Source organism: Ulvibacterium marinum, assembly GCF_003626755.1.
GTDB lineage: Bacteria > Bacteroidota > Bacteroidia > Flavobacteriales > Flavobacteriaceae > Ulvibacterium > Ulvibacterium marinum.
On the sequence record NZ_RBCJ01000002.1, the window covers coordinates 807,277 to 922,619 of the forward strand.

The following is a 115,343-nucleotide window of genomic DNA, read 5'->3' on the forward strand; positions in this document are numbered from 1 at the left end:
GACCGTGTTATTCATGATCAAATCGATATTTGTTGTATACAGGCGGGAACTAAAGTTACGATTAGGAGTTAATCCTTAATCCAAAGGGTCATTGAAAAACAATTGAAGTAAGACGTTTTAAGCTATAAAGTGATTTGGTCTTCGATCACTTTGTAAACCAAATAGGTAACAAAGGCCAAATAGTCAAAATCTACCGTTTCAAAAGTATCGGTCGGTTCATGCCAATGCGGGCTAGTGTCACCATGTTTATATTCCTCGGTAATACCAACAGCATTATAACCGGCCTCCCTCCATTCCTTATGGTCGGAAGAAGTTACATCAGTGGTATACACCGTAATTCCAAAGGGCTTGGCATGTTTCCCGTAAACGGATTTCAAATAATCCGTGGGTAGTTCAAGTTCAATATTCCGGTCTCCGTCTTTGTCCCATCCCACTTGATCCGCCGTATGAACGGAGTGAATGTTATAGGCCTTTTCCTTCGCGAAATTTACAAAAGCAAAGCTTCCGGCATGACCGGTCTCTTCCTGGTCAAAAAAAACAACGATCAAATTCTTCTTCCGATTTTCCAAACCTGAAATTAGTTTAGAAACCCCATAAACCAATGCGCAACCCGTAGCATTGTCACTGGCCCCGGGACTTTCTTCCACAGTATCATAATGTGCCCCTAGAATAATGTATTCATTACTCGGAACGGTAGAAGGAATAATGGCGTACAGGTTGGTTCCTGTATAAGGGTTGTGCTTGGACATGCTATTGTAATCGGGCAAATTCACCCGGTAAGGATGTTCTTGAGCCATTAACCCAATATTCTGAAGCATACGATCCAGAACATTTCTTGCCAGAAGTTTTTCTTTTTCACTTCGCCTCCTTTTCAATGATTGATCTTCATTGATTTTCGATGCTCCAGTCAATATGGAGATGAGTTGCCTCTGTTCCGGTTGGAGTATCTCCAGTATCCCGTTAGGTACAGTTTTATTGGATAACGCATCCGATTTGGAATCCATCTCCATTTGATGGATAGGTGTATTTTTTTCGGATTTGCATCCAAAAATTGTACAGAGCAGTAATCCTGTTATTAGTATCCTCAGGGTCATTTAATTGTCCTTATTGATCTCAATGTTTTTAAAACGACCTTCATCACTATCTACCCATAGGCCCAGCCTTCCATTTTTGCGTTTACTAATTTGCGTTACTTTCAAAGTAGGGTCCGTAGAATCGTTTACGTAGACCAAAATATTGGGATAATTGATTTCAATTTTAACATGAAACCAATCATTGGGGTCGGGAACTGGCGAAACCTTATTCTCGTATTTTCCAGGAAAACGCTCCCTTAGGTCGTCCCAGTGATATTCCGGTGGATTGATATATTGTATGGAATTTCCTTTTTTCTTTTCACTTTTAAAATTGAAGGGACGAAAATAAACAGCTTCATAATCGGTATTATCTTTTCCATGAAATGCAAGCCCTAAAAAACTATTGCCCCCTTCGTCTTTCCCCTTAATGTCCAATTCTATAGAACCATTTTTAAAGTTCAGCCCTTTAATCCATAACAAAGCGCTCCCATTACCTTCATTGGTAATGTGGATTTCTCCCTCTGCATAGGATACCTCACAATTATGCGCTTCCCATTTTTGAGGTTCCGTGTCAATTTTTTGGGCACTGGTGTTGCACAATGGTAGTAGAGCCAGGGTTATTAAACATAGTATTGATTTCATAATGATATTTTCGGGTAAAGATATTTTACCAGTGAAAAAGCCACAATCCAAAGCAGGTTTGAAGTGGGGTCAAAGTAAGGTCATTCTGGGGAATTGGTATTTTTTTGTCCTCAATTGTGTTAATTTTATGGTTGTATGAGTCGGTCTGAACGTGATTATATCGAATTGTGTAAAAAGCAACTGGAAGAAAAATTTTCCTTTGGAAACGGACAGGGGTATTCCCAAAAGGATCTGGAGCTTCTTTCGAACTATATAGAAGAAGAAAAAGGATTGTATATAAGCCTTTCCACGCTTAAGCGACTTTGGAAAAATAGTTTCAAACAAGGTCCGCAATTGGCAACGCTCAATGCTTTGGCAAAGACCTTGAATTACGAAAACTGGCAAGATTTTAAACTTAAAAACAAGGATGACAAGGTTGTACATGCAAATACCCCCCTAAATTCCAATCAGGGTCATGGATCTGTTTCTTCAAAACTCCGTAAACCGGGTGCGGCTTTCCTTTTTGCACTACTAATTATAGTACTAATCCTCTTTGTTTATGGTCCAAAGGAAAATACATCCGTGTTAAAAGGCAGTATTTCCATTAACGGTCCCGTAGTTTTCAAAGCGGACAAAACACTGTCCCGTGGCGTACCCAATACCTTTGTTTTTAACTATGACGTTTCCCAAGTACAGGCAGATAGTTTTTTTGTTCAACAAACCTGGAATGATAAAAAAAAGGAAAGAATAGATCCAAGGGGAACAGTTTTCACCAGTATTTACTACGAATCTGGATTTCACAGGGCCCGACTTATTGCCAATGATAGTGTTATTGCCATGCAGCCTGTACATATTTTAAGTGATGGATGGGAACCCCATGTGTATTATGATTCGTCCGATGAACGCTTCGTAGATTTCAAAGGGGAATCATTTATTACTGAAGGGAGATTTCATTTACCCAAGGATTTGCTATTGAAAAAAAACGTTGATACCAGTCAGTATTTTATAACACGAATAGGCCATAGTAAGGCATATGAAGTTTCCTCGGACAATTTTGAATTCAATGTCCGTACTAAACTGGACACCATGAACAATTCAAATTGTCCTTGGTTGAATGTTTTGATCGTTACCGAGAAAAATGCCTTTAACATAGAATTGGTCCAGAAAGGATGTGAGGCATATGCTTCCTACCATATTGGGGAAATACGCAGGAACGGAAAGGTTAACGACCTTTCCCTACTGGGACGGAACATTTTTGAATGGCAGGAACTAAACCTTTCTGTAAAGGAAAAGAATGCCGAGATTAGAATAAATGGTGAATCCAGCTATTTCGAAACTTTTAAAGAGGATTTTGGAAAGGTCATGGGCCTGATATTTATTTTTGAAGGTAAGGGTTCCATTGATCATGTAAAACTTTCGGATACTACGGGTACCATTTCATTTGAAGATAATTTTGAAAAATGATCCGTTTTTTACCTATTTCCACTTGTAGGTGGGCGAAAAGTTAAATAGAAAAATCATGAAATTTAAGTTGGTACCTCTTTTGGAGAAAATGGAGGAGTTTTATCTTCTTCCGAACAATAGGAAGCGCTTTCATGACTATCTGGATATTTTGCTCGATGAAACCAAAAAGGACATTGCCCTACCTATTGCGGCATTTAACCCCATGGGAAAGGAAATAGTCCTAAAAAAGATAAGGGAGCTCATTCGGATAGAAACGGAACCCTTGATTAGTGAGCTTATTGATACCGTGAACTCAACACTTACAGGTACCATCGACAGGAAAATTAATTTGGCCGTAAACCTTGTTGATGACGTAGGTGGGGCTTGGTCCAACAGGCATACGACCGATTTTTCCAGTAAATTCAGTTTTGAATCGATTCTTAAAAGAAACTTTTGCCTCCCCCACTTTTGGACCAGTGAGCCATTTTCCAAGGAATTGGTAGTTAGGCGCACCCAAGAATATATGTATCGAACACAGTATCGGCTGGAAAACGAAAAACCGGAAACACTCCGAGAACATATAGATCAGGAGGTATTTGTACAAAACAATTTGAACCTACCCATCGGTATCGGATTAGACGAAAAACCCCTGAGGACAACTGAAAGCCTACTTAAAGGAAATCTGGACTCTATGGATCATGGTTTTATCTTCAATTTCTTTTATGGGGATGAGGCTTGCGAAAAACTAGGTTACAAAACCTATGGTTTTCCAAAAAATTCCGGATTCAACTATGCAATCCATTTGGCGAAAAAAGGACTCAAAAAGTGACTTACCCAGAACACCCGGCTATGTCCCTTTTATATTTCCATTCGCATTTCAAACTGATCTATGGTATTGACCAGTCCGATTGCACGTAATTGCACAAGTTTATCCGTCAATCTTTCGTCAACGTTATTGACCTTTAGAGTACTTGAAATCCGATGTGTCCCAGAGAACAGTCGGTTCCAAGCGTCTTTATTTTCTTTTAACACATCAAATTGTACCAAATAACCCGTATTGGGATGTATAATAAAAAAGGATTCCGGTATTGTATCCGTCACGACATGAAAAAACTTATAGTTGCTCCTGAGTATAGATTCCTTTTGATGGTCCCAGGAATAGAAACCCTGGTTAGGCAAATTCGCCCAGTCAACCTTTTCCAGTTCTACCTCTGTTAAGGCCACAGTCTCTATATTTTTTGGGTTAATGATGCCTTTAAAACATTGGTACGTTCGGTAGGTCTTAAACCCGATACCCGTATAGGACCGAATCGCCTTCTTGTTTTTGATAATTACCTCCAAGACGCAATTTGTTACCCCGATGCGCTTTAAATCAGCGAAAGCGTACTCATAAATGGATCGGGTTATTTTTCGCCCACGGTAATCGGGGATTACCCCGGTACCTGTATTGAAAGCTGTAAGCTTCCCATTCCTATGGTCAATGGCGTGTATCACAAACCCTACCAGTTTCTCCCCGTCGAACATGCCATAGGAAAAATTAAAATCCACCTTGGCGGCCTTCCAACGTTCCTTATAATAGTTGCCATCGGTGGGTACAGTCACAAAATAGTCTTGGAAGGCGAGCAAAAAGCTCTCCAAAACCAATTCAAAATCCGTATTTCCCAGGTTCTTGGCTATCATCGTACCAGAAGGTGTCCGTAAAAAGTTTTCATTTATAATAAGGCATAACCCAAATAGAGTTGAAATCCAGTATTTCGCAGACTATTGATTTTGCCAACACCCAAATTATAGCGAAGTCCAAGGTTTAGCTTAGCCGTGGCACTGAAGGATAGTTCAAAATTTCCGGAAAGACTTACATTGTCAATGGGTTCATTTTGGGTGAAAATAATGCCGTCAATGACCAAAAACCTGTTTTCATCGGAAATCAACAAACCCAATTGGGGACCAATCAGAAAATCCAATTTTTTGAGCAATCTGGTTTTAAATAGAACAGGGAAAATCAAATATTGATCCCTTACCTTTTGGTTCAATTCTACCGTTCCTATCCGTGTACCGTTTCCGTCCCCGATCCCATAGGATTCCATATGTATATTTTGAACGGAATACAGTACTTCCATTTTTAAACCGATATGGCGGTTAAATGTAAAGTCCGTGAAAGCCCCCAAATCCGGACCAAATTGGTTGTTGAATTCCATGCTTTCCAAATCCACCATCTTGGGCATGGTATAATTCATTCCAATTTTTAATCCAAATGCGACCTTGAAATCTCCTTGTCCCATTATGGTATTCAAGTTCACAATAAAAGCCAGGAGTATAAAATGGTAATTCTTCAATTTATAATGTTTTAATAGGGTAACTAAGGTTTGCAAAATAGAGGTCGAAGATACTAACATGCATTGGAACATGTGAGGTATTGTGCTATTTTAAACGTTCTAGAACTCCCTTTCTTTTGTAGATATTTTTATAATCCCATTGGATTTTACGCGCTTTTTCCAACCATCTTTTTATATCTTCTTCTATGATTTGGTCGGAAGACGAATACAGAATAGAGGCATCCTTAAATTTGCCGGTCCCAGGTTTCAGCTCTTTTTCATCAAAACTTGCCCCGCTCCAGAACATGAGCCGAATGCCAGCCTTTAACTTGCTATACCCGACTATGGGATTTCCTTCAAAAAACCAAACCGGATGTCCATGCCACATTCTATTCTCCGCTTCGGGTAGAAATTTGTTGATCAAAAGAGCCAACTTTGTACATATTTCTTGTTCCCCGGGAACCTGATTTTCATTAAATGCCTCAATATCTTGATTCATTTCCTGTAGTAACTTAATTTGAGTGAAAAATTTAAAGGGGTCATCAACAACACTTTCATCCTAGAGCTAAGGTAGTGGATTTTTGATGTTTATAAGCGTCTCATTTTTTGATACGATATTCCCTTAAATATTTCTTTTCAATCCCAGATATTGACGTAAGTCTATTTTGCTTGGAACGCCCGAAACTCCTTGCTTTATTTAGAATTTATACTACGCTTTAAATCATAGAGTATTATCTCTTTTTTTTACATTCGGGATAAACCGTATCGACCCAATCGGAAACCAACGGTCAGCCGGGTTTCTGGTAATTTCATTCAGATGAAAATTAATGAAAAACATAGTATATAAAGGGATTTACAAATATTTTTTTTAGCAGGAAAAACAACATATCCATCTCATTTAGCGTTGTAGCTATCGTTTAACACATTAAATCCCCCGAATTGTGAAAGCAAAAAACCTACGAACAAAAGATCGAGTATTTACTATACTCTTATTACTGGGCATATCGTTTACCGTTATTTCCCAGACCGATCCTACGGTTGAGGCTACTGCCCCGGCCGTCAATGCTCTAAACGCGGATAATACCGCTGACATCGGCCTTACTTTTAGCGAAACTATGGATGCCGCTACTCTTAACGCGGCCCATGTAAAGATTTCCGGTAATTACGGCCGGCCCCTGGGCTTTGGTACTCCCAGTGTAAACGCCACCACGGCTGTCTTTGACCCCGATCGGAATTTCTTTCCCGGTGAGGTGGTCACCGCCACCCTCACTACGGGAGTGGCAAGCAGTACAGGAAACCCCCTGGCAAGTTCTTTTACATACCGTTTTACTACCGGTGTAAGCCTGGATAGCCCCGGAGAGTTCCCCAATGGGCAAAACACCATTACCACAGCGGCAGCCCGAGCCCAAGATGTGACCGTTGCCGATTTGGACGGCGATGGGGACTTGGACGCGGTCTCGGCTTATGGTAGCAACATTGCCTGGTACAAAAACGATGGTAGCGGGAATTTCGACGGCCAACGGACCATTAACGTAGAGGTAAATGGAGCCACCGCCTACGCTGTGAACACTGGAGATCTGGACGGCGACGGGAACCTAGATGTGCTCTCGGCTTATGGTAGCAACATTGCCTGGTACGCAAATGACGGGAACGGGAACTTCGGCGGCCAACAGATCATTACCATGGCGGTAAGTGATCCCAGAAGTGTGACCACCGCCGATCTGGACGGCGACGGGGACCTGGACGTGCTCTCGGCTTATGGTAGCAACCTTGCCTGGTACGAGAATGACGGGAACGGGAACTTCGGAGGCCAACAGATCATTACCATGGCAGTACGTGATCCCAGAAGTGTGACCACCGCCGATCTGGACGGCGACGGGGACCTGGACGTGGTCTCGGCCTCTTTATTATTCGGTACTGTTGTTTGGTTCGAGAACGATGGGAACGAGAACTTCGGCAGCCAACGGACCATTGCCACAAAGGCAAGTGGAACTTATAGTGTGACCACTGCCGACCTGGACGGCGACGGGGACCTGGACGTGCTCTCGGCTCATGCATCAGCTTCCACCATTTTTTGGTTCGAGAACGACGGAAACGGGAATTTCGGCGAACGGGCCATTACCACAGCGGTAAATGACCCAAGAAGTGTGACCACCGCCGATCTGGACGGTGACGGGGATCTGGACGTGCTCTCGGCCTCTTTCGCTGCTGGCACCATTACTTGGTACGAAAATAGCGGGGACGGGAACTTCGGCGGCCAACGAAGCGTTACCACGGCAGCAAATGGAGCCATCGCTGTGGCCACCGGTGATCTGGACGGCGACGGGGACCTGGACGTGCTTTCGGCCTCTTTTTTTGATAATCATATTGCGTGGTACGAGAATGCAGTGCGCTCTTCTCTTACGGTAACGGCCACCGATCCGGCCGCCAATGTCCTTGGCGTGGATAATGCCGCTGGCATTGGCTTTACTTTTACCGAAGTTCTAGATGCGGCTACCCTGACTGCGGACAATATAAAGATTTCCGGGAATTACGGCCGGCCCCTGGGTTTCCGTGCTCCCAATGTAAACGCCACCACGGCGGTCTTTGACCCCGACCGGGACTTCTTTCCAGGGGAAGTGGTCACCGCCACCCTCACGACGGCAGTAGCAAGCAGTACTGGGAATCCCCTGGCAAGCCCTTTTACCTACAGCTTTAACATCGGTGTAAGCCCCGATAGCCCCGGGGAGTTCCCCAATGGACAAAACACCATTTCTGAGGGAACTTCGGAGTCATCCAGAAATGATGTAACCACCGCAGATCTGGACGGCGACGGGGACCTGGACGTGATTGCAGCTTCCGAAAATAACGGAGGCGTGTGGTATGAAAATGATGGGAGCGGGAACTTTGGTACCCCACAATCCATTACCTCGGTCGGGGGTTCATTCAGAAGAATAATCCCTGCCGATCTGGACGGCGACGGGGACCTGGACGTGCTCGCAAACACTTCAGGCGATAAGTCTATTGACTTTTTCTTAAACGACGGGACCGGGAACTTTATCGAAGGTATGGGTTTTAGGGCTAACCGTTTATTTGAAGGTTTTACTGTCGGTGATTTAGATGGCGATGGGGACCCGGACATACTCGCGGCCTCTTCTGGTAAGCTTGCATGGCACCCCAATGAAGGGTTAACGTTTTCGGGTGCCCAAAGGATTCCGGCAATTTTCGGTAATGAACAGATCATTGATGGACTGTTAACTCAAACTAGTGCAGTTGCCATAGCCGATTTGGACGGCGACTGGGACCTGGACGCACTCGTAATCTCTTTTGACAAGATTGCTTGGTACGAAAATGATGGGTATGGGAACTTTGGCACCGGACAGACCATTACCATAGGAGCAGCAAGAGCTCAAAATGTGATTGTGGCCGATCTGGACGGCAATGGGCAACTGGACGTAATCTCCACTTCCACCGAGGATAACAGTATTGCATGGTACCCAAATTATAATGGGAGATTCGGTTCCCAACGGACCATTACCGGAGCGGTAGATGGAATCCAGGATGTGACCGTTGCCGATATGGACGGCGACGGGGATCTGGATGTACTCTCGGCTTCTTTTGATGATAACAAGGTGGCCTGGTACCCCAATGATGGGAGCGGGAATTTCGATGATCAACTGAATATTACCACGGAGGCGCTCGGAGCTTTAAGTGTATCCACCGGCGATCTGGACGGCGACGGGGACCTGGACGTGCTCTCGGCCCATACCAATAATGGCACTATTGCCTGGTACGAGAACGCAGCATCCTCTCTTAGGGTAACGGCCACCGATCCGGCTGCCAATGCCCTTGGCGTGGACAATACCGTTACCCTGGGCCTTACTTTTAATCAAACTATAGACGCCACTACCCTTACGGAGGGCAATGTAAAAATCTCCGGAAATTATGGCCAACCTCTGAGTTTCCCAGCTCCCAGTACAAACGCCACCACGGCGGTCCTTGGCCCCGATCGGGACTTCTTTCCCGGCGAGGTGGTCACCGCCACCCTTACCACGGGGGTAGCAAGCAGTGCAGGAAACTCTTTGGCAAGCCCTTTTACCTACCGCTTTACCGCAGGCGTAAGCCCGGATAGCCCAGGAGAATTCCCCAATGGGCAGAATATAATTTTCGAATATTTTAGAGGATCGAATAGAAACGATGTGACCGTTGCCGATCTGGACGGCGACGGAGACCTGGATGTGATTTCGGCCTACGAAATCAGAGATGGGGCCGCCTGGTTCCCCAATGATGGGAGCGGGAACCTTGGTGCCCCACTAATCCTTGACTCGGGTCGGTATTCATTCAGAAGAATAATCCCTGCCGATCTGGACGGCGACGGGGACCTGGAGGTGCTCGCAGTGACAACAGCAGATGGCCTAATTGACTGGTACCTAAACGATGGGAGCGAGAACTTTACTAATGGTATACCAATTAGCTTTGATGGTAGTGCAGTTAATATCGTTAAAGATTTGGCTATCGGCGATCTGGACGGCGACGGGGACCTGGACGTGCTCTTGGCCTCTTTAAATAAGATTACCTGGTATCCAAATGATGGATTAACGTTTGATGTCTCACGTATTCCGGCCATTTTCGGTACCGAAAGGACCATTACTACGGCAACGGCCGGAGCCAGCGGAGTGGCCACCGGCGACCTGGATGGCGACGGGGACCTCGACGTGGTCTCGTCCTCGGCCGAGGATAACAAAATTGCCTGGTACCCCAATGATGGGAGCGGAAACTTCGGCACCCAACGGACCATTACCCAAGCGGAAGCAGGGGCCGAAGATGTGATTGTGGCCGATTTGGACGGCGACGGGGACCTGGACGTAATCTCCACTTCCGCCGATGACAACAGGATTGCCTGGTACCCCAATGATGGGAACGGAAACTTCGGTACCCAACAGACCATTACCACAGCGGTAGATGGCATCCGGGATGTGACCGTTGCCGATATGGACGGAGACGGGAACCTGGACGTACTCTCTGCTTCCTTTAATGATAACAGGGTTGCCTGGTACCCCAATAATGGGAACGGCAACTTCGGTGATCAACAGACCATTACCACAGCGGGAGCGGGAGTTGGATACCTCGCTGTAGCCACCGGTGATTTGGACGGCGACGGGGACCTGGACGTGTTCTCGGCCCGTTCCGATGCCACCATTGCCTGGTACGAGAATGCAGGATCCTCTCTTACGGTAACGGCCACCGATCCGGCCGCCAATGCCCTTGGGATTGACAATGCCGCTACCCTGGGGCTTACTTTTAACCAAACCATAGACGCCGCTACCCTGACTACGGACAATATGAAGATTACCGGTAATTACGGCCGGCCCCTGGGCTTCGGTACTCCCAGTGTAAATGCCACCACGGCGGTCTTTGACCCCGACCGGAATTTCTTTCCCGGAGAGCAGATCACCGCCACCCTTACCACAGAGGTAGCAGGCAGCGCGGGGACCTCCCTAGCCAGCCCATTTACCTATAGTTTTACCGCCGGTGTAAGCGCAAATAGCCCCGGGGAATTCCCTAATGGCCAGAATACTATTTTTGAAGGGGCAAATTCATCGAATAGAAATGATGTGACCGTTGCCGATCTGGACGGTGACGGGGATCTGGATGTGCTCGCGGCCCACGAAGAAAGCCTCGGAGGTGCCTGGTACGAAAATAACGGGAACGGGAACTTTGGTGCCCTACAGTCCATTGACTTTGGCAATGGTTCGCTCAGAGGACTAATCACTGCCGATATGGACGGTGATAGGGATTTGGATGTGCTAGCACTAGCCGACTCTGATACACGAATTTCCGTATACCTAAACGACGGGAGTGAAAACTTCATTACTACCGTGGGCTCAGTACACTACAATAGGATTGGAGATATTGCGACCGGTGATCTTGATGGTGATGGGGACCTGGACGTCCTCTTATCCTCTTTCCATGATAACAAGATTGCCTGGTATCCCAATGACGGGCTACAGTACCTTGGTGCCCAACGGACCCCGTCCATCTTCGGTAGCGAACAAACTATTACTACGGCAGCGGCCGGGGCCAACGGGGTAGCCATTGCCGATCTGGACGGCGACGGGGACCTGGACGCGCTCTCGGCCTCTGCCAACGATAACAAGATTGCCTGGTATCCAAACGATGGGAGCGGAAACTTCGGTGCCCAGCAGACCATTACTACAGCTGCAGCTGGAGCTCTGGATGTAATTGTTGCCGATCTGGACGGCGACGGTGACCTGGACGTGCTCTCCACCTCTGCCAATGATAACAGGGTGGCTTGGTACTCCAATGATGGAAACGGGAATTTTGGTACGCAACAAACCATTACCACAGCAGTAGATGGAATCCAGAATATGACCGTTGCCGATATGGACGGCGACGGGGACTTGGACGTAATCTCTGCTTCCTTTAATGATAACAGGGTGGCCTGGTACCCCAATGAAGGGAGTGGGAACTTCGGTGATCAACTGAACATTGCCACGGAAGCGCTCGGAGCTTTAAGTGTGGCCACCGGAGATCTGGACGGGGACGGGGACTTGGACGTGCTCTCGGCACGTTCCGATAAAGGCGGCATTGCCTGGTACGAAAATACAGGGGCCACAACCTTAACGGCGAACTGCACGGAACCCTTTACGGTACAATTGGACGCCGACGGTACGGCCAGTATTACTGCAGCCGATGTCGACAACGGTTCCATCGGGGCAACGAGTATGGACATCGATATCACAGATTTTGATTGTTCCAACCTAGGTGAAAATACTGTAACGCTTACAGTGACCAATGCCTCAGGCGCTATGGACACATGTACCACCACCGTTACCGTGGAGGACTCCATTGCTCCTGTTGCCGATAGGGCCTCCCTATCTGATATAACCGGTGGATGCGGCACAACGATCATCGAGGTCCCCATGGCAACCGACAACTGCGGAGGGACTATTTCCGCTACCACCAACGATTTGTTGACCTATAATGAACAAGGCACCTTTACCGTGACCTGGACCTACGATGACGGCAACGGGAATACAAGCACCCAAACGCAAAACGTTATCGTGGAGGATTCCATTGCTCCTGTTGCCGATATGGCCACACTGCCAAATATAACAGGCGGGTGCGGGGCAACCGTAACAGAGGTGCCCACCGCCACCGACAACTGTGCGGGGACCATCACCGCCACCACCGACGATCCGTTGGCATACCCCGAGCAGGGGACCTATACCGTGACCTGGACCTATGACGACGGCAACGGGAACACGAGCACACAGGAACAGACGGTCATCGCGGAGAACTCCATCGCCTCAGCAACGCCCGATATGGACACACTGCCGGATGTAACGGGCGAATGCGGGATAACGATTACAGAGGTGCCCACCGCCACCGCCGACTGCGGGGGGACCGTTGTAGCAACGACGGACGATCCCCTGGAATACGACCGACCGGGAACGTTCACCATTACATGGACCTACAATGTCGGCAACGGGAACACGAGCACACAGGAACAGACCGTGATCGTGGAGGATGCCATTGCCCCTGTCGCGGATATGGCCACCCTGCCCGATGTGATCGGCGGGTGCGGGGCAACGGTAACGATATTGCCCACAGCTACAGATAACTGCGCGGGGACCGTTACCGCCACCACGGACGATCCGTTGACCTATCCCGAACAGGGTACCTATACCGTGACCTGGACCTATGACGATGGTAATGGGAATACCAGTATGCAGACGCAGACCGTCATCGCAGAGAGTTCCATCGCCCCTCCAATACCCGATATGGTTGCCCTAACGGAGGTAAGAGGAGAGTGTAGTGCAACGGTAACGGCCGTGCCAACGGCGACGGACAACTGCGCAGGGACCATTATAGGGACGACGGACGATCCCCTGGAATATGACCGACCAGGAACGTTTACCATTACCTGGGCCTACAGTACCGGCAATGGGAATACAAGTACACAGACCCAGACCGTCATCGTGGAGGACACCATCCCTCCAATTGCAGTTGCACAGGATATTACCGTTGAACTGGACGAAAACGGACAGGCGACCATCACCACGGAGGATATCGACAATGGAAGCACGGACAATTGTGGTATTGCGGACCTTTCCTTGGACACGGCCATTTTTGATTGTCCAGAACTGGGCGATACAAACGTAGAACTGACCGTTACCGATGTCAGCGGCAATAGTAGTTCGGCCAGTGCCACGGTTACCTTTATCGCCCCGGACAACGATTCGGACGGTGTGGCCGATGTATGCGGTCCCGAAATGTCCATCATTCCTGGACAGGGGGTCTCCCCCAACGCGGACGGTATCCACGATACTTGGGTAATCGAAAACATCACCGACCATCCCGATGCGTTGATCAAGGTGTTCGACAGGAATGGTAGAGAGGTTTTCAGCACCAACGACTACCAGAACGATTGGGGAGGTACAGAAGGAAACGGTAGCAGCCTACTCCCGGTAGGATCCTACTACTACGTCGTCCATCTCCAGCAGCCAATTGCCCGGAACATTACCGGATGGCTATACCTTAATTATTGATTTATTACAATTTCCCCAACAATCCAAAAAAACAATCATGAAAAACATACATATATTAATTCTTCCATTTCTGTTCTTGATACTAGTCAACTTCTCGGCAAGTGCACAGCAGGAACCCCTGTATACGTTGTACAGGTACAATACCAACTTTTTCAACCCGGCGGCCTTTGGGCTCAACGAGAGGATGGAGTTCAGGTCCAACTTCAGGAACCAGTTCTCGGGCATCGAACAAGCGCCCGAGACACTGGGCCTCTACTTCGGGGTCCCGGTAAACGATCGTATCGGTATCGGAGCCACAGTTGTCTCGGACAAGGTGTTCATAGAGAGTACCACCTCCTTGTTCGCCAGCTTTGCCTATGGGGTACAGCTTGATCGCTGGACTTGGCTTCATTTTGGGGTACAGGCGGGAGGTACCTTCGTCAATATCGATTTCAATAGCCTGGATCAGGCCATCGATCCCGTGTTCGCACAGAACGTAAACGACTTTAATCCGAACGTGGGTGCCGGGGTATATCTAAAAGGTATGGATTATTTCGTGTCCCTTTCCTCCCCCAGGATATTGGCCTCGGACCGCATCGATGATGAGAGCGGGGTGCTGACCGTGGCCCGTAGCCGACCGCAATTCTATCTGAGCGGGGGTTACCACTTTGCGATCAGCGACAATGTCGTATTTACCCCGTCCACCTTGTTGCGCTTTTCCAATGAGGAAACCATTACCGATGTAACGGCAGCCTTTAAAATTTTAAATACCATAGAGGTGGGCGCCAACTACAGGGTAAATAGGGCCTTTGGAGGGCTATTGTACCTGACCGTCCAGGAATGGCTGGAAATTGGCTACGCCTACGAGACCAATTCCGGGGCCATAAACGTATCGGAGGAAGGGACCCACGAGATCGGGGCAACCCTTAAGTTCTGATCAAGACAAAAAACGTCGATATAATGTATTGAATTAGTATTTTCCCAACATTCAGTATACAATAGTAAAGCTAAACTGTTTATAGGGTTTAGGACATTTCTTTAATTTAAGTTGTTTTGCAATATAGGTATGGGAGTATTGCAAAATCAAAAAGCCCGATTTCTTAACCGAAATCGGGCTTTAGTATGCGGAGGAAGAGGGATTCACTTTGTGTTCCCTTGACCTCCTATGCTGCAAATGCAACTTTTAATTCCTTTGGAATTAACATCTTAAAAGAAAAAATCCCATCCAAGTAGACTTGGCGGGATTTTCTTTTTAAGCTACAACAAAGTTGCGCTTGATTGCGGAGGAAGAGGGATTCGAACCCCCGGAGGTGTGACCCTCAACAGTTTTCAAGACTGCCGCATTCGACCACTCTGCCATTCCTCCAAAATAGATTTGAGCCTTTTTCGGCCCCAACCTGATTTATAATATTTTTCCTTTTTCCGGGCTTCCGTTACATTCTCGGCCCGTTCCAAATAAAACCGCTGCCACGGCACATATCTCTTCGTAAAACCACTCTTCCCGGCATTGTGCTCCCTCAATCTCCTATCCGGGTCATTTGAAAGCCCGACGTAAATCTTGTCGTAACGCTCGCTCCACAATGCATAAACAAAATACATCCGCCCTACATTTGCCGCATTCGAGAACGTGGTCTGCCATTCCTCCAGTATGTTATCTCCTACCTGAGAGGGCCGTGCCCTCCGAAGCACCGCCTCAGCGGCGCGAAGGAGGGTGCAAATATAAAAACCTTTTTCCGTTCTTTAAAGATTTATATCCTTTATTATTTACATTCCTTTTAGGAGTATAACCCATCTAATTACAGGCCTATGGGGATACAAAAATAAAGATGGAAAACAAGAAAATATCAAATTGGAGGCAACCAAGTGGACCGTATGGTATCTCAACCCAAACCTTCAATAAATTATCCAAAAGCATATCATTTTGTATCTTTAAATTTGCAAGGGACCTGAATTCTAATAAATTAAGCGAATATAGTGGAACTAATAGGCCACAAAGAGACCACAATTGCCGTATTGCCCTTTCGATTTTTAGGGGACACTATGCGTATGAGTCCTATTATTAATGGATTTACCGAGGATCTTATCATCAATTTTTCAAAGTTTATTGGCCTTTCGGTCATCTCTCAATACTCAACACAACACATAGCAGATGCTGCGGATACGGGGGCCATATCTCGGTTAGGAGCGGATTACATTATAACAGGTACTTTTAGGGCCCTTGGTGATAACTTCCGTATTGGGGTACAGCTCATCCGTACACGGGACGACAAAGTGGTTTTTGCCAGTAATCATGATGAGACCTTGGAGGCTATTTTAAACACTCAGGACGCCATAACCCAACAAATGGTAAGTGTGCTACAACGCCAGATAGACCATGATCTGCTTTCCTATTCGTATAAAAAACCTTCCGTAGATCTGGCAGCATATGAAAATTGGCTTTTGGGCAAGCATCTTTTAAAAAAAGGTACCGTTGAAAGTGACGCGGCGGCCCGAGAACATTTTGAGGCGGCATTACGTATAGATCCTGGATTTGCCCGTGCCTATTCCGGAATTTCACTGTCCTATTTTAACGAATGGAGCTGCCAACTGTGGGATCGGTGGGAAGTAAGTCAAAAAGGGGCACATGAATTTGCCCTTAGAGCCATTGAACTGGATGAAAACGACTACGTATCCCTTGCCGTTCTGGCTAGGACCTATCTGTATTTAGGGGATTATGACAAATCCGAACTTTTTCTGAGAAAATCCCTAAGAATGAACCCCAATGATGCCGATAACCTTATCCAAATTGCCTTTTATCTTGTCTATTTGGGCTATGCAAAGGAGGGCGAACAACTGTATCTAAGGGCAAAAACCTTGAACCCGTTACACCCCGAGGTATATCTCCCTTATGGCTCCTTCATCTATTTTGAATTGGGTGATTTTAGAAAGTCCATAGTATTGGGGGAAAAGGTAAAGGACGCTTCAGTTTGGACAGATTTTTCGGCTTTTATGGCAGCAGCCTATTATCACCTTTCGGAATGGGATAAAATGCAGCAGTATTGGCAGAAATATCTAACACTCTTTGCGAAAAACATCAACGCGGGTAAAAATGCCACGGACAAGGAAGCTCTGGATTGGCAGATAACCGTTAATCCATATAAGGCAAAGTCTAATTTGGAGCCTTTCTGGAGTTATATGGATAAAAATGCCCTTGCTCCCCTAAAATCTCAATCGTCTCAGAAAATTGCTTCCGGAAGTTTTATACGTAACGGTGAGCTATGGAACCTGGAATATGCGAACCAATCAGTTATCGTTAAGGATGCCAAGGGGCTTCATGATATTGCAAAACTTCTGCAATACCCGGAGAAGCAGATTCATTGTTCGGAATTAATGGGAATCATCTTAGATAGTCCCGGTAATAAGACATTGGACACCAAGGCAATTGGCGATTATAAAAAACGTATACGGAATTTGCAATCACAAATGGAAGAAGCGGAAGATGTTGGGGATGGTATCGTATATAACGAGCTTCGCGAGGAATATGAATCGCTATTGGCCTATTTGTCAAAAGCCATGGGCATGGGAGGTCGAGCAAGAAAAACCGGGTCTTCCCTGGAAAAGGCAAGATCTGCGGTTACCTGGCGGATTCGCACTACGATCAAAAAAATTGAAAAAGCCAATCCTCAACTGGGAAAACATCTTTCAAATTCCATAAAGACTGGCACCTTTTGCAGCTATGTCCCGGAATCCACCCATAATTGGACCATTTAAGAAACTTACAAGGAGAACTTACATTGTAAGTCGTGAACTTTTGCCTTAGGTAGTGTAAACCTAATAAAAACAAAAAATGGAAACTATTTTACAGAACATGCCGACGCCATGGGAAATTTTAATCGATCCCATTTCACTTATTGTATTGGGCATGTATGGTGCTTTAATGCTATGGGAAGCAATTTTACCCGCTAGAAAGTTGCCTCAAATGAAGTATTGGAAGCTAAGGGGCCTAACATCCTTTGCTGTGTTTTTCTATCTGTCCTCGTACCTACCATTGATCTGGGATACCTATTTAGTAGAATATCAGGTTTTTGACCTCACCGCTCTAGGTACGGTTTGGGGAGCGTTCGTGGGTGTTATGATCTATGAATTTGGCCTATACGTTTGGCACAGGAGCATGCACAAGAATACTGCGCTTTGGAAGATATTTCACCAAATGCATCATAGCGCGGAGCGAATGGATAGTTACGGTGCATTTTATTTTAGTCCTATGGACATGATCGGTTTTACCTTTTTGGGTAGTCTCTGCTTAGTGGTAGTGGCCGGTTTTACACCTGAAGCGACTACATTGTTTATCTTGACCACTACTTTCTTAGGTATTTTTCAACACAGCAATGTTAAGACCCCAGCCTGGCTGGGATATATCATCCAAAGGCCGGAAGCACACACGGTACACCATGCCAAGGGGATACATGCCTATAACTATTCCGACATTCCTCTGTTCGACATCATCTTTGGAACCTTTAAAAATCCCAAGGGCTATACCCATGAAACTGGGTTCTATCCCGGGGCATCGACAAAAGTCTGGGACATGGTACGATTTAAAGATGTTAATAAGACAAGTTAGATAGGGCATGACGCCACGAACGAACGGAAAAATCCAGGTGCAAATAGCTCTTTGCATCTGGATTTTGATTTCCTCCTGTACTAAAGATAGCACAACAACTCCAGTAACGCCCGAGCCCGGAGATGATATCGTATTTCTTCCTGTGGTGGTGCATGTGATCCATTCGGGTGAAAGTGCTGGAACAGGGCCCAACCTTTCCAAGGAACGTATTATCAAACAGATAGAAATACTGAACGAAGATTTTAGAAGAAAGGAAGGAACCAAGGGTTATAATGATCATCCAGATGGGGAGGATGCAAAAATTGAATTTGTTTTGGCGAAACAAACCCCGGATGGTAAGTCAACTAATGGCATAAACCGGATTGATACCACTAAAGTGAAAATTCCCGATTTGGGGTATAATCAAAACCATTATGCACAATATGCTTACTGGAATCCAAGTGAATATATCAATATTTGGACCACTCCATTACCCGAATCCACGGAGTGTCTGGTTTTAGGCAATGCCACAGGACCGGAAACGGATCTTCCCGGAACTCAATATTTGGCATTGCCAGGCCCCAAAGATTCCGAGGGTATATTGGTCAATTGGATTCACTTTGGAGAGTCCGATATCGATTGCCATGCAAAATATGGTAGAACCTTGACCCACGAAATGGGTCATTACTTAGGGTTGTTGCACACTTGGGGCGGCAAGGATTGTACTTTCAATGACTATTGTGATGATACCCCCGCGGTAGACGATGCCATTTATGGCCGTACACCTTCTACTGGTTGTAACGGGGAAACCGTAATGATTGGGAACTATATGAACTATACCGATGATGAAGTGATGAATATCTTTACTAATGATCAAATAGCTAGAATGCACTATGTCCTGAAAAATCATGATGGGCGTAATTCCTTAATACAAAGTATTGGACTTAAAAATCCATAAAAAAATCTTTAACATGTCCTGTACAAGACCAAATTACCAGCATAGCGAACCCTTAGTAAACCATTTTCAGGTTAATGATGTGATGTTCGAAAATAGATTTGAAGAAGGGAGCCTCCCTCCTTCCCTATTTACCCATGAGGCACATTTAAGGTTGGCCTGGATCTATATAAAAAACTACGGAGAGGAAAAGGCAGCCGCTAAGATAAGTCGTGAAATAGAACAGTTTGATAAATTGCACGGTAGAGGTGATAAATTCAACAAAACGGTTACCATTGCCGCGATTAAAGTAGTTGATCATTTTGTTGGTAAATCAAAGTCCAAGGATTTCAAATCTTTCATTCAAGAATTTCCAAGATTAAAAACGGCTTTTAAGGAGTTACTACGTACACATTATAGTCGTGATATCTTCACATCCAAGACAGCAAAGGTTCAATTTATAGAACCCGACCTACTTCCGTTCCCATAGTTGTTACGATTGGATACCACGGATTTTGTATAAATTGCATCTCATGCAGGATCCTTTGGTAAGCATACTCATTCCCTTTAAAGACACGGCCCGTTTTCTTCCCGAATGCCTGGATTCAATTTTGAACCAGGAATATACCCAATGGGAGGTTTTGGCCATAAACGACCATTCCACAGATGATAGTTGGGAGGTGGTTAATACTTTTGTAGAAAAGGATTCGCGAATCAGCGTTTTTAAGAATGAGGGTAAAGGTATCATAGATGCTTTACGGACGGCCTATGCAGAAAGTCAAGGTATCTTCATAACCCGTATGGACTCTGATGATGTTATGAGTCCCAACAAACTACAAGTACTTGTACAATCCCTTTTGAAAAAGGGAAAAGGTCATTTGGCCGTTGGGCAAGTACGTTATTTTTCGAACAGAGGCATTAGCAATGGGTACGAGCGCTATGAACAATGGCTTAACGGGCTAACCCTAAGCGGAAGTAACTATTCCGAAATCTATAAGGAATGCGTGGTTCCCTCCCCTTGCTGGATGGCATATCGTGAGGATTTGGATGCCTGTGGTGCTTTTGATCCAAACCGATATCCGGAGGATTATGACCTTACCTTCCGGTTTTATGAAAAAGAACTTAGCTGTATTCCCTGCAATCAGATTTTGCATTATTGGCGTGACTATGACACCCGCACTTCAAGAACCAGCGAGCACTATGCCCAGAATTACTTTCTGGAAATTAAATTACACTATTTCCTAAAATTGGAATATGACACCAAACGCCCCTTGACCATTTGGGGTGCAGGGAACAAGGGCAAGGAAATAGCCAAAGGCCTTTTAAAACGAAACATTGCGTTTTTCTGGCTCTGTGACAATCCAAAAAAAATAGGAAAATCGATCTACGGAATGGAAATGTTACATTACACTGCATTGCAAGGTTTGAAAAATCCCCAGAGCATTGTTACGGTGGCCAATGAAAAAGCGCAAAAAATGATTCGAGATTACTTTTTGGAATTGAGACAAAAAAGCGGAAAGGATTACTTCTTCTTTTGTTAGGAATGGTTCAAAGCGAACCGAAGGAGGGTTATCCCTTTATGCCACAAGTAATTGAACAAAATTTAAATATACCTTAAACTTTCAACTTTCAATCTTGGAATTCCTTATATTTGCCCAATCAAATTAAGGAATGCAGTTTAAGTATCCAGAACTCCTTTGGGCCCTATTTTTACTACTGATTCCGATTTTCATCCATCTTTTTCAGCTACGTAGGTTTAAGAAAACGCCATTTACCAACGTAAAACTTTTGCAACGGGTTGTAGCGAAATCCCGCAAGAGCAAAACGCTAAAGAAATGGTTGCTCCTCCTTACCCGATTGTTTCTTTTTGCTGCCTTGGTTTTGGCATTTGCACAACCCTTTTTTGCGGAAAGAACCGCATTCCAAAAAAAGGAGATCGTTATTTATTTGGATAACTCCTTTAGTATGCAAGCCAAAAAGGATGGGAATTCGTTACTAAACAATGCTGTTCAGGAATTGATCAAATCCATCCCCGAAAGCCATAATTTTACACTTTTCACCAATGAAAGGATATTTGAGGGTGTTACAATTTCCGGTATTCAAAATGACTTATTGACCCTCCCCTACTCGAAAAATCAGTTGCAATTGGATGAAATTTTACTAAAGGTGGGAACTTTTTTCAACACAGACGGTGAAACCATTCAAAATATAATTCTCATATCGGATTTTCAACAAAGAATGGCATTGCCCCAAAAGGATTCTCTCCGTGATGCTAGAACACATTGGGTACAAATGTCTCCGGACAATTCCAAAAATGTATCCCTAGATTCGGTTTATCTAGTAAATCAGGGGTCGGAGAATTTGGAGTTGGCCGCAACGCTGAGCGCGGATAAGGAAACCAAAGATATCCCGGTTTCCTTTACAAATGGGGAAGACCTTGTAGCTAAGACAGCAGCTATATTTGATGACAATGGCAAGGCAACCGTTAATTTCACTTTGGGAAAAGATGAAATAATCCAGGGTAGGTTGGAAATTATGGATACTGGCCTTGTCTATGACAACCAGCTTTTTTTTAACATTGATGAAAAAGAAAAAATAAAGGTTCTCGCCATAGGTCCTGAAGACAGTCAGTATTTGGGACGCATTTATAGGGAAGATGAGTTTCTTTTTACTTCCGCCACATTGCGGACCTTGGATTATGGAATTTTGGAAAATCAAAACTTAATCGTCCTCAATGAAATAAAAGAGATTCCATCTGCCTTGTCCACCAGTTTACGCTCATTTACGGACAATGGAGGATGGCTGACCATAATTCCGACCGCAGATATGGATATAGCCTCCTACAATGCATTGTCCTCCAATTATTTTTCCACGAATTATGATCAGAAAATCAATTTAACACGGAACATTACCACCATTGCTTTTTCCCACCCGTTGTACCAAAACGTGTTTGAAAAGGATGCCACCAATTTTCAATATCCCCAAGTAAGTTCTTTTTATAAGATAAACACATTTGCTCCAGCTGTTCTTGGCTTTGAAGGCAATACCCCTTTTTTACTGGGTAGCAATGGGACATACTTTTTTACGGCTTCGATTTCTTCGGAAAACTCAAATTTTAAGAATTCTCCTTTAATAGTGCCTACTTTTTATAATATGGGTAGTAATAGTCTAAAACTGCCCGAACTCTATATGTGGATGGACGGGCAGATTCAGGTTGATGTTTCCACAGCCCTGCAAAAAGACGAAATCCTAAAGGTAGCCAAGGATAATTACGAATTTATTCCCCTCCAAAAATCATCGGCCAATAAGGTCTCCTTAACATTTCAAGAAAATCCCAATACAGATGGAGTCTATCGTATCCATAAAAATGGTGAGATCATAAAAAATATCAGTTTTAACTACCCCAGGGCAGAAAGTGCACTAAATTATTTAGACGTAAATGTCTTGAGCGAAAGCTCAAATGCATCTTCCATAAGCTCGTTCTTTGATGCAATGGAAAAAGACAGTAGTGTAAAGGAGCTTTGGAAATGGTTTGTTATTTTAGCACTGCTATTTTTATTGGTTGAAATACTCATCCAAAAATACTTCCCATGAATATACTTTTAAAGTCCGTTAAAATACTGGATCCCAGCAACCCAGGTCTTCATACAAAAAAGAGGGATATCCTAATAAAAGACGGTAAAATTGAAAAAATAGCGGTCAAAATAGATGCAGAAAACAAGATAACGACAATAGCTAAAAGAAACCTACATGTTTCTCCAGGTTGGTTTGATGGTGCAGTGAATTTTGGGGAACCGGGATTTGAGGAAAGGGAAACCATTGCCAATGGTCTTTCCACTGCCGCTAAGAGCGGGTTTACCGATGTAGTCCTAAATACGGGTACAAATCCGGTACCGGATGGTAGCCCTGATATTGCATTTCTAAAAAATGCAGGTAAAGGGAGGGCTACCAACCTACATCCATTGGGGTCTTTGACCGTAAAAAGCGAAGGAAGGGATCTAGCGGAGCTTTATGATATGAAAAATGCAGGGGCCATAGGGTTCTATGATTTTAAAAAGCCGCTATCCAATGGCAATCTTCTAAAAATTGCGCTCCAGTATGTTCAAGGTTTTGATGGGTTAGTATATTCTTTTCCATTGGATACTCAAATCGCTGGGAAAGGGAATGTAAATGAGGGTGAAGTATCTACCAAATTGGGGCTTAAAGGAATTCCATCCCTTGCCGAAGAGCTTCAGATTGTACGGGATCTTTTTATATTGGAATATACGGGGGGAAGATTGCATATCCCTACCATTTCGACTGCCAATTCGGTAAAACTGATTTCGGATGCAAAAAGAAAGGGGCTAAACGTGAGCTGCAGTACTGCCGTTCACAATCTTTGGCATACCGATGATACATTGAAAGATTTTGATTCCGATTATAAGACCACTCCTCCACTTCGCAACGAAAAGGATATCAGGGCACTGATCAAAGGGGTTAAGGATGGGACTATAGATTTTGTGGTCACAGATCATATGCCCATGAATATAGAGCGGAAAAAAGTAGAGTTTGACCATGCCGCCTATGGCACCATTGGCCTGGAAAGTGCCTTTGGGGCCTTAAATTCAATTTTTGGAGCCGAGGCAACGGTCGATATATTGACCCGTGGAAGAGAATATTATGCTCTTGAAAAACCGGAAATAAAAGAAGGTGCAATGGCTTCGATCTCTTTGTTCGATCCGGATGAAACCTACATTTTTGCGCAGGAACATATAAACTCTACTTCCAAAAACAGTATCTTTTTGAACAGTGAGTTAAAAGGCAAGGTTTATGGTATCATCAACAATGGACAATTGATATTTTAACTAACTTTAGATTACTAAACCAGCAACCTTAATTTTTAAAAGATGAATCAACAAACAAAAGAAGACGGAAAAACAATTGCCATAATTGCCTACATCACCATTATCGGATTGATAATCGCATTTATTATGAACAATTCCAAGAATAATCCCTTTGCTAAATTTCATATTGGGCAATCATTTCGAATTGCGGTTTTGGGAATCGCCAACTCTGTTCTAAGCACTATGCTGCCTTCTTCCCTGTCCATTGTTTCTACCATAATTGGACTAGGCGTTTTGGTCCTATGGATACTTGGGCTAATAAATGCCATTAATTTAAAGGAAGAGCCTGTTCCCATAATCGGGAAAATAGGATAGTCCAATTTCTGATTTTTTTACATGCATAAGGCCCATAGGGTCTTATTTTTTAGAACTAATTCGTTGTAAAGTGAAAGAAACAAACGAAGGAAAGACCACGGCCATCATAGCCTACTTAACCATGGTGGGGGCTTTGATCGCCATTACCATGAACGCAGAACCTAAAAATAGTTTTGCCAGGTTCCATACCAAACAGGCCTTTGGTCTCCATTTGTGCTTTTTAGGCTTTGCCCTTTTTCTGAGTGTTTGGTTCAACCCTTATGCCTGGTATGGGCTCTACATCTTTTATCTTGCACTTTGGTTTTATGGTTTTTTAGGTGCCTTAAAAGGAGAGGAAAAAACGATACCGGTCCTTGGTCTTTATTTTCAAAAATGGTTTACTTTTATTCCCTAGATGACAACGGCCCCATTATCATTGGAACATCTTATTAAACCTTCTTCCATAACGGAAGGTATGCCTCCTGTACTTTTCATGTTCCATGGCTATGGCAGCAATGAAGAAGACCTGTTTTCCTTTGCATCGGAACTTCCCAAAGAGTTATGCGTTATATCAGTTAGGGCTCCATATGCCCTACAACCCTTTGGTTTTGCCTGGTACGCTATTAATTTTGATGCGGAACAAGGGAAATGGAGCGATGATGACCAAGCCAGGTCTTCCCGGGAAAAAATTCTGTATTTCATTGACGAAGCCTGCAAAACGTATCATCTGGATGCGGACAATATAAGTTTATTGGGTTTTAGCCAAGGTACTATCCTTAGCTATGCCGTTGCCCTCTCCTATCCCGAGCGGATAAAGAATGTAGTTGCCCTTAGCGGGTATATCAACCAAAATATTTTGGCAAAGGGGCATGAAAACAAGAAATTTAATCACCTAAAAATTTATGCATCCCACGGACAAGTAGATCAAGTAATTCCGCCGGAATGGGCCCAAAAAGTACCAGGGTTTTTGGAGAACCTTGAGATAGAACATATGTATGAAGAATTTCCCGTGGGTCATGGGGTGTCTCCCCAAAATTTTCATTCATTCAGGAAATGGTTGGGTGAACGTATCTAAAAAGTACTTGAGTACAACAAGTGATTGGATAGCGTGAAGTCTATTCCCAGATCATCCTTTAGTTCATACTCCAGAATTATTTCGCCCCAATGTTTGCCATCGGTAAACTCCGCCAAAATCCAACGATGGTTCAATACATTGATTTTGTTGATTTTGAAATCGCCCTCCATACCTTCATAGGGTATCAGCGGATTATCACCTTTTCTTTCATTGGTCTCCAATAACTTATCGGCAATATAGCGTTCCGGATTTACGAGATTTAAATGATCATAGTACTCCAAGGCATAATCATTGTTTTCCAAGGAAAAATGTTGTACATCAAAAATTTTAATATTCAATTTCTGAAGGGAATCCTGGAGCCGTGCGGTCTCTGTCTCCAACTTTTCAATTTGGGTATCCTTGGCCTTTTGCATATTTCCGCTACTTACAAAAAGATACAGGCCGATTAGGGCCATAAAAACAAATAAGTAAAGAAAGATTTTATTTTTCATCTTTAGGATTAAAGGTTTACCACCAAATTGTCATAGGCCAAAAGTACACCTTTTGGTAATTTTTTTTCCACATCTTTATGAAAACCCAATAAATGACTTATGTGGGTAAAATACGTCTTTGGGGCACCCACCTTTTCCGAAAAAGAAATAGCTTCCCGTAAGTTGAAATGGGAATGATGGGGTTCTTCCCTTAGGGCGTTCACCACCAAAACTTGGGATCCCTTTATTTTTTCCAACTCATCATCGGCAATGGTCTTAACATCGGTTAAATAGGTAAAATCATGTATCCGATACCCCAATACAGATAGCCTATTGTGTTGCGCCTCAATGGGCATAACCATAGTATCACCAATTTTAAAGGGTTTATCTTTTTCTACAAGGTTAACTTCAACCGCTGGAGCACCAGGGTATCTGTTGGCATCCGCAAAAATATAATCAAAGCGTTGCTTCAGGGATGCTATTACCCGTTCGTGGGCATAGATAGGGATATCGCCCTGTCTAAAGAAAAAAGGCCGTATATCATCTATGCCGGCCGTGTGGTCCGCATGTTCATGGGTAAAAAGAATACCATCCAGTTTGGAAACTTCATGGGTGAGCATCTGCTGCCTAAAATCAGGGCCGCAATCTATAACAAAACTATAATCGCTCCAAGATAAAAGCACTGAGACTCGCAGTCTCTTGTCCTTGTGATCTTCGCTAAGACAGACCGGATGATTACTCCCGATTACCGGGATTCCCTGCGATGTTCCCGTGCCTAAAAACGTAATTCTCAACCCTTGGTCTATTTATTTCAAATTTATAACTTATTTATTTATTAGATTACCCATTCTTTTTAACTTTGTTTAAAGCAAAATCCTTAAAATGGCATCAGTTCTAAAACGGGACACCGCATTTGAGAATATACCTTCCATAAAGGCCAAAACCCTTAGAATCAATTTGAATCCGGATATTTACGGAACCTTTGCCGAGATAGGTGCGGGCCAGGAGACCGCACGGCACTTTTTCAGATCAGGGGGAGCCTCAGGCACCATTGCCAAGGCCATGAGTGCCTACGACAAGGATTTTAGCGATGCCATTTATGGAGATGAAAAGGATGGTAGGTATGTGACCCAATCAAGGCTTAAAAAGATGCTTTCGCATGAGATGCGACTTATGGAGGAGCGAATTAGCCGTGATACCCACCCGGAACGTTTGTTTTTCTCATACGCCAATACTGTTGCCACAATAGATTTTTCAAAACGCTATAAGGGGCATGGCTGGGTAGGTATCCGATTTCAATTAGATCCAAACCAAAAGGAATTTGATGAGATAATCCTGCACATACGCTTTAAGCAAAATGAGGCGCGATTGCAACAGGAGACCTTGGGCATAGTTGGAGTTAACCTCATTTATGGGGCATTCTACAAATACCATAAACCAAGGAAACTTCTAAAATATTTGTACGATCATATTGATCAGGATACCATTGAAATTGATATGGTAAACTTTTCAGGTCCTAGTTTTAAGGGCGTAGACAACAGGCTCATGAGTTTACAGCTCATACGTAACGATATGACGGATGCCGTAATGTTCGGACCCGACGGCAACAACCTTCTTCCCGCCGCAATCCTTTATAAAAAGAATATTTTGGCGTTACGAGGAAGTTTCCGGCCTGTGACCAAGGTAAACATGGATATGTTTGAAAAATCCTATGATATCTTTGTTAGGGATCCAGCAGTAGACGTTGATAAAGCCATCGTAATATTCGAGATTACACTTTCCAACCTTAAGGCGTCGGGGGAAATTGATGAACAGGATTTTATGGATCGCGCCGAGTTGTTATGTTCTTTGGGACATACCGTAATGATATCCAAATTTCAGGAGTACTACCGTCTAGTGGAATACCTTAACAGTTATACCAAAGCACATATTGGTTTAACAATGGGTGTAAATAACCTAGTGGATATTTTTGATGAAAAATATTATAGACATTTGAGTGGTGGTATTTTGGAAGCTTTTGGAAAGCTATTCTTCAAAGAACTGCAGGTCTATCTTTATCCCATGAAGAACGCCGAAACTGGGCAGATTATGACCAGTAACAACATCAAGGTACACCCAAGAATGAAAGAGTTGTACAAATTCTTCAAGTATAATGGGAAGGTTATGGACATTATTGACTATGACCCGGAAATCATGCATATTTTCTCCAGGGATGTCCTAAAAAAACTGATCAACAACGAAGAAGGTTGGGAGGATATGCTGCCCGAAGGAATTGCCGAGACCATTAAGGAGAAAAATTTGTTTACCCGCAAAATGGTAAAACAAAAAGAAGAAGCCAAAACATAACAAAGGCTTTTGAATAACAAAATTCCTTTCAGCTTAGAAAAGAATGTAATTTTCTTTCCCCACAACTCAAACCGGGATCTTAGTCCTCCGGTTTTGAAAAAAATATAATCGGAAAAGTATCCGAAAGCAGAAAACTAAAGGGCATTTGTTTTAGGTCAATATTTTGATGCTTACACTTCATATGAGCAACAAAAAAGCCCTTGAAGAAGGGCTTTAAGTCTCTAGAAGTATCAGCCGTCCAGTAGCTGGGCCGCATGATCCTTTGTCTTCACCTTGTCTATGACCCTTGAAATGCTTCCCTCCTCATTGATTACAAAGGTTTTCCGGTGTATACCGTCGAATTCGCGGCCCATAAACTTTTTAGGGCCCCAAACCCCAAAAGTATTGATAACGGTGTGATCTTCGTCTGCCAATAAGGGAAAAGGGAAGTCGAATTTTTTCTTGAAATTGGATTGTTTCCTCTGTGAATCCTCGCTCACCCCCAAAAGTTCATATCCTTGGGCCTGTAGCTCGGCATAGTTGTCCCTCAAATTACAGGCTTCTGCCGTACAACCCGGGGTATTGGCCCTAGGATAGAAAAAAACAATAAGTTTTTTTCCCTTGTAATCGGATAAATTAATAGTATTGCCATCTTGATCTTTTGCTTCGAAAGAGGGAACTTTTTCCCCTACTTGTAATGTGTTCATCTAGTAAATAATGTATTTATGTTTAAATATTTTTAAACAAAGTTAAACAAAAAAATGACGAAAACGGAAAAAGTAAATTTCGCTATAAACAAACTTAAGGAGCTATATCCTACAATACCGGTTCCTTTGGAACATAAAGATCCCTATACCCTATTAATAGCGGTTTTGCTGTCAGCTCAAAGTACGGATGTACGAGTAAACAAAATTACACCTTTGTTGTTCGAAAGGGCAGACAATCCTTACGATATGGTAAAATTGACCGTAGAGGAAATCCGCGAAATCATAAAGCCCGTAGGGCTTTCACCTATGAAATCCAAAGGTATATATGGGCTTTCCCAAATTTTAATCGATAAATATCAGGGACAGGTTCCAAAAGACATCGACCTTTTGGAAGAGCTTCCCTCGGTGGGGCATAAAACGGCAAGCGTAGTAGTATCCCAAGCTTTTGGCATACCGGCTTTTCCTGTTGATACGCATATTCACAGGCTCATGTACCGGTGGGGATTTTCCAATGGAAAGAATGTGGTTCAAACAGAAAAGGATGCTAAAAGATTGTTTCCCAAAGAATTGTGGAACAATTTGCACTTGCAGATTATTTGGTATGGTCGTGACTATTCTCCGGCCCGAGGTTGGAATCTGGAAAAGGATATTATAACCAGAACAATCGGAAGAAAAAAGGTTTTGGAGGAATACTATAAAACCAAAAAGACCCGCAAGTAGCGGGCCTTTATCTAGTTTAGAATGTTTTCGAACGTCAGTTCTTTGTGCTTTACTACATGTAGGGCCTTGGAATAATCGAGTAAAAACTTTACCGTTTCCGCACAAGCCTCAACAATGCGATAGTCTTTTTCGTGTTTAGAGTAGATTTTTTCCATATTAGATGTATTGTTATCATAAATAACGCAACTAAAATGGAAATATTGTTTAAGCTGTCCTAAGTCTATTGATTAGTGAGAACAATGTTGTGCTTATCTATAATTTTTCGAAGGTTTATCAATGCATAGCGCATTCTTCCCAATGCAGTGTTTATACTCACACCTGTGTTTTCGGATATTTCCTTAAAACTCATATCCTTATAGATGCGCATGATTAAAACTTCCTTTTGGTCATCTGGCAATTCCTCTATAAGATGTCTTAGGTCCGATGTAATTTGATCTTGTATAATTTGCTTTTCTGCATTTAGTTTGTTGTCCCCTATTACAGAAAAAATGTTGAAGTCGTCACTCCCTTCGAACATGGGCATTCTTTTATTCTTCCTGAAGTGATCAATTATAAGGTTATGGGCTATGCGCATTACCCAGGGCAAAAATTTGCCTTCCTCACTATACGTCCCTTTTTTAAGGGTCTTGATAACTTTTATAAAGGTATCCTGGAAAATATCCTCGGTAATGTCCCGGTCCAGCACTTTTGAGTAGATAAAACTGGTAACGCGTTGGTTGTGACGGTTGATCAATATTTCCAAAGATTTCTCATCTCCGCTTATATAATCTCTTACTAGTACTGAATCTTCTATTTGTAGTTCCATAAAGATTGATTTTTTGGTTAAGATTAGGGGCTTCCGAGTGGTAAGCTTTTAAGTTGTTAGATTAATTAATTTGAGTGTTTTCGATTCTTGTTTTTAATTATGACCTAAAACTAGATAAATCGGCTAGAGAGGAAAAAACTATGTTGTCAAACACGCTCTTTTTGATGTGAAATCGCATTTTTTTGGTTTTGGCCACAATAAAACCAAATATTAACAGTTGCACGATCAAAACACACTGGGAGCGGTGCTATAAGTTTCCTGAAGGGATAACAAGGGTAATGGGGAGTTTAGGAACAGTACCAAAAGAAAAACCCCCAAGGTAAAAAGTCCTTGGAGGTTTTATATGTTTGTTTATTTTACTCTTAGTTCATGTTACTTTCGAACGATATTCCTTTTGCCTTTGTTATTTTCAACGATTTGGAATAATTTAATAAGAATTCCACTGTTTCCGGTTTGGCTTTAACAAGTTTACACTTGTTATGGTCTTTTGCGTAAAGTTTTTCCATGTTATTTTCCGTTTGTTTCAATAGATAACGCGACGGAAATAAATATAGTCAATACGCTCGACCTATGGCCTATTAATTCGTTAAAACAATGTTATTCTGGTCTATCAGCTTCCTCAGGTTGATGAGGGCGTAACGCATACGGCCTAAAGCGGTATTAATGCTTACCCCGGTATTTTCCGATATTTCCTTAAAACTCATGTCCTTATATATACGCATCAGCAATACCTCTTTCTGTTCATTGGGAAGTTCTTCTATAAGCAAGGTAAGATCGCTATCAATCTGGTCCTTAATAATCTGTTTCTCAATATTTAGTTTTTCGTCACCGATTACAGAGAAAATATTGAAAGTATCGGCCCCTTCGAACATAGGCAACCTTCTGTTCTTTCTAAAATAGTCGATGATGAGGTTGTGCGATATGCGCATTACCCAGGGCAAAAATTTGCCTTCTTCACTATAGGCACCTCTCTTTAAAGTTCTGATCACTTTCATAAAGGTATCCTGAAAAATATCCTCGGTCACTTCCCTATCGTTCACCTTGGAGTATATAAAACTACTAATGCGCTGGTTGTGACGGCCAATTAGTGCAGCTAGAGCTCTTTCGTCTCCGTCAATGTATCTTTTAATGAGTAGGGAGTCTTCAACTTGATGTTCCATAACGACTACTTTTATTTAGTTAAAATTAGCGGCCTATTTGGGGAAAAGGCCTTGTGGGTTATTATTCTAATTCTAAAAAAGTAGTGTTGTTGCTATAGGCGTTTTAACATTTTGTTGAGTTCAAATATAGAAAAAATTAAGTGACCGGAAAAAAAATGTGCCGTCATACACACAATTTTTGATGCAAAGTATACAATATTGGTGATTGAAAAATGCATGTCTTATCTTTATGGCCCTAAAAATAAATATGGCAACTCTTTTAGATAGCAACCCCAAGGAAAACATCATTATCAAAGGTGCCAAGTTGCACAATTTGAAGAATATAGACGTTGTAATCCCTAGAAACAAGCTAGTTGTAATCACCGGCCTTTCCGGTTCCGGGAAGTCGAGTTTGGCCTTTGATACATTGTATGCTGAAGGCCAGCGAAGATATGTGGAAAGTCTTTCTTCCTATGCACGCCAGTTTTTAGGAAAATTGGACAAGCCTAAAGTGGATTATATCAAAGGGATAGCCCCAGCGATTGCCATAGAACAAAAAGTGAACTCAACCAATCCCAGGTCTACCGTTGGCACCACTACCGAAATTTACGATTATCTTAAGTTGTTATATGCCCGTATTGGAAAGACCATATCACCAATTTCTGGGAAGCAGGTCAAAAAAAATACGGTTACGGACGTCATACAACATATAAAAGGGTATGCCGAAGGTGAAAAACTTTTGCTATTGGCCCCTGTACAAATTAAACCTGATAGAAATCCCATAAAATCGCTTCAACTTTTTTCCAAACAGGGGTATGCCAGGATAAAACATAAGGGAGAGGTCATACGCATTGATAACGCACCCAACGATATTGGTCGGGAATTCCATTTGGTAGTGGATCGTATTATCACCAAAAATGATGAAGATTTTTATAATCGATTAGCCAATGCGGTGGATACGGCATTTTTTGAAGGCAAGGGTGAATGCATCATTGAGGAACTCGCCACTGGAGGACAAGTAAAGTTCAGTAATACCTTTGAACTGGATGGTATGCAGTTCTTGGAACCTAATGTTCATCTGTTCAGTTTTAACAATCCATATGGAGCTTGCCCAAAATGTGAAGGGTATGGTGATGTAATCGGTATAGACGAAGATTTGGTAGTTCCCAATACCTCCCTGTCCGTTTATGAAAATGCGATCTTCCCCTGGCGCGGAGAGAGTATGGGTTGGTATCGGGACCAGTTGGTGAATACGGCCTATAAATTCGATTTCCCTATTCATAAACCTTGGTTTCAATTGTCCGAGGAACAAAAGCAATTGGTCTGGGACGGGAACGAACATTTTACCGGGCTCAACAAATTCTTTGGCCAACTTGAGGAGAAAAGCTATAAAATACAGAATAGGGTAATGCTTTCCCGCTATCGAGGTAAGACCAAATGCAATAGCTGCAAAGGGAAAAGACTACGCAAGGAGACCGATTATGTAAAAGTAGATGGAAAATCGATTTCCGACCTCGTGGAACTTTCCATAAAAAAATTGGTCCTGTTCTTTGAAGGATTGGAATTATCGGAGCACGACCAAAAAATTGCTTCCCGTTTATTGAAGGAAATCAATACCCGTTTGGGTTTTTTGGAGAAGGTAGGCTTAAGTTATCTAACACTCAATCGCAAATCGAACACCCTTTCGGGAGGCGAAAGCCAGCGCATCAACCTGGCCACTTCGTTAGGAAGCAGTTTGGTAGGATCCATGTATATTTTGGATGAGCCCAGTATTGGACTGCATCCCAAGGATACAGAGAATCTGATTGAAGTACTCAAATCTTTACGCGATTTGGGCAATACTGTCATCGTTGTAGAACACGATGAGGATATTATGAAAGCTGCCGATGAAGTTATCGATATTGGTCCAGAGGCAGGCACTCACGGCGGTGAAGTAGTAGCCTATGGCCCCTTAAGTGAAATACTGAAATCACAATCGCTTACCGCCAGCTACCTGAACGGTTCCGAAGAAATATCGGTACCCAAAGAACGGAGGACCTCAAAAAATCATATTGAAATTAAGGGCGCGCGGGAAAATAACCTTAAAAATATTGATGTTACCTTTCCTTTAAATATGCTTACCGTGGTTACCGGCGTTTCTGGTAGTGGTAAAAGTACTTTAGTAAAAAAACTACTTTATCCCATTATTTTGAAGAAAGTGGGAGGTTATGGTGAAAAAGCGGGACAGTTTACCTCGGCCGATGGGAAATATCAAAGTATCAAACATGTGGAGTTCGTAGACCAGAATCCTATTGGTCGATCATCACGCTCCAATCCGGTTACCTATATCAAAGCTTATGACGACATACGGTCTTTGTTCGCCACACAGAAATTGAGCAAGATTCGCGGATATCAAGCCAAGCACTTTTCCTTTAATGTGGATGGCGGCCGTTGCGAAAAATGTAAGGGGGAAGGTGAGATTACCGTAGAAATGCAATTTATGGCCGATGTGCATTTGGAATGCGATACTTGTGGCGGCAAGCGGTTCAAAAAAGAAGTATTGGAAGTAAAGTTTAATGACGCATCCATTAGTGATGTATTAAACATGACCATTGACGATGCCATTGTCTTTTTTGAGCATGGAAAACAGACGAAGATCGTTACCAAATTAAAGCCTTTGCAGGATGTGGGGCTGGGTTATGTAACCTTGGGACAGTCCTCCTCTACCCTTTCCGGTGGTGAGGCGCAACGGATTAAACTTGCCTCTTTTTTGGTAAAAGGAACCACGAAGGACAAGGCTTTGTTCATTTTTGATGAACCCACAACCGGACTTCACTTCCATGACATCAAGAAACTGCTGAAATCTTTTGATGCCCTACTGAGCCGTGGCCATTCCATAGTGGTCATCGAGCACAATATTGAACTCATAAAATGTGCCGATTACATCATTGACTTAGGACCTGAAGGTGGGGAAAATGGTGGTAATCTTATGGTTCAGGGTACGCCAGAGGAAGTGATACAAAGCAAAAAGTCTTATACCGCGAAGTACTTAAGGGAGAAATTAGGTTAGGAAAATTATGAAGGGGTGTCCTTTTTACTTATGGATTGAATCAAGCTTTTAATTTTGGACAAGGAGTTCTTTATTTTTTCCGACTCGCACTTCTTATTCAATAAATCGATTTTTCTCTCTAGTAAATTAAAGTTAGCATCTGGATATAACTCAATCAATCTCGTGAAATACTTGTTTATACCCTCAGCTAGTAATTCCTTCCCTTCCTCTGAAAACGAATTTTCATTGTTTATCTCATCAAGATATATATTGAAGTTACTTATAAGAGTACTTATGTTTGTATTAATATTGTTCTGTGCTCTGACAGAATTTGGATCGTCAGAACTTGCTTTGATATTATCATTCCCAAGTTTAAAATATTTTAATTGTAGTCCGAGCCCAAACTGCCAAACCCTAAGTAATTCTACATCGTACAAATATTTATCCTGTAAATCACGCGCTTGGTAAATGTCCTGCATGTCCCTCCAATGTCTAAAAAACTCAGTCGCAACTCCATTCCTGTGCTTTAATCCCAATTGCTCATCATCAAGGACTACTTCATAGTTTTGATGATCAGTTAGCTTTTCAACTATTGCTCTGGTCTCAGGGTCTTTAAACGAAGGTAACTTTTCATCATCATCATATCCAAAATTCAATTCAAGTGTAACTTTCTTATAATCATTGGTATCCCAATACCTTTTCTGCATTGGAAATCTGGGTTCCTCAGTTTTGCAACTAACTATTATTAAGCATAAGAGCGTCAAAATGACAATTTTAAATCTATCCATTGATGGGAACTTTTGGTTTTTTATATTCAGAAAACAAATTTAACAAACTGTCTATTGTCTTTTCATATTCCTTCTGTTTACTAAAAACATAACTATGGAAAGTATCGTAGTCATATTTCTTTTGAAACTTTCGTTCTTCTCGCAACGTAGTAAGAATTATTTTATGAATTTCATTTTTACTTGGCTTTTTTAAAAGAGCTAATTTTTGTCTAGTTTTTCGCGCAAATAATTCAGTGATTTTAAAATGATAAATTTCATGAGTCAATAATTCATGACTGTTAGAATGTGAATTGTAAACAAAAGACCTGGACGGATGAAATAAAGCTTCAACGTAAATCGAATCTTCTTCTATTTCACTTTCTATCGTAGTCACTATATATGCAAATCTTTCATTTCCATACAACGACTTTTTGAAAAATTCAAGTCCTCTGAAATTTTCGAAAGTAATTTGATCAACCTTTTCATAGTTAATCGGACCTTCATAATCTAAAAAATTTACTTTGATAAGAATTATAAACGCAATTCCAACAGGAAGTAGAACAAGAAAACTATACTTCAAAATCTTTTTGAATCTTCTTAGTGGTAGTTTATTCCCCTTTTTGCTCTCTCCTATTACAATTACTAGTTGATAAAAGACTGGGGAAAAGTAAATTCCTAAAACTAGGATAACTATTAGGGCATCACTCATTTAATTGGTCTTTCCTCATTCACATTCATAATAAGTTGGTATGAATACTAATATACCTGTTTATCTTCAATTTTTCTTGTAGTATATAATTTTAGCTACAATATCCATAAAGTCAAATTGACTTAAGGTAAGTACGAATGTTGAAAGTAATATTTAAAGCATTGCGGCTTATAAAATATGTTTCTTTTGTCCTCTAAAAAAATTTAAAATATATAAAGCATTAAAAAACAAATAGTTAAACTTAGCCATAGTATTTTGGCACGCTGTTTGATTTCTCCTAAGCGGAATGCAAATAGTTGCTTCCAGAACTACCCGTCGGCAGACAGGTTTAAAATCGCATATCATGAAACAGTTAGTACTCTTATTTACAGCCCTTGTCTTGGGAACCACGGGTACCCAAGCTGTAAGCACGGAAAATAGCACTGCCATAAGCAGTGCCTACCGATTCAATAACTCCTTCATCTTTGTAGAGGATGGTATTACATTTTCGGTTTATCCGGATGGCGAATTTGATTTTTATATAGATAACCGCGCTAATTTTGGTGCCAATGTCAATATCGGTCGTTCCAATTTTACATTCAATTCGGGATTCGATTATAATCCTTTCGTCCAATATGATGACTATGGTGCAGTGATACAAGTAGAGAACGTACCCGTTTTTTATGATCATTATGGACGTGTCGCACAAATCGGCAACATTTTCGTAAACTATCGTAATGGTTTTGTATCCCGATTAGGTGGTATGAATGTCTTTTATAATAATGGTGTATACGCCTACCATACCGGTTTTATAAATGTATATAACAGACGTTACATCTTTAGACCTTTCCATAGGTTCTTTGTAAGACCAGCATTAGGATTCTGTTTGGTATATAATAGACCGTATCGAAGGTTTTATAGCCCTATCCGATACACCTGGTACAGACCGTACCGATATAATAACCGTAGGGCCTATGCCAGAATTGGAAGAGAGCATCGATACAACCGTATCCGTAGGGAACGTGCCCGCGTCTATAGAAATGACAGAAGGGTAGCTGTACGCCAGAATAATAGCAGGAGAGCCGATGCACTACGTACGGAAAGAGGTGTTACGCGAAGGAACAACAATGTGGCACGAACCAATCGTTCGGTAACGCAGAGAGGTAATGTTTCCCGAAGCAATACTAGAAGAGCGGAAACCGTCAGAACAGAAAGAGGTGTTACAAGAAGGGGTAACGTTTCCCGAAACGATGGTAGAACGGTACGTAGGGATGCCGCAATACGTTCCAACAACACTCGAAGAACGGCGGTAGATCGAACTCGAAAAATAGAGAATCGCAACGTCCGTAAAGCAGACACCAGACCTGCAAGGCAGAGAACGGTTACGCAACGTTCTACAACGGTACGCAATCCTAAGCGGAATGCAGTGACTAAAAGAACGGTAACCCAAACGCCAAGGAGCAGAACGGTAACGCGTAGTACCAAGACTTATAAAAGCCCACAAAGGGCAACAACAAATAGATCGGTACGGAAAGCGGCACCGACAAGAAATAGAAGTAGCAATGTTGCTACCCGTAGCAACTCAAGAAAAAAGGTAAGTAATGCCCCTTCTAGAAGTACAAGGAATAGCGGAACTAGATCGCAATCCAGAAGTTCCAGGAGGCAATAAAAATAGTTTTTAGGTTGGTTAGTTGTTTAGCCCCGCAGTTGGATTCGTCCGCTGCGGGGTTTTTTTAATTTACTTTAGGAAAACAGGCCAAATCGCACGAACAGATTGGTCTTATTCTTTGGGGGGAGTCTTTCCCAGAACCCTGGAAATCAAGTTAAAAACATCCTCGGATAGTCTAAACCGATAAATTACAGCTATATAAATGCCCGTTATAAGTATACTCTTGAGCACAATATTTGCAATGGGATGAAAAGGAAATTGAACAAAATAAAAACCTAAACCCATGAGTAGTAAAAGTGCCAATACCTTGAGGGTTTCCGAGGTAAAAGGTTGAATATTAAATTTGGATTTTACATAAAGTAGTTTGATCGTATTGTACAGGAAAATGGCCAAAAAGGTACCAAATGCCGCTCCTTCAATACCATAGTTCGGAATGAGCCATAGATTAAATACAATTATAGAAACCGCAAGAAATACGCCCATAACCAACAAAGTGCGGTAATATTCTGAATTGTACAGAATTGAATTGTTATTCCCTAAAACCGAGTCGTACACTTTTGCCAATCCAACAAAAAAGACAATGATGAAGCCATTGCGGTATTCTTCCGGAAGCAATAGGTACAAATCCTTTAAGTTGAGTACGATAAGCAAAAACAATAATCCCGAAACGATAAAAAGCGTTAAAGAGCTTTTTTGATAGAGCGTTTTTAAAGCAGGAATATCATGTTTCGTTAACAATTCCGCGGTGATAGGATAGGTAATCTGATGCATTGATCGAGAGGGAACGATTATGGTTGTCGCAATATAAACGGCCACTCCATAATAAGCTACATTTTCAATTTGGATAAACTGATTGATCATAAACTTATCAATTTCCAAAATGATTATGGCCGCCGATCCACCCAAAATAATCAGGGCGCTATAGTTAATAATACTTTTGGTATTTGATGGTAGATTAAAAGTCAATTTAGGCATCCGAAGCCGATAGGCATACACTTTCATGAGAATCGTCCGAAGCAGATAAAGCGCGACCAACGCTTTCAAAAAAACAGGTACCGATATGAGTTCAAAATGGACCAAGACCAAGAGAACCATAACCACAATACGATTGAATACTTCCTTCATAAAATTTCCAAAGACCGATCTCATTTGGACCTTGGCCCAAGCATAGAATATTTCAAAATACGCCATCGCCATCCCGATCAAAAAAATATACCACACATAATCCCCAACAATAGGATTCTCCCGGGATAAAAAATTGCCAATGGCATCATAGGCCAAAAAGGAAATAGCAGCAATGGGAAGTACCATCAAAAGGGGTAAAAATAGCATGAGGCTCAGGAAGCTATCGGAATTTTGCCGGTCAGAAAATGTACTGTAAAACTTAACCAAGGTATTGGGTACACCAAAGGCCAATAATGGCATTAAAATAGCCGAGGTGGAGAGGATTACCGTTACCAGTCCATAGTATTCGTCGGATAAAAATCGGGTGTATAAAAAGAGGGTGTTTATGGCAGCGATACCAAATCCCAAATAGGTAATCACGGTGTTGCTCAATGATTGTTTTAATACTATACCCATCAGAGATATTCGGACAGTTGTTCGGTAAGCGCCTTACGACTATACTTTTCCACGTCTTTTGAAACCACATTCAATTTTCCTTGTTGATATGCGGCAAACCATTCTAAAAGTACATTTTTTAATTGGGAATTATTCTGATAGTCGAACACCCTGCCTGAATGCGTCTTCAAAATAATGGCACCTGCCTCCCAATTATTGGGGCCTAAGGCTAAAATAGGCCTTCTGGCTGCCATATATTCAAACAATTTCCCTGGAACAATGCCTTTGGTATCTTCCGAATCAATTTCAACCAATAGCAGAATCTGAGCGCGTTGTTGCCTGCGAAGGGCCTGGGCATGGGATACGTATCCTTTCATTTGAATATATGGGGCCAGTTCGTTTTTGTAAAGATTATCCATGACGTCTTCACTCACTACCCCGATAAACTCCAATTGTAACTCCTTTCTAAAAATCTCGTCTTCCCGGGCAATTTCCGATAGTACTTTCCATAGATTGTTTGGGCTGCGGCCCGTGAGTAGAGACCCAATATGGGCAATCGTAAATTTATCATCCAAATCGGCACCTCCTATGTAATCAGAATCAAAACCATTGGTTATTAATTCAATAGGCTTATCCGTTAGGGTCCGGAATTCCTTTCGTGTGGTATCGCTTGTAGTAATCAACAAGTCTGCCTCATTGAGCACCGAGCGTTCCAAAGTTTTATGCTTGTTTTGGGAGGATTTGGTGAGTCTGAGCTTTTTGTGATAACCAATGGAGGTCCAGGGATCTCGGAAATCGGCAATCCATTTCACTTGGTGTTCTTGCCTTAATTGCTGTCCAATTAAATGAACGCTATGTGGTGGTCCTGTAGTGATGACCGTTTTGATGTTTTGTTTTTCAATAAGTTCAGAAAGGTAAGATACCGAGGGTTTTACCCAATATTTCCTGGCATCGGGGATGAAAAAATTACCCCGAATCCATAACATGGCTTTTTCCAAGGCAGATTGATTTTTAGTCCGAATAATCCCGGAGCTGATGCGTTTGGTCTTTTTCGTGGATAGGATTTCCGCAAAACGGTAGGGTTCAAAAATCGGTTTTCTATGAATTTCAATCCCATCTGGCACTTCATTCAACAAAGAGTTGTCTTGAATAGGGTAATGAGGATTTTCGGGAATAAAAACAATGGGGTCCACCCCAAAATCGGGCAAGTATTTTACAAATTTCAACCACCGTTGTACTCCTGGTCCCCCAGCAGGTGGCCAATAGTACGTGATGATAAGCACCCTTTTCATGGGGTAGTTCCTTTTTCTTTTTTTCGGTAGCGCCAAAAGGTATATCCAAGTCCGCTTAAAATAATCAACCCCAGCAAAGCAGAACTTGCCAAGGTAATTTGACTTCCTAAGGCTATTATTTGCGGCTCAAACTTGAACTCTATGGTATGCTCCCCTTCTGGGAGCATTAACGCTCTTAAAACATAATTTACCCTAAAATGCTTTTTGGGTTTTCCATCTATATAAACATTCCAGCCATGTGGATAGTACATTTCCGAAAAGACAGCGGCACCAGCATTGGAATTTACAGATCGATATGTCAAATGGTTGGGCTCGTAATCCGTTAAGGTGACGGAAGCGATGGAATCTACCGTAAAATTGAACCGGTTGATATTAGGAAACTTAATGGTATTAACAAGGGCATTTCTTTTGGTATCCAGACTATCCAGGTCAAGAATTTCAGTATTGGCATCCTCTACCGGTAATAGTTTTTCTACAAACCAAGCATTGCCATTGGCATCAGGATTCAAAACCGGATAGCTCCTACCCTCTTCATCCTGTTGAATCACATATTTTATATTCAACATATTGAGAATCCCGATATTCCCTTGAGCGATATGAAAATAGAAAAGGTCCTCCATACCAGCTGGTTTTGCCGCATGGTAACCGGATATGGTCTTATGAAAATATGAGGTGCGCGCACCTTCAAAACCCTGTGTTTGATCGAACACTCTAAAATTGGTCGTATCCTTTAGGATTTCAGTATCCGCGGGTGATTCCTGAAACGGCCTGGTCATACGTCTTTTGGCTATAAAATTTTCTTTGTTTACATACCTGAGGTTTACCCCTACCAAGTCCGATACCATTAATACACCGAGCAGAATAACCGCAACATTCTGCTTGATTTTTTCTTTAAGAAAGAACCATAGGGCCAATGCAGCCAAAAACACATAGATAAGTGAGCGAAAAAGATCACTAGTGTACACCGCCTTCCTATCGGATTGGATAAGATCCAATATTTCATCTCCGTAATACCGTTTTATGGTGTCATCGTGATATCCAGAAAAATCAAACATCCCCTTTACCAAAAACAATAGGATACCTAACCCAAAAACAATAAAAAACGAAATTCTGAGTGCCTTCAACTTATCAGTCTGTGAAACCGTATTCTTAAAAAGAACTTGTAGGGCCAAAATTGCCAAAACTGGCGCACAAAGCTCCAAAACCACCTGTATGGAAGATACCGCACGAAACTTGTCGTATAGCGGAAAATAGTCGATCATGAAATCGGTCAGAAAGCTAAAATTCTTTCCCCAAGACAGGAGCAAGGACAGTAATGTACCTCCTAAAAGCCACCATTTTGCCTTTCCCTTTACCAAAATGAGCCCTAGAATGAAAAGGAAAAAAACAATGGCACCAATGTACGCTGGGCCAGAAGTTCCCGGTTGATCACCCCAATATAAGGTAACCGCGCTTGAAAAATTAAGGGCTTGGCTGCGTGGAATGCCTTGGTCTATCAAAAAACCATAGGTTTTTGAATTCTCTCCTAAATTTTCTTGGGATGATCCTCCAAATAGACGGGGAACGAATAAATTCAAGGATTCCGAAATCCCATAACTCCATCGGGTAATATATTCCCTATCCAAGCCATCCAGATTCTCTTTGGTATTACCCTGATAGTCTATGGTCAATTCAGATTTTCCCCGGGTACTCCAGTCAGCATATTCCTTTGTGGCCATAAGACTGGTAGCATTGGCGGCAATTCCCAAAGCTACAGCTATCACTAAAATCCCAATAGAAACAAAAAAGTGCTTTAGCTCTCCCTTTTGTATGGCATAGACAAGATATGCGATACCCAATATGAGAATCAGCAGCATACCGTAATAGGTCATTTGGTAATGGTTGGCCACCACTTCCAAGGCCATAGCCAGGGCCGTAAGGACAAAGCCCCAGAGGTATTTTTTTCTAAAAGTCAATACGATGCCTCCTAAAAGTATGGGCAAATACCCCAAAGCATGGGCTTTGGCATTATGGCCTACACCTAAAATTATAATCATATACGTTGAGAAGCCAAATGCCAGGGCTCCTAAAACGGCAAGGCGATAATCTACTTTTAGGCAACAAAGCAGTATATAGAACCCAATAAAGTAAAGAAACAAATAGTCCGCCGGACGAGGCAAAAAACGAATAAGCCTGTCCAATTTTTTTATATAGTCATGTGGATAGTAGGCACCTAATTGATATGTGGGCATCCCTCCAAAGGCACTGTTTGTCCAATAGGGTTCCTCTCCTGTCCGCTTTCTGAAATCATTCTGTTCCTTGGCCATGCCCGTGAACTGAACAATATCCGATTGTTCTATGACCTTCCCTTGCAGAACCGGATGAAAATAGGCCAAGGCGGCAATAACAAAAAAAACAGTTACAAAAAAATGAGTGAAAAGAGCTTTAAGCGAGTTCTTCATTGGTCAATGCGAAGGTTGATCAAGGCAAGATAATCAATCAATTTCCTCAAAGTCAATATATTCCCCTACTTTTTTGGAAGCGTTGAATTTTTTAGACGGTTTCTTGTCGATAATTATATCCCCTATAGGCTCATCTTGTTGTCCGTTCTGTCTTGCAAACTCATCAAACCTTTCCTTAAAATGGGCCTCCGTTTTTTTGGCGGCATAGCTAAAAAGTCTTGGAGCAAACATTCTGAAGAGCATCTTTACGAGATAGTAAACCAGCAGAAGTATTAAGATTACTTTTAAAAACCCCATATTATTTCAATTGTATTATATCAAAAGTACAATTCTAGCGTTGTATTATCAGGGCAAAAGTGCTAAAATAATGATAAAACCACTAAACGATATGCCCATTTAGACTATTAATCAGCAGTTTAAAGATGAAGCAACTCGTTCATTTGATTGTATTTAGCTTTTCAATTTCTACATTTTCACAATATACCGATGTTATAAACTCCAACCGGCCGGGACTTTCTGTAAGTGCCTATGCCGTGGGAAAAAATGTGGTTCAAGCGGAAATGGGTGTCTTTTATGAGCAACAGGACCATAACTTGTTGAATACCCAGTCCAATATCTGGGGGACCAACATTTCCTTACGATATGGGCTTTTATTTGAAGAATTGGAGCTCAATTGGGAAGGCACTTTTCAAAACCAAAACATCACGTTCGCTAATTTCGGAACCGAAGAATCGCGTACCAATTTCGGTATGAACCGTTTGGGTCTCAAGTTTTTGATTTATGACCGGTACAAGGCTCCTGAGCGTAACAAGCCCAATTTGTACAGTTGGCGTGCCAATAATCTATTTCAACTAAAAAACCTTATTCCATCCGTTTCCGTTTATGCCGGTGCAAATTTTGTATTGGGCGACAATCCCTTTTTTGCAGGAGACCCTACGATATCGCCTCGTATTATGGTAGCTACACAAAGTAGACTAACACCTAGGTTTGTATTGATCTCCAATATCGCCTATGATCGGATTGGAACCGATTTTCCCGAATGGAGTTATTTGGTTTCCCTATCCCATGCCTTCAGGAATCCAAAATGGAGTGTTTTTGTAGAGAATCAAGGTATAGACAGTGACAGATATTCCGATATACTGCTACGTAGCGGGGTAGCCCATTTGTTCAATGAAAACCTTCAGGCCGATATTAATCTTGGGGCAAGCTTTAAAAACAACCCATCCCGCATATTTGTTACCATGGGGGCATCTTACCGATTTGATTTCCACAAGGATACCTTTAAACCTATCGACGAACAGAAGGCCGGAGAAAATGGAGGTCCTATTCAAAAAAACTCCATGAAGAAAAAGGAACGTGAGGAAAGGAAGAAGCTCAAAAGAAGTAAAAATGGAAGCGGTGCAGAGGACATCGACTTGGGGCCTACAAAAAAGCAACTTCGAAAATTGAAAAAGGAAGAGAAAAAGAAAAAAAGTAGAGGTGGTGGGACCATTGCGTTCTAACTTTCAAAAACCTCATCGTTCAATACTCAATAATTTAGCAACGAGAATTTTACTACCAAGTTAAATATACCTAATATTGACCCTACAAAAACTACTGTATGGTCACCCTCAAAGAGGTCATATCCAAATCCGAGCTTAAGAAATTTGTGAAGTTTCCTTTTAACTTGTACAAGGGCTCTCAATATTGGGTGCCACCAATCATCAAAGAAGAACTGGAAACCTTTGATAAAACAAAAAACCCTGCATTCAAAACTGCAGATACCTGGTTTTTCCTAGCTTACAAAAATCAGGAAATCGTAGGGCGTGTAGTTGCTATCATCAACTGGCTTGAAATTAATGAACAAAAAATCAGGAAAATTCGTTTCGGTTGGTTTGACTTCATCGATGATACGGAAGTTTCGGAAGCCTTGCTGAAAAAAGTGAGTGAGATAGGCCAAGAAAATGGGTTGGAATATATGGAAGGTCCCATGGGTTTTTCCAATTTGGACAAGGTGGGAGTGCTGATTAAAGGATTTGACCATATTGGGTCAATGGTAACTTGGTACAATTATCCTTACTACGAAAAGCATTACGAAGAGGCTGGATTCATTAAGGAGAAGGAGTACGTGGAAAATAAATTCCCTGTTAAGAATGCCGATCCGGCGATTTTTACCAGAATGAACGAACTGGTAAAGCGGAGATATGGCCTAAAAGAGGTTAATTTCACAAAAACAAAGGATATTCTTCCCATGGTAGACCAGATGTTCGACCTCTTCAACGAAACCTACTCCAAATTGTCCTCATTTACACCGGTTACCGATCTTCAAAAAGCTTATTTCAAAAAAAAATATCTCGGTTTTATAAATCCGGAATACATTAAGTTCATTATAGATAAAAAAGATGATTTAATCGCCTTTGCTATTGTAATGCCATCGTTTTCCAAGGCATTGCAAAAGGCAAACGGAAAACTAATCCCTTTTGGACTATTTCATCTTTTAAAAGCCAAGAGAAACAGTAAAAATGTATTGTTTTATTTGATAGGAATCCATCCAGAATACCAGAATAAAGGTGTGACGGCCATCATCTTTAATGAATACTATAAAACCTTTACCGAGAAAAACATCGAGATGTGTTACCGAACTCCAGAGTTAGCCGATAATGTGGCCATTCGTCAAATGTGGAAGCATTTCAATCCCGTTATTTACAAGCATAGAAGAACGTATCGCAAAGAGCTCTAATAAATTATAGAAAGGACAAAACCATCATTAGAACTTGGAGTTTGGATATTGAGATTTACAAAATTTGGATTTTGTTATTCTCCCATAGCGGCAGCCACGGCTGCCGATAGCTTCTTGTACGTTCCATTTTGAAGACGTTCGCGAATAGCAGAAAAAGCGTCCAAAGTCTCATCTATATCTTCCAACGTATGTGTGGCCGTCGGAATCATTCGGAGTAAAATTAATCCTTTAGGTATAACAGGGTAAACTACTATGGAACAGAATATTCTATGATTTTCCCTAAGGTCTTTAACCAGTGCCATGGCCTCAGGAATACTCCCGTTCAAATACACAGGGGTGACACAGGTATTGGTGTTTCCTATGTCAAAACCCTTATTCTTAAGTCCGTTTTGCAATGCATTTACGTTTTCCCATAACTTGGCCTTGAGCTCTGGTTGGGTCCGTAACATTTCCAAACGTTTTAGGGCTCCCTTCACATAAATCATGGGCAGGGATTTTGCAAACATTTGGGATCGTAAATTGTATTTGAGGTAGTCTATGATTTCCTTGTCCGCGGCTAAAAACGCCCCAATACCCGCCATAGATTTGGCAAAAGTGGCAAAATACACATCAATATCGTCCTGAACCCCCTGCTCCTCACCGGCACCGGCACCTGTAGCTCCTAAGGTCCCAAAACCATGGGCATCATCCACCAACAGGCGGAATTGATATTTTTTCTTCAGGGCAACTATTTCCCTTAGTTTGCCTTGCTCTCCCCGCATACCAAAAACACCTTCGGAAATGACAAGGATACCCCCTCCGGTCTGTTCGGCCATCCTGGTCGCCCTCTCCAGATTCTTTTCCAGGCTATCTACATCATTATGCTTAAACGTGAACCGTTTTCCCATATGGAGGCGCACGCCATCAATAATACAGGCATGAGAATCTACATCGTAAACAATAATATCGTCCTTTGATACCAAGGCATCGATTGCAGACATAATACCCTGATAACCAAAATTCAATAAATATGCGGATTCTTTGTGTACAAAATCTGCCAACTCATTTTCCAGTCTTTCATGGTAGTCCGTATGGCCGCTCATCATTCGAGCTCCCATCGGGTAGGCAGCACCATGTTCCATTGCCGCTTCGCCATCAATCTTTTTAATTTCCGGTAAGTTGGCCAGACCCAAATAGTCATTTATACTCCAAGTAATGACTTCCTTACCCTGAAATCTCATTCGGTTGGAAATTGGGCCTTCCAATTTTGGAAAAACGAAGTAGCCTTCCGCCTGTGAGGCCCATTTTCCCAAAGGACCCTTATTTTCGGTTATTCTATCAAATAAGTCTCTCATGTAGCTTGGGTTGATTTTACCTGCAAAAATATGGATTTTTACCTTGGATTCATAAATTTTTACAAGCAAACAAAAAAGCAATGCCTAAACGGTATTGCTTTTTTGCCCACCACCAAGATGATGCTTAAGTTATTTTATAAATTGGATTTCTTGGGTCTCCTCCACGGTGTTACTATCAAAGAAACCTTGATCTTCCATCCATTTATCGCTGTATATCTTGCTCATATAACGCGAACCGTGGTCTGGGAAAATCATTACAATATTACTGTCCTTATCAAAGATATCCTTTTCGCTTAATTGCTTTATGGCCTGCATTACGGCGCCACTGGTATAGCCCACAAACATTCCCTCTGTCCTAGAAATCTCACGGGCGGTATGGGCACTTTGTTCGTCCGTAACCTTTACAAATTCGTCAATGGCTTCAAAATCCGTTGCTGCGGGAATTAGGTTCTTTCCAAGCCCTTCAATTCTATAGGGATAGATTTCCTTGGAATCAAACTCTCCCGTTTCATGATATTTTTTTAATACTGAGCCAAAGGCATCCACTCCTATGATTCTAATATTAGGGTTCTGTTCCTTTAAAAATCGCGCCGCACCGGAAATTGTGCCACCAGTACCGCTACAGGCCACCAAATGGGTAATATTTCCATTGGTCTGTTTCCAGATTTCAGGTCCTGTCGTTTTATAATGGGCGTCTATATTCAGTTCGTTGAAATATTGATTTATATAAATGGACCCTTTTGTTTCTTCATGCAATCGTTTGGCAACCTGGTAATATGATCTAGGGTCATCTGCACTTACATGGGCCGGACAGACGTAAACCTTGGCACCCATGGCTCGCAGCATATCTATCTTGTCCCTGGAAGATTTAGAGGTTACCGCGAGAATACATTCATAGCCCTTGATAATGCTTACCATGGCCAAGCTAAAACCGGTATTTCCCGAAGTCGTCTCTATTATGGTGCTACCTTCGGAAAGAATTCCCTTTCTCTCGGCTTCTTCTATGATATAGGCCGCTACGCGATCCTTTGAGGAATGGCCTGGATTAAAAGCCTCGACCTTGGCATAGAAATTTCCCTTGAGCTTGGCAGTTATTCTATCTAATTTAATAAGTGGGGTGTTTCCTATGAGTTCCAGGACATTGTTACAAGCATTGATCTCATGTTCCATAAAGGCGGTATAAGTTTTTGAATCAAACGGACTATTGAAAAATCCCTAAAATTCCTGGGCAAAATTACATTTTTTTTTGAATTATTATATTTTCCCTTCCAAATCTAATAAAAAGGCATATTCCTTTGCAGTTTCCTTCAAAGCTTCAAAACGACCCGAAGCCCCTCCATGACCTGCATCCATATTGATATTAAACAACAATAGGTTATCATCCGTCTTATGTTCGCGAAGCTTTGCTACCCATTTGGCCGGTTCAAAATACTGTACTTGGGAATCGTGCAACCCTGTTGTTACTAACATATTCGGATAGGCTTTTGCCTCAACATTGTCATAAGGTGAATAAGATTTCATATACTCATAATACTCCCTTATGTTGGGATTTCCCCATTCATCGTATTCCCCAGTGGTTAAGGGTATGGAATCATCGAACATAGTGGTTATTACATCTACAAAAGGTACTTGGGCAACAATTCCCTTATAGAGTTCGGGGGCTAAATTGGCCACGGCTCCCATAAGAAGTCCTCCCGCCGATCCGCCCATAGCATATAAATGATCCGGAGAAGTATATCCCATTTCTATTAAATATCGTGAACAATCTATAAAATCGGTGAAGGTATTCTTCTTCTTTAAGAGTTTGCCATCCTCGTACCATGGCCTACCCAAATACTCCCCTCCGCGAATATGGGCTAGTGCAAATACAAAGCCCCGGTCCAAAAGACTTAAGCGTACCGTTGAAAAATTAGGATCCAGGGTTACACCATAGGAACCATAGGCATATTGTAAAATAGGCGTATCCCGGTTTAAGGGTGTATCCTTGTGATATACAATTGACATTGGGATTTTTGCTCCATCCTTTGCGGTGGCCCATATGCGTTTTTCAAGATAGTTTTCCTTTTGGAATTGACCCCCAAGTACCTCCTGCTCCTTCTTCACCTCTTTCTCCTTGGTCTTCATGTTAAAATCGATTACCGAACTAGGCGTAGTCATGGAGTTGTATCCAAATCGCAAGGTATCCGTATCGAATTCCGGATTTCTACTCACATAGGCTGTATAGGTCTCACTCTCAAAAGGAAGGTAATACGTATCGGAATTGTCCCAGCGGGTAATCTTGATCCGGTTTAGACCGTTCTCCCTTTCAGAAAGCACATAATAATCCCTAAATATTTCAATATCTTCCAAAAGCACATCCTCGCGATGCGGAATAAACTTCTCCCATTTTTCGGAAGATGTATCTTCTTCGCCGGCCCTCATTAACTTAAAATTGGTTGCCTTATCCTTGTTGGTCAATATATAAAAAGCATCCTTATAATGAACTATTGAATATTCCAGTCCTCTTTCCCGTGGTGAAAAAATCTTGAACTCTCCATCCGGTTCGTCTGCCCTAAGGGTTCTAAATTCTGACGTTAGCGTGCTATAGGAACCTATAACGATGTATTTTTTGGATTTGGTCTTATACACATAGGTGCCAAAGGTTTCATCCTGCTCGTGAAAGACTTCTGTATCCGATGAGGACGGCGTTCCCAATTTATGCTTTAAGATTCTGTCGGCGCGTAAGGTAACGGAATCCTTCTTTACATAAAACAACGTTCGGTTATCATCTGCCCAAACCGATCCACCCGTGGTATCTTCAATTTTGTCATCATAAATCTCTCCGGTCTCCAAATTTTTGATTCGCAGGGTATACTGTCTCCGGGAAACCGTATCCACCCCAAAAACTGCTAATTTGTTATCCGGGCTAATACTAATGCCTCCTATGTTGAAGTATTCATGGTCTTTGGCCATTTCATTGCCATTGAACATAATTTCTTCCGCAGCATCCAAGGAACCTTTAAATCGACTATAAATCGGGTATTCCTTGCCCGTTTCATAGCGGGTAACATGCCAATAGCCATTCTGCTTGTAGGGAACCGATGAATCATCTTCCTTTATCCGTGACTTCATTTCGTTGAACAGCTTTTCCTGAAAATCCTTGGTATGCTGGGTCAATTTGGCATAGTACTCATTTTCTTGCTCCAAATAGGCGATCACGTCCGTATTGTCCCTTTCATTAAGCCAATAATAATCATCTATCCTAACTTCACCATGCGCAACCAATTCCTTATGCATTTTTTTGGCTACTGGAGCTGTTGTATCCGTCATATTTTTATTTTGCTGTGTACAGGAAATGGCAAAAATAACATATCCCAAAAAAACTATTGAACGTTCCACTTTATTAAACATGCAAATACAGTTATTTCGCACAATTTAGTAATTTTGAAGGTAACTAATCTAATTAACGCAATATGTTTGGAGATATGATGGGTATGATGGGAAAACTCAAGGATACCCAAAGAAAAGTAGAGGAAACCAGAAAACGGTTGGATACGGTAACATTGGAAGAAAGCACCCCTGATGGACTTCTAACTGTAGAAATTACCGCCAACCGGAAAATAAAGAAAATACAGGTCGATGATAGCCTGTTACAGGACAAGGAACAGTTGGAAGATTATCTTATCCTGACGTTGAATAAAGCCATTGAAAAGGCCACCCAGGTCAATGAAACGGAACTGGCCGCCGTGGCCAAGGAGGGCATGCCGAATATTCCAGGGATGGACAGTTTCTTCAAATGACTTGATCCCGCGAAAAAAAGAAGACCATTAGGTCCACAGTCTAACTTTGTTCTTCTAAAATTAATTCTTCATATCGTTTTTCAGATACAAAAGATGTAACTTTAGGAAAAGCTAAATGTAAATGGTTGCAATTGAGAAAAACAATGGGAACGGATACCGGTTTATTTTGAAATCAGAAAGTGGACAAACCCTTTTGAGCAGCATTCCATTTCCAAATGAATCCGAAGTCCAAAAATCCTTGCAAACACTTAAAAACTTAAAAAAGATTCCAATCGGTTTTGAAAGAAAGACCGACAATGAAGGTAAATTTCTTTTTAATATAAAGGATGATACCGGAAGTCTTATTGGACATAGCGAGCTTTATACTTCCGAGGCCGGAATGGAAAACGGAATAAAAAATTTAAAAAATCGGATTTATAGACTTTCCGATTTGGGCGAACTATAGCGCTTCCAAAATGGATAAAAAAATGTGATGCATCTCATCCGTATAGTCCAAATGGGTAACGATCCGTAATTTTCCCTGACCCATACCGATGATATAAACATTTTTCTCCTCCAGTTTTTGAACAAATGTTTCTGCAGAAATTAGATTCTCATTGATCTCAAATATGATGATATTGGTTTCTATCGGCTCTACCTTTTTAACGTAAGACAAGTTTTGCAGCACTTCCCCAATTACTTTGGCTTTGGTATGATCCTCTACCAATCTATCCCTGTGATGATCCAAAGCATAATTACCGGCCGCAGCCAAATAACCGGCTTGGCGCATTCCTCCACCCAATATTTTACGAATACGAAGGGCCCTATCTATTTTTTCCTCACTCCCAACCAAGACCGAGCCAACAGGACAGCCTAAACCTTTGCTTAGACACACGCTTATGGTGTCGAAAAGGTCGCCATATTGTTTTGGTGATTCGTTTCTTGCAACTAGGGCATTCCATAACCGGGCACCATCCAGATGGTACCCAAGGTTATATTTCTCACATACTTTTTTTATGCTTTGTAATTCCTGAAAATCCCAACAAGCGCCACCGCCTTTGTTCGTTGTATTTTCAATACAGACCAATGACGTTAACGGACTATGATAAAAATCGGGTGGATTTACGGCTGCTTCCACTTGCGAAGCGGTCATCATACCCCGCTTACCATCCACAAGTTTACAGGAGACCCCACTATTGAAACTAGCCCCTCCCCCTTCATAGTTATAGACATGGGCATACTTATCACAAATGAGTTGATCTCCTGGATTCGTATGCAGTTTAATGGCGGTTTGGTTGGTCATTGAGCCTGAAGGAAAAAAAAGCGCAGCTTCCTTCCCGAAAAGATTCGCAACCTTCGCTTCCAAGGCGTTTACGGAAGGATCTTCCTTAAATACATCGTCTCCAACCTCTGCGTTCATCATGGCTTCCAACATGCCAGATGTGGGTTTGGTGACCGTATCACTTATAAGGTTTATTTTCAAAGGATATTTTTTATGCTTTTAAATGAAATTTTCGCTCGAATATAAACTATGTTTTTGAACTGTCTAGTGGAAACAATCCATTCCAATGGGCGAGCCATCCGGAATTTTGGGAGCAGAATTCATTTTGAACTTATCCGGGTGCTCATAAAAATTACGGATACGGCGTAGCATTTCCAAAGCATCGATCTGCTCCAGGGCTTTGCCGAAATTGGTTTCATTTATACTTTTTAGTTTGTCATTGGCCAAGGCATTCACCCCTGGGTGCACATATTTGTTGGCGGCTAAATTCATCAGATGGTCCAACACCTTAAAGTTTATGCTGTTCTGTACCTCAAACAGATAGGGATCTTTGTGAACTCTTCCCAATGTGTATACGATTACCATGTCCAATACCTCCTCAAGACCTAAATTCTTGGGGTCCAAAGCTTTTTGCTGTATTAAACGTGAGGCACGTTCCGGATGCAATAAAAAACCCAGGGTCATATCGGCCGCAGTTTCGGCCGCGGACAACGGGTCGAACGAAACCCCGGTCTTTCCTTTTATGGATTCCCTTGTCCTAGGATAGCCAAAGGCCCTAGGAGGGAACAATGTTAGTTTCTCCTTAGGGATAGCGATTACAGAAGCGTTCAAGGTCTTTACCAAACCCGTCAACGCTTGCCGCTGTATAGCGGAATTTGCGATTTCCAAGGTGGTCTGCCCGTCCCCTTTAACTGCATAATTATATTCCATTCCCCCCACCATTTTGGCCACAGCTTCGGTCTGGTAACGGTGAAAAAAATACAATGGGACAAATACGTCTTCCAAAACAGTGTTAGGCTCACCAGACCGGATGTTGTCCAGTGAAAAATTAGAAATGGCGGTCTTTCTGACTTCAAGTACTTTATCCAACTCTTCACTTGCATTGGTTCCATTATCCCACAGATGTGCCAATATATGTGAACTTCCAGCCGGACGCGCATCTTGATCGGTAATGAAACGAAGGCCTTCTTCCCTTGCCTTTTCCAAAATTTGATCAAGACCTTGTTTTTCATCGGTACCTTCAGGGAAATCCATGTAGGAATAGGCGACCGTTACCTTGTCCCATTCCCCAATTCCCGTTGCATAAGCATTAGAAAAATCGATTTCCTTTTTTTTGACCGAAAATTGAGGATGCGGATAATCCATTACTGAAGTCCTGCCATTGGTACTGGCTGCAAAATTATGGGCAAAACCAAGGGTATGACCAATTTCATGTGCGGAAAGTTGCCGAATACGGGCCAATGCCAGTTCGAGCATAGGTTTATAGTTATCGTCCCTTTCGGCAAAAGGTTTGTTCATCAAGGCTTGGGCTATCAAGAAATCTTGACGTATACGTAAACTTCCCAAGCTTACATGTCCTTTTATGATTTCCCCGGTACGTGGATCCGTAATACTACTTCCATAGCTCCACCCTCGGGTAGAACGGTGTACCCATTGAATAACATTATATCGGACATCCAATGGGTCCGCATCATCAGGTAATATCTTTAGTTGGAAGGCATCTTTATATCCAATGGCCTCAAACGCCTGGTTCCACCATCTACCCCCTTCCAAGAGAGCAGACCGAACTGGTTCTGGAGTACCGTTATCCAAATAATAGATAATAGGATCTATGGCTTCACTGACTTTCAGGGAAGGGTCTTTTTTCTGCAATCGATGTCTGGTAACAAAACGTTTTAAAATAGGTTCTTGGATGGGAGTGGCATAGTCGTAATAGGAAAAGGGGTAGGACCCACAGCGCGGATCAAATTCCCGCTTCTCGTATCCATCGTCAGGTAGTTCTATAAAAGAATGGTGTTGGGCCACAGTAACCAATGAAGGATTTGGTGTCACGGACTTTATCCAGTCGTCTTTAGGTTCGCCCTCGAAAGTCAACATAACATCAAATTCTACATTTTTTGGGAAGGCTTTGGTACGATCTATATCCACAGCACTTTTGGACTTATCCAACTTATAGGTTCCTTGTCCCCTACTTTTTAAGCGTTGGGATACCCCATGCGCATCCCGCATCAAAAAATCGGTCAAGTCTATGATGTAGCTGCCATTGATTTCCCCTTCAATTTTGGCTCCAAAAAGTATTGATTTGGCAAAGGCTTGCCTTACGGATTTCCGTTCCAAGACATTATCCGTAAGCGCACGAAACTTAAGATTGGGTTGTACTAAAAAAAGTTTGTTACCGGCTTTCTTAAAATATACAACCTGTTCATTGCCTAATTGTCCCCTATCCAGTCCTATATCATTACTGCCTATTCCACTACTAAGCGAATAGGCATAAAGAAACTCCTTTTCCAATTTCAAGGTATCAACTGCCAGAAAGGTTTTCCCATTTCCCTCATCATGATAAAAATTAAAAAGTCCCTCGAATTTTGTATGGCCCATGTTCGTTTCATCAAATTGGGCACCAGAGGATTGAACAAAAAAAACTGAAATGAAAATAAAAATAAAATGCCTCATGGGATTAACAAGGTATGTTGGATAATACCTGTAAGTTAGATAATAAAATGTATTCAAAAAACCTTAAATGCAAATACCTGGAGGTATTTAAATTCTTAAAAATAAAAATTGCAGAAATTGTCCTTTATTTTTGAATGTATCACTAAAAAATAATAGGATTATTGAGAATTATACATAGAAAGATATGCTTAAAACCGTTATCTTAAAGCAAAACAAAATCATATGGAAAACCTCGGAAATCAGATATTCTCCTCTTACCAAAGAAATCCTGATCTATTTGATGAAATATTCGATAAAGATGGGTCTGTAAAGGATGTTTACAAGACCTTGTTCGATCTCTATGGAGGGCATTCCATTCAAGATTATGTACGATTGAACGAAAAGGCCAAATCGTCATTTTTCAATCAAGGAATTACCTTTCAAGTGTACGGGGAAAAGGAAGCCAAGGAGAAAATTTTTCCTTTTGACCTTTTTCCAAGAATCATTGATACCAATGAATGGGATATCATAGAACAGGGATCCATACAGCGCAGCAGGGCACTTAACCTATTTCTATGGGATATCTATCACGATAAAAAAATCCTTAAACAAGGCATTGTGCCTTTGGAACTTATAAGTTCATCGGACAATTATTTGCATCAGATGATCGGCGTTAATCCGCCGGGTGGAATTTACAATCATATTTCCGGAATAGATGTCATTAAGCACACGGATGGCGACTATTATGTTTTGGAAGATAACATCAGATGTCCATCTGGAGTGAGTTATGTTATTTGCAATAGAACGGCACTGAAAAGGGCACTTTTTGGGGTTTTCAACCATTACCAGACCCATACCGTGACCAATTATGCAGAAAATCTTTTGGACCTTTTGGAAACGACAAAGCCTAAAGGAGTGGATATCCCAAACACGGTTGTAATTACTCCGGGAATGTACAATTCTGCCTTTTATGAACATTCTTACCTGGCCAAGACCATGGGCGTAGAACTCGTAGAGGGCCGTGACCTATTTGTAGAAAATGATTTTGTGTATATGAAAACCATACAAGGTCCGGAACGGGTAGATGTAATTTATCGACGTATTGATGACCAGTTCATAGACCCACTGGAATTTCGTCCAGATTCGGCCTTGGGTGTGCCCGGTTTGTTCGCAGCCTACAAAAAGGGCAATGTTACCTTGGCAAATGCTCCGGGCACCGGTGTTGCAGATGATAAGGCGGTCTATACCTATATGCCCGAGATTATTAAATACTATTTGGACGAAAAGCCAATTATCAAAAACGTACACACCTACCACTGCAGTCGCCCCGATGAGCTTAAGTATGTTTTGGAACATATACCCGAACTTGTAATAAAACCAGTTGATGAGGCAGGAGGGTACGGAATATCCATAGGGAATAGATTGTCCAAGGATGAGATTGAGAAGGTAAAAAAGCAGATTTCGGAAGCACCAAGAAAATATGTGGCCCAACCTATAATGTCCCTTTCCGTCCATCCCACTTACATTGACCAAAACGAATCATTTGAACAAAGACATATAGACCTTAGGACTTTTACCGTTTTGGGCAAAGATCGGGAGTTTGTATTAAAAGGTGGTCTCACCAGGGTGGCCCTAAAAAAGGGAAATTTAATAGTAAACTCCTCACAGGGGGGTGGATCTAAGGATACTTGGGTCCTTAAAGAATGAACGGTATGTTGCTTCCTGTGGGTATGCGGGTAACGTTCAGTACATGAATCCATACTACTACTCGGTTTCATTAAAAAAATAAAACAGAAGTTGATTTATAAAATTTCAACAGAACAAAAACTAAAATGAAAACTATATGCTTGCAAGAGTAGCCAACAACCTTTTTTGGATGGGACGTTATATTGAACGTTCCGAACATATGGCCAGATACCTCAATGTAAATTATTTTTCCTCTTTGGATGCACCCAACCAACTGTCCCAATCGCGTCAGTTTGTATTACGTTCCATGCTATTCATGGTAGGAGACATTGAAGAAGATGAGGTTGTTGAGCTAAAGGAAGAAAAAGTGTTACACAAAATTGCCTTGGACCATGAATCCACTTTTTCCATAATCAACAACGTGAAGTACGCTCGGGAGAATGCAAATAGCGCGCGTGATTTGATTTCTACGGAACTTTATGAGGCCATTAACAAATTCTATCATTTTATCCTCAACTATCCGGTCGATACCTTTGTAAAAAGGGGACTTTATGATTTCACCGTCAACGTTACCGAAATGACAGCCATCCTGCGGGGAAAAATACGGGGCACTCTACTTCATGACGAAGTCTATGCCATTATAATGATGGGCATGAATATAGAACGTGCCAATCAAATCATACGGATCATCAACGCCAAATATAATGACGCCCTAAAAGCGCAAGGAAGTTATGGCGATAAGTTTAGCCATAGTTTCGAATGGAGTACATTGTTAAAATGTGCCGAGTCTTACGATATGATGCGAAGATTCTATAAAAAGACCCCCACAAGTATCACTACCTTGGAATTTCTGATACTCAACCCTAATTGCCCAAGATCCATAATGAACAGTCTCAACCAGGTCTATAGTCATATTAAAGTATTGGACCCCAGCAAAAAGTATAACAAAAATTCCACCGCCTTTCTTGTGGGTCGCGTACGATCCGAATATGAATACAAGTACATTGAAGAGATAGAGGGTAATATTAAAAACTTTATAGATACGCTTTTAAAGGAACTTACACAGATCAGCAAAAAAATGGAAAAGGAGTTTTTTAATTATTGACACCTTTTCTTTGTTATCTTTACCTCCCGTAACTTCCTATATGTATCAGGAGTATTCCATTCAGTACAGTGCCAAGAATCATTATGATACCTTGGTGAACGATGCCTATTGGCAATTCCTGATTATTCCAGAAGATAATGAAAGCCAACAATTGGTATCCTGGGAGTTCTCAAATTCGCTACACGATGTAAACCAGACCTCGATCAACGGTTTCGGTTTTAAGACCATAAGGGTGCACCCCGGACAAAAATTCAACGATATCTCCTTTCAAGCTTCCTTTACCGTTATAAAAAAGGAAACCAATCCCTTTGATTTTTCATTGCCCCACCACAATAAGGCCGACTACGACAAGTTGGAAGAATTGAACTTTCAAGTGGATTTTGAACCTTTTCTTAGAAGGACAAGTTTGACCAGACTTCCAAACACCTATATCGATATGTATACTTTTGATGAAAATAAGACCATTTTTGAAAATATTCAGAACCTTAATGGTTGGGTTTCTGAATACCTTTCTTTTAAACCCGGGGTTACGGATGTAGACACACCCTTGGAGGAAATCATTGAAAAAAGAAATGGAGTATGTCAGGATTTCACCCATTTATTTTGTGCAGTTGTCAAGGAAAATAAAGTTCCGGCCAGATATGTATCCGGGTATCTGCACCAAGGCCATGGATATTTCGGTGACTCTCAGATGCACGCATGGGCAGAGGTATATGTGCCAGATATCGGTTGGGTGGGCTTTGACCCAACTAACAATCTTCTGGCCAATACCAATCATATAAAGGTATGTCATGGCAAGGATTATAAGGATTGTTCCCCTTTAATAGGCGTAGTATACGCCCATGGAGCCAATACCACTTCCCATACTGTTAAGGTATTGTCGGAACAACAACAATAAAGTGTCTCGGCTAGATGTTGCTTTAACAAGCCCCAATTTTTCAACACCTTATTTTCTTTTGAAGATAGGATGGAACGATAGCGTTGATTTTTCTTTTGCATCCAAAAAAGAAACTTATTTTTGTTTGGAAATTTAATATTATGATTACTACAGATCAATCCAAAGATCTTATTGAGCGCCTCGGTGCGTTAAGGAGGTATCTTTGACATCGATGCCAAACGTATTGAGATAGAGAACGAGGAGGAAAAGACTTTGGCCCCGGATTTCTGGGACAATCCCCAAGAGGCACAAGCACATATGAAATTCATCCAATCCAAAAAACAATGGGTAGATGATTATACGGCCGCGGAAACTTTGGTAGGGGACTTGGAAGTGTTGTTGGAATTTCAGGAAGCTGGGGAAGTGACGGAAGCGGAAGTAGAGACCCAACACCAAAAGGCCCAACAAGCATTGGAGAAGCTGGAGTTTAAAAACATGCTTTCCGAGGAAGGTGACGAACTGACCGCCGTACTTCAGATTACGGCCGGTGCTGGAGGAACGGAAAGTTGCGACTGGGCCGCCATGCTCATGCGAATGTATATGATGTGGAGCGAAAAGAACGGTTTCAAGATACGAGAACTCAACTATCAGGAAGGCGATGTGGCCGGTATAAAAACGGTTACCCTAGAAATTGAGGGCGACTTTGCCTTTGGCTGGTTGAAGGGTGAAAACGGTGTACATCGTTTGGTACGCATCTCCCCTTTTGATAGCAATGCCAAACGTCATACTTCTTTTGCGTCCGTCTACGTATATCCACTTGTCGACGATAGTATAGAAATAGAAGTAAACCCGGCCGACATAGAAATAACAACGGCACGATCCAGTGGTGCGGGTGGGCAGAACGTGAATAAGGTGGAGACCAAAGTACAATTGGTACATAAACCTACGGGCATACAAATATCCTGTTCGGATTCCAGAAGCCAACATGATAACAGGGCCACGGCCTTAAAAATGTTGAAATCCCAGTTATACGAAATTGAACTGCGCAAAAAGATGGAAGCCCGGCAAGAAATCGAATCCTCCAAAATGAAGATAGAATGGGGCTCACAAATCCGTAACTACGTAATGCACCCCTACAAGCTGGTAAAGGACGTTAGAACCGGTGAGGAGACCGGAAATGTGGATGCCGTAATGGACGGGGACCTGGATAACTTCCTAAAGGCTTATTTAATGATGATGGGGCAAAAGGAGGAGTAGGCTGTTTTAGTTCCGGGTAAGCTTTTTTGAGAAGCAATTTTACTCAATTCTAGCAATATCCACGGCTACCTTTAGTTTACTTTGGCCACTGCCATAAACCACACCCTTTAAGGGAGGTACATCGTAGTAGTCCCTGCCCCAACCTACAACAATATGCTGATCCCTGGGAATTTGATTATTCGTCGGATCAAAATCTACCCAGCCAAAACCAGGGATAAAAATGGAAAACCAGGCATGGGACGCATCAGCTCCAACCAGTTTCTCCTCACCGGGTGGAGGTAATGTCTCAATATAACCACTTATGTATTTAGCCGGTAGGCCCACAGATCTAATGCAGGCAATTGCGATTTGCGCAAAATCTTGGCAAACCCCTTTTTTCTCTTCCATTACTTCACGTATGGGAGTAGAAATACTGGTAAAACCCGATACAAAATCGAAATCTGTATAGATTCGCTGCATCAATTCAAAGGCCGCATCAAATACCGAACGATTACTTTGAAACGACTTTCGGGCATATTCGTGAATACCCGCATCCATTTTTTTTATGAAAATAGATTCCAAAATGTACTGTTTGGCATCCAATATATCTAAATTCGTTGATTGTAATGACTCAAGGGCGCTTTTCATAGTAACAGATTTACAGGCATCTGAAAAAAAGCCTTCCTGAAATTGAGCGTATTCCCTCTTAATTTGACTCTTGGTGGTCACCTTAAGTACTTCATGTTCCGTCTGTATGGAGAAACGGGTAATATAATTGCCAAAAAAATCTATCCGTTCCGAAATCTCGGCAGGTTCCGGTGAAATCTCAATAGTGTAATCCAGCAGTTCCTGTCCTTTGGATTTCCGAGGCCTTAATGTTGCAATATTATGACCATAACTTACCGGTGCATTGTACTGATACTTTGTGGTATGGGTTATGTTAAAGAGCATGATCAAATGGGGAAAGACTGTGTGAACAATTGATTTTGCTTATCCGTATGATTAAAATAGGTACTGGTAATTGATTGTGAAGTCTGGTGTAGCAAGTCCGATAGTTCCTCCATCAAAGTGTCCAACGATTCTCTTACAAAATGGTCTTCCGTTCCTGTTTGGGACAATGTGGCAGCTTCCGCCAAGCTTAGCTTGGCAAAGGCTTCAAAAACAAACTTTTGATAGCTATTTAAATGGTTGTTATGGTTGGATTGGGGCAAGCGGGCTATATCCTTTTGAAGCCTGTTCAGCATATAGGCCAAAGAGCGGGGATAATCCAAGTCAAGAGCAACCAAGTTCAACACATCTTCCAATTGGATATAGGATCGATAACTATATCGATAGATATTTAAACTTTCATTACTGATCAGTAGATATTCCAGAAGGTCATATTCGGTGTGGGCGTCATATTTTATAGTTAGAAGAGAACGGCATTTGACAATAGTCAACATACTCTGTTCCAACTGTAGACCAATAAAGTAGAGCAACAATCCCTGTTGAATCATTATACTTTCCTCAACGAGGCCCATAAATGCGATTAAACGGGTTATCAACTGATTGAGAACCTTGAGAATGCGGTTCATTGAAGGCTGCTCTTCATCCTGGAAAGACTTCCATAATTTTTGAATATCCTCAAAAACACGCCACATATCCGACGACCACAGGTTCCGAATGGTGTAGTACGAATTACTGAACATACCAATGGTATGTGCCAAACTGCCTACCCTATCCTTATCCTTGATAACAGAAAGTATTTCCTTGTAGGGATTTTCCATGGCCTGTGGGCCTTTCTCTGCTTTTTCGGCAAATCCGGGATAGGTACCCATCAAATGGGTCGTGGTTTTTAGAAGGGTCTTAAGTTTTTCCGAATTTGGTTCCTCATTCGGGTTTTGAATCATGCTCAATTGGCGCATCACCATTCGAATAAAGCGCGCATTTACCAAAGTACGTCCTACATAGCGCCCTGCCCAATAAAGGTTCTCGGCGGTAAGACTGGGAAGATCTTCCAAGCCGGAGGCCGCAATGGAAGGTCTCTTTTGCCAAAGCCCAATTTTAGCTTCATTTATGGGTTGATCCTCCAATATCCAAAAATCCTTGCTTGTACCTCCACGCTGATTGGAAACCCGGATAGTTTCACGACCGGGAGCAACTCGTACCAATCCACCGGGCATAATACTATAATCGTTTTGAGAGGCAATACAAAAGGCCCGTGTCACCAGATTTCTCGGTTCGAGGGAATCTTTTATAAAGTTGGGAGCCGTGGAAAAACTAATCCGTTCCTGGGCGACAAACCTGTAGGGCCTTTGTTCAATATTCCTTTTTAACGCGTCCAATTCCTCTGGGTTAAGAAATTCCCCAAAATGGATACTTTCCCTATTGGTACGATCAATTCTCTTTATGACCAATTTGGATAGGTTCTCAAGAACGTATTGTTTTTCTTTCTTTTGACCACACCACCAAGAGGCTATCTGTGGTAAGATAAGGTCTTGGTTTAAAAAATATTTGGCAATATTGGGCATGAAGGGAATTAATCCAGGATTCTCCATGACACCACTACCAATCGGATTAATAATGGAAACATTTTTTCTCCGGACTACATCCAACAACCCGGCTACGCCCAAATGAGAATCTTCGCGCAGTTCCAACGGGTCAGAAAATGCATCGTCTACCCTTCTAAGAACTACATCGATCTGTTTTAGACCTTGTAGGGATTTCATCCAAAGGAATCCATCACGTACCACAAGGTCATTGCCTTGAACCAGGGGATAGCCCAGAAAGGAAGATAAATAGGCATGCTCAAAATAGGTTTCGTTATGTGACCCCGGGGTCAATATCACAATGTTGGGATTCTCTTTTTTTATGGGGGAAGCCTCAACCAACGTTTGATTCAATTCCTGAAAGAAACCGGACAAACGGGTCACGTTCATTTCGGTATACATTTCTGGCAGGATTCGGCTGGTCGTTGAACGATTTTCCAAAGCGTAACCCATTCCGGACGGCGCCTCAGTACGATCATTGACTACCCATAAACGCCCATCCGTACCACGAGCCAAATCGGCCGCATAGATGGATAAGAACTTCCGTGTGGTATATTCAATTCCTGAACATTGTCTTAGGAACCCCCTATGTCCGTAGATAACTTCATGGGGCACGATTCCATTTTTAATCAAGGTGCGCTCTCCATATACATCCTTTAATACCAAATTCAACAATTCGGCCCTTTGCTTCAAACCAGTCTCCACGGTTTTCCATTCATCCTGATGCAATAAAAAGGGCACCACGTTCAAATTCCATGGACGATGCATTCCCTTTGGGTCATTGTAAACATTGTAGGTTACCCCATTTTCGGAAAGGAGCCAGTCAATGTCCTTTTGGCGGCCCATCAACCCATCAACTCCCAATCGGTCAAAACCGGTGAGGAGTTTTTGCCAATAGGGCCTAACGGTATTTTGTGACGTATACATTTCGTCATATCCTTGGAAGGTACTATAACTATTTAACCAACTTGTCTTTGTTATCGGCATTCCATTTGTGATTACTTCTTTCTTAGATCGGTAACATGTGGAAATTCCGGGTTTATCGGAATCTCCCTGTAGACAAAGGTATTCGAAGCATCCTTAGGTTCCACGGTTCTCCCTGAAAAATTTGTTGAAGCTACCGTTTCGGTCGGCAGGATTTCCCCTTGGGTATGCCCAAAGTCCCAAAAACGATTGATTCTCCTTGACTCGGCCTCATAACTGTTAACGGGATAGGTATCGTAGGACCGCCCCCCTGGATGTGACACAAAGTAGGTACATCCGCCAATGGATTTCTTGTTCCACATATCTACAACATCGAATACCAATGGCGTGTCCACACCTATGGTAGGGTGCAAGGCGGACCAGGGCTCCCAGGCCTTATAACGTACCCCGGCTACGAATTCGCCTTTGATTCCTGTAGGACTCAATTCTACCTTTACCCCATTACAGGTGATATTATATCGCTCCTCGGTAAAGTTCTTTACTTTGATCTGAACCCGTTCTAGGGAAGAATCCACATAACGGGCGGTTCCCCTACCCGACATTTCCTCACCTAGTACGTTCCAAGGTTCAATGGCCATGCGCAATTCCAATTGCATTGAATCGATTTCAACCATGCCGTAGAGTGGAAAACGGAACTCAAAGAAGGGGTCGAACCAATCTAATCTAAAGGGATAACCCGCCTCGTTCAATTGGGAAACCACATCCCGGATATCTTTCTTTACATAGTGTTCCAAAAGGAATTTATCGTGTAGTTCCGTACCCCAGCGCACTAGACCATGTTCGTATGGTTTTTTCCAAAACCAGGAAACCAAGGTACGTACCAACAACATTTGCATCAGGCTCATTTGGGCATGTGGCGGCATATCGAACGCTCGTAATTCCAGGATACCCAATCGCCCGGAAGATGAATCGGGAGAATATAATTTATCAATACAAAACTCCGCACGATGTGTGTTTCCAGTAACATCGGTCAGTAGATGCCGAAAAAGGCGGTCCGTCAACCAAAAGGGCACCTCCTTGCCTTCCGGAATCCGGGAAAAGGCGATTTCTAGTTCATATAAATTTTCCAAACGTGTTTCATCCACACGTGGCGCTTGACTGGTAGGGCCTATAAATGCCCCCGAAAATAGATAGGACAGACCAGGATGGTGCTGCCAAAAGGTCAATAAGCTACGTAATAATCGCGGGTCACGTAGTAAAGGACTGTCCGCCGGAGTAAATCCACCCAAGGTTACATGATTTCCACCTCCAGTTCCGGTATGCTTGCCGTCCAACATAAACTTTTCAGTACCTAACCGGGATTTTTTAGCCTCATCATAGAGCTTTAAAGTATTATCCGTTAACTCTTGCCAGTTTTTAGCCGGATGTACGTTTACTTCGATAACCCCAGGGTCCGGGGTTACCTTGAGTACCTCCAAGCGATTATCCCGTGGAGGTTCGTATCCTTCCATAATTACGGGTACTTGAAGTTCCTTTGCCGTCGCCTCAACACTGGACACCAAATCCACAAAGGCCTCTGCGCTATCCAAAGGAGGAAGAAAAAGATACAAATTGTTCTCGCGAACCTCTGCACAAATCGCGGTACGCACGTAGGGCTGATTTTTAAAGGGCTTTAAGGTTGAATCCATCCTCTTGCGAAGGGCCGTTCCATATGGTTTTAAATCGGGTTTTGGTTCAAAAAGTTCCGGTTCAGCAGTCGGTTCGGAAGGTATTTTTGGGTCTTTGGGAAGGGAGTCCAGTGGTAAGCGCAAACCGATGGGGGAATTCCCTGGGGTCAGGAACAGATGTTTACTTCGGAATTCCCAAGGATTGGTAATCCATTTCGCTGCCTTTTCGGCCAAGGGAAACACATGACCTACCTCTTTTCCGATACCCTGTTCCAGTACTTCTCCTAATTTTCTCCGAAGGGCAGTATCTTTTTTATTGTATTGCTTGGGGTCTATATCCACTGGCAACCTGCCTTCCTCCCATAGGAAATAAAAGGCATCCTCATATGCAGACAGAATGCTATTATCCGGACACTTTAGGTATTGGGCCAAGGTCTTGAGAAAGGTCAACGTAATTCCATCCGGCAGTTCATGGGTGTCCGTAAATGTCGCCAACCATTTGGGATCTTTCCAAATAGGTTCACCATCCTTGCGCCAATGTACTCCAATTTGCCATCGGGGCAATGGTTCCCCGGGATACCATTTGCCTTGGGCATGATGTAGTATTCCCCCTCTACCAAATGTTTCCAACAGTCTTCGAGAAAGGGAACTGGCTAGTTTCCGTTTATGCTTACCATCGGCCTCGGTGTTCCATTCCTCGGATTCCATATCATCCACGGAGACAAAGGTAGGTTCCCCACCCATGGTAAGACGTACATCATTTTGCTGTAGCTCTTCCTCAACGGCAAATCCCAAATTATAGATGGCGTTCCATTGATCCTCTGTATAGGGTTTGGTCACCCGCGGGGATTCAAAGATTCGGGTTACGGAATTGTCGAATTCAAATTGCGTCTCACAGGGTTCCGTAAAACCGGAAACAGGAGCGGCGCTTTCGAATGATGGGGTACAGGCAAGAGGAATATGTCCTTCACCAGCCAATAGGCCAGATGTGGCGTCCAGACCAATCCACCCTGCCCCTGGCAAATACACTTCGGCCCAGGCATGAAGATCCGTAAAGTCGGCCTCGGGCCCGGAAGGGCCGTCCAATGATTTTTCGTCCGCCTTCATCTGTACCAAATACCCGGAGACGAAACGAGCAGCCAAGCCCAAATGACGTAATATTTGAACCGTAAGCCATGCAAAATCGCGACACGAGCCCAGGTTATTGCCCAAGGTTTGTTCGCAACTCTGTACACCGGGCTCCATACGGATGGTATAATTAAGGGAGCTATACAAATTCCTGTTCAATTCCGTAAGAAAATCTATTGTGCGGCGTGGGGTCTGGTCAATTTTCTTCAACCATTCCTTCAACAAAGGACCTTCTTCGGTGATTTCCAAATAGGGCAGCAATTCTTTTTTTTGAGCATCGGAATACCCAAATGGAAAATCCTCTACCGCTTCTTCCACAAAAAAATCAAATGGGTTAATGGTCTTCATATCGGCGATAATTTCAACCTCAATTGAAAGCTCATTTGTCTTTTCAGGAAAGACGAGCCGAGCCAGATAATTGCCGAAGGGATCTTGTTGCCAATTAAAAAAATGTTCCTCAGGTTTTATTTTAATGGAATAGGCCTCTATGGGCGTTCTGCTATGGGGAGCGGGCCGCAGACGAAAGATATGTGGAGAGAGCTTTACCCGACGGTCATAGCTATATTTGGTTTTGTGGGATATTGCAACTTTTAAAGCCATGTGGTATAGTTTCTATAGTGAAAGATAGGGGCAAATATTAAGAAAATCGAGCAATTGAGAGACAATCGTTTAACTTTTTATCCATTGGAAATTAACCCCATATATTTTTGGGGAATTAACAATCTTAAAGGATTTTGGATCCCTAAAAGAGGGATTGATTTCTAATGCAGCATGTTTTTAATAGAGTACACTTTTTAAGAAGGCAAGAGATTGGTATCTTTGTTTTTCACCGAACAGAAACTGGCAAACTCATTTTACGGTTACCCTTGCTTCCACATCTAAATCCTTAAAACTATGATTAAAATATACCACAATCCCAGATGCAGAAAGTCCAGGGAGGGACTGGACCTGTTGGAAAAATCCGGAAAGGAATTTGAAGTGATAAAATATTTGGAAGATGTACCCACAAAGGAGGAACTTCGCCAGATATTGAGCTGTCTTTCCATTTCCCCTGAAAACCTTGTACGCAAGAATGAGGCTATTTGGAAGGAAAAGTTCAGAGGCAAATTGCTCTCCGATGAGGAGATACTTGAAGCTATGATCCAATATCCCAAACTAATTGAGCGGCCTATCGTAGTAAAGGGAAACAAAGCGGTAGTCGGCAGACCGCCTGAGCGTATCCAGGAGGTCTTATAGAGATACTGTTCGCTTCTTTAGTTTAAAGTTTAAGAATTTGGTATATTTATTGATTGCTTGCTTTAGCAAGGTTTTGGCCAAGGATCGTTGGGCCTTGGGTTGCATTTAGAACACTATAAAACAGAACGTCATGAAAACCAATACGCGCTTTCTAATTGCTTTTTTTGTGCTTCTGCTCGCGGGTGCGGAACTGCAAGCGCAATACGGGTATGGAAGAAGGAATGGGTATGGCTACGGTTATGGAAGGGGCAGAAGTGCTATTCCACAAGCAGATATAACACCTAAAGAACCTGAGCCCAAGACCGCCGAAGAAATAGTGGATGGCGAAATGCCAAAAATAGCGACAACTTTGGAACTCAATGAATTCGAGACCGCCGTTTTAAGTTCGGTTCTTAAAAAATATCTACAAAAACGTATGGAATTGCGAATTTTGGAGCTTCCCCCTGATAAAATGCGAGAGGGTATGGCAAAAATCACCGAGCAACAGGATGAGGAACTAAAAGCTGGACTGCCCTTGGAAAAATATGAGGCCTTTGTTCAACTTCAGAAAGACGGCCTTCAAAAAGCACAAAAGAAGCAAAAAAAGAAAAAGAGAAAAAAGAAGAAATCCAAGGACAAGGAATAGCGGTTTCCTTTATATCTCTTTACAAAAAATAAAAGAAGCCAAAATGGCTTCTTTTTTTATGCTTCTCTCTTGGCCTTCTTAGCCTCTCTTTTTTCTTTGAAGAGCTCTATCAAGTTACCTGTCAACCAATACGGAACAACAAAGACCAATAAAAAAATCATCAACCAAAAGCCTATGGTTAAAATGGTCAAAAAAGCTAGGAATCCCAAATACTGGTCAAATTCGAACATATCTCTCGTTTTAACGATACAAAGATAGTTTGAAAAATAGGAATATTGCAAATTGAAATCAAAAAAATATCATCCTTACTATTGCTGATTTTTTGAAGAGTCTCAATGGAAATAAAACCGCTAAGGCGTACCTTTGTAATAAATCAAATCACTTTAAAAATGAGCTTTAGAATAGAAAAAGACACCATGGGTGAGGTAAAGGTACCTTCGGACAAATACTGGGGTGCTCAAACGGAGCGTTCAAGAAATAATTTTAAAATAGGGCCATCGGGATCCATGCCCTTGGACATCGTATATGGTTTTGCCTATTTAAAAAAGGCGGCGGCCTTTGCCAATCATGAGTTGGGTGTACTTTCCGAAGAAAAAAGGGATTTGATTGCCAAGGTCTGCGATGAGATCTTAAACAGGCAGCATGATAGCCAATTTCCACTGGTCATTTGGCAGACCGGTTCGGGCACTCAAAGCAATATGAACGTAAACGAGGTGATCGCAAACAGGGCCCATGAAATTGCCGGAAATACAATAGGTGAAGGTGAAAAGACTATTCAGCCTAATGATGACGTCAATAAATCACAGTCCTCCAATGATACATTTCCTACTGGAATGCACATCGCGGCATATAAAAAAGTAGTTGAGACCACAATTCCCGGGGTGACCCAACTTAGGGAGACATTACATAAAAAAGCACAGGAATTTGCAGAAGTAGTAAAAATCGGCAGGACGCATTTGATGGATGCAACACCATTGACCTTGGGGCAGGAGTTTTCTGGTTATGTTTCCCAGTTAGACCATGGATTAAATGCCTTGAAAAACACTTTAGACCATTTAAGCGAACTGGCTTTGGGGGGTACAGCGGTAGGAACTGGGCTCAATACCCCAAAAGGTTATGATGTTTTGGTAGCGAAATACATTGCTGAGTTTACAGAGCTCCCCTTTAAGACTGCGAAAAACAAGTTCGAGGCCTTGGCTTCACATGATGCAATTGTGGAAAGCCACGGGGCATTGAAGCAATTGGCTGTTTCCTTGAACAAAATTGCCAACGATATTCGCATGATGGCCTCCGGGCCACGGTCAGGTATCGGGGAAATCATTATCCCCGCCAATGAACCGGGCAGCTCCATTATGCCAGGAAAGGTAAACCCCACCCAATGTGAAGCTCTGACCATGGTCTGCGCACAGGTTATGGGCAATGATGTGGCCATTACGGTTGGTGGAACACAGGGACATTATGAGTTAAATGTATTTAAACCTGTAATGGCGGCCAATATACTTCAATCTGCCGAATTGTTGGGAGATGCCTGTGTAAGCTTTGATATAAATTGTGCAGCTGGCATTGAACCGAATCATGAAACTATTAAAACCTTATTGAACAATTCCTTAATGCTGGTCACCGCTTTGAACACTAAAATAGGATACTATAAAGCTGCTGAAATTGCCAATACGGCCCATAAAAATGGAACGACACTCAAGGAAGAGGCCATTAATTTGGGGTATGTTACTTCGGATGAATATGATGCGTGGGTAAAACCTGAAGATATGGTGGGTAGCCTTAAATAGTCTGGACTTCGTTTTCTCCAACGGAAGTCGGAATAGAATTAGGTATATCCAGGAACAGGTTTTCAGAAACAAAAAAAGGGTCGATTCTTAAGAATCGACCCCTCTTTGTATTAATGGATAGTGTATATTATTTAAGTGTGAACTTGGAGGTTCCCAATAATTTCAATCGGTCGTCATAAACGTTCACCATATAGTTCCCGCCTTGAAAATCACCTGAAGGCTTATTGATGTAATCACAAACGTCCAAGGATTTATTCTCATAGTAGAAATTGGTTCCTTTGCTATAAGTTACGGAAGCTCCAGAATCATTGGTCTTGGAGAAGCTTTCTCCTAGAACATTCCCCTGAGGATCCAATACTTCCAAAAAGAACTCCCTATCACCGGCTTCGGCAATTACATTATCCGCAACAGTGAAGCAAATTTTGAATTTGTCCGTTCTTTTGGCTCTGGAGGTAGAAACCAATTTTCCGTTGTTGCGCTCTTTTACAGCATCAACATTGAATTTGGACAAGTTCAATGCAGAACCTTTCTCAACGGCATCGGCCAATTGTGTATTCTGTACAACCAAGGAATCGTTAAAAATAGTCTGCTTCTCCAATTCGTTATAAGTACTGTCCCGTTGCATAGCAATAAGAGTATTAGAACGTGTCAAAGAATCTACTTGTTTCATCAATTGTTCCCTTTCCGCCTTTAGCACGCTAACTTGTCTTCTGTACCTTGACAATGAGGCAATATCCCCTTTCATAGACTTTACAGAATCGATATACTTGGCAATGTTGTCCCGTGCCTCTACCAATTCCTCATTGGTTGCATTACTCTCCAAAATGGCTTTGTCATATTCTGACTTTAGGCTATTGAGGTCCTCGACCACAAGTGCCTTTTCTTCGGTAAGCACGGTCTCCGTTTTCTTTTTATCCTGATAAAGACTAACGGTGTAGATGATGGTACCTAGAAGTACCACACCTAGCAAACCTGCTAATACCTTCAATCCGTTGTTACTTTTTGTTTCAGTCATAATGTTAAAATTAAAATAAGCTTGTTTAACTTTTAAAAAGTGTTTGTTCGTATCAGTCTATATACGGTTCATTTTTCTATTTAGATTTTTTGGCCGAAAAAAATTAAAAATCCTATAACACAAATCGGCACATATAGTAACTTTACAGTAAAGCGATTTTACTTTTCAATGTCCATAAGAATAGTACCATTTGAACCCAAATATGCCCATAGCTTTAGGGATTTGAACATTGCCTGGCTCAAAAAGTATTTTCATGTGGAGGCCAAAGATGCATTGCTACTTGAAAATTGTCAAGAATCCATTATCGATACAGGTGGATTTATTTTTTTAGCTGAATATAAAGACGAAATCGCCGGTTGTTTTTCCTTTATCCCTTTTGATGAAAGAGTTTTTGAATTAGGCAAGATGGCGGTCGATCCTAGCTATCAAGGTTTAAAAATTGGTCAAAAGCTCTTATCCTTTGCTATAGACTTTGCAAAAGAGAACCAGTGGCGTAAAATTGTATTATATTCAAGTACTAAATTGGATACCGCACTCTATATCTATCGGAAGTATGGTTTCGTAGAAGTGGAATTGGAAAAGGAGATTCCGTATAAACGGAGCGATATCAAAATGGAATTGGTATTCGATTCAAAAAATTGATAAATAACCTGTTCTATAGGATAAGAGCATTAACTCTATAAAAGTTGATACCATGAAAAAAATATTTTTTGTGCTTTTAAGCTATTGTTTTGCACTTTTGGGTTGCAAGGAAAAAGCAAAGCCTTCACCTCTTAAAGATTCGGACCCTCTGCAAGCAATGGAAAAACCTGCTCCGCCAACCCCAAATAATGAGCAAGGTTCAGAAGTTAAGGTTATCCCTATTTCCCACGCGACAGCAGTGCTAGAATGGAATAACGTCACCATTTATATAGATCCCGTAGGTGGTGCAAAAGCTTTTGATGGGCAAAAACAACCAGATTTAATTTTGATTACGGATATTCACGGTGACCACCTTAATGTGGAGACCTTACAGGAACTGGATACCAAAAAGGCAAAAATAATGGTGCCCCAAGCCGTAGCCGATAAAATACCTGAAGAATTCACTCCTCAAATCGACGTTTTGAACAACGGCGATTCCAAGGAACGTTATGAAATAAATGTTGAGGCCGTTCCGATGTACAATTTACGGGAAGAAGCCAAAAAATTCCATGAAAAGGGCCGTGGTAATGGATATGTTTTGAATATGGGTGGGCAACGACTTTATTTTTCCGGTGACACGGAAGATATCCCTGAAATGCGAAACTTAAAAAATATCGATAAGGCTTTTGTTTGCATGAACCTGCCCTACACCATGACCTTGGAAAGTGCTGCGGACGCGGTCTTGGAATTCCGGCCAAAGCAAGTATACCCCTACCATTACAGAGGAAACCCCAATGTAAGCGATGTTGCTAAATTCAAGAGACTTGTCAATGAGGGAGACCCCAATATAAAAGTGGTGCAACTGGATTGGTATCCCGAGGATGACTTTTGAGGATATTTAAAATGATTATCGTATCAACTTCTTGTATTTTATCCGTTTCGGCATAAGGTCGGAACCCAGACGTTTCTTTTTATTCTCTTCATAGTCCGAGAAGGAACCTTCAAAGAAATATACCTGAGAATCGCCTTCGAAGGCAAGGATATGCGTGCAAATACGATCTAGGAACCAGCGATCATGAGAAATGATAGCAGCACAGCCTGCAAAGTTTTCAAGCCCCTCTTCCAAGGCGCGTAAGGTATTTACATCCAAATCGTTGGTAGGCTCGTCCAACAATAGCACATTGCCTTCCTCCTTTAAAGTCATGGCCAAATGGAGCCTATTGCGCTCTCCACCGGACAACATGTTCACTTTTTTGTTCTGCTCACTACCAGAAAAGTTAAAACGACTTAGATATGCCCGGGAATTCACTTGTCTTCCACCCATCATGACCAATTCCTGTTCATCGCTAAAGTTTTGCCAAATGGTTTTCTCCGGATCAATATTGGAATGACTTTGGTCTACATAAGCGATTTTTGCCGTATCCCCTACTACGAATTCTCCGCCATCCGGAGTTTCTTCGCCCATTATCATTCTGAAAATAGTAGTTTTCCCGGCACCGTTCGGTCCAATAATGCCTACGATACCTGCTTGGGGTAGCTTAAAATTCAAATTTTCATATAGCAATTTGTCCCCATAGGCCTTGCTAACTCCTTTAGCTTCAATAACGTTGGTCCCTAAACGAGGTCCATTGGGGATGTATATTTCCAGTTTCTCATCAAGCTGTTTTTGATCCTGGCTCATTAATTTATCGTAGTTCTTCAAACGAGCCTTTTGTTTGGTCTGTCTCCCTTTGGCGCCCTGGCGTACCCAGTCCAACTCTCTTTCCAGTGTTTTTTGGCGTTTGGAGGCTTGTTTGCTCTCTTGTGCCAATCGTTTTGCCTTTTGGTCCAACCAACCGGAATAGTTTCCTTTCCAGGGAATGCCCTCTCCCCTATCCAATTCCAGAATCCATCCGGCTACATTGTCCAGAAAATAGCGATCATGGGTTACAGCTATTACGGTTCCCTTGTACTGGGCCAAGTGATGTTCCAACCAGTGTACGGATTCCGCATCCAAATGGTTGGTGGGTTCGTCCAGCAATAAAACCTCAGGTTCCTGAAGCAACAATCTGCACAAGGCTACCCTTCTTCTTTCTCCTCCCGAAAGTACCCCGATCTTTTGATCACCCTCTGGGGTGCGCAATGCATCCATGGCTATCTCAAGCTTGGTATCAAGCTCCCAAGCGTTAGAGGCATCGATCTTATCCTGGAGGTCCGCTTGTTTGTCCATTAGCTTTTGCATCTTATCCGTATCTTCATATACCTCTGGCAAACCGAACATATCATTGATCTTGTTATATTCGTCCAAAATGGCAACAGTTTCGGAAACTCCTTCCTTTACTACCTCGAGCACGGTCTTCTCCTCATCCAATTGCGGTTCTTGTTCCAGATAACCCACGTTGTACCCAGGGGAAAAAACAACATCCCCTTGATAGTTTTTATCTACTCCGGCGATGATTTTTAACAAGGTGGATTTTCCAGATCCATTAAGGCCAAGAATCCCAATTTTCGCACCGTAAAAAAAACTGAGGTAAATATTTTTAAGTACCGGCGTATTCGCATTCTTGTACGTTTTTGTAACCCCTGCCATTGAGAAAATGACTTTCTTATCGTCGCTCATTTCTTAAATATTAGTTTTTGGATTAATGTGAAGAGATTTTTTTTAATGGCTTGTACCGTTTAAACGGATTTCCTTGAGATAAGCCAAAGTTATACATACCAAAAGTGAACTTACTGTGCTTAACTAAGATGGAATTTTAAGTTTTAGACCCTTCCCTTTAGTGCATTAAAGACCCATGCAATAGCAAAAAAACCGATACCGACCGATGCAAAACCCCATCCTGCAACGTCATCATATCTAAAGGCTCCAAGCGCAATAAGTGAGCATCCTACTACGATCATAATAAATGTAGCCCAGGCAAGCACCGTGTTTTTGTTCATTCCCATTTGTCCTAGTTTGGTTTGTGGTAATTCCAAATATCGGAATTTTATGGGATTTTCTGCGATTTGGACCGGTAACTTTATTCCTCAAAGGGAAAAACGATTCCCGTAAGTCGGCGGACTTCATCCAATAGTCCTATCAAATCCAAACTATTTTGACGGGACCAAAGGTCACTTTCCAGCTTTTGGGATTTTAAACAGGAATGTACTTCCTCAATTTCATAGGTATATCCCTTCCCCTTCGTCGGTTGATTAAAGCTATCCAAGCCATCACCCTTTTCCATGGAAAACCCTTGTGCCTCATGCCATCTGGGATGAATGAAAATTGAACCCTCGCTACCGGCTATTTCAGCTTTCATTTCTGAATTGGAGGTCAGTCCGCTGTACAACAGGGCTTGGGTACTTTCATACTCAAAAATCATAGAAGTTTGAACTTCAACCCCGGTCTTGTAAAATTGGGAAGCTGCCTTTATTTTTTCTGGTTTGCCTAGCAGTACATAGGCTAAAAAAATAGGATAAATCCCAATATCCAACAGTGAGCCCCCGGCCAAATTTGGATTCAACACCCTTCCTTCCTCCGATCGGTCCAGTCCGTAAAACGCAAAATCTGCATGGAGGTAGCCGATTTCACCAAGTTCACCGGCATCAATCAATTCTTTTACTTTACGTATTGTTGGGTTGAATCTACTCCAAAGGGCCTCCATTAAAAAGACTTGGTTCCGTTTGGCGCAGGCTATCATTTCTTCAACTTCGGAAAGGTTTACCCCCATAGGCTTTTCGCAGAGTACATGTTTGCCATGATCCATCGCCATAATACTCCATTGGGCATGTAGGGTGTGGGGAGTGGCAACGTAGATTACATCAACTTCATCACAATTGAATAACTCCTCATAACTTCCAAAAGCATGTTTTGCATTGTACTCTTTTGCAAATAGTTCTGCTTTTTCAATATTTCTAGAGGCCACGGCTGTTAAAATCCCATCCGAAACCAACTTTAGGTCCTTTGCAAAATTATGGGCAATCTTGCCCGGACCTATGATTCCCCAACGAATTGTATCTCCCATACCGGTTTTTTATTTTGCCAAAGTTAATCAATAATACTGCTATCTTTATGCCTTAAAAGAAACTACCAATAGCATGGATCTTAAGTTCAACAAAAATGAAGATCATAACAAATTATTGCTTTCCGAGCTTAAAAAACGTTTGGCACAGGTAAAACTTGGGGGAGGTAAATCCCGGATAGAAAAACAACACTCGCTAGGAAAAATGACCGCCCGTGAACGTATCGATTACCTGTTGGACAAGGGGAAGGATAACTTGGAAATTGGAGCTTTGGTCGGTGAAGATATGTATCCGGAACATGGTGGCTGCCCATCCGGAGGTGTGGTCGTAAAAATCGGATATGTATCCGGGAAACAGTGTTTGGTAGTTGCCAATGACGCCACCGTAAAGGCCGGTGCCTGGTTTCCGATTACAGGTAAAAAGAATTTAAGGGCGCAGGAGATTGCCATGGAAAATAATCTGCCCATTATCTATTTGGTAGACAGTGCCGGGGTATTTCTTCCAATGCAGGATGAAATCTTTCCTGACAAGGAACATTTTGGTAGAATTTTTAGGAACAATGCCCAGATGAGCAGTATGGGAATACCTCAAATTGCCGCAGTAATGGGCAGTTGTGTAGCCGGTGGTGCTTATTTGCCTATCATGAGTGACGAAGCGCTTATCGTAGACAAGACTGGAAGTATTTTCCTGGCAGGAAGCTATTTGGTAAAAGCGGCCATTGGAGAGGAAATAGATAATGAAACCCTGGGCGGGGCCACTACCCATTGTGAAATTAGCGGTGTAACCGATTATAAGGCCAAGGACGATACGGACGCATTGGATACTATTAAAAGTATACTAGGTAAAATAGGTGGGTTCAATGAAGCCGGATTCAATCGAACCGAAGCCACAAAGCCCAAAAAAAATCCGAAGGATCTATATGGTATTCTTCCTGGTTCACGTACCGACCAATATGATATGCTAGAAATAATAGAACGGATAGTTGACAATTCGGAATTAGAGCAGTACAAAGAAGGTTATGGAAAGACCATTTTAACTGGTTATGCAAGAATCGATGGTTGGGCCGTGGGAATCGTAGCCAATCAGCGAAAAGTAGTTAAAACTAAAAAGGGGGAAATGCAATTTGGGGGCGTTATCTATTCGGATTCCGCGGACAAGGCAACCCGTTTTATTGCCAACTGCAACCAAAAGAAGATTCCCTTGGTTTTTCTACAGGATGTAACCGGCTTCATGGTGGGTAGCAAAAGTGAACATGGGGGTATCATAAAGGATGGTGCCAAAATGGTGAATGCAGTGGCCAATAGTGTGGTTCCCAAGTTTACCATAATTATTGGGAATAGTTATGGTGCAGGAAATTATGCCATGTGCGGAAAGGCCTATGACCCAAGATTCATCGTATCCTGGCCAAGTGCCGAACTGGCCGTTATGAGTGGTAATTCCGCGGCCAAAGTATTATTGCAAATCGAAAAAGCTTCCTTACAAAAGAAAGGTGAGGTGATTACCAAAGAATTGGAAAACGAGCTTTTTAACCGGATTAAGGACCGATACGATAACCAAGTATCCCCATACTATGCAGCGGCGCGTTTGTGGACAGATGCCATAATTGATCCATTGGAAACAAGAAAATGGATTTCTATGGGAATTGAGGCAGCGAATCACGCACCCATTGAAAAATCGTTTAATATGGGTGTGTTACAGGTTTAAAAGCCATATAAGCTACCCTACATCACTGATAAGGCCTTTATTTGAACAACCCTTAATCCTACCTAATGGAAAGTATTCCGTTTGCTTGAATCCTGAACAACTCTTGATTGCGATTCTTGGCCATCAACTTAAAAACCCTGGATTCCTGCTGTTGGGAGGGTTTTCCATAGTTCTGATAAACTGTAGCCTTAACATAGGTAGGGGTTAGACTTTTATTTCCCAAATAATTTGCATTCACCTGCCGGATACCTTCTGGGTCATAAATAAGATGCTCTTGACAGGAAAAGCCGTTTTGTTTTTCATCCTTTATAAGTTCTTCATTGTCAAACGCCGTGTGCTTAAAAGTATAATATTGTTTGTTACCATTAACGAACTGTAATTCAAATTCTGCCTCACCATCATTCCATTCAAATACCAGCCGCGTTCCGTTAAAATCATCCTCATCGGATACATAAAATACCTTTTCCTGGGAAAGTACTTCTCCCTCTTGGCCTACTAAATTATTGAAGTCCCGATTTAGAATATTGGAAAAGGTATCAGACTTGCTAAAAAATCCTTCGCGCAGCAAAAACTGGTGCCTAGCATACAACAAGGCAGCCCGTTCAATTTTCCCGTTATTTCTGTAAGCATTCGCCAAATCATGGTAGGACTGCTGGTAATGTGGGCGAAGGACAAATACTTTTTTGTAGAGCTCCATCGAAGCCTCATAATTTCCCTCTTCATCCATTTGATAGGCCAAAGCCTTAAGGATAATCGGATTATCAGAATACCGTGCCTCAATAGTCTTTGTAATCATTTCCACCATGGTTTTATCTTGCCATTCTTTTTGAAAGTAAGAACGTGTATCCAAATAAAAATAGGGAGATCTGCCATTTACCTTTTCCAGTTGGGTATAGCTCTCCTTGGCTTCCCCTAAATTAGTGGTAGAGCGTAAGGTCTTAAGATAAATGGGCATAGCCATATCTCTAGGGTCGAGGGCATCTCCCTTTTCAAAAAAATTATCCCGTAGCATTGCTTGATCATAGGGTCCACTTTTTCCAGGTTCCCTATTAAAATTGGCCGTTTTTGTATTGATGATAATCAGACCGCCTGCTGCTTGGCTACCATATTTGTTCAATGCCCCTAGACCTTGTATAACAGCAATTCTTTCGATATTTTGTATATCGAGGAACATGGGAACTTGTTGGAGTAAAACTCCATCTACTTCAAACAAAACCGGTGTTCTGATTTTAATGGATGTAATCCCTCTACGAAAAAAAACCTGAATATCATTTAAATTCAAACCTACGGTACTGGTGGGAGTCAAAATGTTTGGAACCTGTGCACGCAAAAGCGTCAAGATATCAATGGTAGATGGATTAATATTCTTTTCATCTATAATTTGGACCCTAGATGGTATCATCTTAGTGTCCATAACACCATAAAACGTTTTGATCAAGTTTTTATCGGTGTCGTACTCCTCAAGGAGTTCATTCTGTGTTCTGCGGTATTTCTTTTTGGTCACAACAACCTCCTCCAATTCTTGAATTTCATCCTTTAAGGCTACGTTTAAAAAAGTCGTTACGTCTTCTACCAAAATCTCCAGGGTTTCCTTGCCAACATGACTATAGACCAAAGTCTCACCTTCACGGGCACTGATTTCATATTTTCCAAATTGATCGGTCTTTGCCAACCTATCCGTATTTTTAATGGAAATATTTACGTCTTCCAGGGGTCCTTGGCCATCAGAAACCGAACCTCTTATTGTTCTAAGGGTTTCTTGCGAATAAACATGGGAAAAAAGTAAAAAAAGGAATGTCGGGAGAAGATGTTTCATAGCGGTTTGTGTTTTTAGTGATGTTTAATAAAATCATTGAAAAGTACTACAAAAATTACGCCAGATATCATCCATGTAAATGTGATTTTGTTCTTGAGGTTGAAAGGAATTTCTCTTATTTCCAATCTGCATGTCAGGCACGATCTCCATTGCTAGCGGTATCCCAACTTTTTGATATAATCGTAACTGAATCCCCTCTCGTTTTTGGGAATCACATCAATGAAAGACGGTATCCAAGTTGTAGCAGATAGTAATTTCCATACCAATTTCACCTAGCAGTGAGCATATCCCCGGTTTGAACCTTGAACAACTCCTGATTGCTATTTTTGACCCTTAATTTAAAAACCTTGGATTCATGTCTTTGATAGGGTTTTCCATAATCATAGTAAACCGTAGCCTTTATATAGGTGGGCGTAAGACTTTTATTTCCCAGATAGTTGACATTTACTTGCCAAGTTCCATTGGGGTCGTAGATTAAATATTCCTGGCACGAAAAACGGTTTTGCTTCCCATCCTTGAAATGGTTCTCATTGTCAAACGACGTATGCTTAAATGTATAATACCGCTTGTTGTTGTTTACAAATTGTAGTTCAAATTCGGCCTCGCTATCGTTCCATTCGAATACCAGCCGTGTTCCGCTAAAATCATCTTCATCGGATGTAAAAAACACCTTTTCCCGTGAGAGTACTTCTCCCTCCTGTACCAATAAATTATTGAAGTCCCGGTCCAGAATATCCGAAAAGGTTTCAGATTTATTGAAGAGCCCTTCCCTCAACAAAAATTGGTGTCGGGCATAGAGCAGAGCCGCCCGCTCAATTTTTCCGCTGTTTTTGTATGCATGTGCCAAATCATGATAGGATTGCTGATAGTGTGGGCGTAGGATGAAAATTTTCTTGTACAGTTCCAATGAGGCACCGTAATTCCGTTCTTCATCCAATTGGTAGGCCAAAGCCTTAAGGATAATAGGATTGTTGGAGTAATTGGCCTCAATATTATTCGTAATCATTTTGACCATAGCCTTATCCTTGTATTCTTTTTGAAAATAGGATCGTGCATCCAAATAAAAATAAGGCGACTGCCCATATATCTTTTCAAGCTGGAAATAACTTTCCTTAGCTTCGTTCCAATCAACCGTAGCGTGTAACATCTGTACATACATCGGTACGGCCAAATTCTCCGAGCCCATCGCATCCCCTTTTTCAAAAAAATTGTTTCGCAACTTCGCTTGATCATAGGGGAGGTTTGTTCCAGGTTCCCGACTGAAGTTAGCCACTTTTGTGTTGATGACAATCAGACCTCCTGCTGCAGGACTACCATATTTGACCAATGCCCCTAGACCCTGAATGATGGCCATTCTATCAATACTCTGTATGTCTATAAACGTAGGTGCAGATCGCATCAACATTCCGTCTACTTCCCATAGAACCGGAGCAGATCCGCCCCGAGGGAAAAATACAGGAGTATCGTTTCTACCTGCCGTGTTGTTGGGAATGAAGACATTTGGAATTTTTGCCCGTAAAACCGTTAGGATATCCACAGCGGATAAATTGATGTCATCACCATCGATAATCTGGGCCCGAAATGGCATTTTGCTGATATCCAAAATTCCATAAATCGTTTTTATTAAATTCTTGTTGCCATTATATTCTCCATAAAGTTCCTTTTGGGTCTTATGATACCTTTTTGTAACTACGACCTCATCCAATTCCTGAATCTTATCCCTTAAGGTTACATTCAAAAAGGTGGTTACGTCCTCTACCAAGATCTCCAAGGTTTCCTTGCCGATATGACTATAGACCAAAGTCTCACCTTCATGAGTGTCTATTTCATATTTTCCAGAGGCATCGGTACTCACTACCCTGTCCGTATCTTTAACGGTGATGTTTACGTCTCTTAAAGGGTCTTGGCCATCGGATATTGTGCCCTTTATCGTTTTGATTGTCTCTTGGGAATGGACATGACCCAAAAGTAAAAACAGAAATACTGGAAGAAAATGCTTCATAATTTCGGGGGTTTTTGATGTTTTTTACTAAATATATAGAAAAAAAACCACAAAAACAATGCCGAACATTATTCACCCAAATGTTCTTTTATCCTTGGTATAAGGAGTAATTCTGTTTGTCTTCCATTAACATATCGAAATCCATCCTCACCATAGAACCCGGCCTCTTCCAACATAATCCGGATGTCCCGTTTCCATTCTGGAATGGTTACCGTTGTATTCAGTTCTATGGCATAGACTGTATTGGGCCGTAACGGATAATTTTCTCCATCGGCTTTCATAACCCCGCCTTGTGCATCCCACATACCTATAGTGGTGCCCGCGGAATGCCCATAAGATCCCAGGGGATGGGTGTAAATGGCAGGACGTAGCCCTGCTTCACGTCCGTCTTGGAGGGCCTTGGCCAAAATTTCATTTCCGGTACGTCCGGCAATCATATTGTCGGTCAGGAAATCCTGAACCTTATTCCCTTTTTTAAGGGCATCACGTAAGAATTCAGGGGCTTCCCTTTCTCGAGGTTTGAGTATATAGGCCAGTTCTTGGCAATCGGTATTTAAACGTAAGTAGGTAATCCCAAAATCGCAATGCAGCAAATCGCCTGGCAGAATGACCATATCCTCTGGACGATCGGAAAAAGAATAGAGATGACCCACAATTTCCTCGCTGGTCCGTTGTACATCAACGGTAGGATGAAACCAAGTTTCCAACCCTAAATTAGTCACCTTTTGGCGCATCCACCACTCTACCTCTGTAGTAGTCGTAATTCCTGGGGTAACGACCTTTTCAGAAAATGCTTCTGCTATGATGTCATGCGTTATATCCACCAACTGATTGTAAATAATCATTTCACGAGCGGTCCGGGTCTCTATCCAACCTACCGCCAATTGCTCTGCCGAAATCACTTTTTTGTGATACTTTTTTGGTAAATTCTGCATGAATTCCTCATGGTCGGTCTTCTCCAGGCCATCTGCAATATTATGGTCCTTAGAAAAGTTGAGCCCAATTTTCTTTGGATTTCTTTCCTCGATCAATTGTATCAGACGCTTCCATTGTTCGGGTTCCTTTTCCTTATCCCAAACGGATAGGATATTATCCCCTACATTGTATCGGGCCACCGCCAACTTATCGATAGTATTTTTTGCTTTATCCCTGTAGAAAACCAAAATAGTCCGCCTTCGGGCATTCAACCAACGAGCCGGTAGCATCGTACGTAACACGGGATCCTCGTTATATTCCCTTGAAATCAATATCCACATGTCAATATCCGTTTCGTCCATCAGTTGGGGCAAGAGATTATTGAAACGATCGGCCAGAATTTCATCTATCACTTTGGCTCTTTCGATTTCTGGGAGGATTTGCTGGGCTAATAAAATTTCACCTATAGCTAAAAAAAAAATAATATGAGCTTTTTCATTTTCATAGTTTATTCCATGAAAATACAAAATATGGGATAACAAAAAAGTGCCTTTCGGCACTTTTCAAAGACTATTATGGTATGTTTTTACTAAACGTATAAATTCCGAACGATACCCATTAGAATCTACTCCTCTAGCCTTTTCCGCAAGTTCAATAACATCATCCAGACCTGAATTATTCGTATAATTGGAATTCCGCAGATGCATACCAAAAAGTGCTACTGCCGAAGCGAAGGTAAAATCCGTGGACATATCATTCTCTAGATTTTCAACCACATTTACTATTTCAATGCTTTTATCCCCACTAGGCTTTTTATATCTAAATTTTACTGTCAACAACTCTTCAGAAAAGGCTGTCTTGTTTTTCTTTTCCGCATATTTTAAATCAATGTGATTATCAGTATAATTGTTCTCAATCCCTATCGGAATAATCTCGTATAATGCGGTTACCTTGTGGCCACTACCCAATTCTCCAGCGTCTTTGGTGTCATCGACAAAATCTTCAGCAGCCAACATTCTGTTTTCATAACCTATTAACCTATAAGACTGAACTTTAGCCGGATTAAATTCAATTTGAATTTTCACATCCTTGGCAATTGTATGCAAAGTACCCCCGAATTCCTTTCCAAATACTTTTTGAGCTTCTTGCATGGTATCAATATAGGCGTGGTTTCCGTTGCCCTTATCCGCCAATATTTCAAGTTTTGAGTCCTTGTAATTGCCCATTCCAAAACCTAGTACTGATAGAAATACTCCTGATTTTCTTTTTTCCTCAATTAAATCCTCCATGGCATCATCACTTGAAGCTCCAACATTAAAGTCTCCGTCGGTGGCCAATATTACCCTATTGTTTCCACTTCTCTTAAAGTTTTTACGCGCGATATGATAAGCAAGCTCTATGCCTTCACCGCCGGCGGTAGAACCACCTGCTTCTAAATTATCCAGTGCCGCCAATATAGTTTCTTTGTCGGCACCTGAAGTTGGTTTTAGTACAACACCAGCAGCCCCGGCGTAAACTACAATTGCAACTTTGTCTTTCTTGCGCAGCTGATTTACCAACAATTTGAAGGCATTCTTTAAAAGCGGAAGCTTTTTAGGCGAGTTCATCGAACCCGAAACATCAATCAAAAAAGTGAGATTGGATGGTGGTAGTTCAGTATTTGTATATGTTTTTCCTTGTAGGCCTATACGTACCAATTTGGTAGTGTTGTTCCATGGAGTCTTCGCTACTTCAGTATGTATCGCAAACGGATGATATGTTTTTGGCTGCGTATACTCATAATCAAAGTAATTGATCATTTCTTCGATTTTTACAGCTCCGGGCTTGACTGTTTGTCCATTGTTGAGCATTCTTCGAATGTTGCTATAAGAAGCTTTATCTACGTCTATTGAAAATGTAGACAATGGGCTCAGCAGCACCTGCTCGAACTTATTCTCATTAATCTTGGCATAGCTTTCATCATTTTCGATTTGATAGTTGCCCTTCTTGGTAGTAATTACAATACAACCATTTTTTGCAATACTGCCGAACATTCGCTGTGCCCTTCCCGGCTTGTAGCTATTCTTTTTTTCGATCTCATTTGGATTAATTTTCTCAATAATGGGGTTGTTATTCTGCGCAATAGGTGTTCCGTCAACAATATAAAGGGGCTCACGATTCTCTTTTTGCCCTACCAAACCTTTCAAGGTCAAACGTTGTTTTTTAGATAAATTGGCAGTATTAGTTATACTCACCCCCGCTGCTTTACCCTGAAGTTGTCTTACAAGATTTTGTTGGGTTATACTTCTAATCGATTCTGACGATATACTTGAAATTGAGTGGGTCATACTTCTTTTTTGCTGAGTAGCATAACCCACCACCACGACTTCCTCAAGGGCTTGAATATCTTCTTGGAGGGTTACATTGATGACGAAGGAATCGTTAACTTTTACTTCCTTGGTCTTAAAACCTATATAGTTAAAAACGAGAATATCTCCTTTTGAGGCCGTAATCTGATAGTTCCCGTCAAAATCGGTCTGGGTTCCGATTGTTGTTCCCTTTACTAGAACATTGACTCCAGGCAAGGGCGAATTGGAATCTGAAACGGTTCCTGTAATCTGCATAGTTTGGGCATGACTCGAAATGGCAGTTAAGGTGATAACAAGAAGTACGACTAGATTTTTCATCTTTTTGGTTTTTAAGTTGGCTGTAAACCTAAAGGATGTCAACTATGTCTAAAACCAAGAATTAGGGAAGTGTACTTTTGAAAGAGGGAAACCTAACTTAAAATGAGATTGGCATTTTCTTTTCTTCTGATTTTACCTGTTTCGGTTTCTAAAAAAGAAGGGAGATTATAGATTGCTTTGGGCACTTCATATTTTTCCAGGGATGAAAGTTCTGTAATTTTTTTGGACAATGTTTCAACATCTATTTCACCTTCAACAAGCAACACTAATTTTTGTCCTAGCTTTTCATCAGGAAACCCCGTTACAAAAAATCGATTTGAGATTATTTGGGTAAGCTTGGTCTCAATTTGTTCTGGAATCAATTTTACACCTCCGGAATTGATTATATTATCGTATCGCCCCAGCCATTTGAACTCTGTGTCCGAAATAAGATGCACTAGGTCATTGGTAATTACCTTATCATCACAAACGTTCGGTGCATTAATGATAAGACAGTCCCTAGAGTCCGTGGAAACGGTTACCCCGGGCAGGGTTTCAAAAAAGGTTTCCACAACACTTGGTGGAATAGGATGTATTTTTCTGACGGCAACATGGGTTATGGTTTCCGTCATTCCATAGGTCTCAAAAATAGTAGTGGATTCATGCTCAACCTTTTTCTTCAACGCATTCGATACCGAGGCACCTCCAACCAATACTATTCGTATTCGTTTTAATTGCCCCAATGACTTTTGCAGCTGTAGCGGTACCATTGCGCAGAAATCATAGGAATTGGAATTGTATTCCAATGGATTAGAGGAAGGCTCTACATAATCGAGTTCAAGACCCAAAACCATGGCACGGACCAACATCATCTTACCCGCAATAAAATCACATGGCAAACATAACAATGCTGAATCACCGGGATGTAGTCCAAAAAAGTCTCCGGTGGCCAAGGCGGAATTCACCATTTGGCTTTTCTTAAGAAGAATCGATTTTGGAATTCCCGTGGAACCGGAAGTCTTGACTTCAATGACCAGCTTTTCATCAAGCCAATCCAACAAAAAATCTCCGATAGCCTGTTCAAAAAGTGTACCCTCCTTTATTAAGCTATATCCTATCTCCTTTAGTTCATCTATGGATGGATGAAAGCCATTAAACTTAAACCTAAAGTGAATGTCGCTATACTTGGGTTTCGTCATTATTAGATGTAAAAAACTCTTCTCGAGATAATACGGGGCCGGCCAATCGTTGCTTCCAATTTTTCCATTGATACTTTTTGGAAAAGACATATAGAAGTATAGGAAAGACCACAAAAACGGGCAAAAAGGCATCAAACCCCAAATCCGGTTCCGCCACGTTTTTATATATGGCATCCACCTGAAAAGCTGTGCTATCAGCTGTTATCAAAAGTGCCGTTACCAAGTTATTGGATGCATGAAAACCCAAAGCCAATTCCAGGCCTTCATCCATTAAGGTCATAATTCCCAAGAAGAAGCCGGTACCAATGTAATAGACCATAATGCCATAGCCCAATTTACCTACTTCAGGATTTCCCAAATGCATCAACCCGAACAAAACGGACGTAACGAACAATGGTACCCACCGATTTTTTGCCATAATCCCTATTCCTTGCATCATATAACCTCGAAACAAATATTCTTCGAAACTGGTTTGTATAGGAATCAGTAATATGGCTATTATCAGCAAATACAAAAATGGCTCCCATCTGAAATTAAGGATATAGTCCTCCGGGGCCACCACAATATCTATTCCGGTTATTACTATGGTAATAGTAGACCAAAGTGCAAAAGCAAAGAAGACTCGTTTCCAATCTATTTTTTGTCTGGAAGTCGTTAATGAGGTCAATGTCTGTTTGTGAATGAACTTCACCCAGAGAAACAACAAGGCAAGACCGACTATAAAGGGAATCAGCATCTCAATCAAAAACCGGTTGGCCCCTTTCCTATTAATTTCCGCCTCCATAATAGCTTCAATATCCAAGTCCAAAAGGACTATGGCCAAATAATTGAGTACCATGAGCCCAATGAAACCCAAAGGGATCAAAAAATATTTCCAAATACCTATTTCTCCTTTGTACCCTTGTTCTACATACATAAGCTCTCAATTAAATTGGTTTCCCAATATTTGTCATTTCCATAACCCAATTGGCCGCCTTTTACCGCCAATGGACAGTCAAAATTATTAGTAAACAAACTTCCAGTGCCCAATCCTTGGGGCATTGGGTTGTTCAAGGTAAACGTCCACTGTGCAATGGCATTTAGGCCTATATTGCTTTCCAAGGCACTGGTTACCCACCAGTCAATATCATATTCATTGGCCAAGGCTATCCATTCTTCACTGCCCTTAACCCCCCCGATCAAACTGGGCTTCAAGATAAGATAATGTGGCTGGATGGTCTGCAACAACCTTTTCTTTTCCTTAAGTTCAAAAACTCCAATCAATTCCTCGTCCAAAGCAATAGGCAAAGGAGACTCACTACATAACCTTTTCATTTGAGAATATTGGCCTTGCTTGATCGGTTGTTCTATAGAATGTAAGTCATAATGGGATAAGGCTTGGAGCTTTTCCAGTGCCTGCTTTGGTTCAAAAGCTCCATTGGCATCCACCCGAAGTTCAATATCGTCTTTGGAGTACCTTTTACGAATGGATTCCAAAAGTTCTATTTCTTTATTAAAATCGATGGCCCCAATTTTCGTTTTTATACAAGAAAAGCCTTCCTCCAATTTTTGTTGGATCTGCTCATACATAAAACCTGCATCTCCCATCCAAATGAGGCCATTGATGGGAATTGTGCTTTTTCCTCCTGTAAAACTAGATGTGAAAAGTTCGAAGGCATCGTTGGATCTCAAGGAAATAAAGGCCTGTTCTATCCCAAATTGGATACTGGGAAAAGCTTTCAATTCCCCATAAAGTGCCTGCACACCCAAAGAAATATTATCGCAAGTCCATTGGAGTTTATCCTCATAACCATCCACATCGTCCATGCTTAGGCCTCGCAATAGTCCGCATTCCCCTATCCCCAATTTTCCATTTTCTTCCAAGATAAGAAACCAAGTCTCCTTTTGGGTAAGTATGCCCCGTGAAGTGCCACTGGGACGTTTAAAATTGAGGATATGTTTTTTATACCTGGCTTTCATCCGCTATGCCCAAATTTAGATATTTTAGGGTCATAGATGACGGAAACACTTTAAAATTTACCGAAAATAAGAAGAGCATCAAACGGTCAATTCCTGTCCTATATCCAATAAATGGAGTGTTTTTCCCGCTTCCTTGAACTTTCTTTTGGCCTCTTCATGGTCAATTTCAATATATCCAAAAGTGTCAAAATGGTAGCCCAATATTTCAGTACACTCAATGAAATCCGAAGCAATTATGGCATCGTCCACACCCATGGTGAAATTGTCCCCGATGGGCAGTACGGCCAAATCTAAATTTGTTTGCATGGGGATTAACTTCATATCCATGGTCAATGCCGTATCCCCGGCAATATAGACCTCTTTGTTTTCCGCTGAAAGTACGAATCCCCCAGGTTGTCCACCGTAGGAACCGTCCGGAAAGGACGAAGTATGAATGGCGTTTACATATTTTAATCCTCCGAAATCAAAATTCCATTGTCCGCCATGGTTCATAGGGTGCGCCTCAAGACCTTTGTTCTGATAGTGCACTGCAATTTCATAATTGCTTACTATGGTCGCGCCTGAGGCCTTGGCAATTTGTTCTACATCCAAAGTGTGGTCCTGGTGGGCGTGAGTCACTAATATATAATCCGGATTTAGGTCATCGATGTTTATTGTACCTGATGCCTTTTCATTGCCTGTGATAAAAGGGTCTATTAGAAGTGTTTTATTTTCAGTCTCTATAAGCAAGGAAGCATGGCCCAAAAAAGTAAATTTCATTATTGAAGAGTTTAAGTTACTCTTCAAATTTATTTAAAATTGAACCAAAAACGAACCCCTTCGGCAGTTTTATCAATGTTCAATTTGGTTTGTAGCTGATTGGCCAAACGGTTCATTAATCGTATCCCCATAGAGGAGTTGGTCCGTTCCTCGGTATCTTCCGGTAGACCGACCCCGTTGTCCGAATACTCAAAAAAGCCTTCTTTATCTCCCATTTTTCTAAGATGGATATAAATCTTACCGTTTTCTTCGTCATAGGGAAAAGCATACTTAAAGGAGTTGGAGACCAGTTCGTTCAAAATGAGCCCAAAAGGGATAGCCCTATCAATATCCAATTCTACCCCTTCGGCGTCTATTGTAATATTGATATTGTGTCCGCCTTTTTTGTAGACCGATTGTACGCTATTGATCAAACTCTCGATATACCCCTGCATTTCAATTACGGAAAGGTCATCGTTCTGATACAGTTTTTGATGAATCAATGCCATGGCCTTTACCCTACTTTTTCCTTCTTCAAGGGCCTCAATAGCCGCTTTACTTCTTGTGTTTTTAGTTTGGAGGCTCAACAGGCTGGAAACCATTTGTAGGTTATTTTTAACCCTATGATGTATTTCCTTCAGGAGAGAATCCTTTTCTACCAGGGAATTTTCGATTATATGTTTCTGTTCTGCGATCAACCGTTGGTTCTTTATACTTTTTAGATAGGCATAAACCAAACCTGCAAATCCCAACAACGTAAAAATCAAGGAAATGAACACCAGGTTTATCCGTTCATCCTGTGCTATCATTTCACTGCGCTGCTCTTCCAAAGCCTGTTTTTGGGCTGCCATTATGGACCGTGTGTTAGCCTTTTCCTCAGCCATGACCGTGGCCAATTGTTGCTTTCTCAATTCTGATTCATTGATACTTATAGAATCGTTGATTCGAATGTTCTTACGCAAATAAAGTGAGGCATTTTTATAGTCGTCGGTCCTCTCATAATAAATGGACAGTAGCCTATTCTTTTTTATTTTGTTTTCTGTTTTCCTAAGCTGCATATCATCGCTCAAAAAGTCCGTAGCCCTTTCCAAATCCGCCAATTGCAAGTAGCATTCGGCAATGGCCAGGCGATTTTCGATGATATCCGCAGAATACAACCCTTTGGTATACTCGGTCATTTCTTCAATACTCTGCTCCAAAAAAGGAATGGCATCCTCATATTCTCCCAATTGCAAATGACATTTTCCTATATTCCCGCGTATTTTACTACTTAAAAGGTTTGCTTCTTGAACTTCTGCATCAGATTTGATCTTGGTAACATCGTTCAAAAATACATCTATGAACCCTTTGGCTTTTTTATAAGAGTTAAGGGAGGTAGGTGTGGATTTGTCCAACCTTAGGTAGGTTCCGACATTATTGTAAAATTCGGCCTGGGCAAAATAATCCTTTTCGTCCACGGTTTTTTTAACGTGTTCAAAGTAATCGTCCATGGCCTTGCGATGTAATCCCAAATTGGAATAAATGTCATAAAAAGCAATGTTCTCCGTTATCCCCAATTCCTTCTTTTCCTTCCGAATATCTATTTGTTCCGCGTAAAGCTCCAATTTGGAATAGTTCTCGTCCATGAGATTTAAGAGAGTGGTTCTGGTATCCAGATCAAGGCTTTCCTTTTTGACATACAGTTCCTTGTTTATGGCAAGACTCTTATCATAATCCCCAATATCATAATATATCTGGGACTGCATAAGTTTGTATTGCTTTACCGCGGTTGTATCTTCTTGTTTTTGGGCGTTATTAAGAAATACATTCACCGTATCCAACCAATCATAGGCTGAATTCTCCAAATAACGATTTGGAGCATTGAAAAAGAACTCGAATCTTTCTTCGAGCGTTTCCTTATTTTGAAATTTTCTAAAAAGACCTTCACCAGTTTCAGTGGAATCTTGGGCAACCACAGAACTTATGCAAAAGAGACAATGGAAGAATACTAATAAGGTTGTGCCAAGCAGATTTTTCATATCATAGTACGGGAACAAAACCAAACATACCGTTATAGTTTGGTCTTGCGAAATTTTTGTTGTAAACCGAATCAAAAGTTTGGTGCGTTTCCATTATTGCAAAAACGTCTTTTTTACTACACTAATTGTTCTCAAATTCTTTTTTTAACCATAATCTAAAATAGACTTGAGTTGAACGTGGATATTAAAACCAAAATAAGACCACATATGCGCGAAAAAACCCTATAAGCACATAAAGCCTCCGTACAATTACATCAAAAAATAAAATGATAAGTTTTGGGGTGTCCTAAAGACGGTTCAAAAATATTGTATGAAGGCCATCCTTTTTGAATATTGTTGTGTAACCCTCGTTTTTTGTTGTGAAAATCAGAATATCATTCCGGGGGTGTATTTCATCTGATTTTTTGAGCATTTGGCCGGAGTTATATAAGGCCAAATTTCTAAAAGAAAATAAAGATAGGTTTCTCTCTTCTTTGCAATTACTTCAATTTACAATTTCTCGAAAATAGAAAACCAAACAATAACTAAAAAGAGCCCTGCCATTAAGACACGACTCTTTTACGAGAACACTATATGAAAATGAAAAAACTATTAATTCAATTGAAGCTTGTAAATTAATACAGGACCAAAGTAATTTACTTTGAGACACGGGCAAAATTAATGTTGTGAAGGAGCTAAAAACTGTTGTGTCCAAGCTATAAACCGCTATAAAAAAGAAGACATGCGCCACATGTCTTCCGATTCTGTATAAAATGAAAGATTTTAAGAGTTCATTGCAGAAATGATAAACTCTTTGAAATCCTTTGATATTGGAATTAGGGTATTGTTTATCATTATATCCTTGGAGTTTATGGCATCAATATGATCCACATTCACAATATAGGATTTATGGGCCCTGTAGAATTTGTTCTTCGGTAATTTCTCTAAATAATCCTTTAACGGGGACCTTACCAAAAACTTTTTGTCCACGGTATTTACTTCCAAATAAACATTGTCCGCCTTTATGAACTGTATGTCTCCAAATTGTATCCTGTAATACAAGTGTTGCTTTTTAACAAAAATGGAGTCCTTTAAGACAGAATTGGACATTGGGGCTTCTACCGCGTCATTCTCTTCACCTGCCGTTTTACCAGTACCATAAGTAAAATTGGAAAGTGCAATTTCTATAGAGGTATATAAATCCTGTTGTTCAAATGGTTTTACCAAATACCCATTGGGTTTAACCGTCTTGGCATTTTCTACCGTGGCACGATCAGAGTTTGAGGTAACGAAAATAAAGGGTATGTCATAGTTCTCCCTAATGTGTTTGCCCAAATCGATTCCAGTCTTATCGGAGGCAAGTATAATATCGATCAAGACCAGATCAACCTGCTGTGTCCTTAAAACCTCCTCCGCTTGCTCGTATACTATTACGTTATCAACAATCTCATAACCAATCTCTTCTAGCATAGATTGCATATCGTCCGCAATGATAACATTGTCCTCTACGATAAGAATTTTTATAGGTTGTTCCAAAGTAGTTGTGGTTTAGATGGTTAGACTCAAAATTACAAAAAATTATTAAAACTGATATAGAATATGATGGCGAGAGCAAAAGTATTTAGGGCCAATTTCTTAAGTTCCGGGTCCAACAGGACAGGGGCATCTGTTTTATAAACACGGTGCATATGAATAAAAATTGGTATGAACAGTACTAAGGAAATAAAATGGTACCAATTTGTAAAGTTCAGTAAAACAAACCAAAGCAATGTCGCAAATCCACTGAGCAAAAGCAATGAGTGATAGGTCTTACCATTTTTAAATCCAATTCGCACCACAAGGGTGTTCTTATCCGCTTGCGTATCGGATTCATAATCCCTTAGGTTATTGAGGTTAAGAACACCTGTACTTAAAAAGCCTATGGTACAGGCCGGCAAGAGAGCTTCCAAATGAAGAACCTTGGTGTTTAGGAACATGGATCCCAAGACAGCAACCAAACCGAAAAAGATAAAAACAAAAAGATCTCCCATTCCTTTATACCCATAGGCAGAAGATCCTACAGTATATTTTATAGCGGCCCAAACACTTGCTGCGCCCAACACTATAAAGAGTAAGAGGTAACTTATTTGTTCTTTTCCAAATGCAGCGTAAACCACAACAAGAATTAAAAAAAAGTTAAGAACGCTTGATACAACAATTCCTTTTTTCAACTCTTCCTTGGATAGCAGTCCACTTTGTAAAGCCCGTTTTGGCCCTATCCGAGACTCATTGTCCGTACCTTTAACACCATCGCCATAATCATTGGCCAAATTTGACGTAATCTGGAATCCTATTGCAGTAAAAAGTGCCAAAACAAATACCAGAACATCTACTTTTCCGTAAAAATTGGCCAAGGCTGTTCCTACAATGATACCAGATATCGATAGCGGTAGGGTCCTTAAGCGTAAGGCATCCAACCAAATCTTAGTTTTTGGCAAAATTTCTTTAATAGGGGTCTTCTATTTGGATTCTCTTGCCATCTTGGTAAGAGGCAACGAAAGCATCCTGGAAACCGAGATCTACCAGCTGTTTTCTAAATTTTTGGGCTTCTTCCAAAGTCTCAAAATTTCCTAAGGAATACGAATAAAACGGGTTGGTCTTAACAAACATGGTATTGGTAAGCGCCTTTGAAGCAAGCGTTACATTATTGTCTACAAAAGATTTAATCTGAACGGAATAAATTTTTTCCTTTTCCAAAAACTTCTTGGCCAAATAGAATTCATTCACCAGACTAAGCTCCTGATTTTGTAATTTAAGATTATCTATGCGTGTTTTTATGGCATCCAAACTGTCAATGGAAACCAGCAAGTTTTCCTGCTTTTCAAAACCATTGGAACTACTTAGGCCAGCCGTAAAAGATGTAATGGCAAGGGTACCGATAAGGAAAAGTCCCGTAACGCCGGCCAAGACGTTTCGCTGTATCTTACTTTTTTTGAGCTCCTTGTTCTTGAACTTTATTTGATCTAGAAGACGTTCATTGATTATCTGAGCCTTGTCGATATCCTTGTGCAATTCCAGTAAATCGCTTTCTTCAATGAATGGCATGCAGTGTATAGTTTTATGGGGTATATCTTGTGTTAAAGTTAACCAAAATACTTTAATGTTAAAAAGGTTCTATATCCTTTGTTGCAAAAATATAACTTTTGGTGGCATAGGAAAGGAAAACTGTGGTTAAATTGGTATAGTGAATTGATTTTCATTTTGTTAAAGAAAATTCGTTTCACAATTTATACTCAAATAACCCGAATGCCATTTTCTTTTATTTCTATTTTTCGGGCTTTGTATAATGTCCCTACACCTTTCTTGAATGTCTTTTTGCTCATTTGAAGTGTCGCTTTGATATCTTCAGGATCTGATTTATCGTGAAGTGCCAAAAAGCCATCATTCTGCAGGAGGGTCTCGTAAATCTTGTTTGCTGCGGGTTCCAGGACATTGACCCCCATAGGTTGAAGTGATACATCAATTTTATTGTCAGGTCGTATGCGTTTAATAACACCTTTGGTATTGTCCCCTATCGCTACTCTTTTGAAGATTTCATTGGAATAGACCAATCCTTTATGCCGATTATTAATTATTATCTCCCAACCCAAATCTGTACTTCGCGTAAAAATCAAATCTACTACTTCCCTTTCCTTGATGGATAAATCCTCATTATCCAAAAACTTGTCCAATTTATTGGATGCTACCAAACGTTCGGTTTTCGTATCCAGATAACAAAACACCACGTACCAATGGCCCTCTTTCATTTTTGACCTTTGCTCCCTAAACGGCACCAAAAGATGTTTTTCCAGGCCCCAATCCATAAAAGCTCCAAATTCGTTTACCTCAGCTACTTGTAACAACTGAAACTCGCCCCTCATTATTTCAGGCTGCAAGGTTGTTGCAATCGGGCGTTCTTCATGATCCAGATAACAGAAAACTTCAAGTTCTTCCCCTATTTCATAAGTTTTAGGCACGTATTTGTTTGGCAGAAGTATCTCATTGCCTTCATCATCGCCCAGAAAAAGTCCCACACTGGTATCCCTTAAAATTCGAAGACGATTAAATTTTCCAAGTAGAAACATGATGCAAAAGTAGCGTTTAAAAATTCTATAAAAAAAAGCCGTCCGCCAATTGGCGGACGGCTTCTAATCCTTACAAAATAAGCTATTAGTTATACGTAGAGGCTTTGTCAAAATGTTTGCATAACATATAGTAGACAACCGCTCTGTATTTGCTTTTTACGGAGCTACCGTACTTATCCACCACGGAATTAACGGCATCCATCAGTTCAGGCCCGTCCGATAAACCCAACTTTTTTACCAAATAATTGTTCTTAACGGTTTCCAATTCCTTGTCGTCCGCCCCGGAAACTTTAGAAGCATCCAAATTGTAAATGGCAGGACCTAGTCCAATAGTAACTTTGGTCAATAAATCCATGTCCGGTGTTTCACCAAATTTTTCCTTGATGTCAGCGGCATACTTAGCTATCAATTCGTCTCTTTTACTGCTCATAATAGTTAGTGTTCTATAAATTAATGGTTAATAAAATCCGAAGATAAAAAATCAAAATAACCGAGCAAAATTTTATCGTTCAATAATCTCGGAGTCCGAATTTCCAATAATTTAGGTTTATCGGACTGTTCATAAAAAAACTTCAATGCATCTTCCAAGTCCTTTGACCTACTTACTTCGGTATGCTCAAAACCATACAAATTACAGATATGCTTCGCATCCAAATTTTGGACAGTTTCAAAATAGGTCTCAAAATTCGGAGTATCCTCCTTGCCTGGTAAAATCCTAAAAATTCCTCCTCCGCCATTATTTATCAGTAGTATCCTAAAATCGGATCGGATATGTCCGTTCCAAAAAGCATTACTATCATAAAAAAAACTCAGATCTCCGGTAATTAACAAAGTAGGTTTCTTACTATATACTGAGGCTCCAATTGCTGTTGAGGTACTCCCGTCTATGCCACTGGTGCCTCGGTTGCAAAACATTTTTATGGAAGGATGCCAATTAAAAAGCTGAGCGTAGCGAATGGTGGAACTATTGGCCAAATGCAATTGATAGTCCCTTGGCACACTGCTACCTATGTAGTAAAAGGCCAAGAGATCTGAAAATGGGATCCGATGTATATATTCCAGTCTCTTTAATCTAAAATTTTCCTTGATATTCTGCCAGTAATCGCGATAATTACCTTTCGTATTTTCCTCATATACATCGGACAGTATGAGTTTTAAAAAACGGTTAGGATCCATTTTTATATGATGGGAGAGCGAAAAAAAAGTGTCATAGGCCTTTATTTCATCAATATGCCAATGTTGTTCGGCCTTATACTGCCGTAGAAATGCCTTGATTTTTTTTGAAACGATCAACCCCCCAAAAGTCAGTAGAATCTCAGGTTGCAACTTCCTAAACAAATTATCCTTTTGGTCTAACTTTTCTATGGGCGCAACTAAGGTATCTATACTTGGGAAGAAATTGGGATGATGTAGATTCGATGTTGTTTCGGTAAAAACGATTACGGAAGGGTCATCGGCCAATATATCCAAAACCTCCTGATCAATGCTATTTGGGTGACTCACCCCTACCAAGACCAGCTTACGTTTAGCAGTTTTCCAAATTGAGGTTAAGTGCTCTATATCTAAGCTTGAGGACAGATCTTTTTCCTGATTGAAGACTATATTGGGCTGTAGCGTACCTTCATCAATAAAATCATACAAAGGTTCCTCGAAGGGGACGTTAATATGTACTGGGGTGTTATGGGCATATGCCAAGTTTATGGCTTCATTTAAACTAGTATCATTGAAAGATTGGATTTTTTCCTGGGTATTTTCAACGGTATTTTCGGTAATTAAATATGGCGCATATTTTTTTACCTTTTCCACTGCATGTGAAACGTCTTGTTTTAAATTAACCGAGAATCCTATGTGCCTATGGAACACATCGTCCTGACGTATCGTCTGTCCATCTCCGATATCTATCTTATAACTAGGCCGATCAGCCGAAATGACAATTAGGGGAATATTACTGTAAAAGGCCTCGGCAACTGCAGGATAATAGTTTAAAAGAGCACTGCCCGAAGTGCATACCAGAGCGACCGGTTCTTGTAAATACTGCGCAATGCCAAGTGCGAAAAAAGCAGCACAACGCTCATCCACAATGCTGAAACATTTAAAAAAAGAGTTTTCAGAAAACCCAATGGTCAAAGGGGCATTTCGCGAACCCGGGGAGATAACGATATTTTGGACACCTTTTGCCTCACAATGCAAAATAATGGTCTGGGCCAAGGGAATGGTGGAATATCTCATGTGGGACAAAAATACAACGAGGGTAATTCTAAACCAATCTAAACCAAAAAAACTAAAGGTTTAAATAAGCTGTAACAATGTCTTACTCTTGGCCACGGTCTCATCCCATTCCTTTTCGGGATCCGAATCTTGTGTAATACCTCCGCCAGTATAAACAACAACTTTGTTCTCCTTGATTTGCGCACAGCGCAGATTCACATATAATTTAGTTTCAGCGTCAAAATTAAGCTCTCCCAAAAAGCCGGTATAAAATTCCCTATCGTAGTTTTCGTTATCATGGATAAAATCAAGGGCCGGTTGCTTTGGGAAACCGCAGATTGCAGGTGTCGGATGCAAGAATCTAATAACAGAACCTAGGCCATCTTCCAAAAAGACTCCGGAAATCTTAGTTCGTAAATGCAGAAGGTTTCCTGCTTTGACCGATTCTAATTCTCCTTTTTTGATGTCACTGGCCTTATCCCGGAGAACATCAAGTATATAATCCGTCACCAAATCCTGTTCCTTCAACTCCTTTCTACCCCATACTACCTGATCATTTCCACTATAGGGTAGCGTTCCTGCCAATGAAATTGTATTGAATTCCCTATTTCTAACCTGTAACAAGATTTCAGGGGTTGCTCCTAGCCAAAGCCCTGTATTGGGATGAAACCAGAGGTAACAGAAGGCATTTGGGTATGTGGGCAGAAGACTTTGGAACAGTTCCAGTGGATTCTCATTAAAATCCATTTCAATTTTACGGGATAGGACAACTTTTTTTAAATCCCCTTGTTGTATTGCGGCTATACCCTTTTGGACCAGATCAAGATGAACCTTCTTCTGTTCCAAATCAATTTGGATTTCCGTACCGCTTTTACAATTTGGAGGTGTGCCAAAATCAAAATCGGCTTCATGTTTTTCATCGGGACGCAATAGTACGGTGGGTTTCCATTCAAAAGCGGCCATTACGAACCCCGTTTCCGTAAAATCCGAAACGGAATGCAATGTATCGTCCTTTTGAAAAAGAGCCGTAACCTGAGTATGATTCGGCTTCCTGTAAACAACGAAAGGAAGTCTGTCCCTAAATTGGGCGGACACCTTGTCCATAAGTGCCAAAGACATACTAACTTTTTGGTAGGGAAATGGTGGTTAATTTACATGAAGAAATCAAGTTTTCTTGCGCATCCGTAATCTTAATTTCCCACAATTGGGTAGTACGCCCCTTATGGATTAAAATTGCCTTGGCAAACACATCGCCATCCCGTATGCTTTTTACATGATTGGCGGATATTTCTATACCTCGGACAAAAAATTTTTCCGCATCCAAAAAAATATAGGACGCCATACTCCCGACGCTTTCGGCCAAAGCAACGGATGCCCCGCCATGTAGGACACCGTCAGGTTGATGGACCTTAGCGTTAACGGGCATTTTGGCCACAAGATAATTCTCGCCCACATCAATATATTCGATCTCTAAATTTTCCATCATTGTGTTTTTCGAAGAATTGTTACAGACCTTCAAAATTTTTTCCTTAAAATCGTCCATGAAACTTTTTTTACAAAACTACGTATTGCCTTGTGAACAAATGGTACTACTTGGAAACAGATTTTAAAAACCATGAAAGAAAAAAGAATACGTTACAATACCACAGGTACCTATGAAACATTGAACAATTTGGAAAAATCCACCAAAAATGTTTGGATAGTACTTCATGGGATGGGGTACTTAAGTCGATTTTTCTTGAAACATTTTAAGGGACTACCGGCCGATGAAAACTACATTATGGCTCCCCAGGCCCCTTCCAAATATTATTTGGACAGTGAATACAAACATGTAGGAGCCAGTTGGCTAACAAAAGAAAACACCATTCTGGAAACCAAAAATGTTTTGGCTTATTTGGAGGCCATATGGGAAGCGGAAAATATTCCCGAAAATTGTAATTTAATCGTTCTCGGTTTCTCACAGGGAGTTTCCATTGCTACGCGATGGGTGGTTCATAAAAAACTGCCGGTTCATCAATTGGTGCTTTATGCCGGTGGAATCCCTGATGAACTGATTCCAGCGGATTTTGATTTCTTAAGACGGAACAAAACCAAAATCAAGATATTTATAGGTAACAAAGATGAATATATAACCGAAAAAAGGTTGAAAGAAGAATTAAAAAAAATTCGGTCACTTTTTGAAGGGCAGGCTGAAGTGGTTATTTTTGAGGGCGGTCATGAACTTAAAAAAGAAATCATTAACAGCTTAGTCGAATAACAGTGGTAGTTACTTTGGAAAACCTACGGGTAAAACTTAGCCCGTTAAAGCCGGAAGATTCCGATAATTTATTTCCAATCGCCCAGCAAGAAAAGTTGGTCCAATACTCCCCTTCCGATATTGCCACGTTACCTGCACTAAAAAATTATATCGACATAGCATTGGAACAGCAACTTCAGAAGACCAGTATCCCATATGTTATTTTTGACAAAAACACACAGTCCTATGCGGGTTGTACGCGATATATGAACATCGATTGGAAGAACAAGGTCTTACATATAGGATCTACCTGGATAGGAAAAGAATTTCAGGGAACGGGACTCAACAGCAATGTGAAATTTTTGATGTTGCAACATGCTTTTGAAGAGATAGACTTCGAAAAGGTGGAGTTTCGCATAGATGAAAGGAATGAACGTTCTAGAAAAGCGGTGGAAAAACTCGGTGCAAAACTGGAAGGCATATTGCGCGAAAATGTATATCTACTGGATGGCTTTAAAAGAAACACCTGTTGCTATGGGATTTTACATCATGAATGGAAGCGAATTAAATCCGAACGCTTCGCAGGCTATTCCTCCTCTTCAACTTCCTCTTGAAATTCGAAATATTTTATTCGTCTCGTAGTATAGGCGTTGTCTGGAGTAATAATCTGCTTCACCCAATTGCCCTGCTCACGGTCATCGTATTGGTAGATATATTCCTTTACCTTCTCGGAATTTCCTTTTTTTTCAACCAATTTCGAAAGTGCCCCACTACTATCATAAGTAAATATAGTGGTATGTTCCGGTACAAATTGTTGGGTCTTTTCATCATATCCAAAATGAATGGTGGAAATCAATTGGTCGGATGCATCAAATATTTCCTCCTTGGCGGTAATAGGGTCTCCGTTTAGGAATTTTTTGGTCAATATCACCTTTTCTAAAGTACCATTCTTAGCTTTTCGACTGGAAGTCCGAATAGATTTTTGCTCAACCCCATTTAATCTGTAGGTTCTTGTTTGCTCGTCTTTATATGAAGTATATTCAATACCGGTCTCGTCCGTACCATTGTTATTGGTCCGAATAATTTTAACCACTCTATCATCAGTATCATAAAAATATTCATATTGGTCCACGAATTCCTTCTCATAGGAAACTATTTTTTCAGTAATCTTTTTAGTTCCAAGGGTATCCAGTTCATAAAAATGGGCAATGGATGTGCTGGTATCAAAGGTATTCTCTCGATAATTTTCTAAGCGCTTTTCCTTTAAAAAACCTCCATCATATTGGTAATAGGTTACATCATAGTCCGAGTCGCTATAACGGGTAACCGATTTGGCCAACAATCCATTTTCATCAAAATCATATTCTTCCTTCCCGTAATCAGTGATTACCAAGCATGATTTTACATCACCGTTTAAATCAAAATCCTCCCTTGTGAATATTTTAATTTCTTGGGAAAAGATATTGGTTGCAATGAAGTTTAGAACAAAACAAAAAAACAATATGTAGTTTTTTATCATAGTGCAATATGGTAAAGTCGATGTAGTTAAGGTTCAAATAACAATTCAACGTATCAAAAGTACTTTATTTAAAATCAATTTCCATACCAGAAGTTGCCGTAAAATCCTGTTGTACCTATCTTTACCATGGTATTGTATATCCCAAAAATAAAATCATGACACGGACCTTACTTTTTATGCTACCTTGGTTTTTCTTAATCGGTTGCTCTCAAAAAAAGAAAACCAGTACAAAATTTCCTGAATTCGAGATTGGGGTGGTGGCGGACTGTCAATACTGTAATTGTAAATCAGGTAATCAACGCTTTTATAGGCAATCACCAATGCGCCTAAAGGAAGCTATAGATACTTTAAATACATATCCTTTGGATTATTCCATTCACTTGGGAGATTTTATCGACCAAAGTTTTGATAGCTTCGATACGGTCGCCCCTATTTGGGCGACACTAAAATCCGATCGGTTCCATGTATTGGGAAACCATGATTTTAGTGTGGCAGATTCATTGAAACCTTATGTTTTTGAAAAAATGGAATTGAACGATCGTTATTATAGCATAGTAAGGAACAAGTGGCGATTTATTGTCCTGGATGGGAATGACCTAAGTTTACATGGGGCACTCTCCGAGTCGAAAAAGCAACAGACCGATTCACTTTTTAATCTGTTGGAAGGAAAAAACTTGCCGAACGTTGTTCCTTGGAACGGTGGGTTAAGCAACGACCAGTTGAATTGGGTAGAAGATCAGTTAAAACTGGCCACAATGAACGAGGAACGTGTGGGTATGTTTTGCCATTTTCCAGCTTTGGGTGTATCCAATGCACACAATTTATTGAACTATGAAGAATTACTAAGCCTTATCGAAGAAAATGATTGTGTGAAATTCTATTTCAATGGCCATAACCACGCCGGTGATTATATTGAAAAAGATGGCGTTCACTACTTGACTTTCAAAGGGATGGTGGATACCCAGGATAGTACTTCATTTGCAAGGGTAGCCTTTAAAAAAGATTCAATATTCGTGACCGGCTATGGTAGAGAGCTTTCAAGAAAGTTTAAAATAAATAGCCGACCATAGCTTTTCCATAGTAAGATAAACTGAATAAAAAAAGGGCACTATCATGTTTGAAAGTACCCTTTTAATCATTATCTCTTAAATAGTGTTTATTTCACCTCTTCAAAATCTACATCCTCAACATTATCACCTTCCTTGGCGTCTCCTCCGCTAGCAGCTTCCTCTCCATTGGGTGATGGGCCGCCTGCTTGCTGGGCCTCCGCTTGTGCTTTGTACATCTCTTCAGAAGCAACTTTCCACGCTTCGTTAATTTTCTCCAAAGCAGGAGTAATTACGGCCAGATCCTTGCTTTCATAGGCTTTCTTAAGTTCCTCCAAAGCATCCTCGATCGGTTTTTTCTTGTCATCGGACAATTTATCCCCGAATTCCTTTAGTTGCTTTTCGGTCTGGAATATCATTCCATCGGCCTCATTCAATTTATCAGCCGTTTCTTTGGCTTTTTTATCGGATTCGGCATTCGCTTCTGCTTCCGCCTTCATTTTCTCGATTTCCTCTTCGGTCAATCCGGAAGATGCCTCGATACGAATGTCCTGGGACTTATTTGTGGCTTTATCCGTAGCGGAAACCTTAATAATACCATTTGCATCGATATCAAAAGTAACCTCTATTTGAGGTGTTCCTCTTGGTGCTGGAGGAATCCCATCCAAATGAAAACGTCCTATGGTTTTGTTATCACCCGCCATGGGTCGTTCTCCTTGTAGTACATGAATCTCTACCGATGGTTGATTGTCTGCTGCGGTGGAGAATACTTGTGATTTTTTGGTAGGAATCGTAGTATTCGCATCGATTAACTTGGTCATTACACTTCCCATGGTCTCAATACCCAAGGATAGTGGTGTAACGTCCAACAACAATACATCCTTCACGTCACCAGTCAATACCCCACCCTGTATAGCTGCACCAACGGCAACCACCTCATCTGGGTTTACTCCTTTAGAAGGTTTCTTTCCAAAAAACTTTTCAACAGCTTCCTGTACAGCTGGGATCCGGGTAGAACCACCTACTAAAATAATCTCATCGATATCGCTCTTTGAAAGTCCGGCAGCTTTCAGTGCCGTTTCGCAAGGTTCGATAGTGCGTTTAACCAAATCATCGATCAATTGCTCAAATTTGGAACGCGAGAGACTACGAACCAAATGCTTTGGCCCGGATGCCGTTGCTGTTACGTAAGGCAGATTGATTTCTGTTTGTGAAGAAGCAGACAATTCAATTTTTGCCTTCTCGGCAGCTTCTCGTAAACGTTGCAGGGCCATAGCATCATCGCGCAAATCGATGCTCTCATCTTTTTTGAACTCTTCCGCCAACCAGTCAATAATTTTCTGATCCACGTCATCACCGCCCAAATGGGTATCCCCATCAGTAGCCAGTACCTCAAATACACCATCACCTAATTCCAAGATGGAAACGTCATGCGTACCACCTCCAAAGTCGAAAACTACGACCTTTTGATCGGTATGTTTCTTATCCAATCCATAAGCCAAAGATGCTGCAGTTGGTTCATTGATAATCCGCTCAACGGTAAGTCCGGCAATCTCACCTGCCTCTTTTGTGGCTTGGCGTTGTGCATCGTTAAAATAGGCCGGAACCGTAATTACGGCCTTGGAAACATCTTGTCCCAAATAATCCTCGGCAGTCTTTTTCATCTTTTGAAGGACCATCGCAGAAAGTTCTTGGGGCGTATATAAACGCCCATCTATATCTACACGGGGCGTATCGTTATCACCTTTTACTACTTTATAGGGCACACGGTTCGCTTCCTTGCTGGACTCGGAGTATTTATTTCCCATAAACCGTTTAATCGAATAAACCGTTTTACCAGGGTTGGTTACCGCCTGTCTTTTGGCCGGGTCACCGACCTTGATCTCACCGCCCTCAACAAATGCAATAACCGAAGGAGTGGTCCTTTTGCCTTCCGCATTGGGAATGACCACCGGTTCGTTTCCTTCCATTACAGAAACACAGGAGTTGGTAGTACCCAAATCTATTCCTATTATTTTACTCATTCTCTATGTTTTAAATATTAGTCTTTTTTATAGTCGATTTCTAAATGTCAAACAATATGCCAAGGGCGAGAAAACTGACAGGATGTCATTTTGAATAAGCTTTAGTCTTGAAAAATTAGCTCAAACAAGGGTCGTAAGTACAATTGAGGTTGCGAAATCAATCACAACCCTCCTTCCTTCGAGTATCGATTAAATAAATGATTTTCCAATGGTCTCCATCCCTAAACAGTTGAAAGGAATTGACCCCACAATGATGGAATTCCCCATTTATCCAAAACTCATAAGGTGTCCAAGCATGGGCCATAGCCCCATCTATTTGTATGTGATACGACTTAATTTTCTCTTCAAATTTTGTAGTTTTTGGGATACCGACAATGGATTTGAGAAAATCGGGGAATTTATCCTTTCGCACATATTTCTTCCCTTCCTTGTTCTTGGCAATGGTCTGCAAGATAACTGTATGGGAAACTGTCTTCTTAATAATCGTGGAGTCCTGATTATGAAATCCATCAAAAAAGGTTTCGATGGTTCTTTGCACTGAGGCTTCACCGCTTTCCTGGGCGGAAGCCGCAAAACAGATTGTAACAAAAAATAAGTTTAGTACGTGTTTCATTCAATATGTATTTGATTCAAAAATAGAGAAAGATTCTACATTTTGATTCGTAATACAAGCTATTTCGCGGAAAGAAGGAATAACAACAATTTCCTTACATTTATCCCGCCTAAACAAAACTAGATGTCCACAGCAAAAAAAGAATATAAGCGGGTGACGGTTAAGTCGCTCGTGGAAATGAAAAAAAACGGAGAAAAAATTTCCATGCTTACCGCATATGACTATTCCATGGCCAAAATCGTAGATGCGGCCAATGTGGATGTTATTTTGGTAGGCGATTCCGCCAGTAACGTTATGGCCGGCCATGAAACTACATTGCCCATAACCTTGGATCAGATGATTTATCACGCAACATCCGTAGTTCGAGCGGTGAAAAGGGCCCTAATTGTTGTCGATATTCCCTTTGGCAGCTATCAAAGCGATCCTAAAGAAGCTTTACGCTCGGCCATACGGATTATGAAGGAGAGTGGTGCACATGCCATTAAATTAGAAGGCGGTATTGAGATAAAAGAATCTGTAAAACGAATCCTCAACGCAGGAATCCCGGTTATGGGCCATTTGGGCCTTACACCCCAGAGTATCTATAAATTTGGCACATACACGGTCCGGGCCAAAGAAGAAGAAGAAGCCAAAAAATTGATAGACGATGCCCAACTTTTGGAAAAACTGGGATGTTTTGGTATTGTGTTGGAAAAAATTCCGGCGAAGCTTACAAAAAAAGTGTCCGAGGGGCTTACCATTCCCACAATTGGAATTGGAGCTGGTAAATATGCGGACGGTCAAGTTCTTGTTATCCATGACCTATTGGGAATGACCCATGAGTTTAATCCTCGTTTTTTGAGACGATATATGAACCTTTATGAGGATATGGGCAACGCAATTTCTAGATATGTGACCGATGTGAAAAACAAGGATTTTCCCAGCGACGAAGAACAATATTAAAGTTTCCAATCAGGTAACAACCATCAAATTTTAGTTTTCTTCGTGTCTAGTATCAGCTAAAAAAATCATATGAAATCAATGATTTTTAGTTATTGGAAAATGCATCCAACAGAAGATTATGTATAAAAAAATCGGGATATTGGTTTTGGTGTTGTTGAATATTGGTTGTGATCAACTTTCAAAGGATATTGTCCGGAAAAATGTTGCTCCCATGGATTATATCCAGGTCGTAAGGGAAAATCTTATCCTAACCAATGTGGAAAACACTGGGGCCATGTTGGGATTTGGTCAAAACCTATCCCCTATTCCAAAGCTAATATTCCTTCAAATTCTCCCCGTATCGGTTTTGCTGATTTTATTGTTTCGCGTCCTTCAAAAATCAAATTTGAACAAGTGGCTTATCATTGCATTTGCCTTTGTCATAGGTGGGGGCATTGGTAATCTGATAGATCGTATCGTCTATGGTTCCGTGACCGATTTTTTTCAAATTAAAATTGGAATCCTGCGAACGGGGATTTTTAATATGGCGGATGTGTCGGTCACCATTGGGGTTTTGCTGATTCTTTTTCTTTCAATCGGGAATAAAAAAAGAGTTCTAGAATTATAAAGATTATTGGAAGGTTGGATAAATGGAATTATAGGAAGAAGCAGTTTTAGTCATTGAATATTAGACTTTTCATTATGGCACATAGATTTAAAAATCTCGAAATATGGAAGCTTAGTAGACTATTCTGCTCAAGCATATATGAGTTGACGAGCACTTTCCCAGATTCAGAGAAATTTGGGTTGACCAATCAACTTCGAAGGGCTTCCGTCTCCATTGCCTCAAATATTGCCGAGGGTTCATCTAGAAAATCGAACAAGGATTTCAACCGATTCTTGGAAATAGCAGTTGGTTCAATGTATGAAATAGAAACCCAATTACTTATAGCATCCGATTTGGGCTTTATACATCAAAAGGAATTGGACATATTTTTAGGGAAACTTGAATCCATAGTGAAAATGACTTCTAAATTCAAGGTTACCCTTTCCAAATAAAACAATCAAAAATCCAATATTCCAATTGTCAAAAAATCAAAACCATCAAAAATCCACCCCCCAAAACCTTCAAGTACTCTATGAGGACAATCATATCATTGTAATCAATAAAAGACCAGGGGATATTGTTCAGGGCGATAAAACAGGGGATGTGCCGCTAAGTGAAATCGTAAAACTTTATATCAAAAAAAAATATGACAAGCCCGGCAATGTCTATCTTGGAGTAGCCCATAGGTTGGATAGGCCCACGTCAGGTATCGTGGTCTTTGCAAGAACCTCAAAAGCTTTATCCAGACTGAACAAAATCTTTGCTGAAAAAGAAGCAAAAAAGACCTATTGGGCCATCGTTAAGAACCAACCAAAAAAGAAAGAGGCTATTTTAACCCATTGGCTAAAACGTAACCCGAAACAGAACAAATCATACGCCTATGAACACGAAATTAAGGATAGTAAAAAGGCAATCTTGGAGTACAAAACCATCAAAGAACTAAATAATTACCATCTCTTGGAAATCGATTTGAAAACGGGCCGACATCATCAAATTCGGGCGCAACTGGCAGCTATTGAAAGTCCCATAAAAGGAGATTTAAAATATGGTTTTAATCGCAGCAATACCAATGGCAGCATACATCTCCATGCCAGACAACTTTCTTTTATCCATCCTGTAAGTAAGGAAATAGTAGAGTTCCTTGCGCCCCCACCTTCAGATTCCATTTGGAATGTCTGTTGATATTTCCCTGTATGTAAGGATGAATTCAAAAACCATGGCCACAGGGCTAATTAACTGACCTTACCGATATGAACGTATACTTTCTATAATTACCGAAATTAAAATCATTGTCCCACCCAATACTGTAGTCCAAGTAGGAATCTCGGAAAGGAACAAGGCCCCAATAATAATTCCATAAACCGGTTGAATACAACTTAGTATACTTACGGTAGTAATTGAAAAATGTTTGAACGTATTGATAAACATTGTATGCCCTAAAGCGGTGGTAATAACGATTAAGCCAACCAGTCCCTGCCATTGGTACTTTACCTCTACAAGGTCATACATAAAATATACCGGAAATAACAAAACGGTGATGATGACCAATTGATAGGTCATTAAAACAGATCCATTATATCTATCTACTTTGGCCTTTAAAATTAGGTTGCGAACGGCATAGCAGAATGCCGAAAACACCCCAAAACCAATGGCAATGGTATGGCCATTATCGAAACTGAAATTGGGTGCCAAAAAATAAATCCCAAAAAGTACCAAAACAGCCAATAATAGATGTACGGCCTGAAATTTGGTCTTTAGAAAAAAGGGTTCCAAAAAAGCGGTAATTACTGGATAGGTAAATAGGGACAACATACCAATGGCCACGTTGGAAAGTTGTAATGCCTTAAAATAAGAGAGCCAGTGGATACACATCAAAAACCCACTTAAAAGTATAGGGAAAACATCCCGTCGCCGCAATTGAAATGATATACCGCGCCATTTACAATAGATAAACAATAGGAGAAAGGCTAAAGCGGCCCGTAATCCAATGGTTAAGGGAACAGGTAGGTCTATAAACTTCCCAAACGGACCGGAAGTTCCCAATAATAACATCGATATATTTATCTCAATAAAATTACGGGTACTAATAGTAGTTTTTGTATCCAAATGCTAACGTGTAAGTTTCATAGCTTTTTCACGGATAATTTCCGCTACAGGCTTGTTCTGCAAATGGCTTTCTAGCCAAGAAATAATGTCCAAATACAAAAATGCTCTTTTTTCGTAGGGATGATCCTCATATTTTTTCAATTGGGTATGTAACTTTTGAAATTCGCCTCGAAGTTCATGGGGATAGATATTTCCTAAGTTCCTCAAAAATTTAATCATTTCCTTTTGTACGGCGTGCAGATCGTTCATCTTCAACAAAAACTTATAGGTGCTTTTTAACTGCACCTCCAAATGGTAATCCATTCCAGCCTCGTAATGCGCTACCAAACTCAATACCCGAGCAAAACACATTAAATCCTCCCTCATTTTTAAACTCTTGTTGTTAATAATCTTCTTCAAATATTGGATGCACATTTTATTGTCGCCAACACCGAAATAAAGGGAGGCAATCTTATAATATAAAATCATGATATGGTGGGCATCTATACGTTGTTTGTGTTTGTTGATACCGTATTCGATTATCTTTACCAGATACAATCCTTTTTCAAAAGTCCCCTCTAAAAAATGTAGATTCAGTTTATTGGCATTGAGGTAAAGAAAAGCTAAAGACGAAATATTATCATTTTTTGGAAAATCATTGGTTTTTACTATTTGCTCCAGCTTTTCAAGTGTTTGTTTAAATTGAGAACTGTATTTAACATAAAACAAAGATTCTAACAAATAATGATTTCCTTTCAAAAAAAACACGGGATTCAGGTTGATCATGTCCGGCCGTTCATAGAAAAGGTCTACCCATTTGCTGGCATATTTATAGGAGGACAAGAAATCCTGAACCAAAAAACTGTACCACAAGTGCGCCTTGTACAACCATAACTTTTCCCGAAACCCCAAATCCTCCAAGTTGTATTTGGGCAATTGCCGCTCAAAATATCGCTTAACCCTGGTATAGTCTTCGTCGCTGCGCACATAGCCTAACTTCAACATCAATCCATAAAGTTGTAAGGATAGATTACTCAGCTTGCTGGTCATTACATTTTGTGCAGAGAGTTCTTTGGCCTGCACCGCCAATTCATCTGCCCTATCCGGAATACTTCTAGTGATATACTGGGTCTCGATGATTTTTTCCAACTCAACGATCTCGTAAGCAATATTCTTTTCCTCATTTTCGATTGCTGTGGCCTTGGCCTTGTCCAAAATTTTAAGGCTTTGTTTATAAAGTCCTTTTTGATAAAGTATGGTGGCAAAATCCAACTGTTCCCGAATTTGGACCCGAACATTTTGGTTAACCGGGTTTAATCGTAAACTCACTAAAATTTGTCGATACAAGTGTGCTTTTAAATTGGACAACTGCGCCTTTTTTACAATACCACTGGACAAAATGGTTCTTTCATCATAGGCCCTGATTTTATCCAAAAGATTAAAAAGTGCCAAAAACTTGGCGTCCGTATTCACTCCCAGCCGGCCTACATATAGCTTGAATTGCCTTTTCTCGGATTTTGAAAGCGATTTTACCAGTACGAACAACGCATCTTTATGCTCACTTGTCATCGTAAAAAAATGTATTTAAATAATTGTTAATCAGATTTTTAAAAAACCGAAAAAGTGGATAAACGTTGTAAATGTTATTCTAAATTTTAGGTCGTTTGTCCTATTGGTCATATATTCGTATAGGCTAGTCAAAACTAAGTAAAGATAATGAGTAAAGATAAAGTACAAATTTTTGATACCACACTTCGAGATGGCGAACAGGTACCCGGTTGTAAATTGGATACGGAACAGAAACTCGTTATAGCGGAACGGTTAGATCAACTTGGTGTGGATATCATCGAAGCGGGCTTTCCTATATCAAGCCCGGGCGACTTTAGCTCTGTTACTCAAATTGCCCAAGTAGTGAAAAATGCCACCGTGTGCGGACTTACCAGAGCAGTGAAAAAGGATATAGAAGTTGCTGCAGAGGCTTTAAAACCGGCAAAGACACCAAGAATACATACAGGAATAGGCACTTCCGACTCCCATATAAAACATAAATTCAATTCCAATAGGGATGCCATAATTGAAAGGGCGGTCCAAGCAGTCAGTTATGCCAAGACCTTTGTTGAGGATGTGGAATTTTATGCCGAGGATGCAGGGAGAACGGAGAACGAGTTTTTGGCAAGGGTCTGTGAAGCCGTTGTCAAGGCCGGTGCCACTGTTTTGAATATCCCTGACACCACGGGCTATTGTTTGCCCGAAGAGTACGGTGCAAAAATGAAATATCTAAAAGAAAATGTGAAAGGCATTCATAAAGCGACGCTCTCTTGCCACTGCCATAATGATCTAGGGTTGGCTACGGCCAATTCCATATCCGGGGTAATTAACGGTGCACGTCAGATAGAATGTACGATAAACGGCATCGGAGAACGTGCCGGTAATACTTCCTTGGAAGAAGTAGTGATGATTCTTAGACAACATCCCTACCTTGGTCTGGATACCAATATCAATAGCCGACTACTTTACGATACCAGTCAAATGGTTTCCCAAAAGATGGGAATGATGGTACAGCCCAACAAGGCCATTGTTGGTGCCAACGCCTTTGCACATAGCTCTGGAATACACCAAGATGGGGTTATCAAAAACCGCGAGACCTATGAGATAATAGATCCTGAAGATGTAGGGGTTACGGAATCTTCTATAGTCCTTACGGCAAGAAGTGGAAGGGCAGCTTTGGCGTATCGCGCAAAAAAAGTGGGTTACGAACTTACCAAGACCCAACTGGATGGTGTATACGAGGAATTTCTAAAATTCGCAGACCGGAAAAAAGAGGTTCTTGATGAAGATATTCATGAAATTATTGAAGCCAGCAATCTAAACACCGAAAGTCTTACATAAAATGCGATTAAAAATCGCCCTTTTGGGAGGAGACGGAATAGGCCCCGAAGTATTGGCCCAAGCCGTGAAATGCCTTAGCGCCGTCCATGAAACTTTTGGTCATGATTTCCTTTTTACAAGTGCTTTGATGGGGGCTGTAGCTATTGAGAAGACCGGAAAACCTCTTCCAGAAAACACTTTGGAACTCTGTACCAAATCGGATGCTGTCCTGTTCGGTGCTATTGGGACACCTCATTTTGATAATGATCCTAAAGCCAAGGTCCGTCCCGAACAAGGCCTTTTAAATCTTAGAAAAACTTTGGGACTTTTTGCCAATATAAGGCCTGTAAAAGCTTTCCCCGCAATGCTGAAACAATCACCATTAAAAAAGGAAATTGTCAAGGGCGCTGATCTGGTCATTTACCGCGAGCTTACCGGGGGAATTTATTTTGGAAAAAAACAGCTAAGCCAAAATGGCACTTTTGCTTCGGATATTTGTGAATATTCCGAGTCGGAAATAAGTCGTATCGCTCATATGGCATTCAAAGCAGCAAAAAAACGTAAGGGAAAATTAACCTTGGTGGATAAAGCCAATGTTCTGGAAACATCACGTTTATGGAGAAGGGTAGTAACCGAGATTTCGGAAAGTTATCCGGAAATAGAAATGGATTGTATGTATGTGGACAACGCGGCGGTACAGATTATGCTAAATCCCAAATTGTTCGATGTAATCTTAACAGATAATATGTTCGGAGATATGCTTTCCGACCTAGGGAGTGTAATTATTGGTTCTGTTGGGTTGCTACCATCGGCATCAATTGGTGACAATAATGCTATGTTCGAACCCATACACGGTTCTTATCCCCAGGCAAAGGGCAAAAATATTGCAAACCCTGTTGCATCAATCCTGAGCACGGCAATGCTTTTGCAGCACTTTGGTTTGTTCGAAGAATCCAATGCAGTAGTAGCGGCAGTGCTTAAATCTTTCCAAAAGAATATTGTTACCCCTGATATCATGGGAAGTAGTAAATACGGTACCGACTATGTTGGCGATTTTATTGCGGAAAACATAGTTGATCAAGATCAAGATTTCAATATGAATGATGAAAACATAGGTTTAGGTAAATCCACCATTATCTAATTCGCATTCTAAGTTTTAATTTCTTATCAATCCCCTTGGTTTTTCCGGAACATAAAATTGATGAAACGCGTATTGCGTTGCTGTCCTTCCTACACCGAATAGAACAATTCACTGGAATCTATATTGAATGTCTTGGTGCATTGTTTTATCTTTACTCGCTCTAACGCCAACTGATGAATATCTCTTACAACTGGTTGAAACAATTCCTCAAATTAGATTGGACACCAAAACAGACCGCTGAACTTTTAACCGACCTAGGTCTCGAAGTGGAAGGCATTGCTTCTTTTGAGTCTGTAAAAGGTAGCTTAAAAGGCTTTGTTGTTGGCCATGTACTTAGCTGTGAAAAACATCCCAATGCGGACAGACTCAAATTGACAACAGTGGATATTGGGCTCGACCAGCCTCTACAAATAGTCTGTGGAGCGCAAAATGTGGCAAAAGGTCAAAATGTTCCGGTGGCTACCATAGGTACTACACTTTATGCGGAAGATGGTGATTCCTGGACTATAAAAAAAGGTAAAATACGGGGAGAGGAAAGTCAGGGTATGATATGTGCGGAAGACGAGTTGGGACTTGGCGACAATCATGATGGTATTTTGGTACTTAGTAGTAGTTTAAAACCCGGAACCCCTTGTTCCGAAGTTTTTGAGATAGAAAATGATGAAGTCTTTGAAATAGGGTTGACCCCGAACCGTGCGGATGCTATGAGCCATTATGGAGTGGCAAGGGATTTAAAGGCTGGTCTTACGGAAAGGGAGGTACAATTGGAGTTGATTACACCCCCGGTAAGCCACTTTAATGTGGACAACCGATCGCTTAAAATAGACATAGTTGTAGAAAATCCGGAGCTGGCGCCACGTTATTGTGGCATTACGCTAAGTAATCTCATCGTACAGTCCTCCCCAACATGGTTGAAAAACAGATTGAGGGCTATAGGCCTCAAGCCTATAAATAACATAGTGGATGCCACCAACTACGTACTACACGAGTTGGGACAGCCCCTACACGCATTTGATGCCAATCGCATCCATGGTAAAAAGGTTATTGTTAAGACTTTACCTAAGGGTACAAAGTTTACAACCTTGGATGGAGAGGAAAGGGAATTGCATGAAGAGGATCTGATGATATGCGATATGGAAAAACCCATGTGCATCGCTGGGGTTTTTGGAGGAATTTATTCAGGTGTCACAGAGGACACCACATCGATCTTTTTGGAAAGTGCTTATTTTAATCCGGTCTCTATCAGAAAATCGGCAAAAAGGCATGGTTTAAATACGGATGCTTCCTTTCGTTTTGAACGTGGAATTGATATAGAAAATGTGGAATACGCCTTAAGGCGTGCCGCTATCCTGATTAAAGAATTAGCTGGAGGTGATATTACATCCGATGTCACAGATCTTTACCCGAAGAAAAAAGAAGATTATCAGGTTTTCTTAGCTTTTGACAAAATCAATGGTCTTATTGGGCAGGAAATCCCGAAGGACTCCATAAAATCCATTCTTGCTTCTCTGGAAATAAAGGTCATGAATGTGACCGAAACAGGTTTAGGTGTAGTGATACCTTCGTACCGCGTAGACGTACAGCGTGAAGTTGATGTTATTGAGGAAATCTTGAGGATATATGGCTACAACAATATAACCTTTGGAAAAAAGTTGAATGCATCCATCGCCCCCACCTCAAAATTTGAAGATTATAAAATTCAGAATACTATTGGGGACTTATTGGCCTCTCAAGGTTTTTTTGAGATCCTTACCAATAGCCTTAGCTCACCGGAATATGAAACGACCAAGGAGACAGTGGCCCTCTTGAACCCATTGAGTTCCGATCTATCCGTTCTACGGAAAAATATGGTCTACAACGGATTGGAGGTGATATCCCACAATCTGAACAGAAAAAGACAAGACCTGAAACTATATGAATTCGGGAAAACGTATTATAAAACGGGAGCTTTATATAACGAACCTAAACATTTGTCTCTGTTCATAACAGGAAATAGGAATCAAGATAACTGGATTACATCCGCCAAAAAAACAGATTTCTTTTATCTAAAGTCTATCGTGGAAAATGTTTTGACACGGCTTAAAATCCAGGGGCTGATTTCTACCCCGTCGGAAAATGATTTCATTTCGGAAGGCGTCTCACTAAAAAAGCAGGAAAAGGAAGTTGCGGTTTTAGGAATTCTTAAGACATCCATTCTAAAACCATTTGATATAAAACAGGAAGTTCTTTATGCGGATTTCAATTGGGACAACGTCCTATCATTTGTGAAAAAAGGGAGGATAAGTCATCAGGAAGTTCCCAAATATCCTGAGGTAAAGCGCGATTTCGCCTTGTTATTGGATAAGAAAGTAACTTTTGACCAAATTTATCAGCTAGGGCTAAAAACGGAAAAAAGGTTAATTAAAAATATAACGCTCTTTGATGTTTATACCGGTAAAAAACTAGCTGATGGTAAAAAATCGTATGCGGTCAGTTTTATGTTACAAGATGAAAAAGGCACGTTAACGGATAAGCAAATAGATAAAATTATGGCCAAGTTACAGCGTACCTATGAGACCGAGCTCGGTGCCGAGCTCCGTTGACCATCACATTTGGTGCGGTACGATAACACTGTCTATTTCATGAATAACACCATTGCATTGGTTGGCATCCGCGGTTGTAATCTTTGCAGAATTGCCGAAGTCGTCCGTTAGCACAATATCAATTCCTTCCATCGTTACCACTACCTCCTTACCCTGAACCGTGGTAAACGTAGCGCGCCCATTGCCCCTGCACATTGCCCTAAGAATTTGGGAAGTTGTAAATTTTCCGGCAATGATATGATACGTAAGCAAGGCCTTCAAATCTTCCTTGTTCTCAGAATCCAAAAGATGGAGGGCTTTTCTTAATGAAAACTCCTCAAAAGCTTTATCGGAGGGTGCGAATACCGTAAAAGGACCATCGTAACCCAAGGTTTCCTCCAAATCAGCCGCTTTGATCACAGCTGAAAGTGTCCTATGGTTTTTAGAGTTTTCGGTATTACTGATTATGGACTTTTCGGGGTCCATTTTGGAAAGCAGTGCCGCAGAATTCGTAGAAGTAATATTTCCTTGTGCCAAAGAAATTATGGGAAAGAGCAAGAAAAAGAGTAATATAGAGGGAACCAAATATTTCATAGGTCAAGGTATTTTGGGGCTATAATGTCATGTATTGAGAAACCACAACGTTTCCTCTACAATATATCAAAATCACAAGGTTTTTCCGTTCATGAAAACCTCATCTTCTATAAATTAACATAATTTTAACAAATCGATTTTCTCATGCAAAATTTTTCAAATAGGAAATGTTTAAATTTGAGACAATTGCTAAAAGAAAAAGAATGTTATTGAAAAGAACCAACATCGAGGAACGGCTTGGCAAAACCCTAAAAAATGCCACGGATTCCCAAAAAATCTTAGACGAGGTCTTTCGGATACTCGAGAAGGACCAACAAAGTACGGA

At 41.3% G+C, this 115,343-nt stretch carries 98 protein-coding genes and 1 tRNA gene (2 of these 99 only partly in view); 43 read left to right on the top strand and 56 right to left on the bottom strand.

Annotated features, from left to right (window positions below; all coding sequences use genetic code 11):
* The 3 genes from D7Z94_RS10705 to D7Z94_RS10715 all read right to left on the bottom strand — a co-directional run.
* Positions 1-15 carry the start of an alpha/beta hydrolase-fold protein gene (locus tag D7Z94_RS10705; RefSeq protein WP_120711549.1) on the bottom strand. It extends 1,476 nt beyond the left edge of the window, so only the first 15 of its 1,491 coding nucleotides appear in the window; its start codon is at positions 13-15; its stop codon lies beyond the left edge, outside the window.
* Between the two features lie 107 nt (positions 16-122).
* Positions 123-1,094 carry a M28 family metallopeptidase gene (locus D7Z94_RS10710; RefSeq protein WP_120711550.1) on the bottom strand — a complete coding sequence of 324 codons (972 nt, stop codon included), beginning with the start codon at positions 1,092-1,094 and terminating at the stop codon, positions 123-125.
* Positions 1,095-1,715, bottom strand: coding sequence for a family 16 glycoside hydrolase (locus tag D7Z94_RS10715; RefSeq protein WP_120711551.1), 621 nt, complete (start codon positions 1,713-1,715; stop codon positions 1,095-1,097).
* A gap of 135 nt (positions 1,716-1,850) precedes the next feature.
* Here D7Z94_RS10715 and D7Z94_RS10720 point away from each other — a divergent pair, with 135 nt between their 5' ends.
* Both D7Z94_RS10720 and D7Z94_RS10725 read left to right on the top strand, forming a co-directional pair.
* Complete coding sequence (locus tag D7Z94_RS10720) at positions 1,851-3,158, top strand: hypothetical protein (RefSeq protein WP_120711552.1); 1,308 nt, start codon at positions 1,851-1,853, stop codon at positions 3,156-3,158.
* Between the two features lie 55 nt (positions 3,159-3,213).
* Positions 3,214-3,966 carry a hypothetical protein gene (locus D7Z94_RS10725; protein WP_147415874.1) on the top strand — a complete coding sequence of 251 codons (753 nt, stop codon included), beginning with the start codon at positions 3,214-3,216 and terminating at the stop codon, positions 3,964-3,966.
* Positions 3,967-3,995: 29 nt separating this feature from the next.
* On the opposite strand, the gene D7Z94_RS10730 is transcribed toward D7Z94_RS10725, so the two are convergent.
* The 3 genes from D7Z94_RS10730 to D7Z94_RS10740 all read right to left on the bottom strand — a co-directional run bounded on the left by D7Z94_RS10730 (position 3,996) and on the right by D7Z94_RS10740 (position 5,948).
* Entirely contained in the window at positions 3,996-4,817 is an 822-nt protein-coding gene (locus D7Z94_RS10730) for a GNAT family N-acetyltransferase (protein ID WP_120711554.1), read from the bottom strand.
* 32 nt (positions 4,818-4,849) lie between these two features.
* Positions 4,850-5,470, bottom strand: coding sequence for an outer membrane beta-barrel protein (locus tag D7Z94_RS10735; protein ID WP_158594623.1), 621 nt, complete (start codon positions 5,468-5,470; stop codon positions 4,850-4,852).
* Positions 5,471-5,555: 85 nt separating this feature from the next.
* Positions 5,556-5,948 carry a DUF1801 domain-containing protein gene (locus tag D7Z94_RS10740; protein ID WP_120711556.1) on the bottom strand — a complete coding sequence of 131 codons (393 nt, stop codon included), beginning with the start codon at positions 5,946-5,948 and terminating at the stop codon, positions 5,556-5,558.
* A gap of 442 nt (positions 5,949-6,390) precedes the next feature.
* Here D7Z94_RS10740 and D7Z94_RS10745 point away from each other — a divergent pair, with 442 nt between their 5' ends.
* Both D7Z94_RS10745 and D7Z94_RS10750 read left to right on the top strand, forming a co-directional pair.
* Positions 6,391-14,001 carry an FG-GAP-like repeat-containing protein gene (locus tag D7Z94_RS10745; protein WP_120711557.1) on the top strand — a complete coding sequence of 2,537 codons (7,611 nt, stop codon included), beginning with the start codon at positions 6,391-6,393 and terminating at the stop codon, positions 13,999-14,001.
* Between the two features lie 37 nt (positions 14,002-14,038).
* Positions 14,039-14,917: a PorP/SprF family type IX secretion system membrane protein gene (locus D7Z94_RS10750; protein ID WP_120711558.1), complete on the top strand. Its 879-nt coding sequence runs from the start codon at positions 14,039-14,041 to the stop codon at positions 14,915-14,917.
* Between the two features lie 344 nt (positions 14,918-15,261).
* Here D7Z94_RS10750 and D7Z94_RS10755 read toward each other — a convergent pair.
* A tRNA-Ser gene (locus tag D7Z94_RS10755) sits at positions 15,262-15,346 on the bottom strand.
* On the bottom strand, positions 15,310-15,579 hold the full coding sequence (locus tag D7Z94_RS10760; protein ID WP_120712019.1) for a GIY-YIG nuclease family protein: 270 nt from the start codon (positions 15,577-15,579) through the stop codon (positions 15,310-15,312). Before D7Z94_RS10760 ends, D7Z94_RS10755 begins: the two co-directional genes overlap by 37 nt.
* Positions 15,580-15,954: 375 nt before the next feature.
* Between D7Z94_RS10760 and D7Z94_RS10765 the strand changes: the two genes are divergently transcribed.
* The 10 genes from D7Z94_RS10765 (at position 15,955) to D7Z94_RS10810 (ending at position 25,745) form a co-directional block, all read left to right on the top strand.
* Positions 15,955-17,730, top strand: coding sequence for a tetratricopeptide repeat protein (locus D7Z94_RS10765; RefSeq protein ID WP_147415875.1), 1,776 nt, complete (start codon positions 15,955-15,957; stop codon positions 17,728-17,730).
* Between the two features lie 76 nt (positions 17,731-17,806).
* Positions 17,807-18,580: a sterol desaturase family protein gene (locus D7Z94_RS10770; protein ID WP_245967180.1), complete on the top strand. Its 774-nt coding sequence runs from the start codon at positions 17,807-17,809 to the stop codon at positions 18,578-18,580.
* Between the two features lie 7 nt (positions 18,581-18,587).
* On the top strand, positions 18,588-19,517 hold the full coding sequence (locus D7Z94_RS10775; RefSeq protein WP_120711560.1) for a M43 family zinc metalloprotease: 930 nt from the start codon (positions 18,588-18,590) through the stop codon (positions 19,515-19,517).
* 13 nt (positions 19,518-19,530) lie between these two features.
* The gene (locus D7Z94_RS10780) at positions 19,531-19,983 is read left to right on the top strand and encodes a hypothetical protein (protein ID WP_211341776.1); all 453 of its coding nucleotides are present in this window, start codon (positions 19,531-19,533) and stop codon (positions 19,981-19,983) included.
* 43 nt (positions 19,984-20,026) lie between these two features.
* Positions 20,027-21,034: a glycosyltransferase gene (locus tag D7Z94_RS10785; protein ID WP_120711561.1), complete on the top strand. Its 1,008-nt coding sequence runs from the start codon at positions 20,027-20,029 to the stop codon at positions 21,032-21,034.
* 130 nt (positions 21,035-21,164) lie between these two features.
* Positions 21,165-23,087 (top strand): BatA domain-containing protein, encoded by a 1,923-nt coding sequence (locus D7Z94_RS10790; protein ID WP_120711562.1) that lies wholly within the window; start codon positions 21,165-21,167, stop codon positions 23,085-23,087.
* Positions 23,084-24,337 carry a dihydroorotase gene (locus tag D7Z94_RS10795; RefSeq protein WP_120711563.1) on the top strand — a complete coding sequence of 418 codons (1,254 nt, stop codon included), beginning with the start codon at positions 23,084-23,086 and terminating at the stop codon, positions 24,335-24,337. Before D7Z94_RS10790 ends, D7Z94_RS10795 begins: the two co-directional genes overlap by 4 nt.
* 42 nt (positions 24,338-24,379) lie before the next feature.
* Positions 24,380-24,691 (top strand): hypothetical protein, encoded by a 312-nt coding sequence (locus tag D7Z94_RS10800; RefSeq protein ID WP_120711564.1) that lies wholly within the window; start codon positions 24,380-24,382, stop codon positions 24,689-24,691.
* A gap of 70 nt (positions 24,692-24,761) precedes the next feature.
* Complete coding sequence (locus D7Z94_RS10805) at positions 24,762-25,085, top strand: hypothetical protein (protein WP_317125774.1); 324 nt, start codon at positions 24,762-24,764, stop codon at positions 25,083-25,085.
* On the top strand, positions 25,086-25,745 hold the full coding sequence (locus D7Z94_RS10810) for an alpha/beta hydrolase (RefSeq protein WP_120711565.1): 660 nt from the start codon (positions 25,086-25,088) through the stop codon (positions 25,743-25,745).
* Here D7Z94_RS10810 and D7Z94_RS10815 read toward each other — a convergent pair.
* The gene (locus D7Z94_RS10815; protein WP_120711566.1) at positions 25,742-26,236 is read right to left on the bottom strand and encodes a hydrolase; all 495 of its coding nucleotides are present in this window, start codon (positions 26,234-26,236) and stop codon (positions 25,742-25,744) included. The two genes, D7Z94_RS10810 and D7Z94_RS10815, sit on opposite strands and share 4 nt — an antisense overlap.
* An 8-nt stretch (positions 26,237-26,244) precedes the next feature.
* Entirely contained in the window at positions 26,245-27,009 is a 765-nt protein-coding gene (locus D7Z94_RS10820) for an MBL fold metallo-hydrolase (RefSeq protein ID WP_120711567.1), read from the bottom strand.
* A gap of 88 nt (positions 27,010-27,097) precedes the next feature.
* Between D7Z94_RS10820 and D7Z94_RS10825 the strand changes: the two genes are divergently transcribed.
* The gene (locus D7Z94_RS10825) at positions 27,098-28,561 is read left to right on the top strand and encodes a TonB-dependent receptor (RefSeq protein WP_120711568.1); all 1,464 of its coding nucleotides are present in this window, start codon (positions 27,098-27,100) and stop codon (positions 28,559-28,561) included.
* A gap of 230 nt (positions 28,562-28,791) precedes the next feature.
* Here the strand turns inward: D7Z94_RS10825 and bcp are convergent, their stop codons facing one another.
* Positions 28,792-29,247 (bottom strand): thioredoxin-dependent thiol peroxidase, encoded by a 456-nt coding sequence (gene bcp / locus D7Z94_RS10830; RefSeq protein WP_120711569.1) that lies wholly within the window; start codon positions 29,245-29,247, stop codon positions 28,792-28,794.
* 54 nt (positions 29,248-29,301) lie between these two features.
* Here bcp and D7Z94_RS10835 point away from each other — a divergent pair, with 54 nt between their 5' ends.
* Complete coding sequence (locus tag D7Z94_RS10835) at positions 29,302-29,967, top strand: endonuclease III domain-containing protein (protein WP_120711570.1); 666 nt, start codon at positions 29,302-29,304, stop codon at positions 29,965-29,967.
* An 11-nt stretch (positions 29,968-29,978) separates the two neighbouring features.
* On the opposite strand, the gene D7Z94_RS25765 is transcribed toward D7Z94_RS10835, so the two are convergent.
* The 3 genes from D7Z94_RS25765 to D7Z94_RS10845 form a co-directional block, all read right to left on the bottom strand.
* A complete protein-coding gene (locus tag D7Z94_RS25765; protein ID WP_170158839.1) occupies positions 29,979-30,122 on the bottom strand; it encodes a hypothetical protein in 144 nt (47 codons plus the stop codon).
* 65 nt (positions 30,123-30,187) lie between these two features.
* The gene (locus D7Z94_RS10840; RefSeq protein WP_120711571.1) at positions 30,188-30,772 is read right to left on the bottom strand and encodes an RNA polymerase sigma factor; all 585 of its coding nucleotides are present in this window, start codon (positions 30,770-30,772) and stop codon (positions 30,188-30,190) included.
* Positions 30,773-31,350: 578 nt separating this feature from the next.
* Positions 31,351-31,932, bottom strand: coding sequence for a sigma-70 family RNA polymerase sigma factor (locus tag D7Z94_RS10845; RefSeq protein ID WP_120711572.1), 582 nt, complete (start codon positions 31,930-31,932; stop codon positions 31,351-31,353).
* A gap of 247 nt (positions 31,933-32,179) precedes the next feature.
* Here D7Z94_RS10845 and uvrA point away from each other — a divergent pair, with 247 nt between their 5' ends.
* Positions 32,180-34,960 (top strand): excinuclease ABC subunit UvrA, encoded by a 2,781-nt coding sequence (gene uvrA, locus D7Z94_RS10850; RefSeq protein WP_120712023.1) that lies wholly within the window; start codon positions 32,180-32,182, stop codon positions 34,958-34,960.
* Positions 34,961-34,965: 5 nt separating this feature from the next.
* Here the strand turns inward: uvrA and D7Z94_RS10855 are convergent, their stop codons facing one another.
* The gene (locus tag D7Z94_RS10855) at positions 34,966-35,727 is read right to left on the bottom strand and encodes a hypothetical protein (protein ID WP_120711573.1); all 762 of its coding nucleotides are present in this window, start codon (positions 35,725-35,727) and stop codon (positions 34,966-34,968) included.
* Positions 35,720-36,415: a hypothetical protein gene (locus D7Z94_RS10860; RefSeq protein ID WP_120711574.1), complete on the bottom strand. Its 696-nt coding sequence runs from the start codon at positions 36,413-36,415 to the stop codon at positions 35,720-35,722. The genes D7Z94_RS10855 and D7Z94_RS10860 overlap by 8 nt, the downstream gene beginning before the upstream one ends.
* 343 nt (positions 36,416-36,758) lie before the next feature.
* On the opposite strand from D7Z94_RS10860, the gene D7Z94_RS10865 reads away from it, so the two are divergent.
* A complete protein-coding gene (locus D7Z94_RS10865) occupies positions 36,759-38,063 on the top strand; it encodes a hypothetical protein (protein WP_120712024.1) in 1,305 nt (434 codons plus the stop codon).
* A 111-nt stretch (positions 38,064-38,174) separates the two neighbouring features.
* Here the strand turns inward: D7Z94_RS10865 and D7Z94_RS10870 are convergent, their stop codons facing one another.
* Genes D7Z94_RS10870 through D7Z94_RS10885 form a run of 4 tightly spaced genes read right to left on the bottom strand, consistent with a single transcriptional unit; the run spans position 38,175 to position 43,653 of the window.
* Positions 38,175-39,644, bottom strand: a complete 1,470-nt coding sequence (locus tag D7Z94_RS10870) for a lipopolysaccharide biosynthesis protein (protein WP_120711575.1) — start codon at positions 39,642-39,644, stop codon at positions 38,175-38,177.
* Positions 39,644-40,915 (bottom strand): glycosyltransferase family 4 protein, encoded by a 1,272-nt coding sequence (locus D7Z94_RS10875; RefSeq protein WP_120711576.1) that lies wholly within the window; start codon positions 40,913-40,915, stop codon positions 39,644-39,646. The genes D7Z94_RS10870 and D7Z94_RS10875 overlap by 1 nt, the downstream gene beginning before the upstream one ends.
* Positions 40,912-43,356 carry a YfhO family protein gene (locus D7Z94_RS10880; protein ID WP_120711577.1) on the bottom strand — a complete coding sequence of 815 codons (2,445 nt, stop codon included), beginning with the start codon at positions 43,354-43,356 and terminating at the stop codon, positions 40,912-40,914. The genes D7Z94_RS10875 and D7Z94_RS10880 overlap by 4 nt, the downstream gene beginning before the upstream one ends.
* Positions 43,357-43,389: 33 nt before the next feature.
* Positions 43,390-43,653, bottom strand: coding sequence for a DUF4834 family protein (locus D7Z94_RS10885; RefSeq protein ID WP_120711578.1), 264 nt, complete (start codon positions 43,651-43,653; stop codon positions 43,390-43,392).
* 125 nt (positions 43,654-43,778) lie between these two features.
* Here D7Z94_RS10885 and D7Z94_RS10890 point away from each other — a divergent pair, with 125 nt between their 5' ends.
* Both D7Z94_RS10890 and D7Z94_RS10895 read left to right on the top strand, forming a co-directional pair.
* Entirely contained in the window at positions 43,779-44,858 is a 1,080-nt protein-coding gene (locus D7Z94_RS10890; RefSeq protein WP_120711579.1) for a transporter, read from the top strand.
* Between the two features lie 98 nt (positions 44,859-44,956).
* On the top strand, positions 44,957-46,075 hold the full coding sequence (locus D7Z94_RS10895; protein WP_120711580.1) for a GTP cyclohydrolase: 1,119 nt from the start codon (positions 44,957-44,959) through the stop codon (positions 46,073-46,075).
* A gap of 74 nt (positions 46,076-46,149) precedes the next feature.
* On the opposite strand, the gene D7Z94_RS10900 is transcribed toward D7Z94_RS10895, so the two are convergent.
* From D7Z94_RS10900 to D7Z94_RS10910, 3 genes are all read right to left on the bottom strand, one after another.
* Complete coding sequence (locus tag D7Z94_RS10900) at positions 46,150-47,409, bottom strand: aminotransferase class I/II-fold pyridoxal phosphate-dependent enzyme (RefSeq protein WP_120712025.1); 1,260 nt, start codon at positions 47,407-47,409, stop codon at positions 46,150-46,152.
* Between the two features lie 129 nt (positions 47,410-47,538).
* A complete protein-coding gene (locus D7Z94_RS10905; RefSeq protein WP_120711581.1) occupies positions 47,539-48,579 on the bottom strand; it encodes a PLP-dependent cysteine synthase family protein in 1,041 nt (346 codons plus the stop codon).
* 84 nt (positions 48,580-48,663) lie between these two features.
* Entirely contained in the window at positions 48,664-50,799 is a 2,136-nt protein-coding gene (locus tag D7Z94_RS10910; RefSeq protein WP_120711582.1) for a S9 family peptidase, read from the bottom strand.
* A gap of 62 nt (positions 50,800-50,861) precedes the next feature.
* Here D7Z94_RS10910 and D7Z94_RS10915 point away from each other — a divergent pair, with 62 nt between their 5' ends.
* Complete coding sequence (locus tag D7Z94_RS10915; RefSeq protein WP_120711583.1) at positions 50,862-51,188, top strand: YbaB/EbfC family nucleoid-associated protein; 327 nt, start codon at positions 50,862-50,864, stop codon at positions 51,186-51,188.
* Positions 51,189-51,309: 121 nt separating this feature from the next.
* The gene (locus D7Z94_RS10920) at positions 51,310-51,633 is read left to right on the top strand and encodes a YegP family protein (protein ID WP_120711584.1); all 324 of its coding nucleotides are present in this window, start codon (positions 51,310-51,312) and stop codon (positions 51,631-51,633) included.
* Here D7Z94_RS10920 and D7Z94_RS10925 read toward each other — a convergent pair.
* Entirely contained in the window at positions 51,628-52,650 is a 1,023-nt protein-coding gene (locus tag D7Z94_RS10925; RefSeq protein WP_120711585.1) for a threonine aldolase family protein, read from the bottom strand. The genes D7Z94_RS10920 and D7Z94_RS10925 overlap by 6 nt on opposite strands.
* Positions 52,651-52,713: 63 nt before the next feature.
* The gene (locus D7Z94_RS10930) at positions 52,714-55,122 is read right to left on the bottom strand and encodes a zinc-dependent metalloprotease (RefSeq protein WP_120711586.1); all 2,409 of its coding nucleotides are present in this window, start codon (positions 55,120-55,122) and stop codon (positions 52,714-52,716) included.
* A gap of 222 nt (positions 55,123-55,344) precedes the next feature.
* On the opposite strand from D7Z94_RS10930, the gene D7Z94_RS10935 reads away from it, so the two are divergent.
* The 4 genes from D7Z94_RS10935 to prfB all read left to right on the top strand — a co-directional run bounded on the left by D7Z94_RS10935 (position 55,345) and on the right by prfB (position 60,026).
* A complete protein-coding gene (locus tag D7Z94_RS10935) occupies positions 55,345-56,808 on the top strand; it encodes a circularly permuted type 2 ATP-grasp protein (protein WP_120711587.1) in 1,464 nt (487 codons plus the stop codon).
* Positions 56,809-56,944: 136 nt separating this feature from the next.
* A complete protein-coding gene (locus tag D7Z94_RS10940) occupies positions 56,945-57,892 on the top strand; it encodes an alpha-E domain-containing protein (protein WP_120711588.1) in 948 nt (315 codons plus the stop codon).
* Between the two features lie 40 nt (positions 57,893-57,932).
* The gene (locus tag D7Z94_RS10945; RefSeq protein WP_120711589.1) at positions 57,933-58,790 is read left to right on the top strand and encodes a transglutaminase-like domain-containing protein; all 858 of its coding nucleotides are present in this window, start codon (positions 57,933-57,935) and stop codon (positions 58,788-58,790) included.
* Between the two features lie 140 nt (positions 58,791-58,930).
* Positions 58,931-60,026 (top strand): peptide chain release factor 2 gene (gene prfB, locus D7Z94_RS10950; protein WP_120712026.1). Its coding sequence is split into 2 segments (ribosomal slippage): positions 58,931-58,993 and positions 58,995-60,026, totalling 1,095 coding nucleotides; the frame shifts between segments, so codons are not numbered across the junction.
* Between the two features lie 39 nt (positions 60,027-60,065).
* Here the strand turns inward: prfB and D7Z94_RS10955 are convergent.
* From D7Z94_RS10955 to D7Z94_RS10965, 3 genes are read right to left on the bottom strand one after another with little or no spacing between them, the layout of a single operon-like run.
* Positions 60,066-60,956, bottom strand: coding sequence for a transglutaminase family protein (locus D7Z94_RS10955; RefSeq protein WP_120711590.1), 891 nt, complete (start codon positions 60,954-60,956; stop codon positions 60,066-60,068).
* Positions 60,957-60,958: 2 nt separating this feature from the next.
* The gene (locus D7Z94_RS10960) at positions 60,959-63,520 is read right to left on the bottom strand and encodes a circularly permuted type 2 ATP-grasp protein (RefSeq protein WP_120711591.1); all 2,562 of its coding nucleotides are present in this window, start codon (positions 63,518-63,520) and stop codon (positions 60,959-60,961) included.
* A gap of 11 nt (positions 63,521-63,531) precedes the next feature.
* Positions 63,532-66,852 carry a transglutaminase family protein gene (locus D7Z94_RS10965; RefSeq protein ID WP_120711592.1) on the bottom strand — a complete coding sequence of 1,107 codons (3,321 nt, stop codon included), beginning with the start codon at positions 66,850-66,852 and terminating at the stop codon, positions 63,532-63,534.
* Positions 66,853-67,146: 294 nt separating this feature from the next.
* Here D7Z94_RS10965 and arsC point away from each other — a divergent pair, with 294 nt between their 5' ends.
* Positions 67,147-67,488 carry an arsenate reductase (glutaredoxin) gene (gene arsC / locus D7Z94_RS10970; protein WP_120711593.1) on the top strand — a complete coding sequence of 114 codons (342 nt, stop codon included), beginning with the start codon at positions 67,147-67,149 and terminating at the stop codon, positions 67,486-67,488.
* 130 nt (positions 67,489-67,618) lie between these two features.
* The gene (locus D7Z94_RS10975) at positions 67,619-68,113 is read left to right on the top strand and encodes a hypothetical protein (protein ID WP_120711594.1); all 495 of its coding nucleotides are present in this window, start codon (positions 67,619-67,621) and stop codon (positions 68,111-68,113) included.
* Positions 68,114-68,169: 56 nt separating this feature from the next.
* Here D7Z94_RS10975 and D7Z94_RS25770 read toward each other — a convergent pair whose 3' ends face one another.
* Positions 68,170-68,343: a hypothetical protein gene (locus D7Z94_RS25770; protein ID WP_170158840.1), complete on the bottom strand. Its 174-nt coding sequence runs from the start codon at positions 68,341-68,343 to the stop codon at positions 68,170-68,172.
* A gap of 159 nt (positions 68,344-68,502) precedes the next feature.
* On the opposite strand from D7Z94_RS25770, the gene fumC reads away from it, so the two are divergent.
* Positions 68,503-69,900 carry a class II fumarate hydratase gene (gene fumC / locus D7Z94_RS10980; protein ID WP_120712027.1) on the top strand — a complete coding sequence of 466 codons (1,398 nt, stop codon included), beginning with the start codon at positions 68,503-68,505 and terminating at the stop codon, positions 69,898-69,900.
* A gap of 127 nt (positions 69,901-70,027) precedes the next feature.
* On the opposite strand, the gene D7Z94_RS10985 is transcribed toward fumC, so the two are convergent.
* Entirely contained in the window at positions 70,028-70,915 is an 888-nt protein-coding gene (locus D7Z94_RS10985) for a hypothetical protein (protein WP_120711595.1), read from the bottom strand.
* A gap of 168 nt (positions 70,916-71,083) precedes the next feature.
* Between D7Z94_RS10985 and D7Z94_RS10990 the strand changes: the two genes are divergently transcribed.
* Both D7Z94_RS10990 and D7Z94_RS10995 read left to right on the top strand, forming a co-directional pair.
* Positions 71,084-71,557, top strand: a complete 474-nt coding sequence (locus D7Z94_RS10990; RefSeq protein WP_120711596.1) for a GNAT family N-acetyltransferase — start codon at positions 71,084-71,086, stop codon at positions 71,555-71,557.
* Between the two features lie 52 nt (positions 71,558-71,609).
* On the top strand, positions 71,610-72,428 hold the full coding sequence (locus D7Z94_RS10995) for an MBL fold metallo-hydrolase (RefSeq protein ID WP_120711597.1): 819 nt from the start codon (positions 71,610-71,612) through the stop codon (positions 72,426-72,428).
* Positions 72,429-72,443: 15 nt separating this feature from the next.
* On the opposite strand, the gene ettA is transcribed toward D7Z94_RS10995, so the two are convergent.
* The 3 genes from ettA to D7Z94_RS11010 all read right to left on the bottom strand — a co-directional run bounded on the left by ettA (position 72,444) and on the right by D7Z94_RS11010 (position 75,519).
* The gene (gene ettA, locus D7Z94_RS11000; RefSeq protein ID WP_120711598.1) at positions 72,444-74,135 is read right to left on the bottom strand and encodes an energy-dependent translational throttle protein EttA; all 1,692 of its coding nucleotides are present in this window, start codon (positions 74,133-74,135) and stop codon (positions 72,444-72,446) included.
* A 143-nt stretch (positions 74,136-74,278) separates the two neighbouring features.
* Positions 74,279-74,461: a CAL67264 family membrane protein gene (locus tag D7Z94_RS11005; protein ID WP_120711599.1), complete on the bottom strand. Its 183-nt coding sequence runs from the start codon at positions 74,459-74,461 to the stop codon at positions 74,279-74,281.
* 74 nt (positions 74,462-74,535) lie between these two features.
* Positions 74,536-75,519, bottom strand: coding sequence for a Gfo/Idh/MocA family protein (locus D7Z94_RS11010; RefSeq protein ID WP_120711600.1), 984 nt, complete (start codon positions 75,517-75,519; stop codon positions 74,536-74,538).
* 73 nt (positions 75,520-75,592) lie between these two features.
* Between D7Z94_RS11010 and D7Z94_RS11015 the strand changes: the two genes are divergently transcribed.
* Entirely contained in the window at positions 75,593-77,221 is a 1,629-nt protein-coding gene (locus tag D7Z94_RS11015; RefSeq protein WP_120711601.1) for an acyl-CoA carboxylase subunit beta, read from the top strand.
* Between the two features lie 58 nt (positions 77,222-77,279).
* Here the strand turns inward: D7Z94_RS11015 and D7Z94_RS11020 are convergent, their stop codons facing one another.
* The 17 genes from D7Z94_RS11020 to D7Z94_RS11100 form a co-directional block, all read right to left on the bottom strand.
* Positions 77,280-79,037 carry a carboxypeptidase-like regulatory domain-containing protein gene (locus D7Z94_RS11020; RefSeq protein ID WP_120711602.1) on the bottom strand — a complete coding sequence of 586 codons (1,758 nt, stop codon included), beginning with the start codon at positions 79,035-79,037 and terminating at the stop codon, positions 77,280-77,282.
* Between the two features lie 268 nt (positions 79,038-79,305).
* On the bottom strand, positions 79,306-81,039 hold the full coding sequence (locus D7Z94_RS11025; protein ID WP_120711603.1) for a carboxypeptidase-like regulatory domain-containing protein: 1,734 nt from the start codon (positions 81,037-81,039) through the stop codon (positions 79,306-79,308).
* Between the two features lie 68 nt (positions 81,040-81,107).
* Positions 81,108-82,367, bottom strand: a complete 1,260-nt coding sequence (locus tag D7Z94_RS11030; RefSeq protein ID WP_317125775.1) for a M24 family metallopeptidase — start codon at positions 82,365-82,367, stop codon at positions 81,108-81,110.
* A gap of 150 nt (positions 82,368-82,517) precedes the next feature.
* Entirely contained in the window at positions 82,518-84,620 is a 2,103-nt protein-coding gene (locus tag D7Z94_RS11035) for a VWA domain-containing protein (RefSeq protein WP_120712029.1), read from the bottom strand.
* A gap of 92 nt (positions 84,621-84,712) precedes the next feature.
* On the bottom strand, positions 84,713-85,798 hold the full coding sequence (locus D7Z94_RS11040) for an AMP-binding protein (RefSeq protein ID WP_120711604.1): 1,086 nt from the start codon (positions 85,796-85,798) through the stop codon (positions 84,713-84,715).
* The gene (locus D7Z94_RS11045) at positions 85,779-86,714 is read right to left on the bottom strand and encodes a CPBP family intramembrane glutamic endopeptidase (protein ID WP_120711605.1); all 936 of its coding nucleotides are present in this window, start codon (positions 86,712-86,714) and stop codon (positions 85,779-85,781) included. The genes D7Z94_RS11040 and D7Z94_RS11045 overlap by 20 nt, the downstream gene beginning before the upstream one ends.
* A complete protein-coding gene (menC, locus tag D7Z94_RS11050; protein ID WP_120711606.1) occupies positions 86,705-87,757 on the bottom strand; it encodes an o-succinylbenzoate synthase in 1,053 nt (350 codons plus the stop codon). Before menC ends, D7Z94_RS11045 begins: the two co-directional genes overlap by 10 nt.
* A 78-nt stretch (positions 87,758-87,835) precedes the next feature.
* Entirely contained in the window at positions 87,836-88,516 is a 681-nt protein-coding gene (locus tag D7Z94_RS11055) for a metal-dependent hydrolase (RefSeq protein WP_120711607.1), read from the bottom strand.
* 29 nt (positions 88,517-88,545) lie between these two features.
* The gene (locus tag D7Z94_RS11060; protein WP_120711608.1) at positions 88,546-90,513 is read right to left on the bottom strand and encodes a sensor histidine kinase; all 1,968 of its coding nucleotides are present in this window, start codon (positions 90,511-90,513) and stop codon (positions 88,546-88,548) included.
* A 762-nt stretch (positions 90,514-91,275) separates the two neighbouring features.
* On the bottom strand, positions 91,276-92,028 hold the full coding sequence (locus D7Z94_RS11065) for a LytR/AlgR family response regulator transcription factor (RefSeq protein ID WP_120711609.1): 753 nt from the start codon (positions 92,026-92,028) through the stop codon (positions 91,276-91,278).
* 32 nt (positions 92,029-92,060) lie between these two features.
* Complete coding sequence (gene menA, locus D7Z94_RS11070; protein WP_120711610.1) at positions 92,061-92,969, bottom strand: 1,4-dihydroxy-2-naphthoate octaprenyltransferase; 909 nt, start codon at positions 92,967-92,969, stop codon at positions 92,061-92,063.
* A 7-nt stretch (positions 92,970-92,976) separates the two neighbouring features.
* A complete protein-coding gene (locus D7Z94_RS11075) occupies positions 92,977-93,576 on the bottom strand; it encodes an SPOR domain-containing protein (protein WP_120711611.1) in 600 nt (199 codons plus the stop codon).
* A 188-nt stretch (positions 93,577-93,764) separates the two neighbouring features.
* The gene (locus tag D7Z94_RS11080) at positions 93,765-94,595 is read right to left on the bottom strand and encodes a CvfB family protein (RefSeq protein WP_120711612.1); all 831 of its coding nucleotides are present in this window, start codon (positions 94,593-94,595) and stop codon (positions 93,765-93,767) included.
* Between the two features lie 85 nt (positions 94,596-94,680).
* Entirely contained in the window at positions 94,681-95,025 is a 345-nt protein-coding gene (locus D7Z94_RS11085) for a DUF2853 family protein (RefSeq protein WP_120711613.1), read from the bottom strand.
* Between the two features lie 20 nt (positions 95,026-95,045).
* Positions 95,046-96,824, bottom strand: a complete 1,779-nt coding sequence (gene menD / locus D7Z94_RS11090) for a 2-succinyl-5-enolpyruvyl-6-hydroxy-3-cyclohexene-1-carboxylic-acid synthase (RefSeq protein WP_120711614.1) — start codon at positions 96,822-96,824, stop codon at positions 95,046-95,048.
* A 60-nt stretch (positions 96,825-96,884) separates the two neighbouring features.
* Positions 96,885-97,922, bottom strand: a complete 1,038-nt coding sequence (locus D7Z94_RS11095) for an isochorismate synthase (RefSeq protein WP_120711615.1) — start codon at positions 97,920-97,922, stop codon at positions 96,885-96,887.
* A gap of 1 nt (position 97,923) precedes the next feature.
* The gene (locus D7Z94_RS11100) at positions 97,924-98,346 is read right to left on the bottom strand and encodes a PaaI family thioesterase (protein ID WP_120711616.1); all 423 of its coding nucleotides are present in this window, start codon (positions 98,344-98,346) and stop codon (positions 97,924-97,926) included.
* Between the two features lie 72 nt (positions 98,347-98,418).
* Between D7Z94_RS11100 and D7Z94_RS11105 the strand changes: the two genes are divergently transcribed.
* Positions 98,419-99,060, top strand: coding sequence for an alpha/beta hydrolase (locus D7Z94_RS11105; protein WP_120711617.1), 642 nt, complete (start codon positions 98,419-98,421; stop codon positions 99,058-99,060).
* Positions 99,057-99,653 carry a GNAT family N-acetyltransferase gene (locus D7Z94_RS11110; protein WP_120711618.1) on the top strand — a complete coding sequence of 199 codons (597 nt, stop codon included), beginning with the start codon at positions 99,057-99,059 and terminating at the stop codon, positions 99,651-99,653. The genes D7Z94_RS11105 and D7Z94_RS11110 overlap by 4 nt, the downstream gene beginning before the upstream one ends.
* On the opposite strand, the gene D7Z94_RS11115 is transcribed toward D7Z94_RS11110, so the two are convergent.
* Complete coding sequence (locus D7Z94_RS11115; RefSeq protein ID WP_120711619.1) at positions 99,626-100,558, bottom strand: hypothetical protein; 933 nt, start codon at positions 100,556-100,558, stop codon at positions 99,626-99,628. The genes D7Z94_RS11110 and D7Z94_RS11115 overlap by 28 nt on opposite strands.
* A gap of 155 nt (positions 100,559-100,713) precedes the next feature.
* Here D7Z94_RS11115 and D7Z94_RS11120 point away from each other — a divergent pair, with 155 nt between their 5' ends.
* Complete coding sequence (locus D7Z94_RS11120; protein ID WP_245967181.1) at positions 100,714-101,628, top strand: metallophosphoesterase; 915 nt, start codon at positions 100,714-100,716, stop codon at positions 101,626-101,628.
* 86 nt (positions 101,629-101,714) lie between these two features.
* On the opposite strand, the gene dnaK is transcribed toward D7Z94_RS11120, so the two are convergent.
* Positions 101,715-103,628 (bottom strand): molecular chaperone DnaK, encoded by a 1,914-nt coding sequence (gene dnaK / locus D7Z94_RS11125; RefSeq protein ID WP_120711620.1) that lies wholly within the window; start codon positions 103,626-103,628, stop codon positions 101,715-101,717.
* 157 nt (positions 103,629-103,785) lie between these two features.
* Positions 103,786-104,241 (bottom strand): nuclear transport factor 2 family protein, encoded by a 456-nt coding sequence (locus D7Z94_RS11130; RefSeq protein WP_120711621.1) that lies wholly within the window; start codon positions 104,239-104,241, stop codon positions 103,786-103,788.
* 123 nt (positions 104,242-104,364) lie between these two features.
* Here D7Z94_RS11130 and panB point away from each other — a divergent pair, with 123 nt between their 5' ends.
* The 4 genes from panB to D7Z94_RS11150 all read left to right on the top strand — a co-directional run bounded on the left by panB (position 104,365) and on the right by D7Z94_RS11150 (position 106,951).
* Positions 104,365-105,183, top strand: coding sequence for a 3-methyl-2-oxobutanoate hydroxymethyltransferase (gene panB / locus D7Z94_RS11135; RefSeq protein WP_120711622.1), 819 nt, complete (start codon positions 104,365-104,367; stop codon positions 105,181-105,183).
* Between the two features lie 118 nt (positions 105,184-105,301).
* The gene (lspA, locus tag D7Z94_RS11140) at positions 105,302-105,790 is read left to right on the top strand and encodes a signal peptidase II (RefSeq protein ID WP_120711623.1); all 489 of its coding nucleotides are present in this window, start codon (positions 105,302-105,304) and stop codon (positions 105,788-105,790) included.
* Between the two features lie 74 nt (positions 105,791-105,864).
* On the top strand, positions 105,865-106,221 hold the full coding sequence (locus tag D7Z94_RS11145; protein WP_120711624.1) for a four helix bundle protein: 357 nt from the start codon (positions 105,865-105,867) through the stop codon (positions 106,219-106,221).
* Positions 106,222-106,246: 25 nt separating this feature from the next.
* Positions 106,247-106,951 carry an RluA family pseudouridine synthase gene (locus D7Z94_RS11150; protein ID WP_120711625.1) on the top strand — a complete coding sequence of 235 codons (705 nt, stop codon included), beginning with the start codon at positions 106,247-106,249 and terminating at the stop codon, positions 106,949-106,951.
* A 60-nt stretch (positions 106,952-107,011) separates the two neighbouring features.
* Here D7Z94_RS11150 and D7Z94_RS11155 read toward each other — a convergent pair whose 3' ends face one another.
* Together D7Z94_RS11155 and D7Z94_RS11160 are read right to left on the bottom strand one after the other, a co-directional pair.
* Entirely contained in the window at positions 107,012-107,821 is an 810-nt protein-coding gene (locus tag D7Z94_RS11155; protein WP_120711626.1) for a DMT family transporter, read from the bottom strand.
* Between the two features lie 57 nt (positions 107,822-107,878).
* Positions 107,879-109,423, bottom strand: coding sequence for a hypothetical protein (locus D7Z94_RS11160; protein ID WP_120711627.1), 1,545 nt, complete (start codon positions 109,421-109,423; stop codon positions 107,879-107,881).
* A 147-nt stretch (positions 109,424-109,570) separates the two neighbouring features.
* Here D7Z94_RS11160 and D7Z94_RS11165 point away from each other — a divergent pair, with 147 nt between their 5' ends.
* The 3 genes from D7Z94_RS11165 (at position 109,571) to pheT (ending at position 114,445) form a co-directional block, all read left to right on the top strand.
* A complete protein-coding gene (locus tag D7Z94_RS11165; protein ID WP_120711628.1) occupies positions 109,571-110,743 on the top strand; it encodes a 2-isopropylmalate synthase in 1,173 nt (390 codons plus the stop codon).
* Between the two features lies 1 nt (position 110,744).
* The gene (gene leuB, locus D7Z94_RS11170; RefSeq protein ID WP_120711629.1) at positions 110,745-111,863 is read left to right on the top strand and encodes a 3-isopropylmalate dehydrogenase; all 1,119 of its coding nucleotides are present in this window, start codon (positions 110,745-110,747) and stop codon (positions 111,861-111,863) included.
* Positions 111,864-112,036: 173 nt separating this feature from the next.
* Entirely contained in the window at positions 112,037-114,445 is a 2,409-nt protein-coding gene (pheT, locus tag D7Z94_RS11175) for a phenylalanine--tRNA ligase subunit beta (protein WP_120711630.1), read from the top strand.
* A gap of 3 nt (positions 114,446-114,448) precedes the next feature.
* Here the strand turns inward: pheT and D7Z94_RS11180 are convergent, their stop codons facing one another.
* Positions 114,449-115,018 (bottom strand): fasciclin domain-containing protein, encoded by a 570-nt coding sequence (locus D7Z94_RS11180; RefSeq protein ID WP_120711631.1) that lies wholly within the window; start codon positions 115,016-115,018, stop codon positions 114,449-114,451.
* Positions 115,019-115,221: 203 nt separating this feature from the next.
* Here D7Z94_RS11180 and D7Z94_RS11185 point away from each other — a divergent pair, with 203 nt between their 5' ends.
* On the top strand, positions 115,222-115,343 hold the 5' end (the start) of the coding sequence (locus tag D7Z94_RS11185) for a hypothetical protein (RefSeq protein ID WP_120712031.1). 598 nt of this gene lie beyond the right edge of the window; 122 of the gene's 720 nt are visible here — the first part of the coding sequence; it begins with the start codon at positions 115,222-115,224; the stop codon falls past the right edge of the window.

Bases quoted from the DNA above. Each gene is read 5' to 3' on its own strand.
- D7Z94_RS10710 (WP_120711550.1), bottom strand. From the start codon at position 1,094: ATGACCCTGAGGATACTAATAACAGGATTACTGCTCTGTACAATTTTT.
- D7Z94_RS10715 (WP_120711551.1), bottom strand. From the start codon at position 1,715: ATGAAATCAATACTATGTTTAATAACCCTGGCTCTACTACCATTGTGC.
- D7Z94_RS10720 (WP_120711552.1), top strand. From the start codon at position 1,851: ATGAGTCGGTCTGAACGTGATTATATCGAATTGTGTAAAAAGCAACTG.
- D7Z94_RS10725 (WP_147415874.1), top strand. From the start codon at position 3,214: ATGAAATTTAAGTTGGTACCTCTTTTGGAGAAAATGGAGGAGTTTTAT.
- D7Z94_RS10730 (WP_120711554.1), bottom strand. From the start codon at position 4,817: ATGATAGCCAAGAACCTGGGAAATACGGATTTTGAATTGGTTTTGGAG.
- D7Z94_RS10740 (WP_120711556.1), bottom strand. From the start codon at position 5,948: ATGAATCAAGATATTGAGGCATTTAATGAAAATCAGGTTCCCGGGGAA.
- D7Z94_RS10750 (WP_120711558.1), top strand. From the start codon at position 14,039: ATGAAAAACATACATATATTAATTCTTCCATTTCTGTTCTTGATACTA.
- D7Z94_RS10760 (WP_120712019.1), bottom strand. From the start codon at position 15,579: ATGTATTTTGTTTATGCATTGTGGAGCGAGCGTTACGACAAGATTTAC.
- D7Z94_RS10770 (WP_245967180.1), top strand. From the start codon at position 17,807: ATGGAAACTATTTTACAGAACATGCCGACGCCATGGGAAATTTTAATC.
- D7Z94_RS10775 (WP_120711560.1), top strand. From the start codon at position 18,588: ATGACGCCACGAACGAACGGAAAAATCCAGGTGCAAATAGCTCTTTGC.
- D7Z94_RS10780 (WP_211341776.1), top strand. From the start codon at position 19,531: ATGTCCTGTACAAGACCAAATTACCAGCATAGCGAACCCTTAGTAAAC.
- D7Z94_RS10785 (WP_120711561.1), top strand. From the start codon at position 20,027: ATGCAGGATCCTTTGGTAAGCATACTCATTCCCTTTAAAGACACGGCC.
- D7Z94_RS10790 (WP_120711562.1), top strand. From the start codon at position 21,165: ATGCAGTTTAAGTATCCAGAACTCCTTTGGGCCCTATTTTTACTACTG.
- D7Z94_RS10795 (WP_120711563.1), top strand. From the start codon at position 23,084: ATGAATATACTTTTAAAGTCCGTTAAAATACTGGATCCCAGCAACCCA.
- D7Z94_RS10800 (WP_120711564.1), top strand. From the start codon at position 24,380: ATGAATCAACAAACAAAAGAAGACGGAAAAACAATTGCCATAATTGCC.
- D7Z94_RS10810 (WP_120711565.1), top strand. From the start codon at position 25,086: ATGACAACGGCCCCATTATCATTGGAACATCTTATTAAACCTTCTTCC.
- D7Z94_RS10815 (WP_120711566.1), bottom strand. From the start codon at position 26,236: ATGAAAAATAAAATCTTTCTTTACTTATTTGTTTTTATGGCCCTAATC.
- D7Z94_RS10825 (WP_120711568.1), top strand. From the start codon at position 27,098: ATGGCATCAGTTCTAAAACGGGACACCGCATTTGAGAATATACCTTCC.
- bcp (WP_120711569.1), bottom strand. From the start codon at position 29,247: ATGAACACATTACAAGTAGGGGAAAAAGTTCCCTCTTTCGAAGCAAAA.
- D7Z94_RS10835 (WP_120711570.1), top strand. From the start codon at position 29,302: ATGACGAAAACGGAAAAAGTAAATTTCGCTATAAACAAACTTAAGGAG.
- D7Z94_RS25765 (WP_170158839.1), bottom strand. From the start codon at position 30,122: ATGGAAAAAATCTACTCTAAACACGAAAAAGACTATCGCATTGTTGAG.
- D7Z94_RS10840 (WP_120711571.1), bottom strand. From the start codon at position 30,772: ATGGAACTACAAATAGAAGATTCAGTACTAGTAAGAGATTATATAAGC.
- D7Z94_RS10845 (WP_120711572.1), bottom strand. From the start codon at position 31,932: ATGGAACATCAAGTTGAAGACTCCCTACTCATTAAAAGATACATTGAC.
- uvrA (WP_120712023.1), top strand. From the start codon at position 32,180: ATGGCAACTCTTTTAGATAGCAACCCCAAGGAAAACATCATTATCAAA.
- D7Z94_RS10855 (WP_120711573.1), bottom strand. From the start codon at position 35,727: ATGGATAGATTTAAAATTGTCATTTTGACGCTCTTATGCTTAATAATA.
- D7Z94_RS10860 (WP_120711574.1), bottom strand. From the start codon at position 36,415: ATGAGTGATGCCCTAATAGTTATCCTAGTTTTAGGAATTTACTTTTCC.
- D7Z94_RS10865 (WP_120712024.1), top strand. From the start codon at position 36,759: ATGAAACAGTTAGTACTCTTATTTACAGCCCTTGTCTTGGGAACCACG.
- D7Z94_RS10870 (WP_120711575.1), bottom strand. From the start codon at position 39,644: ATGGGTATAGTATTAAAACAATCATTGAGCAACACCGTGATTACCTAT.
- D7Z94_RS10875 (WP_120711576.1), bottom strand. From the start codon at position 40,915: ATGAAAAGGGTGCTTATCATCACGTACTATTGGCCACCTGCTGGGGGA.
- D7Z94_RS10880 (WP_120711577.1), bottom strand. From the start codon at position 43,356: ATGAAGAACTCGCTTAAAGCTCTTTTCACTCATTTTTTTGTAACTGTT.
- D7Z94_RS10885 (WP_120711578.1), bottom strand. From the start codon at position 43,653: ATGGGGTTTTTAAAAGTAATCTTAATACTTCTGCTGGTTTACTATCTC.
- D7Z94_RS10890 (WP_120711579.1), top strand. From the start codon at position 43,779: ATGAAGCAACTCGTTCATTTGATTGTATTTAGCTTTTCAATTTCTACA.
- D7Z94_RS10895 (WP_120711580.1), top strand. From the start codon at position 44,957: ATGGTCACCCTCAAAGAGGTCATATCCAAATCCGAGCTTAAGAAATTT.
- D7Z94_RS10900 (WP_120712025.1), bottom strand. From the start codon at position 47,409: ATGAGAGACTTATTTGATAGAATAACCGAAAATAAGGGTCCTTTGGGA.
- D7Z94_RS10905 (WP_120711581.1), bottom strand. From the start codon at position 48,579: ATGGAACATGAGATCAATGCTTGTAACAATGTCCTGGAACTCATAGGA.
- D7Z94_RS10910 (WP_120711582.1), bottom strand. From the start codon at position 50,799: ATGTTTAATAAAGTGGAACGTTCAATAGTTTTTTTGGGATATGTTATT.
- D7Z94_RS10915 (WP_120711583.1), top strand. From the start codon at position 50,862: ATGTTTGGAGATATGATGGGTATGATGGGAAAACTCAAGGATACCCAA.
- D7Z94_RS10920 (WP_120711584.1), top strand. From the start codon at position 51,310: ATGGTTGCAATTGAGAAAAACAATGGGAACGGATACCGGTTTATTTTG.
- D7Z94_RS10930 (WP_120711586.1), bottom strand. From the start codon at position 55,122: ATGAGGCATTTTATTTTTATTTTCATTTCAGTTTTTTTTGTTCAATCC.
- D7Z94_RS10935 (WP_120711587.1), top strand. From the start codon at position 55,345: ATGGAAAACCTCGGAAATCAGATATTCTCCTCTTACCAAAGAAATCCT.
- D7Z94_RS10940 (WP_120711588.1), top strand. From the start codon at position 56,945: ATGCTTGCAAGAGTAGCCAACAACCTTTTTTGGATGGGACGTTATATT.
- D7Z94_RS10945 (WP_120711589.1), top strand. From the start codon at position 57,933: ATGTATCAGGAGTATTCCATTCAGTACAGTGCCAAGAATCATTATGAT.
- D7Z94_RS10955 (WP_120711590.1), bottom strand. From the start codon at position 60,956: ATGCTCTTTAACATAACCCATACCACAAAGTATCAGTACAATGCACCG.
- D7Z94_RS10960 (WP_120711591.1), bottom strand. From the start codon at position 63,520: ATGCCGATAACAAAGACAAGTTGGTTAAATAGTTATAGTACCTTCCAA.
- D7Z94_RS10965 (WP_120711592.1), bottom strand. From the start codon at position 66,852: ATGGCTTTAAAAGTTGCAATATCCCACAAAACCAAATATAGCTATGAC.
- arsC (WP_120711593.1), top strand. From the start codon at position 67,147: ATGATTAAAATATACCACAATCCCAGATGCAGAAAGTCCAGGGAGGGA.
- D7Z94_RS10975 (WP_120711594.1), top strand. From the start codon at position 67,619: ATGAAAACCAATACGCGCTTTCTAATTGCTTTTTTTGTGCTTCTGCTC.
- D7Z94_RS25770 (WP_170158840.1), bottom strand. From the start codon at position 68,343: ATGTTCGAATTTGACCAGTATTTGGGATTCCTAGCTTTTTTGACCATT.
- fumC (WP_120712027.1), top strand. From the start codon at position 68,503: ATGAGCTTTAGAATAGAAAAAGACACCATGGGTGAGGTAAAGGTACCT.
- D7Z94_RS10985 (WP_120711595.1), bottom strand. From the start codon at position 70,915: ATGACTGAAACAAAAAGTAACAACGGATTGAAGGTATTAGCAGGTTTG.
- D7Z94_RS10990 (WP_120711596.1), top strand. From the start codon at position 71,084: ATGTCCATAAGAATAGTACCATTTGAACCCAAATATGCCCATAGCTTT.
- D7Z94_RS10995 (WP_120711597.1), top strand. From the start codon at position 71,610: ATGAAAAAAATATTTTTTGTGCTTTTAAGCTATTGTTTTGCACTTTTG.
- ettA (WP_120711598.1), bottom strand. From the start codon at position 74,135: ATGAGCGACGATAAGAAAGTCATTTTCTCAATGGCAGGGGTTACAAAA.
- D7Z94_RS11005 (WP_120711599.1), bottom strand. From the start codon at position 74,461: ATGGGAATGAACAAAAACACGGTGCTTGCCTGGGCTACATTTATTATG.
- D7Z94_RS11010 (WP_120711600.1), bottom strand. From the start codon at position 75,519: ATGGGAGATACAATTCGTTGGGGAATCATAGGTCCGGGCAAGATTGCC.
- D7Z94_RS11015 (WP_120711601.1), top strand. From the start codon at position 75,593: ATGGATCTTAAGTTCAACAAAAATGAAGATCATAACAAATTATTGCTT.
- D7Z94_RS11020 (WP_120711602.1), bottom strand. From the start codon at position 79,037: ATGAAACATCTTCTCCCGACATTCCTTTTTTTACTTTTTTCCCATGTT.
- D7Z94_RS11025 (WP_120711603.1), bottom strand. From the start codon at position 81,039: ATGAAGCATTTTCTTCCAGTATTTCTGTTTTTACTTTTGGGTCATGTC.
- D7Z94_RS11035 (WP_120712029.1), bottom strand. From the start codon at position 84,620: ATGAAAAATCTAGTCGTACTTCTTGTTATCACCTTAACTGCCATTTCG.
- D7Z94_RS11040 (WP_120711604.1), bottom strand. From the start codon at position 85,798: ATGACGAAACCCAAGTATAGCGACATTCACTTTAGGTTTAAGTTTAAT.
- D7Z94_RS11045 (WP_120711605.1), bottom strand. From the start codon at position 86,714: ATGTATGTAGAACAAGGGTACAAAGGAGAAATAGGTATTTGGAAATAT.
- menC (WP_120711606.1), bottom strand. From the start codon at position 87,757: ATGAAAGCCAGGTATAAAAAACATATCCTCAATTTTAAACGTCCCAGT.
- D7Z94_RS11055 (WP_120711607.1), bottom strand. From the start codon at position 88,516: ATGAAATTTACTTTTTTGGGCCATGCTTCCTTGCTTATAGAGACTGAA.
- D7Z94_RS11060 (WP_120711608.1), bottom strand. From the start codon at position 90,513: ATGAAAAATCTGCTTGGCACAACCTTATTAGTATTCTTCCATTGTCTC.
- D7Z94_RS11075 (WP_120711611.1), bottom strand. From the start codon at position 93,576: ATGCCATTCATTGAAGAAAGCGATTTACTGGAATTGCACAAGGATATC.
- D7Z94_RS11080 (WP_120711612.1), bottom strand. From the start codon at position 94,595: ATGTTTCTACTTGGAAAATTTAATCGTCTTCGAATTTTAAGGGATACC.
- D7Z94_RS11085 (WP_120711613.1), bottom strand. From the start codon at position 95,025: ATGAGCAGTAAAAGAGACGAATTGATAGCTAAGTATGCCGCTGACATC.
- menD (WP_120711614.1), bottom strand. From the start codon at position 96,824: ATGAGATATTCCACCATTCCCTTGGCCCAGACCATTATTTTGCATTGT.
- D7Z94_RS11095 (WP_120711615.1), bottom strand. From the start codon at position 97,922: ATGTCTTTGGCACTTATGGACAAGGTGTCCGCCCAATTTAGGGACAGA.
- D7Z94_RS11100 (WP_120711616.1), bottom strand. From the start codon at position 98,346: ATGGACGATTTTAAGGAAAAAATTTTGAAGGTCTGTAACAATTCTTCG.
- D7Z94_RS11105 (WP_120711617.1), top strand. From the start codon at position 98,419: ATGAAAGAAAAAAGAATACGTTACAATACCACAGGTACCTATGAAACA.
- D7Z94_RS11115 (WP_120711619.1), bottom strand. From the start codon at position 100,558: ATGATAAAAAACTACATATTGTTTTTTTGTTTTGTTCTAAACTTCATT.
- D7Z94_RS11120 (WP_245967181.1), top strand. From the start codon at position 100,714: ATGACACGGACCTTACTTTTTATGCTACCTTGGTTTTTCTTAATCGGT.
- dnaK (WP_120711620.1), bottom strand. From the start codon at position 103,628: ATGAGTAAAATAATAGGAATAGATTTGGGTACTACCAACTCCTGTGTT.
- D7Z94_RS11130 (WP_120711621.1), bottom strand. From the start codon at position 104,241: ATGAAACACGTACTAAACTTATTTTTTGTTACAATCTGTTTTGCGGCT.
- panB (WP_120711622.1), top strand. From the start codon at position 104,365: ATGTCCACAGCAAAAAAAGAATATAAGCGGGTGACGGTTAAGTCGCTC.
- lspA (WP_120711623.1), top strand. From the start codon at position 105,302: ATGTATAAAAAAATCGGGATATTGGTTTTGGTGTTGTTGAATATTGGT.
- D7Z94_RS11145 (WP_120711624.1), top strand. From the start codon at position 105,865: ATGGCACATAGATTTAAAAATCTCGAAATATGGAAGCTTAGTAGACTA.
- D7Z94_RS11155 (WP_120711626.1), bottom strand. From the start codon at position 107,821: ATGTTATTATTGGGAACTTCCGGTCCGTTTGGGAAGTTTATAGACCTA.
- D7Z94_RS11160 (WP_120711627.1), bottom strand. From the start codon at position 109,423: ATGACAAGTGAGCATAAAGATGCGTTGTTCGTACTGGTAAAATCGCTT.
- D7Z94_RS11165 (WP_120711628.1), top strand. From the start codon at position 109,571: ATGAGTAAAGATAAAGTACAAATTTTTGATACCACACTTCGAGATGGC.
- leuB (WP_120711629.1), top strand. From the start codon at position 110,745: ATGCGATTAAAAATCGCCCTTTTGGGAGGAGACGGAATAGGCCCCGAA.
- pheT (WP_120711630.1), top strand. From the start codon at position 112,037: ATGAATATCTCTTACAACTGGTTGAAACAATTCCTCAAATTAGATTGG.
- D7Z94_RS11180 (WP_120711631.1), bottom strand. From the start codon at position 115,018: ATGAAATATTTGGTTCCCTCTATATTACTCTTTTTCTTGCTCTTTCCC.